The following is a 115,343-nucleotide window of genomic DNA, read 5'->3' on the forward strand; positions in this document are numbered from 1 at the left end:
ACGCATCAGTTTGCCGCTAAAAATGGCGTTGCCTGCGAAGCCAATCCGCACCGTGCCGGTTTCCCCGCGCAGAGATCTTTCGACGGAACGACGAGCAAACTCAGCCTGTTCCAGCGTGCGCCGCGCCTCAGTCTCGAGCAGTTTTCCGGCCTCGGTCAGCTCGACGCTGCGGCTGGTTCGCAGGAATAATGCGCCCCCGAGCTCTTCCTCGAGCGCACGAATTTGCATACTGAGCGCAGGCTGCACGATATTTAAGGTCTGCGCTGCGCGGCCAAAGTGTTTCTCTTCCGCCACGGCCAGAAAATAGCGTAACTGGCGTAAATCCATCACTCTTCTCCAGTCATCATTAAAAATGATTAATCGGTCAATTTAATCTATTGGATGTTATCGAAGGCAGAGTGAATACTCCATACATCTTTCACGTACCGGAGCACGAAAATGGACAACAGAGTTGAAGACCATCTGCAGATTACCGACCTGATTAACGGCTGGATCCACCGGGATTTAAACGAATGGGATCAGCTGCGTTCGCTGTTTCACCCTGACGGCACCATCGAAGTCACCTGGTTTGAAGGGCTTTTTAGCGATTTTGTCAGCGGTTCGGAGCGTATGGGCGCGTCCGATATCCGCACTAAGCATCTGATGGGCAATCCGATTATCACCTTCAACGGCGACAAAGCGATTGTCGAAACCAACGCCATCATTATCGGTGAAAACGTCAAACTGAACGTGGGCTGTAACGGCCACAACCGTTTCTACGATCTGGTCGAGAAGCGAAATGGCGTCTGGAAGCTCTTCCATCGTCAGAGCATTTACGACATGGGCACTTTTACATTCCCGCTGGGACTGGTGGAAATCGACACGGCGACGGCCGAGAAATACCCGCGCGAATATGCCGCTCTGGCTTATGTGCTGGAAAAAAGCGGCTTCCCCGTGAAGCGTGTTTTTGCCACCCGCGGCAGTGAATTAGAGCGAAAAATGAAAGCCGATGGTCAGGCCTGGCTAAACGCCTGAACATAAATCATCTACACTTGCTGAAACCCGCAAACTGGAGATGCGCTGATGGCCGACTGGAACCCTTCTTTATATCTGCAATATGGCGCGGAACGCACCCGTCCCGCCGCCGAGTTGCTGGCAAGAGTAGCGCTGAACGAGGTGACAGATGTTCTGGATCTGGGCTGCGGCCCGGCGAACAGCACCGCGCTTTTGCATCAGCGCTGGCCATCGGCACGCTTTGTTGGCGTAGATAACTCCCCCGCGATGCTGGAACAGGCGCGGGTCGCCTTGCCTGAGTGTCAATTTATCGAAGCCAACATCCAAACTTATCGCCCACCGCATTCGGTCGATCTGGTCTATGCCAATGCGTCGCTCCAGTGGATCCCCGATCACTATGAGCTGCTACCACACCTGGTTTCCCTGCTCAAAATGAACGGCGTTTTAGCGATTCAAATGCCTGACAATCGCGACGAACCCTCGCACGTATTAATGCGGGAAGTGGCCTACGAGCAAGGTTTTCCGGACCGCAGCCGCGATCCGCTGCCCGGTGTTCACGCCTATTTTGATATTTTGACCGATGCGGGCTGTGAGGTGGATATCTGGCGCACCACCTACTATCACAAAATGAGTTCTCATCAGGCGATCGTTGACTGGGTGAGCGCGACAGGATTGCGCCCGTGGTTGCAAGAGCTGAGCGAACACGAGCAGCGGAACTATCTGGAACGCTATCATCAACTTCTGGAACAGCAGTATCCGTTACAGGAAAACGGACAGATACTGCTGGCCTTCCCGCGGCTGTTTATCGTTGCACGTCGCGAGCCGTAAGCGTCACTTAAAGCGAAACGCGGTAGCGGACGAAATCGTCCGCTGTAACAAACTTGTCGTAGAGTTTTCGCGCAGGGTTGTTTTGACGTGTCACCCAGTAGAGCATTGACCACCCTTCGCGTTTTCCCTCCGCCTGCAGCGCCTCAATCAGCGCCTTGCCGGCACCGCTCCCACGAACGGTTTCATCGACAAACAGATCTTCCAGGTAGCAGATCGGCGCGCTCGAAAATGTCCCTTCGTGAAGCACGCACATGGCAAACCCCACCACTTTTCCGTCGATTTCTGCCACCCGGCAAAGCAGCGCCGAATCTGAGTTCAGCGCCCTTTCCCACGTCGAGGCCGTCACGGACTCTTCGAGTTTACATTCATAAAACGCCGTGTAGCCATCCCACAGCGGTCGCCAGTCGGCATAATCTTCTTTATTTAACGCCCTGACCGAAACTGTCATTTTGTCTCCTCGCCGGTTAAATCCATGACCATGTTAAAACAGCGTAACTCCGCCTCGGCCATTCTGGAATAATGAATGCTCTCGCCAAGCGTCATAAAGCCTTGTTTCTCATAAAACGTCTGCGCATTGGGCGTCGAAGAGAGCGTCAATCGCGAAATGCCACGCTCGCGGGCATCGGCTTTAATCGCCGCGATGATCCGCCCTGCCAGCCCTTTTCCGGCCGCTTCGGGGACGGTGAAGATGGCTTCCACGCTGTTGGCTTCAAGGTCGAGATAGCCGCTTGCCAAGATCGCGCCCTTCTCATCTTCGATAACATAAAAAGGATTGTCGACGATCACCTGACGATAGCTTTCAGGCATCGCGTCCGGCGTCCAGCGGGCAATCACGTCCGTAGCGTAGCTGCTCTGACAGCCTGCGCGGATCGCCAGGTTACGAACATGCCAGAGCCTTTCGGCCTCTTCCGGTGCGGCCAGTCTTAAGGTCATATTTTCCTCGGCTATTCAGACACGACAGAATGTGATAATCATGAAAATAGCAGAAGGCAAACAAAAACATAACGACAAATAATGGAGATGCGAACCGTGAAGACGCCAACGTTAACCACCGAACGCCTGCTACTGAAACCGCTGGAAGCGGAGGATGCGTCGCAAATTCAGCTGCTATATCCGCGCTGGGAGATTGTTCGCTACCTGGTGGCGAGCGTGCCCTGGCCCTATCCGCCCGATGGCGCGGCGAATTACGTCAATAACGTCGCCCTGCCGGATGTGGAAAATGGCGTGGCCTGGTTCTGGACGATTCGTCGCAAAGACGACCCCGACCAACTGATGGGCCTGATCTGCCTGTACGACGTGGAAGATAACAACCGGGGATTCTGGCTGGCGCCCGAATGGCAGGGTCAGGGATATATGCGTGAAGCCAGCATTGCCGCGACGGACTTCTGGTTTAATACCCTGAATAAGCCGCTGCTGCGCGCGCCAAAAGCGGCGGTGAACGAGCGTTCGCAGCGGATTTCAGCAAGCAGCGGGATGCGACTGGTCAGAACCGAAAAGAAAGCTTACGTCTGCGGCGAGCTGGACTCGGAGCTGTGGGAAATCACTCGTGAGGAGTGGAACGCCCTTCAGCGTTCCTGAATGTTCGTTACGTGAGCTGGTAATGTCTGTCCGGCAACACGCGGGCCGGGATTTCCGGCTCGTCGTTCATCTGCAGCAGATCGATCTCCATTGCATTACAGATGGCGTCCAGCGGCAAGTCGTTATTTTCCGTACCGAAAGGTTCTTCCAGCTCTTCTGCCAGCGCATCGAGAGAGATAAAGGTGTAGGAGATCAGTACCGAGACAAACGGCGTCATGTAGTGCAGATCGACCACCAGGGCAAAGGGCAGCATGATGCAGAAAAGATAAACGGTACGGTGCAAAATCAGGGTGTAAGCAAACGGCACTGGCGTATTCGCGATGCGCTCGCAACCGGCCAGCACCACCGACATATCGTTAAGACGGTTATTGAGGCTGTGGAACAGAATATCCGACAAATGCCCTTCCCGGCGGCGAACGGCCAGCCACTCGCCCATGATCAGTAAAATGCGATTCGACGGCGAGTTTGAACTCATCACCGCTTTCAGATGCGCCGGGGAGAGATAGCGTGCAAGCTGGTCCGCCTGCGGCTGTTTTCTGAGGGTCATTCGCAGGCAATGGGCGAACGCAATTTGCAGGCGCACAAACTCACTCAGGTGCGGATCGTCCGGAAGCGTGTTTTTCACCTCGCGAAATAGCGAGCGTGACGCTATCATCAGTTGCCCCCAAAGCTGGCGAGCCTCGACGTAGCGCGAATAACAGGCGTTATTGCGAAAGCCGAGGAAGATCGCGATGGCCACACCGAGAATGCTGAACGGTGCAACGGTCAGTTTGATGCCGAGCGATGAGTACCACGGCAACATCACGATAACAGCGATGGATAACAGGAAGTTAAGGAACAACCGGGTAAAGATTTTAGACAGAACGGAACCGTGCCAGACGAAAATCAGGCGCAGCCAGTGCTGTTGAGGACGAACAATCATAGTCAGCTTCAGGTCAATAAAGAGCGCGACTATTAAACGTGATCGCCGTCACGGTTGCAAGCTTGTTACGGAATTGCTGCTCCTTTTCTCTCTGCCAGACAAAAAGCGCACGATGCCGAAGTGTAATTTAAAAAAACGGGATGCATAGTATGTTGTAACTATTATGTGTTTAAACAAAACCCGGCCGGAGCCGGGCGTCGTTATTAGCACAGCGGTTTAACGGCCGCGCGCATCCCCTGCAGCAGAATCGCATCCAGATCCAGGGTAACTTGTTCTACCAATCCGCTCACTTTCGTCAGGTCCTGCTCCCAGTGTTCAGTGACGCTGAGAACCGCGTTGACCAGCTCGCTGGTGCTGATTTGTTTATCGTGGTGTTGAGTCCACAGCTGCTGGAAACGCTCCAGCCAGTGAGCGTCGTCCTGCACCGGATAGCTTTCACCGTTACGCTCCCCGCGATAAAACGCCATCAGCGCCGCCAGCGCAAAAGTCAGTCGCGCAGGCAGTTTGCCGGTGGCCTTCTGCCCTGCCAGCAGCTGCGGCAGGATACGGGTGCGGTACTTCGTCATGCCGTTCAGCGCGATCGACAGCAGCTGATGTTTGATGTACGGATTACGGAAGCGCCCCGTCACCGCACTGGCGAAGGATTCCAGCTCGTCTTTCGGCAGATCCAGTACCGGGATGATCTCCTGGTAGATGGCCTTCTCGACGAATGCGCAGACTTCCGCATCGTTCATCGCTTCACCGACCGTGTCCAGCCCCGCCTGGAAAGCAACCGGCACCAGCGCCGTGTGCGCGCCGTTGAGGATCGCCACTTTGCGCTCTTTGTACGGCTTGATGTCGTCAACAATCAGTACGTTAAGCGGGAATTTATCCAGGCGCAGTTCGGCTGCCAGAGATTTTGGCCCCTGAATCACAAACAGATAGAAGTGTTCGGCGGTATCGAGGAAGCCATCGTGATAGCCCAGTTCGGTTTCGAGGGCTGCCACTTCATCACGCGGATAGCCCGTCACAATGCGGTCGACGAGAGTGGAACAGAAGCTGTTGGCATCGATCAGCCATTGAGTAAAGGCCGCCGGGAGCGCCCACTCCTGCGCATAGCGCAGCACCAGTTCACGCAGGGCATCGCCATTATAATCAATCAGTTCGCACGGAATAATCACCCAGCCTTTATCGGCTGCGCCGTTGAAATGGCTGAAACGCTCGAACAGCAGACGAGTCAGTTTTGCCGGATAACTCACCGCTGGCGCGTCGTCGAATTTGTCGTCGGCGTGATAGCTGATACCCGCTTCGGTGGTGTTGGAGAAGACAAAGCGCATCTCCGGATTGTGCGCGAGCTTGAGGAATTCGTCGTACTGGCTGTAGACGCTGATCTCGCGGTTCACGGAGCGGATAAGGCGCGCGTCGCTGACCGCTTCGCCTTTCTCATTCAGGCCACGAATAATTGTGGTGTACAGACCGTCCTGCGTGCTGAGTGATGGCGGGAAATCGCTCTGGATGGGGCGGACGATCACCACCCCGGAATTCAGGTCGGTGTGCTCATTCAACAGGTCAATTTGCCAGTCGATGAACGCACGTAAAAAGTTACCTTCACCGAACTGGATGATACGTTCAGGATAGAGAGCACCGGGAAAATCACGACGATTGAGTGTGTTCACAAGGGGTTCCTTTTTTAATTAGTCATACAGCCCGATAAGATTGGTCCAATAACTTATCAAACTTTACGACCATGAAACCCTGTTTTGATCAACTCATGACGAAATGGTGAAAAATATTATAAAAACTTATAGAACACCGAGGTGGCGGTCATTTCACCGTCCGGCATCAGGGCATAGCGCGGGATCTTACCCACTTTTTGCCAGCCCGCGCGCTGATAAAAGGTCTCCGCCCCGCTGCCCGTTGCGGTGTCGAGGACCAGCACGTTTTTTCCCTGCCCGACAGCGACCGCTTCCAGGGCTTCCATCAGCGCCATCGCCACCCCGCGACGACGGGCTTTTTCATGCACCAAGAGTTTGGCGACATCGGCCCGGTGCGGCTGGTTTTCCGGCTGATCGGTGATGAGTTGCACGGTACCCAAAAACGCCCCGCTCTCATCGCGACAGGCCAGCACGGTGCGCTCCTCTCGACCCACGCTTTCCGCGACGCCTTGCCAGAACTGGCGGGATTTCTCGCGCGTAAAAGGCAGCATAAAACTCACCGACGCTCCGCCGTTAACGCAGTTTTCGAGGATCTCAGCCAGCGAATCGAGATGAAGAAGAATGTCGTCCCGTGAAAGGGAGTGAATGCGCAGGGAGGCGGTCATGGGATTTCCTTGTAAAGTGACCGCCTCAGATTGCCCTTAACAATTATTTAACGCAAGAGCGGTTCTCATAGGCTTTTATGATGTTAGCCCCCGACGCCGTACTGCTGTTTCATGGCGAGGATTTTGTCGTGGGCGATCTGCAGCCAGCGCTTCAAATCATTTTGCTGATGATCGAATTCGCAAACGCCCCAGGAAAACGTCAGGCTCCAGGGATGCAGCCCGCGCTGATTGTACTCCGCCACCTGCTCGTTGAGGTATTGCATCGCAATCCACGCGCCCTGCTCGTCGGTATCCGCAAACAGGACCGCGAATTCATCGCCGCCGTAGCGCACCAGCAGATCCGCTTCGCGAAATGAGGCGCGCATCAGTTCGGTCATCGCTTTGAGCGCCACGTCGCCCTCCGCGTGGCCATAGCGGTCGTTGATTTGTCTGAACCGGTCGAGATCCATCCACGCCAGCGTCAATGGCTCTGCCCGTCGGCGGGCACCGGATAAAGCAAAGGCCGCAAACTGATTGAACCCGCGCCGGTTAAACAGCCCGGTCAACTCGTCGGTGGTGGCCGCACAGGCAGCGGCGAATTCGTCTTCCGCCAGCGCGGCCAGATCGCTCAGGGCGGTCATATCCCCCGGGTTGAATTCTCGCGGAGATTCATCGAGCAGGCATAACGTTCCGGCAATGGATCCGTCAGGTAAACGCAGAGGATATCCGGCGTAGAAGCGCACTTTTGACTGGCCCGCGACCAGCGGGTTATCGGCAAAACGGGTGTCATTGCGGGTATCTGGCACCACCAGCGGCGCGTTATTGAGCAGCGTGTGGCCACACAATGAGTGGCTACGCGGCACGACGGACGCAGCTGCCCCCTCTACCGAAAGCGCCACCAGCGAGCGTTCGTCGATGAGGTTAATCCTCGCCAGCGAAACGTTAAATATGCGCTTCGCCAGGCGGGTGATACGGTCATAAGGCTGATGGTTGTTCGACTCCAGAAGCCCGGAATCATGCAGAGACAGCAGACGGTCTGATTCATTAGCCGGGATCGCGGGCGCTTTCATAATGTCTCCTGACACTGAGCTTTTTTAATAGCTTAGCCTAAACAGGAAACTTTTCAGTGGCCGAAAATTCGATTTTTACCGCCGCGCTTGGCCTGATATAACGCGTTGTCCGCCGCCTGCAGCCAGTCGGTCACGTTTAACATCTCGCGGGTGGCCCCGGCGATGCCGATACTCAGCGTACAATTGACGGTTTCTAGTGCCACATCTTCCATCACCGCGGCGGCTTCCATAATGCGCGACGCCACCACGTGAGCCTCTTCGATGGTGGTATCCGGAAGCAGGATCACAAACTCATCGCCGCCGAGGCGCGCCGGGGTGTCCGTCTGACGCGTGGCGATATGCAGGATTTCCGAGACGGAGGCGAGCATCGCGTCCCCGACTTTATGCCCGAAACGATCGTTCACTTCTTTAAAATTATCGATATCAATAAACATCAGCGCCGATTCGCGACAGGCCTGCTGAAGTTTATGTAATTCGTGCTCGATGCGTTTTTCCAGCAGACGGCGATTAGCGATATCCAGCAGCGGATCCATCATCGCGATCCGCTCCAGCTCGCGGGTTTTGATCCGCAGACGAATGGCAATACTGTCGGTCAGGACGCTCAGGGCAATAATATAGACAGCAATCAGCGGCAACGTCGCCAGCATGGTCTGCTGAGAAACGGTGGTCACCATCGCCATACCCTGCAGCAGCCAGGCGGCGAGAAACACCGCCAGCATCGCGATCGCCGCGCGCTTCATCAGCGCAAAACCGCCCGCAGAAAGCCGATCGGCCAGCAGAATGGTGGCAATGACCACCGAGGGCAGCGGATTCACGGCCATCATGGCGATCCAGAAACCGCCCGCGCCCGCATCGATAATCAGATTTTGATGTTCTGCCGCCAGCGGCGTAGAGGAACGACGGGCGCGCTGAAAAGCGAGCGTCGGCCAGACAAAGGCATTCACGGCCAGCAAAAGCATTAGCCATACTGAACGTTGATGCTCAATCAGGACGGAAAGAATGGGAATAAAACAGAGAAATGTGCCAAGGATACGCATCAGATACATACGTTTGACAAAACGACTCCCTGGTAAGCGATGGTTTTTACTCAGTTTATCAATTCCGTTCATCACGCGATTTTTCCGATGTGTTATCCCCGGTATCTTATTGAGCTTAAAAATACGTAGCAAGCAATTTATCAGCAATTTGATAACATCCAGACCGCATTGCGCCTGGGGTGGATGCGTTTACACCTGCTCCGGACTTTTTTGCACTTCTGCGACCAGCGGATCGTCGGGTTGACGCGCACTGGTACGATTTCGCCCCGCTTTTTTCGAACGATAGAGATACTCATCGGCTTCGGCCATCAGCTTATTAAAGACCTCCGTCAGCTGCCAGGATTCCGCTTTCGCGCTGCCAAGACCAATACTCACGGTCAGAAACAGGGTTTGCTGACGCCAGCTGAACGGATGCGAAGCAACAGCTTCTCTGATGCGTTCCGCCAGCTCAAATCCCTGACGGGCATCGACAGAATTCACAACCACCGCAAACTCCTCCCCACCCATGCGCGCCACCAGCCCATCTTCGCCGACCTCCTGCTGCACTTTACCGGCGAATTCGGCCAGCACCCGGTCGCCGCACTCGTGACCGTAGTTATCGTTAATGCTTTTGAAATAATCGATATCGAGCAGCATCACCGTCAGAAAACGCGGATGACGATGGGACTCTTCATTTTTCAGCGCTTCATAAAGGCCGGAACGGGAGTAGACGCGGGTCAGAAAATCGTAATCCGCGCGCAGGGAGACCTGATGAATGAGCGAGTTGATCGCCGCCACGCTCACGGAAACCATCACCGGGCAAATCGCCATGGTGGCAATCCCCAGGCGCGCAGAGAACATCATCGGCGTCGAGAGCGGCGCGGCGACGGCGATATTAATAATCGAATTTGCCACCAGGATGATCTCCACCCCACCCGTCACAAACGTCAGCAGACAGGTCGCGGGCAGCGAATAGCGCACCGCACACCAGATCAGCGCCGGAAGCGGAAACGCCAGGCTGCCCGCCCCGCCGATCACCACCGAGGCCGCCACCGAGACGATCAGCGCCAGCACCGGCATAAAATGATCTACCCGGACAGGATGTTTAATCTCCGGGATTTTGACCGTTAACAGACACGGCAGAATCAGCACGCCCGTCGAGAACTGCTCGCTGAACCAGTCGGCAAACAGCGGCCAGAAGGTTTGACTGTCAATGCCGACCGAGCCCATCGCCCCCACCAGCGCACACAGCAATGCGGCGAGCAGGCAGAAGTTAAACAGTCGCAACGCATTGATTGGGTCAGGCGTCGCGCGCCCACGGCGTCGGTCCCGCGTGACCAGCAGGGCCACGGTGACAATAAACATCATATTGGAGAGATTAATCACCACCGAGGCGATACCCCAGTTGGTCGTCACCGCGTCGTACAACAGCATCGCGACATACGACACCGCGTAATAATGGAGGCGATTCAGATAAGCATAGCGGGCAAAAACGCCCGCCATCACGCCATTCAGTGGCCAGAACAGTGAGAGCGCTTCCACCAGACGCAATTCCGCGCCGATAAAATAGAACAGCGTGGTAAGAACGAAAATCCCGACCGCGTTACGCAGTGGATTGTCGGGAAGAAAAGGCTTAAAGGAGGTCAGGGAAGATCGCATCAAATATCAATCCATATAATCGCTTAGCGCAATTATTTCGCGGTCATCAGCAGGAATAGTAAAAGATTAGCACGTATCTATAACATACATGCCCGGCATGCATAACCCATCAACCTTTGGAGTTCATCTGCAGCACCAGCCAGTGGTGGATCACCGTCACAATGTAGTGCTGCTGCTCTGCACTGAGCGCCTGCCCCTGAGGGATCTGATGCCACTTCGCGAGGCAGCCGCGACAGCAGGTTGCCGTCGCATGCTGGGCGATAAAGACCGGATGTCCGCGCATTGGCGTCTGTTTGCCGTCATTCACCGGCGTAGCCACCGCGAGACGACGGGCCACAAAATCGGCGGCATGCTGATCAATCGTCTCCGCCCCTTTGTCCCAGCAATACTGTCGCTCTTTTGGACCGAGCTTAAAGCGCGAACGAAAGGTGGAACGCGCCAGGCGGGCAAAGAGATCGTCGAGCGTGTTCATCAGTAAACTGAGCGCCCCAGTCGCTGGGTGAGTTGCTCCAGCACCGCTACGCCGGCCAGCGAGTTACCGGCGTCGTCCAGCTCCGGACTCCAGACGGCAATCGCCATCTCGTGCGGCACAATCGCCACCACGCCGCCGCCCACGCCTGATTTCGCAGGCAGACCGACGCGCCAGGCAAACTCCCCGGCGTTCTGATACATCCCGCTGGTCGCCATCAGGGCATTCACCTGCCGCGCCTGCATCGGCGTCACAACCGCCTGATTATGCAGGGAGGAAAAGCCCTGATCGGCCAGAAACATAAAGGTACGCGCCAGCTCCACGCAGCTCATTTTCAGCGCGCAGTAGTGGAAATAGTTTTGCAGGACCGTAGCGACATCATTGTGGAAATTGCCGAAGGATTTCATCAGCCAGGCGATGGCGGCGTTTCGCGCCGAGTGTTCAAACTCAGAACGCGCAACGGTCGCGTCGTAGCTCAGATCCGACACCCCGCTCAGCTCGCGCACAATCTCCAGCATCCGCTGGCGCGGGGCACTAAGGCGGCTCTGCAGCATGTCGCACACCACCAGCGCACCGGCGTTGATAAACGGGTTACGCGGTTTGCCCTGCTCGATTTCCAACTGCAGCAGCGAGTTAAACGGCTGACCAGAGGGATCTTTTCCCACCCGCTGCCAGATCTCGTCTTCGTCGTACTGACGCATCGCCGCCACCAGGCTCAGCACTTTGGAGATCGACTGAATCGAAAAGCGCTCGGCGGCATCACCGGCCTGATACAGCTCGCCCTTCACGGTGCAGATCGCGATGCCCAGCTTATTGCCGCTGACGCACGCCAGCGCCGGAATATAATCGGCAACTTTTCCCTGCCCGATTAACGGGCGAACCTGGGCCAGAATCTCTTCCAGCATCTGATTATCAATGACCGCAGCCACATGTTGCTCCTTGCCTGGAGGCCAAAAATGGGCTGCGAGTATAACAGAGGCGAATGTGTCGCGTCAGGCAGGAAGACGAAAACGCGAAACCGCCTGCATCAGCAGATAGGACTCATCATGCAGCCGACGCGAGGCTTGCGACGCGGTCGAGACCAGCACGTCGGTCTGCTGCGACACCTGATTCAGCGCCTGCAATTGCCGCGTCATCTGATGAATGCTGTCCCCCTGGCTCAGGGTCGCCGCGGAGATGTCATCCAGCAGACTGCTCAAATTCGCCACCAGCCCGGTCACCTGCTGGAGATTGTTCTCCAGCTTCACCACCGCTTTTGAACCGTCCTCAATGCCCTGCAACGAGTGATTGATCAGCTCCTGAATGGTTTGCGTCGAGTGGCTGCTCTTTCTCGCCAGCAGCCCGACTTCACGCGCCACCACCGCAAACCCGCGCCCCTGATTGCCCGCGTGAGCCGCTTCAATGGCGGCATTCAGCGCCAGAATGTTGGTCTGGAACGCCACGCTGTCGATCATCGACACGATCCCGCGCATCTCCGAGGATCGCTCCACGATCGCCTGCATCGACGCATTCACAGTGGACATCATAATATCGCCGCCCGCCGCCGTCTGACGCGCCTCGTCCGCACGGGAACTGGCGAGCTTCGCGTAGCCGGTATTGCCCTCTACGTGGGTTTCCAGGGTGGCGATATGCGCCGTGACGTCGCTCAGCTCCTGAGCCTGACGCGCGGACTGCTGATACAGTTTCTGATTGCCTTCCGCCAGCTCGCCAATGTTCTCCACCATCGAAGTGGTGGCATCACTCACCTGGGTCACCAGCTGCTGCAGGCCGCGCTGCATGGTGGCGATACTGGTGCTTAGCTGGCCGATCTCACGGTTAAAGCCATTCACCTGCGGCGCGGTACCGGAGAGGTCGCCCGCCGCGAGCTGATTGATATGGGCGATCAATTTGCGCAGCGGGGTGATCACCCAGCGTGACATCCCAAACCAGACGGCCACCGCAATCAGGAGCAACACCACCGGCGCCAGCAGGAACAGCGACTGCAGATCCGACAGGCGGTTCATCAGGGACTGACGTCCGTCGCCCGCTCGCTGCTCGCTTGCTAGCTGATAGCGCGCGTAGTTGTCGTTGAAATCGGTCTGAAACGCCTGGGCGGGCACCGCAAAAAAGGCGTCGATGGAATTCGTCTTCACCAGCCCTTCCGCCTGTTCGTTGATCGCCCCGTAGAACAGCTGATAGCTGTTGATCAGCGCGTCGTCTTTCGGTGGATTGAGCGCCAGCCACGCATTCCACGCCTGCTGCGAGGCACTCAGCGCCTTCTGCGCTTCGTCCATCAGGCTGTTCCAGCTCCCCTCCGAGCCGGTCTCTTTATCCTGCATAAAATAGACGCCCGAACGGTTGAGCAGATCGCTCGCCGCCAGCAGCGAGACGCGCGCCAGATCCAGTTTGCTCTGCTGCTGTTGCGCCAGCTGATTTTGTTGTTCGTTGCGTTGCGCGTCGCGAAGCGAGGCGGTCAGGAGGATCGACGAGGAGAGTTGTAATGCGGAAAAGAGCCCGATAATACAAAAGATGCCGGCCAGGAGACCAAACTGGCGCTTCGCAATACGGCTAAAAATTTGCGTTAGGTTCATAATATTCTTCTGTAACAGTACGTTAGACGCGTGCGAGTCTACGAAACCTAAATGACAGAACCATGACACAAAAATGACAAAGGCCTTCGCAGAGAAGGCCTTCAACTGATTACACGCGGTCTTTCCAGACGGTCTGGATATTGCAGAATTCATGCAGACCGAAGTGAGACAGCTCGCGACCAAAGCCGCTTTTCTTCACCCCGCCAAAGGCCACGCGCGCATCGCTGGCGCTGAAGCCATTGATAAACACCCCGCCGCACTCCAGCTGGCGAGCAAAAGCATCGGCACGCTGTTGATCCGCCGTGAAGATCGTCGCCGAGAGGCCAAAGTCACTGTCGTTCGCAAGTGTGAGGGCATGGTCTGCGTCTTTCGCGATAGTGATAGCCGCAACCGGGCCAAACAGCTCCTGACGGAACGCGGTCATCTCTGGCGTAACATTCCCGAGCACGGTTGCCGGATAGTAATTCCCCGCTCCCGCGACTTTTTCACCACCGAGCAACAGCGTAGCACCTTCAGCAAGCGTCGCCTGCACCTGCTGATGCAGCTCATCGCGCAGATCGAAACGTGCCATCGGACCGAGATAGTGCTCTTCGTTATCCGGCGCACCCATTTTGAGCGCTGCCGCTGCGGCGACGAAGCGTTCGGTAAACTGCTCCGCAATGCCCTCTTCGACGATAAAGCGTTTGGCCGCGGCGCAAACCTGTCCGGTATTCTGATAGCGTCCGGTCACCGCCGCTTTCACCGCCAGATCCAGATCCGCATCGTTGAGCACGATAAAGGGATCGGACCCGCCGAGCTCCAGCACGCATTTTTTCAGCGCCGCAGCCGCCTGCGCACCAATCGCCGCCCCGGCGCGCACGCTCCCGGTCACGGTAATGGCAGCGATGCGACGATCGTTAATCGCCTGACTCACGCCGTCGTTGGTGGCGTTCACCCAGCCAAACACCCCTTGCGGGAAACCAGCGTGATCGAAGATCTCACCGATAAGCGTCGCGGAGCCGAGGACGTTGGGCGCATGTTTGAGCAGATAGCTGTTTCCGGCGAGCAGAATCGGCACCGCGCCGCGCAGCACCTGCCACAGAGGGAAGTTCCACGGCATCACCGCCAGAATCGGCCCCAGCGGGCGATACTCAATCACTGCGTTTTGGTTTTCAACCAGCGTCGGTTCAGTCGCCAGCATCGCCGGGCCGTGTTCGGCATACCAGTCGCACAGACCAGCGGATTTAGTTACTTCGGCGCGCGCCTGCAAAATGGGTTTACCCATCTCGCGGGACATCATCTGCGCCATCTCTTCCGCCCGCGCTCGCAGGGCTGCACCGAGGTCACGAAGTTTCTGCGCACGATGAGCCACCGTTGCATTTCGCCACTGACGGAAACCGCGATCCGCCAGCGCTATCGCCCGATCGACCTCCGCCGTCGTGGCCCACGGATAAGCGGCAAGCGTTTCGCCAGTCGCCGGATTGATCGACAGCGCATGGGTCTCTGATGAATAAGTCATAATCTTCTCCACGTCATTGGGGTTGATTGATTGTGGCTTACTCTGCTATTTCTTAAAAATGAATAATACTGACTCACTTATTCACGAAAAGAGAATGCTATGGATTTAACTCAGCTTGAAATGTTTAACGCCGTGGCGCAGACCGGGAGCATCACCCAGGCGGCGCAGAAGGTGCACCGCGTGCCGTCGAACCTCACGACGCGTATCCGTCAGCTGGAGGCGGATCTGGGCGTCGAGCTGTTTATCCGTGAAAACCAGCGCTTGCGCCTCTCTCCGGCCGGGCATAACTTTCTGCGCTACAGCAAGCAGATCCTCGCCCTGGTCGATGAAGCGCGGATGGTGGCTGCCGGTGACGAACCGCAGGGACTGTTTGCGCTTGGCGCGCTGGAGAGTACCGCCGCGGTGCGGATCCCTGAATCTCTGGCGCAGTTTAACCAGCGTTATCCGCGCATTCAGTTTGCGCTTTCCACTGGCCCGTCCGGGACGATGATCGACGGCGTGCTGGAAGGCACGCTGAGCGCGGCTTTTGTCGACGGGCCGCTGTCGCACCCGGAGCTGGACGGGATGCCGGTGTATCAGGAGGAGATGATGCTGGTGGCCGCCGCCGGAAATGAAAAAGTGACGCGCGCCACCCAGGTGAGCGGTCGCGACGTCTACGCGTTTCGCGCCAACTGTTCCTATCGTCGGCATCTGGAGAGCTGGTTTCATGCGGACCGGGCGATGCCGGGGCGAATTCATGAGATGGAGTCGTACCACGGCATGCTCGCCTGCGTGATTGCGGGCGCCGGAATTGCCCTGATGCCCCGCTCGATGCTGGAGAGCATGCCGGGGCATCTGCAGGTCGAGGCCTGGCCGCTGGCGGAAAACTGGCGCTGGCTCACGACCTGGCTGGTGTGGCGACGCGGCGCGATGACGCGTCAGCTTGAGGCGTTTATAGCACTGCTAAACGAACGTCAGCCACCAGCGCCTTCTCCATAAACAGGCTGAGCGGATCTTCGGCGTAAGGTGAGAAAGCCGTGCGAACGTGATACCCGCAGCGTTCATACAGCTGAATCGCCGCATGCTGCTTAATGCCCGTTTCGAGGCGCAGGGTGTGGCAGTGGCGGCTAAGGGCTTCGTCCTCCAGCGCCGCCAGCAGTTTCTCCCCCAGCTTTTGCCCGCGATGAGTGGGATCGATATAGACCCGCTTCATCTCCCCGCTGCCGTCCCCGTTGAGCACAATCGCCCCGCAGCCCACCGCGTTAAGCTGGTAATCACGGATCACCATCATCAGCAGCGACCCCGTCGCCAGTTGGGTGAGATCGATCAGATGATTACTTTCCGCCGGGTAAAGTTCGGTTTGATAACGGTCCAGAGCGGCGATCAGCGCCAGAATATCCGGATGAGAGGCAGATTCAGAGGTAATGGAATACATGGCAGGCTCCTTTTGTTGTTTGTTATCAACATAGCCGCCTCGCGATGCCATTGGTCATACTGTTAACTTATCTTTCTTGAGGATAATCCAACAAAGAGTGCCAAAAATGCGGGTCACTGTAATTATATACAGTATCTGTTTTTATCCCGCGCTATTATGCCCTTCGTTCGCCAACAACAGCCCTCAGAAGGAGACTGAAATGAAAAAACTGGACTGGTTTAACAACGTTGAAAATCGCACTCACCCGTGGGAAGGCATGGGGCTCACCTGGCTGACGACCGCCCTCAACGTACCGGATGTCCGCGCCGCCGTGGATTTCTACACGGGCGCGATGAGTATGGTGGCCATCGCCGAACTGGAAGGTGAAAACGGCGAACTGCTGTTTGCCCGTATTCGCTATCGCGGCACCAACTTCACGCTTAACCAGGAGGGCTGGGATTCGGAGTTGAGTAGCCCACAAACCTCCGGCACTCCGACGCCGTTTATCTTCTATCTCTATGTAGATGATGCCGTCGCGCTGGTCGGTGAGATGGTACAGGCCGGTGCGACGGTGCTGAAAGAACCCGCGGAGATGTTCTGGGGGGATTTGAAAGCCCGCGTCCAGGACCCCTTCGGCTTTATCTGGGATGTGGCGCAGAAGATCTAAAAGACTTTGCCATCTGGGTTCTACTCTGACTTTCTCAATATTGCAGAGCGTGTAATACGGCGGTATATTGTTACACGCCGTGTAACACGGATTTGACGATGATTAAATCATTCAAACACAAAGGATTGAAGCAGCTCTTTGAGAAAGGTGTGACTTCTGGGTTACCCGCTCAGGACGCTGACAGGATAAATGACCGGTTACAGGCCATTGACACTGCCACTAGCATTGACGAATTAAATCGCCCCATTTACAAGTTACATCCGCTAAAAGGCGACCGGGAAGGCTGCTGGTCTATCACTGTCAGAGCGAACTGGCGTATCACGTTCCAGTTCATAAACGGTGACGCATACATATTGAATTACGAGGATTATCACTAATGAGACAGTTTAAAATTTCCCATCCTGGCGAAATCATTGCGCGTGATTTGGCTGACATGGGCGTTAGTGGTCGCCGTTTTGCGCTCAATATCGGTGTGACTCCCGCTACCGTTTCCCGCCTCCTTGCCGGAAAAACAGCTTTAACGCCTGCACTCGCCATTCGTGTTGCTGCCGCGCTGGGCAGCACGCCAGAATTCTGGCTTCGGCTTCAGGGAGATTATGACCTGCGACAGCTCGAAGACCAGATTGACACCTCAGGCATCATCTCATACGGCAAACAGGATGATTCCCCTCAGAGTAAGCCAACGCACTAAACAATGAAAAATGCCCGCATCGCGGGCATCTTAAGCGGATATACCCCCTACTGGCGCAGGAAGATTTTGCCCTTCAGATACAACGTGGCTTGCCCACCAATCAGCACGCGGTCGCCCTGTAATTCACAGCGCAAATCGCCGCCGCGGGCCGACACCTGGCGAGCCTGCAGCTGGGTTTTACCGAGTTTTTCGCTCCAGTAAGGGATCAGCATACTGTGGGTTGAGCCGGTCACCGGATCTTCCGGAACGCCCTCGCCCGGGCAGAAGAAGCGGCTGACAAAATCCACTTCATCACCCGGTGCGGTAATGCACACCATCTTATCCAGCGGGATCATTGCCGAGATATCCGGGTCAATCGCTTCGACCTGCTGCTGGTTCTCCAGCACCACCATATAGTCGCGCGCCACGCGGACTTCTTTTGCGGCGGTGATGCCCAGCGAATAAAACAGCAAGGCTGGCGCGTTATCAACGGCTTCACTTGCCCAGGCCGGGAAGTTGAGGGTCAGCCAGTCGCCGTTGCGCTTGACGGTCAGTTTGCCGACAAAGCGCGTCGAAAACGCGATCTCCGTGTGCGGGTAATCGAGGTATTCAAAAATCACATGCGACGCCGCGAGCGTGGCGTGGCCGCACAGATCGATCTCATACTGCGTGGTAAACCAGCGCAGTTCAAAACCGTCGTCGGTGCGCACGAAAAACGCTGTCTCCGACTGGTTATGTTGTTTCGCCATGCTGAGCAGCGTCTCGTCCGGAAGCCACTCTTCCAGCGGGCAAACCGCGGCCGCATTCCCACCAAAGGCTTTGTCGGTGAAGGCATCCACCAGATAAAAATCAATTTCGTGCATTGTCGTACCGCCTGTTTTTATTGTGCTGTTCCTTATCTTCAAGGAAAACAACGCCCTTCGCTACGGGCTGGATAAGGTAAATTATGAGATCTGCATCACATAATGGTTGTCTTTTCGCCAGCGAAGGCTTTAAGATCGCCTTCTCATCTTTTCAGCAACGAATCCCTCTATATCTATGACAATGAACACGGTTTCCCGCAAGGTCGCGTGGCTACGTGTGGTCACGCTTGCCATCGCTGCATTTATCTTTAATACCACGGAGTTTGTCCCCGTCGGTTTGCTTTCCGATATTGCTAAAAGTTTCCAGATGGAAACGGCGCAGGTCGGGATCATGCTGACCATCTACGCCTGGGTCGTGGCGTTGATGTCCCTGCCCTTTATGCTGCTCACCAGCCAGATGGAGCGGCGCAAACTGCTAATAGGTCTCTTCGTGCTGTTCATCGCCAGCCACGTACTGTCGTTCCTCGCCTGGAACTTTACGGTACTGGTGATTAGCCGCATCGGTATTGCCTTTGCCCACGCTATTTTCTGGTCGATAACGGCGTCGCTGGCCATTCGTCTTGCTCCGGCGGGAAAACGCGCTCAGGCCCTGAGCCTGCTGGCGACCGGCACCGCGCTGGCGATGGTGCTCGGTCTGCCGATCGGGCGTATCGTCGGTCAGTATTTCGGCTGGCGCACCACCTTCTTTGCCATCGGCATGGGCGCGCTGATCACCCTGCTGTGCCTGATCAAGCTTCTGCCGAAATTACCGAGCGAACACTCTGGCTCACTAAAAAGCCTGCCGCTGCTGTTCCGCCGCCCGGCGCTGATGAGCATTTATTTGCTGACGGTGGTGGTAGTCACCGCCCACTACACGGCCTACAGCTATATTGAACCTTTTGTGCAGGTTGTCGCGGGCTTTAGCGCCAGTTTCGCCACGGTTCTGCTGTTACTCCTTGGCGGGGCTGGCATCATCGGCAGCCTCCTGTTTGGCAAACTGGGCAATAAACACGCTTCGCTGCTGGTGAGCGGCGCAATCGGGGTGTTGATGCTGTGCCTGGTGATGCTGATGCCTGCGGCGCGCAGCGAAACCCATCTGGCGATACTGAGTATTTGTTGGGGCGTGGCGATGATGATTATCGGCCTTGGCATGCAGGTTAAAGTCCTGGCTCTGGCACCGGATGCCACGGATGTGGCGATGTCGCTCTTCTCGGGGATTTTCAATCTAGGGATCGGCGCGGGCGCGCTGGTGGGAAATCAAATCAGCCTGCATTTTTCGATGTCGGCGATTGGCTATCTCGGGGCGATTCCGGCGCTGGCGGCGTTGATCTGGTCGATTCTGATCTTCCGCAAATGGCCGGTGGCGCTGGAAGAACAGACGCATCGCGGGTAGTTTTTTTGCCGGGTGGCGCTGCGCTTACCCGGCCTACAAAACACGTAGGCCCGTGCAAGCGTAGCGCCGCCGGGCAATCAAGGGTAAGTCTTAATAATTTCCAGCACACCGTTAATAATAAACTGCACGCCCATACAGACCAGCAGGAAGCCCATCAGACGGGAAATCGCCTCGATTCCGCCCTTGCCGACCCAGCGCATAATCGCGCCGGAGCTGCGCAAACATCCCCACAAAATCACGCCAATAATCGCGAAGATCAGCGGCGGCGCCACCATCACCACCCACGCCGAGAATGTCGTGCCGTCACGCACCGTTGACGCGGAGCTGATGATCATCGCAATCGTCCCTGGCCCCGCCGTGCTTGGCATGGCGAGTGGAACAAAGGCGATATTGGCGGAAGGTTCAGACTCCATCTCTTCCGATTTGCTTTTCGCTTCCGGCGATTCATGCGCTTTATGCGCCGGGAACAGCATGCGGAAACCGATAAAGGCGACGATCAAGCCCCCCGCAATACGTAACCCGGGAATCGAAATTCCGAAGGTGTTCATCACCACCTGCCCGGCGTAATAGGCCACCATCATGATGATGAAAACGTACACCGAGGCCATTAACGACTGGTGGTTACGTTCGGCGCTGTTCATGTTCCCTGCCAGCCCCAGGAACAACGCCACGGTTGTTAACGGGTTCGCCAGCGGCAACAGCACCACCAGCCCAAGTCCTATTGCCTGAAATAATTCCACCATAGTGCGTTGTCGTCCTTATCCATAATCAACCCTCACAGTATACGGTGAAATGGCCGGACACAGCCATGATGAGAACGTAAGCAGTATTTTCCACTGCATACTGATAACCAGACGTTATGTTTATGATTTTAAAAGGCACGAAAAAAGTTCATGAAACGTTTTAGCAAATCGTGGCATCGGACATTACATTCGGTTGACTTATACTTGCCTGAGCAATAATATCTGCCGTGACTAAACTACTTGCCAGGGCAACCATTGTGAAAAGCACCAGTGATCTCTTCAATGAAATTATTCCACTGGGCCGTCTTATTCATATGGTGAACCAGAAAAAAGATCGCCTGCTCAACGACTATCTGTCCCCGATGGACATCACCGCGACCCAGTTCAAAGTGCTGTGCTCCATTCGCTGCGAAGTGTGCATCACCCCGGTTGAGCTGAAAAAGGTGCTCTCTGTCGACCTTGGCGCGCTCACGCGCATGCTCGATCGTCTTGTCTGCAAAGGATGGATTGAAAGGCGACCTAACCCCAATGACAAACGCGGCGTACTGGTCCAGCTCACCAGCGATGGTGCGGCCATGTGCGAACGTTGTCATGAGTTAGTAGGACAAACCCTGCACCAGGAACTAACAAAAAACTTAACGGCGGATGAAGTGGTCACGCTTGAGCATTTGCTGAAGAAAATCCTGCCGTAAACAGAAAGAGGTATGACGATGTCCAGACGCAATAATGACGCGATCACTATTCATAGCATTTTGGACTGGATCGAAGAGAACCTGGAATCGCCGCTCTCACTTGAGAAAGTGTCCGAGCGTTCAGGTTACTCAAAATGGCACCTGCAACGGATGTTCAAAAAAGAGACCGGTCATTCTTTAGGGCAATATATTCGCAGCCGCAAGCTGACGGAAATTGCGCAGAAGCTGAAAGAGAGCAACGAGCCGATTCTGTATCTGGCCGAGCGTTACGGGTTTGAATCGCAACAGACCCTGACCCGCACGTTTAAGAACTATTTCGACGTGCCGCCGCACAAATACCGAATCACCAGTATGCCCGGTGAATCCCGTTATCTGCATCCGCTAACACACTGTAACTGCTAATCGCCTGTTTTAAGACGTAACCGAGGAAATCATGAAATTTATCGCCTCCGCCGCCCTCACCTTACTGGTGCTGGTCTCCGGCCAGACTTTTGCGGAGCAAACCACTCACGCTAACCAGCAGAATACGCGTACCGCGATGATTCTGCCGACCGCACACGAACAATCACCGTATGATTTTAATCATATGGGTGCGGGCAGCGACAAATCCGACGAATTAGGCGTGCCGTATTACAATCAGCACGACCTCTGATTCGTTTTTGCCCCGCGTATTGCGGGGCTTTTTTCATCCCCTGACTCGCGTCGTCCGACGCAAACGCAATCCAAACACGTTGATGTACAGCCCGGCCATGATCAGCACTGCGCCAATCAGCTGTAACGTCGTCAGTTTTTCGCCCAGCAAAATCGCTGCACTCGCCAGCCCCACCACCGGCACCAGGAGCGACAGCGGCGCCACGCGCCAGGTTTCGTAGCGCCCGAGCAGCGTTCCCCAAATGCCGTACCCGACAATGGTCGCGACAAACGCCAGATAGACCAGCGACAGAATAGTGGTCAGGTCGATCTCAATCAGGCTTTTCACCATCAGCGCCGGACCGTCAAACATCAGGGACGCAAGCATAAACGGCACCACGGGGATCAGCGCACTCCAGACCACCAGCGACATCACCGCCGGACGCGCCTCGTGCTGCATAATCAGCTTGTTGAAGATATTCCCGCACGCCCAGCTTAAACCTGCCGCCAGAGTCAGCATAAAGCCCAGCATCGCCACGTGCTGACCGTTCAGACTGGCTTCGGCCAGAACCAGTACGCCAAACACCGCCAGCGTAATCCCCGCCAGCTGCTTGCCCTGCAGGCGCTCACCAAAGACAAACGCGCCCAGAATGATGGTAAAGAACGCCTGCGCCTGCAGCACCAGCGAGGCGAGCCCCGCAGGCATGCCGAATTTGATCGCGCAAAACAGGAAGGCGAACTGCCCGAAGCTGATGGTCAGGCCGTAGCCGAGCAGCAGACGAAATGGGATCTTTGGGCGGGCGACAAAAAACAGCGCCGGGAAGGCCACCAGTAGAAAGCGCAAACCGGCCAGCATCAGCGGCGGCATGTTGTGCAGCCCCACTTTGATGACCACAAAATTCAGTCCCCATACCACGACGACCAGCAACGCCAGCAGTCCGTCTTTGCGCGTCATACCTTGCCCCTGATTATTAAATTTTTGTAAACAGATTCAAGGTAACGAAAAAAACGAGGGAGGAAAAGATCATTCATTCTGCCAATCAGACAAAGCACTGATGGAAAAATTGGGTGGTATACAACCCCCCTGATGGCGTGATAATCATTGAGACATAAAAAAAGCCTAAGCATATGTCGGACAGGAAAATGAAATCATCACTCAGGCGCTCAACCGCAGCGTTGCTGGCTTCGTCGTTGTTATTAACCATCGGCCGTGGGGCCACGCTGCCCTTTATGACTATCTATCTCACGCGCGTTTATCAGATGAGCGTTGCGAACATCGGCTATGCCCTGACCATCGCCCTGACGATTGGCGTGGTATTCAGCATGGGATTTGGCATCCTGGCGGATAAGTTCGACAAAAAGCGCTACATGATGTTGTCGATACTGGCGTTTATCGCCGGTTTCGTGGCGATCCCGCTGGTGAATAATGTCACGCTGGTGGTGCTGTTCTTTGCCCTGATTAACTGCGCGTATTCCGTATTCTCGACGGTGCTCAAAGCCTGGTTCGCGGACGTGCTGACGCCGGGCGAGAAAGCGCGCGTATTTTCCCTTAACTACAGTTTTCTGAACATCGGCTGGACGATCGGCCCGCCGATTGGCACGCTGCTGGTGATGTACAGCCTGCAGCTGCCGTTCTGGCTGGCGGCCTTCTGCGCCGCGCTGCCGCTGGTGTTTATTCAGATGTATGTGCAGAAAAGCATTGCGGCGGATAGTGACAACGTCACCGTTCCGTGGCAGCCATCGGTTTTGCTGCGGGATAAAGCGCTGTTCTGGTATACGCTCTCCGGCCTGCTGGCTTCCTACGTGGGCGGCTCGTTTGCGAGCTGTATTTCTCAGTATGTGCTGGCGGCGGATTACACCAGTGAGTTCGCCGAAAAAGTGGTGGCCGTGGTGCTACCCGCTAACGCCGCGATGGTGGTGTCGCTGCAGTATTTCATTGGCCGTAAAATCAAGGCCAGCAATATTCGCCCGCTCATGGCTATCGGCACGCTCTTTTTCCTGCTCGGGCTGGGCGGGTTTATGCTTTCCGGCACCAATTTGATCTACTGGGGTATTGCTTCGGCGGTGTTTACCATCGGGGAGATTATTTATGCACCGGGTGAATACCTGCTGATTGATAACATCGCCCCGCCGGGGATGAAAGCGAGCTATTTCTCCGCACAGGCGCTCGGCTGGCTGGGGGCGGCGGCGAACCCGATGATTACCGGGTTGATCCTGACCCACCTGCCGCACTGGTCGCTGTTTGTGATTATGATGGTCGCGATTGTGGTCGCGTGGCTGATGATTTTGCGCGGGATGAGCGTGGAACCCTATGCCGAACGGGTGGAAACGGCGTGATGGCTGGTGCGGTCTGAAATGCCCGGTGGCGCTGCGTTTACCGGGCCTACAAAAGACATCGGAATCGTAGGCCGGGTAAGGCGAAGCCGCCACCCGGCAACAGGCGACAGTGCGGCCTAAATGCCCGGTGGCGCTGCGCTTACCGGGCCTACAAAAGACGTCGGAATCGTAGGCCGGGTAAGGCGAAGCCGCCACCCGGCAAAAAACACGGCTTAATGGTGCAACATCTCCTCCACCACCTGCTTCTTAAACATCTCGTTCGGGTAATAGGTCGGCCAGTTGTCCATCTCTTTCAGAAGTGCCTCGTGCGAGGTGTTGCCCATAAAGATATGGAAATGCGCCGAGGCGCGCGGGCCGATGGTGTGGTCGCTGAACTGCACAAATTTCGGCGCTTTCGAGCTGGCGTCTTTACATTCAAACAGGTAACGCACGCCTTTCTTGCCTGATGCGTAGGTCAGGATCTTATAGCCGCTGTAATCGTACTGACAGCTCGCCACCGATTTGCCGGTGTGGAACTCCATCACGTTGTTTTCGATGCCGATGGTTTCCACGTCCGTGGCGTAGCCCTTACGGTAATAAGCTTTCACCTCGTCGAAGGATTTGCTCGGATCTTTTTCAGCTTTCTTTTTAAAAACCGGATCCAGTGAACCGTCCAGCAGGAAAGGATAAACCGACTGCCAGGTGCCGTCCCAGTCGGAGAGCTTACGATCCTTAACGTCTTTATCTTCAAATACCCCGTTCGCCGCTTTTTGTTCCGCTTCGGTCATCTGATGGCCGTGTGAGTGGGCAAACAGTTGGCCGCTGACCAGCAGCGCCCCCAGAGTCATTGCAAATTTTCCAATGTGTAAAGCCAAAGTGCGATCCTCACTCCATGTTATGAGAATGCAAATGTTATAATATAACATTTCAAAACACAATAACCCTAGATCGCCACCAGGCCGCGAACGCCCTCCTGCTCCATGTTCTCCCCGCGACCGCGCTGGATGATGCTCCCGCGCGACATCAGCAGGTAGTTATCCGCCAGCTCCGCCGCGAAATCATAGAACTGTTCGACCAGCAAAATCGCCATATCGCCCCGACTGGCAAGCTGGCGGATCACCACGCCAATCTCTTTAATCACCGACGGCTGAATCCCCTCCGTCGGCTCATCGAGGATCAACAGCTGCGGACGGCTCGCCAGCGCGCGGCCAATCGCCAGCTGCTGCTGTTGTCCGCCGGAGAGATCGCCCCCGCGGCGGTGCTTCATCTCTTTCAGCACCGGAAAAAGCTGCCAGATATCCTCCGGAACGCTTTTTGCGTCCCTCGCCGCAAAGCGCGACAAACCCAGCAGCAGATTTTCTTCTACCGTCAGACGCGGAAAAATCTCGCGCCCCTGCGGAACATAGGCCACGCCGGACTGTACCCGGTGGTGCGGTTTCGCGTGGGTGATGGTTTTGCCCTGCCAGACGATCTCCCCGCTGCGCGCCGGGATCAGCCCCATCAGGCATTTCAGCAGCGTGGTTTTCCCCACGCCGTTGCGCCCGAGCAGACAGGTCACTTCTCCGCCCGGCGCATCGAAGCTCACGCCGCGCAAAATGTGGCTGCCGCCGTAATATTGATTCAGTTCGTTCACCTGTAGCATGACGGCTCCTTAGCGTCCCAGATAGACTTCGATCACCTGCTCGTTGGCCTGCACTTCCCTCAGCGAGCCCTCCGCCAGCACCCGGCCCTGATGCAGGACGGTGACGTGATCGGCGATGGTTTCGACAAAGCCCATATCGTGCTCCACCACCATCAGCGAGTGTTTCCCGGCAAGCTGGCGAAACAGCTCCGCCGAATATTCGGTTTCCGCGTCGGTCATCCCGGCGGCGGGCTCATCGAGCAGCAGCAAATGCGGCTCCTGCACCAGCAGCATGCCGATTTCCAGAAACTGTTTTTGCCCGTGCGAGAGCATTCCGGCGCAACGGTCTCGCTCGGCGCTCAGGCGCAGGAGGGTTAACATCTCGCTGATACGATCGCTCTGCTCCGACGTTAATCGCGCGCGCAGACTGGCCCACACGGACTTATCGCCTTTCATCGCCAGCTCGAGGTTTTCCCACACCGTCAGCGCTTCAAACACCGTGGGTTTCTGGAACTTACGCCCGATGCCCTGACGCGCAATTGCCGCGGGATCCAGCTCCATCAGATCGATGGACTGGTCGTAAATCGCCCGCCCGCTCTGGGGGCGCGTTTTGCCGGTGATCACGTCCATCAGCGTGGTTTTTCCGGCCCCATTGGGACCGATCACACAGCGTAACTCACCGACGCCGATGTTCAGCGACAGGTCCGTCAGCGCCTGAAAACCGTCGAAATTGACGTTAATCGACTCCAGCTGGAGCACCGGGTCGGTCTGATCGCGATAGCGATCGCCGGGCAACTGGCGGGTAAAAAGTCCTTCGGCTGGCTGCATTATTTCTCTCCCTTACGAAACAGTCCGTAGACGCCGCGCGGTAAAAAGAGCGTGACGGCGATGAAAATCAGCCCGAGAAACAGCTGCCAGTACTCCGGCATCGCAACGGTAAAGTAGCTTTTCGCGCCGTTGACCAGCGCCGCGCCTATCACCGGGCCGACCAGGGTGCCGCGCCCACCGAGCGCGACCCAGATTGCGGCCTCAATAGAGTTGGTCGGCGACATTTCACCGGGGTTGATTATCCCCACCTGCGGGACGTACAGCGCCCCGGCCAGCCCGCACAGCACGGCGGAAAGCGTCCACACCAGCAGTTTGAAACCACGCGGATCGTAGCCGCAAAACGTCAGCCGGTTTTCCGCATCGCGCACCGCCGTCAGGATGCGGCCAAATTTGCTTTTCGCCAGCGCAAAACCGATCGCCAGCGTGGCCACCAGCAGCGCGACGGTCGTCAGAAACAGCGCGATACGCGTCGTCGTCGCCGTCACCGAAAAGCCCAGCAGCGTGGTAAAACCGGTAAACCCGTTGTTGCCGCCAAAGCCGGTTTCGTTGCGAAAGAACAGGAGCATTCCTGCGTAGGTCAGCGCCTGGGTCATGATCGAAAAGTAGACCCCTTTGATTTTCGAGCGAAAGGCAAACCAGCCGAACACCAGCGCCAGCAGGCCGGGGATCATCACCACCAGCAGCATCGCCCAGGCGAAATGCTGGGTGCCCCACCAGAACCACGGCAGTTCACTCCACGAGAGAAACGACATAAACGCCGGGAGACTGTCGCCCGACGCCTGACGCATCAGGTACATCCCCATCGCATAGCCGCCAAGGGCGAAGAAAATCCCGTGTCCGAGCGACAGCATCCCGGCGTAGCCCCACACCAGATCGAGGGCCACGGCGACGATGGCATAGCAGAGAATTTTACCGACCAGCGTCAGCATCCAGGTGGAAACCGCCAGCGGGTGGCTGGCCGGAAGCAGCGCCAGAAACGGCAGGACCAGCAGAATGGCAAGGATCAGGCTGCCAAACAGTTGGGTCACGCGCGGCGCTTTACGCGCCAGAGTTAACGTCAGCGGCTGGCTCATCAGTCAGTCACCCTCCCTTTAAGCGCAAAGAGTCCCTGCGGGCGTTTCTGAATGAACAGAATAATCGCCACCAGAATCAAAATTTTGCCGAGCACGGCACCCATCTGCGGTTCGAGAATTTTGTTGAAGATCCCGAGGCCAAACGCTGCCGCCACGCTGCCGGCCAGCTGTCCGACGCCGCCCAGCACCACCACCAGGAACGAATCAATGATGTAGCCCTGACCGAGCTCCGGCCCGACGTTGCCCAGCTGCGACAGCGCCACGCCGCCTAATCCGGCAATTCCCGAGCCCAGACCGAACGCCAGCATATCGACGCGCCCGGTCGGCACGCCGCAGCAGGCGGCCATGCTGCGGTTTTGCGTCACCGCCCGCACGTTCAGCCCCAGCCGGGTTTTGTTGAGAATCAGCCAGGTGAAGAACAGCACCAGCAGCACAAACCCCAGCACCACAATGCGGTTCCACGGCAGGATCAGATTGGCAAAGACCTGCACGCCGCCCGAGAGCCACGCCGGGTTAGCCACTTCCAGGTTTTGTGCGCCAAAGGTCATGCGCACGATCTGGATAATCATCAGGCTGATGCCCCAGGTGGCGAGCAGCGTCTCCAGCGGACGACCGTAGAGATGGCGAATAATGGTGCGCTCCAGCGCCATCCCAATACCGGCGGTCACGATAAACGCCACCGGCAGCGCCACCACCGGATAGAACGCCAGCCACTGAGGCATAAACTGCGCCATCGCCTGCTGGACCATCCAGGTGCTGTACGCCCCGAGCATCAGCATTTCGCCGTGAGCCATATTGATCACCCCGAGCAGGCCGTAGGTGATCGCAAGCCCCAGCGCCGCCAGCAGCAGGACAGACCCCAGCGACAGCCCCATAAACGCCTGTCCCAGCAGATCGCTTACCAGCAGTCGATGCTGGATTTTGCTGAGGCTGTTTTCTGCCGCCTCGCGCACGCGGGCGTCGGGTTCGGTTTGCGCCTGGGTGAAGGGCAACAGCCGGGTCTGCGTTTCGGGATCGGATGAGTGCGCTAACAGCTCGATGGCCTGCAAGCGCACCTCCGCGATGGGGCTGACGAGCTGTAAATTGGCCAGCGCCACTTCCAGCGCCTGACGCACGCCCTCGTCCTTCTCCACCTGCAGACGCTGCTGCAACATATTCAGCATTTCAGGTGTGGCATCGCGCTGTAACTGGAGCGCTGCGCCCTTGCGTTGTGTGACGTTGTCACTTGCAAGCTGATGCGTCGCCAGCGCCGCAGAGGCCAGCACCCGCAGGCGGTTGGTCAGGCGCACCGCTTTCGGGTCGCCCTCCGCCGTCGGCGAATCCCCCAGCGCCACCATTTCCCCCTTCACGCGGGCAAAAGCGTGCTTCTGTCCGTCGGCAAACAGATTCTCTTTTTGCAGCGCCTGCAACAGCGGCAGACGCTTCTCATCCGGGGCGACAGCCCACTTTTCCAGCAGTGCGGTTTGCTGGCTGCGGCTTGCGGCGACAAAGGTGTCCGCATCCGACGCCTGCGCCATCCCTGGCAGCAGACCGGCAAGCCAGACTATTGCGACAAACATTCGCATTACGCTCATGGCTTTTCTCCGTGCGATTAAGGCTTAGTTACTGGCGGTTTTCATCGGCTGGTCAGGTTTTTTGTCGTTACCCTGAATGAACGGGCTCCACGGCTGGGCGCGGACGGTCTCTTCGGTCTGCCAGACGACGTTGAACTGACCGTTACCTTCGATTTCACCAATCATCACCGGCTTATGCAGATGGTGGTTGGTGGCGTCCATGGTCAGCGTGAACCCTGACGGGGCTTTGAAGGATTGACCGGCCATCGCGGCGCGCACTTTGTCCACGTCGGTGGTCCCGGCTTTCTCCACGGCCTGCGCCCACATGTGGATGCCCACGTAGGTCGCTTCCATCGGATCGTTAGTTACGACGGTGTCGGCGTTCGGCAGTTTGTGCGCTTTCGCGTAGGCTTTGTAGGCCGCCACGAAGGTCTGGTTGGTTGGGTTATCGACAGATTCGAAGTAGTTCCAGGCGGCGAGGTTGCCGACCAGCGGTTTGGCGTCGATCCCGCGCAGCTCTTCTTCGCCGACGGAGAAGGCGACGACCGGCACATCCGTGGCTTTTACGCCCTGGTTGGCCAGCTCTTTATAGAAAGGCACGTTGGAGTCGCCGTTGATGGTGGAGACCACCGCCGTTTTGCCGCCCGCGGAGAATTTTTTGATATTGGCGACAATGGTCTGGTAATCGCTGTGACCAAACGGGGTGTAGACCTCTTCGATATCTTTGTCCTGCACACCTTTGGAATGGAGGAACGCACGCAGAATTTTGTTGGTGGTGCGCGGATAAACGTAATCCGTCCCAAGCAGGAAGAAGCGTTTCGCGTTCCCGCCGTCTTCGCCCATCAAATATTCCACCGCCGGGATCGCCTGCTGATTCGGCGCCGCGCCGGTGTAGAACACGTTCGGCGACATCTCTTCGCCCTCATACTGCACCGGGTAGAACAGCAGGCCATTCAGCTCCTCGAAGACCGGCAGGACCGATTTGCGCGAGACGGAAGTCCAGCAGCCAAACACCGCCGCGACCTTATCCTGGCTCAACAGCTGGCGGGCTTTTTCGGCGAACAGCGGCCAGTTCGAGGCGGGGTCGACCACCACCGGTTCGAGCTGTTTACCCAGCACGCCACCTTTGGCGTTGATTTCGTCAATGGTCATCAGCGCCACGTCTTTCAGCGGCGTTTCAGAGATCGCCATCGTCCCGGAGAGCGAGTGCATGATGCCGATTTTGATCGTCTCGGCGGCCTGGACGCCAAAACTCATCCCCATTGCCACAACGGAGGCCGACAGCGCGAAAGCTTTGATTAAGGTACGACGATGCATATTTTCACTCCTGAAAAGAAAGCTGTGCGAAAACGTCCGTAACCATGTGGACGCAGAATCAAACGTGTCAGCTTCAGGAGAGCAAAAAGGATGCCAGAATGGAAAACGGTGCAATATCAGGGGTGTAAATGCGGTTTAGGGCGGGGAACGACTCAACATGGCACAGCGCTGCATTAATAAAGTGCAACGCTGTGCCCGAAAAATTACCAGACTTCGTCAGCGATCTGCGTCACCAGACGGACTTTGTCCCACTGCTGGGTTTCGCTCAGGCTGTTGCCCTCTTCCGTTGAGGCAAAACCGCACTGCGGGCTGAGGCAAATCTGCTCTTTCGCCACGTATTGTGCCGCCTCTTCCAGACGCGCTTTCACCCCTTCCGGGTTCTCCAGCTCGCCGTTTTTGGTGGTGATCAGGCCCAGCACCACCTGCTGTTTGCCCGGACGAACGAAGCGTAGCGGCGCGAAATCCCCGCTGCGGTCGTTGTCGTACTCGAGGAAGAAAGCATCCACGTTCACGGAACCGAAGAGCACTTCGGCCACCGGCTCGTAGCCGCCTTCTGAAATCCAGGTGGATCGGAAGTTGCCGCGACAGACGTGCAGGCCGATGGTCAGATCCTCCGGTTTGCCTTCCAGCGCTTTGTTCAGCACGCGGGCATAGGTGCGCGCCAGCTGGTCCGCGTCGTCACCGCGCTCGGCGATCTGGCGGCGCTGATCGTCGGAGCAGAGATAGGCCCAGACCGTGTCGTCCAGCTGCAGATAGCGGCAGCCTGCTTCATAGAATGCATGGATCGCATCGCGCCAGGTGGTCGCCAGATCGTCGAAATAGGCGTCCAGCTCCGGGTAAACCGTCGCGTCGATGTCTTTACGCCCGCCGCGGAAATGCAGCACGCTCGGGCTGGGAATGGTCATTTTCGGCTGGGCGTTGCCGCTGATGCTTTTCAGATAGCGGAAATCTTCCAGCATCGGGTGATCGCCAAAGCCCAGTTTGCCAGTGACGCGCACGCCGTGGGCTTTGGTCTGTACACCGTTGAACTGGATGCCCTGATTTGAGTCGTAACGCTCCACGCCCTGCAACCCGTCGAAGAAGTCGAAGTGCCACCAGGCACGACGGAACTCCCCGTCCGTCACCACGTGCAGGCCACAAGCGCACTGCTGCTCCACCACCTGGCGGATCGCGTCGTTTTCAACGGCGCGCAGCTGACCGGCGTCAATCTCACCGCTGACGAACTGCAGTCGCGCCTGTTTAATCGCATCAGGGCGTAAAAAGCTGCCTACCACATCGGCACGGTACGGGGCGTGTTGTCGCTGCATAATTCTCTCCTTTGCTGCCGGCAATTGATTGCCCACAGTGATAATTCATAAATTGAACATTTAGACTTCTGGATGGCTATATGTCCAAAAAGATGTCATAACCCCTGCGTTGCAGCAAACGAGAAAATTTCATGCATGATGAATATAATTCATCTTCGACTTAATCCTCACTGGCAAAAGCGAAGTTTTCATCTTCCCAGCCGGTGATGCCGCCGATCATGATTTTGACCGGCAGTCCCAGGCGAGAGAGCTTTAATGCCGCTCGATCCGCGCCGTTGCAGTGTGGCCCGGCACAATAGACCACGAACAATGTGTCCTGCGGCCATTGCGCCATGGTTTCGGCGGTCATTGCTGACCAGGGTAAATGGACAGCCCCGGGCAGATGACGGCGGGCAAATTGCTCCGGGCGGCCCACCACATGCAGCAAAACGAAATCCTGCTGATGATTTGCCAGCGCGTGGTGCACGTCGGCACAGTCGGTTTCGACGCTCAGGCGGCGCAGAAAATGGGCAACAGACTCCTGCGGGTCGGCGGCGGGAAATTCAGTGACGTAACTCATGGTGCTTTCTCCAGTTTGGCGTTTGTGTTAACAGTACGTTATCCAAAAATTCAGTCAGTGAATGCCTGCGGTTATGCCAGAAAACAGCAAAATGATGACAAACTTACGACAAACATCGCGCCCGCTGGTGGTGGTCCTGGCGTATGACGGCCTGTGCACCTTCGAGTTTGGCGTGGCGGTGGAAGTTTTTGGCCTGCCGCGCCCGGAGATGGGCGATGAGTGGTATCGCTTTGGCATTGCTGCCGTCGATGAGGGTGAACTGCGGGCCACCGGCGGGATTAGGATGGTGGCCGACGGCGATCTGACGCTCCTCGACCAGGCCAGCCTGATTGTGGTTCCCGGCTGGCGCGGCGTGGAAGAAGCGGTTCCGCCTGCATTATGCGAGGCGCTTCGCAGCGCTCATCGGCGTGGCTGTCATCTGCTCTCGATCTGCTCCGGCGTGTTCGTCCTCGCTGCCGCAGGGGTGCTCGACGGGCGCAAAGCCACGACGCACTGGCGCTACACGCAGACGCTGAAGACGCGTTTCCCGGCCATTAAGGTGATCGAGGATGTGCTGTACCAGGATGAAGGAACGATTTTGACTTCAGCGGGCAGTGCCGCGGGGATCGACCTCTGTCTGCACGTGGTACGCCGTGACTATGGAACCGAGGCCGCAAACTGTGTTGCGCGTCGTCTGGTCATCCCGCCCCACCGCGATGGGGGGCAAACCCAGAAGATCAGCCGCCCGGTGGCGGTGCTGCGCGAAAGCCAGCGCTTTGGACAGCTGTTTGATTTCCTGCACCAGCAGCTGGCGGTCAATCACACGGTCAGTTCTCTGGCCCGGCGCGTGGGAATGAGTGAGCGCACCTTCCTGCGTCGCTTTGCCAGCGCCACCGGGACCACGCCCGCGCGCTGGTTGCTGACGGAGCGGCTTCTGCGGGCAAAAGAGTATCTGGAAACCAGCCGCTTAAGTATCGACAGCATCGCTGAGCAGACCGGATTGGGTCATTCGGCGACCTTACGCCACCATTTCCGCCAGCAGTACAATATGTCTCCCGCGCAGTACCGAAAACAATTTATATCAGGCCATCGCCTGGCAGAAATACCCTGAATCTAAAGCAAAAAAAACCGCCATAAACTGGCGGTAAATGCTTGCATGGATAGATTTGTATTTTGGTATCTACGTTCCGTCATTCCCTGACGGATGCGGATCGACATTAAACCTAACATTCGTAAGGTAAACGAATATTAAACCAATGGCGCAGTTTTCCGTCAGGACTGAATATTTGTCGTTTCAGTATTAATTTGCAGATACTGCATCAATCCCTGTCTGGCGCTCTGAATGGCGTTATCGTTAACGGCCTCCAGATAGAATGGCCTTGAGACGGCGTAAGGCGCTTGCTCTGCGGGATAGACTGAGTATTCGAAGCTTTTCCCTTTCATTTTGTTGTGGCAATCGAGTCGCCACTGCTGGTCTGTCATTTTGGTGCTGTTGCAGGAGACGTGCCCGTAATCACTGGTCAGATAGGATCCAACGCGGGTCTCTGCCGCCTGCAGATATTCTGGTTTATCGAGGAAGGAAGCGTAACTGATATAAGCTGTCGCAACCGCGGCAATACACAGTGTGGAAAGAGTGATGACTTTATTCATTTACTACTCGACTTAGTCCATAGTCAAAAGAATATTATATCGGATTCATCTTAAATGCCCAGCCGTATTATCCCCTCAAAATGACAACCACCAGAATTTAGAGGCTAAATCAGGGGTCTATATTTGGACTTGACGCCAACACGCCGCAAAAACTGACAATTTATTTGCGATAGTTTTAATTTGCGAATAATAACAAGACGTAACTATTGGCATTATGGCCGCAACTTGTGAACAGGCGGTAACAAAATGGTTAAATCATCTTTAGTATTCATACTGTTAACCTGTGCTTTATTTTCTGGTCAATTAATGGCCGGTCATAAGGGGCATGAATATCTGTGGGTGCAGAACGCCGACCACCAGCTGCGCCATAGCGCGGACAGCGACGAACTGAGAAGTGTTGCGGAGGAGTCAGCGGAGGGTTTGCGCGAGCACCATTCCTGGCAGAAATCGCGCAAACCGGATACCCATTTTCAGTGATTAAGCGCCTTTGCGCTTCGGCAGGGTTTTCATCAGCTCGTCAGGGCTGACAGAGGCCACCACGCTTCCCGGCTGTGGCATCTTGAAGATGTGATTTTTCATCTTGCCGATGACATGCATTTCGCACGGACGGCAGTCAAATTTCAGGGTCAACACTTCGTCGCCATTGACCAGTTGCATCGGGGTCGCTTTCCAGCTTTTGATGCTGCCTTTCGCCTGTTTTGGACAGAGGTTAAAGGCAAAGCGCAGGCAGTGTTTGGTGATCATCACCGGCACATCGCCCTTCTCTTCGTGCGCTTCATACGCGGCATCAATCAGTTGCACACCGTAACGATGGTAAAACGCTCGCGCTTTGTGGTTATAGACGTTCGCCAGGAACGACAAGTGCGTATCAGGATAGACCGGCGCAGGCACGGAAACCGCTTTGCGGCTGCCGCGAGGATAGTTTGCCAGGCGCGCTTCATCGAGCATCTCTGCCGTTTCGCGGCGGAACTGGTTCAGCAGGCTGTTCGGCACAAACAGCGCCGCAGGTAAATTCACCTGAATATCGCGCGCGTAATAAATGGTCTGCCCGAGCTTCGCCACACCGTCTTTCAGGCTATTAAGCGCTTTATCGGCGTTGTTGGCCTCTTCAAACTGTCCGTCCAGGGTATGAGTCACGCTGACGCCGTCTTCGCTGGTCATGGTCAGGATCAGCTGCTCTTCCCAGCCGCCCAGTTCGATATCCACGGCGATGCGACGTTCGCTGGAGGTTTTCAGCAGCGCCTGCTGCCAGTTATGGTCCAGGTTACGATTGAGCGCCGCGTTCGGACGCGCCTTATACAGATCGGCAGGCATTTCGTTCGGCCAGACGCGATACTGGTTTTCGCCGGTCTTCTCCACCGTATTGGCGCGGAAGCCGACAATTTCACGCTTGATCATCACGTTCAGACCGTCGCCGTTCGCCAGCGGCTCCGTCACTTTGACATCAAGGTGTTCTCTGGAGACTTTCAGCACTTCACCCACCGGCAGACCGATAAACTTCGGCGAGTCGAACGCGCCAATATCACCTTTGCGCGCATTGACGAAGTAATCCGTGCTGCCGCGGTGGAAGGTTTTATCGGTAGACGGAATGAAGAAGTGCTCGGTGCGCCCGGCTGAGGCGCGCGCCAGATCGCCGCGATCTTCAATGATCGCATCCAGCATCTGACGATAGTGCGCCGTGATGTTCTTCACGTAGCTCATGTCTTTGTAGCGTCCTTCAATTTTGAAGGAGCGCACGCCCGCGTCGATCAGCTGGGCCAGGTTGGCGGTCTGGTCGTTGTCTTTCATCGACAGGAGGTGTTTTTCGAAGGCCACGACGCGGCCCTGATCGTCTTTCAGGGTGTACGGCAGACGGCACGCCTGAGAGCAGTCGCCACGGTTGGCGCTGCGCCCGGTCTGAGCGTGGGAAATGTTGCACTGCCCGGAGTACGCCACACAGAGCGCGCCGTGGATGAAGAATTCGATGGTCGCGTCGGTCGCCTGGTGAATATCGCGGATCTGGTTCAGATTCAGCTCACGCGCCAGCACGATCTGGGTAAAGCCAACGTCTGAGAGGAATTTCGCTTTTTCGACGGTACGGATATCGCACTGGGTGCTGGCGTGCAGTTCAATCGGCGGAATATCCAGCTCCAGCACGCCCATGTCCTGAACGATCAGGGCATCGACGCCGGTCTGGTAGAGGTCGGTGATCAGACGCTGGGCAGGCTCAAGTTCATCATCATGAAGAATGGTGTTCAGGGTCACGAACACCTTCGCACCATAGCGGTGGGCAAATGGCACCAGCCCGGCGATATCGCTCAGGCTGTTGCTGGCGTTATGGCGAGCGCCAAAGCCAGGACCGCCGATATAGACCGCGTCCGCACCGTGCAGAATTGCCTCGCGGGCAATAGAGGCGTCACGGGCCGGGCTTAAGAGTTCAAGATGATGGGATTGCAGGCGCATACTTCGTCGTTATCCGTTATGGTCAAAATGGCGGCTATTGTAGTCAGAAGTCTACGACAGCGAAACCGTTTTGCGTACCTTTAACGGGGATAATGGATCAGCGAATGAAAGTGCACCGTCTGGCCGCTGCTGTTGCGATAGGCGTGGGGTTTGTCGCCCGCGAAACGCACGCCGGAATCCGCTGAGATGCTGCGCCAGACGCCGTCGAGACACATCTCCAGTTCGCCGCTCACCACCACCACGTGTTCAATGACTCCTGCCTCGTGGGGCGTCGATTCGCTGAGCGCGCCGGGCGCCAGGGTAATGGAAAAGTGATCAAACTTAAGCTGCTCATCCCACGGGAAAAGTGGCTTGACCACCATCGCCTGCTGCTGGGGGTCAAACACTGGCTGAGGATGTTCTTCCGGCGTGATGAATGCGGAAAAAGGGACGTTCAGACCGGTGGCGATTTTCCACAGGGTCGAGACCGTCGGGCTGGACTCATTGCGCTCGATCTGGCCGAGCATTGCTTTCGACACGCCCGTCTCGTCGGCGAGCTTCGATAAGCTCCAGCCGCGCGCCTGACGCTCGTTTTTCAGCGTTGAAGCAAGATGTTGAGTGATATTCATAGTTCCTCCCGTTGCGGCGAAGTGTACCACTTGTACGCTATAGCGCACAGTGCTACATTCCTCCGGACGCTATAACGCACAACGGAGTTTTCATGCGCCCTTCCTCCTCACTCTTCCCGGCGGTGCTGGCCGGTTTCGTCGCCGTGCTGGTGGGCTACGCCAGCTCTGCCGCCATTATCTGGCAGGCCGCCGCCGCCGCAGGGGCCACGCCGCATCAGATAGCCGGCTGGATGACCGCGCTCGGGCTGGGTATGGGTGTGAGCACGCTCGCCCTTTCCCTGTGGTACAAATCCCCGGTGCTCACCGCCTGGTCTACGCCCGGCGCAGCGCTGCTCGCCACAAGTTTGCAGGGGGTGACGCTCCCAGAAACCATCGGCATTTTTATCTTCGCCAATGCGCTAATTTTGCTCTGCGGTGTGACGGGACTTTTTGCCCAGCTGATGAAAATCATCCCCCACACCCTGGCGGCGGCGATGCTCGCGGGTGTGCTGCTGCGCTTTGGCCTGCAGGCGTTCATTAATCTTGAGGGGCATTTCCTGCTGTGCGGCAGCATGCTGGTGGCGTGGCTGATTGCGAAAGCCTTTGCGCCGCGCTATGCCATTGTCGCCACCCTGCTGGTCGGGAGCGTCACGGCCTGGGCGGGAGGTGACGTTGTCACGGACAATCTGGCATTTAGCCTGGTGATGCCCGAATTTATCGCACCAAAATTTACCTTTACCACGCTCGTCAGTATTGGTCTGCCCTTCTTCCTGGTGACGATGGCCTCCCAAAACGCCCCCGGTTTCGCCACCATGAAAGCCTCCGGTTATCCGGTGGCCGTTTCACCGCTGATCATTTTTACCGGCGCGCTGGCCCTGCTGTTCTCGCCGTTTGGCGTTTACTCCATCTGCATCGCCGCCATTACCGCCGCGATCTGCCAAAGCCCGGACGCCCATCCGGACGCCGATAAACGCTGGATGGCGGCCGCCGCGGCGGGTGTGTTTTATCTGCTGGCGGGGATATTTGGCGGTTCGATTACTGCCCTGATGGCGGCGCTGCCGCTCAGCTGGATCCAGACGCTGGCCGGGCTGGCGCTGCTAGGGACCATTAGCGGCAGTCTGTTTCAGGCGCTGCTGCATGAGACGGAGCGCGACGCGGCGATCGTCACCTTTCTGGTGACCGCCAGCGGCGTAACGTTGCTGGGGATTGGGTCGGCGTTCTGGGGGCTTATCGCGGGCGGGATCTGCTTCGCCGTGTTGTCACGCTTTCGCCGCGCGTAGCTGCGAGGGCGTTAATCCGACAGTGGCTTTAAAGCGATTGCTGAAATGGCTGGCCGAGCTAAACCCGCAGGCCAGCGCGATGTCTGTCAACGGCTGCTGAGTGAACTGCACCAGCTGTTTTGCCTTGTCCATGCGCTGCTGCATCACGTACTGATGCGGCGCCATGTTCATCGACTGGCGGAACATCCGCGCGAAATGGTATTCGCTCAGTGCCGCCACCGCCGCCAGTTCCGCGAGGGTTAAGGGCTCTGAGAGATGGTTGTCGACGTACTCCAGCACATTGCGCAGCACAAACGGCGAGAGACCGCCCGTCACCACCGGCAGCTTCCACTGCACGCTGGAGTAGTTCTGGATCAGATGGGTCAGCAGCAAGGTGCTGGCGGTGCTGAGGGTCAGCTGATTGGCCTGCTGCTGCCAGTCGCAGCCGAGCAAAAACTGGCGATAGAGCATGGCGATTTTGGGATCGCTGGCGAAGGTTTTTTCGTCCAGTGAAATCCCGGCCGGGCTTTTATCCCAAATTTTCTCGCCCAGTTCACGCAGATGCTCGTCGGTGCAATACAGATGCACAAAGGACAAATCGTCGCGGATATCCCAGCTCGACTCGCTCTCTTTTGGCATCAGGCAGAAACGATCCGGTCCACCGCCGTTTTTCCAGCCGCTGGCGGTTTTGTGGTAGCTCTCGTAGCCGTCCGCCACGTACAGGCTCAGGGTGTGATGATTGCTTTTAACCGTCACCGTATCGTGCTTGTTGTACCACGCCGCCAGCTGGATGCCCGAATTGAGGGCGACCGTCTCCCGCAGTACGGCATTCTGTTGGCGAAGGGTTTCAAAGGTGTCGTAAGCGCGAGACATAACCGGTAGCTGGCAAGTAAACAGAGAGACAGTCTAAGAAGTGTTGCCGCCTGATACCAGAGATGAGGTAAGAAAAAAGCGCAAGAATTTGCAAGTCTGCCGCAAGGTGCTGAAAGCAGGCGCGCGTAAGCCAGGCCACACTGCTCTTTTGCGCTTAGATAAGAGAGAAAAATGAACGCATTTTTGTATGGGCTGGTGGTGGTGATCTGGGGAACCACCTGGATTGCGATTTTCCTGCAACAAGGACCGGTTGCCGCGCCGGTGTCCATCTTCTGGCGCTTTGCCGTGGCGAGCGCCACCATGATGCTGGTTCTGCTGGCGCTAAGACGCCTGCGTAAAATGGTCCTGCGCGATCACCTGTTCTGCATGATTCAGGGCTGCTGCGTGTTCTGCTTTAACTTCTGGTGTTTTTACACGGCAGCGAAGTTTATCAATACCGGTCTTGAGTCGGTCATTTTCTCGATGGCGGTGCTGTATAACGCCATTAACAGCTTTATCTTCTTTGGTCAGCGTCCACCGGCGCGTTTCTGGACCGCAGCGGCGCTGGGCCTGCTGGGGATCATCACCCTCTTTTGGGACGATCTGCTGGCGAGCGGCTGGAGCCATGAACTGCTCCTCGGCATCGGCCTGTCAGCGCTCGGGACCTACGGGTTCTCGCTGGGGAATATGATCAGCCTGCGCCATCAGCGTAACGGTCTGGAAACCATGACCACCAACGCCTGGGCGATGATGTACGGCACGCTGGTGATGGGCGCGATTGCGCTGATTCGCGGCGACAACTTTATGCCGCAGTGGACGGTGAGCTACATCGGTGCCCTGCTGTACCTGGCGATCTTCGGCTCGGTCATTGCCTTTGGCGTGTATTTCACGCTGGTCGGGCGCATCGGGGCTGGCAAAGCGGCTTATAGCACGCTGCTGTTCCCACTGGTCGCGCTGTCGATTTCAACGGTGTACGAAGGCTACGTCTGGCACATGAATGCCGTGGCAGGATTGCTGCTGATTCTGACGGGGAATATGGTGATGTTCACGAAACCGGAAACCTGGTTTAAGCGACTGCGGACGGCGTAAAAAAACCGGCGGTGGAGGATACCGCCGGTATGGGCATTATTTTTTCTTCACGTCGAACATGGTGGCATCTGTCGCCATGTCATCGATAACGTGTGTCAGGTTCGACATCGCCATCGGCGTGCTTTCGTTATTGAGCTCTTTCCCTTCGCCTTTACGAACGACTTTAACAACAGGTTTGCCCGTTGCCGCATCAATCAACTCACCTTCAAAGAAGAGATGAGTATCCATGGTGCGATGTCCGGTCGCCATTTGCGTACCGGCAACGACTAAGGCAACAGGGACCACTTCATAGAACTGCAACCCTTCTTCTTTCGAACTCACACCGGTAATCGCGCCGCGGAAAATCAGGCTACGTGGCCCTGGCGTCGCCACCAGCGGTTTACGCGAACCGATGGCAGGTTTCATTTTATTGTTAGCATAAGTCAGCAGCCCATCGAGGGTTTTTTGCCCTATCTGGGTGGAAGGTTTAGGCGTTGGATAATAGGTAATTGGATTCCAGACAATACTGTCGTAATTAGACGGGTTGTAGGATGGATCGACCCAGCGCAGCGTCGGTTTGCCGGTCGCTGACGTTGTTTGCTGCAAGCCTGAATAATCTTTCAAAAAGCCCGAGAACTGATCGGGTTGCGCCACTTTGGACGCACAGCCGGCTAATGCCAGCAGGCCGGTAAGCGCTGCAACTTTAAAAAAAGTCTGAGTACGCATGGTTGTGGATCCCTGTTATGTGCAGATATGCATATGAAGTTATAGCAAAAGTATCAGGGGTCTGTTGTGACAAAAAAGGTGCTCGACGCACAATTCAGAAAACAGACTGCCCGTAATAGTTACGGGCAGTGATTTTATGGTTATTTAATATCCACCTGCCAGAACAGATGTTTGCCAAACGGATCGATTTCGTAGCCCGTCACCTCTTTTCTCACTGGCTCAAAAATCGTGGAGTGGGCAATCATCACCGCGGGCATTTGATCGTGCATCATCTGCTGCGCCTCTTTGTACAGCGCCACGCGTTTATCGTGATCGGTTATCGATTTTGCCTCGTTGATGATTTTATCAAACGGCTGATAACACCATTTCGCCGAGTTCGAGCCGCCGTTGGCTGAGGTACAGGTAAACAGCGGGCCGAAGAAGTTATCCGGATCGCCCGTCGCCGTGGTCCAGCCCATCAGCGCCGCCTGATGTTCACCGCCCTTCACGCGCTTGAGATATTCGCCCCACTCATAGGTGACGATTTTTGCCTGCACGCCGATTTTCGCCCAGTCGGCCTGAATCATTTCGGCCATCCGTTTGGCGTTCGGGTTATAAGGGCGCTGCACCGGCATCGCCCACAGTTCGATGCTCACGCCGTCGGCGAACCCAGCCTCTTTCAGCAGTGCTTTGGCTTTTTCCGGATCGTAGTTGTAATCCTTCAACTCGCTGTCCGCGCTCCAGACGCCCGGCGGCAGCAGGTTTTTCGCCGCGGTGCCGGTGCCGTGGAATACGGCATCGATGATCGCCGGTTTGTTGATCGCCATCGCCAGGGCCTGACGCACTTTCACGTTATCCAGCGGCGGTTTCTGGGTGTTAAACGCCAGGAAACCGGTGTTCAGCCCCGCTTTGCTCATCAGGTTGATATCTTTGTTGGCCTTCATGCGCGGCAGATCCGCCGGATTCGGGAACGGCATCACCTGACACTCGTTTTTCTCGATTTTGGCAAAGCGCACGCTGGCGTCCGGGGTGATGCTGAACACCAGCCGGTCGAGCTTCGATTTGCCCTGCCAGTATTCCGGGAACGCGGTGAAGAGGATGCGTGAATCTTTCTGGTACTGCGTCAGCTTAAACGGCCCGGTGCCGATCGGGTCCATATCCACCTTTTCCGGCGTGCCCGCTTTAAGCATCGCGTCGGCGTATTCTGCTGAAAGGATCGAGGCAAAATACCAGGCCAGATCCGCCACAAACGGCGCTTCCGGGTGCGCGAGCGTAATGCGCACGGTATGGTCGTCCACCTTGTCGATGGCGGTGATCAGGCTGCCAAACTCCAGGCTTTCAAAGTTGGAATAGCTGCCGTTCGAGACGTTGTGGTACGGGTGATTGACGTCTTTCTGCCGCATGAAGGAGAAGATCACGTCATCGGCGTTGAAGTCGCGCGTCGGCTTGTAGAATTTGTTGCTCTGGAATTTCACCCCTTTGCGCAGATGGAAGGTGTAAACCTTGCCGTCTTCGCTCACGTCCCAGCTTTCGGCCAGGCTTGGCACCAGCTCCGTGGTGCCGGGTTTGAAATCCACCAGTCGGTTATAGACCGGGACCGCGCTGGCATCCACGCTGGTGCCAGAGGTATAAAGCTGAGGGTTAAAATTTTCCGGCGATCCTTCCGAGCAATACACCAGTGTTTTTGCCGCCACGGTGGAACTTACCGTTAATGCGGCAATGGCCAGGGTTAATTTTGTCAGTTTGCTGTTCATCGCATTTTCCTGTCTTTTTATTCGACGGCTAATTAATTCTTTTGCCGATACACAAATACCATTAAAGTGATTATGCAAACACCTGATAATACAAATAAAGAAGGAATCACTATGGCGAACTCACTCTCCAGTCAATTAACCCAACGCTTTTATCGCTACCTGGCCATTACCAGCCAGAGCGATCCGAAAAGCAAAACGCTCCCTTCGACACCCGGCCAGCACGAGATGGCGCGCGAACTGGCAAAGGAGCTGGAATCACTGGGGTTGAGCGACATCGTGATCGACGAATTTGCGACTGTTACCGCCGTCAAAAAAGGCACGGTCAGCGGCGCGCCGCGCATCGGATTTATTACCCATATCGATACGGTAGACGTCGGATTATCACCGGATATTCATCCGCAAATATTAAGATTTGCAGGAGAAGACCTCTGTCTGAATAAAGAGAAACAGATCTGGTTACGCGTAAAAGAGCATCCGGAAATACTGGCTTACCCTGACGAAGAGATTATTTTCAGCGACGGGACCAGCGTATTAGGCGCAGATAATAAAGCCGCCGTGACGGTGGTGATGACGGTGCTGGAAAACCTGACGGCGGAGCATCAGCACGGGGATATCGTGGTCGCCTTTGTGCCGGATGAAGAGATTGGTCTGTGCGGCGCGAAAGCGCTGGATCTCAAACGCTTCGACGTGGATTTCGCCTGGACCATCGACTGCTGCGAAATTGGCGAGATCGTGTACGAGAACTTTAACGCCGCCGCGGCAGAAATCCGCTTCACCGGCGTGACCGCCCACCCGATGTCGGCGAAAGGCGTGCTGGTGAATCCGCTGCTGATGGCGATGGATTTCATCAGCTATTTCGACCGTCAGGAGACGCCGGAATGCACCGAGGGGCGCGAGGGGTATATCTGGTTCAACGGTATTCAGGCCGGACAAAACGAAGCGGTGCTCAAAGCCAATATCCGTGATTTCGACACCGCCAGTTTCGCCGCGCGCAAACTGCAGATCGCCGACGTCGCGCGCAAAATTGCGGAGCAGCACCCCTCCGCCCGCGTCGAGCATCACATCGAAGACACCTACAGCAATATCAGCAATGCGATTGGCGAAGATCGCCGCGCCATCGACCTGATGTTTGAGGCGATGGAATCCCTCGGCATCACGCCAAAACCGACGCCAATGCGCGGTGGCACCGACGGCGCAGCCCTGTCGGCGAAAGGCCTGCTGACCCCGAATTTCTTCACCGGCGCGCATAACTTCCACTCAAAATTTGAGTTCCTGCCGCTTTCGTCGTTCGAGGCGTCCTACAAAACGGCCCTGCAACTCTGCCTGCTGGCCGCCCGTTAGACCGGTTTGCGCGCCAGCATAGTGGCGAAACGCAGTTTGATGCGGTTCCCGTTGGCGTCGGTGCGGTGTAACTCGCCGACGTCTTCGTTATATTTCAGCAGCTCCCAGCCTTGGTAATAGCGGCTCAGTTCGCCGCTTTTGAACGCGAACGGGAACCCGACGGTGCACGGGTAATCTTCTGTATCCATCGCCGCCACAATCAGGTTGTAACCGCCAGGCACGGTGCAGCGCTGCATGTTGGCAATCAGTCCCGGAATGGTTTTGGCTTCCAGGAACATCATCACCACGGTCGAGAGAATAAAGTCATATTCACCGTCGAAGCTCAGGCTGTTCAGATCCTGAACCGACGCCTGCAGATTGCGAATCCCTTCTTCCGCCTTGATGCGCTCGATGTTATCGATGCCCATCGGGTTTTTATCCCAGGCGGTGACGTTGTAGCCATTCGCCGCCAGATACAGGCTGTTGCGGCCATTGCCGCAGCCCAGATCCAGGGTTTTACCCGGTTTGACGATCCCGGCGCTGTAGAGCACCTCCGAGTGGGTGCGGGTCAGACCATATTTTTCGGTAAAGTAGTTTTCATCAAAGTGAGTCATTTCTTTTCCTCAGCGTGCATAAGCGTGGCTTTATCTGAACGAACTAAAAGCTTTCCCTGCACCAGTAAAATGAAGGTGCGCACCAGCAGGAGCGCAATGATGGCGTTGGTAAAAATAAACAGCGGAACCGCGATGGCGTGAAAAAAGCCTGACGGACTGCTCTGCCCAAGATGCAGCCCGGTGGTGGCAAGCGCGGAGACGCCGAACGAGAAGCTCCAGAAAGAGGCGTTAAACGGCTGGGAGAGATACCAGGGCATCAGACGCAGCATAAACAGCAGCTGCAACAGACCGTAGCCAAACAGCATTTTGGCGAAGGTATCCGCTTCGCCGCCGTTGACGCTAAACCAGGCGCTGCAGGCCACCAGCGCGGGCGCCAGCTGAATGCCGAGCGACGTTCTGAGTGCCGTCGGCAGCTCACCGGCGCTGCGCAAGCGCTGCAAAATCACCGGCTCCAGGCTCAGCCAGGAGAAGACGCCAGCGCCTAAAAACACCAGCCCCGCATCGTGGAACCCGAGCGCGCCGCAGGCCATCGCGCTGATAAAGTTATTGGCGACGGTCGGAAGATACAGGCCCGGCGTGGTGGCCTCTTCAGGGTGTTTCCCCCGCCACAATCCGGCGCTTTGCCAGGCGGCATAATTCAGCTGCACCACTACGCCAATGCCAAACAGCACCAGCGAAACGGGACGACACCAGGGGACAAAACCAATCGCCACCAGCATCGTGGTGGCCGGAAACAGGCTGACAAAACTGCTCATCACCGGGTGGCGCATCTCCGCCAGCACGCTGCGCGGGAAACGCACAGCGCGGGTGATGAAAGCCAGGGTCAGCAAAAACCAAATCAGAGTGGCTAGCGACACCAGAATCTCACCCGGCCAGCGGGAAACCGGCCAGAGGGTGCTGGCGTAACGCCACGCGAAACCCATGCCAATAGTCCCTAATACCATGCCGAAATAGCCGAAGGGTAAGTTAAGAACTTGTTCGGATTTGTGTCTTTTATGCATTAATTTTAAAGTATAAATTATATTTGAAATGCTAGTTTAAGGGGTTTCAGACTCGGTTGCCAGTACTTCAGAAGGCGTAAAGTTTGCTACGTTTAATGAAGACGATGAGCAGAGAGACCCTCATGAAAAAATACCGACTCAGCGACGAGACCCGCCTTTATCACTTTCAGAACACAGAGGGAAAAGCCAGCATCACCCTGCGCCAGATCATCGCCGAGCGCGATTTCAGCGATGTCACCGCCGGGACCAAAGGCGGCTGGCTGGAGGATGAAAGCGCCCTGTCGCATGACGGAAACTGCTGGGTATACGATGAGAACAGCGTCGTCTTCGGCCAGGCACAAATTTGCGATAACGCGCGCATAACCCAGCCCTGTGTGATCAGCCATGCGGCAAACATCCGCGACAACAGCTGGGTGGACGGTTCTCAGGTGAGCCACGGCGCACAGTTAAGTGACAACGTCACCGTTCAGTCCTCCGTCGTGCGCGGCATCTGCCACCTTTACGGCAACGCGCGCATTCTACATGAGAGCACGGTGATAGCAGCCACTGGCATGACGCCCGACCGCGAACAAGTGCTCAAAATCTACGATAACGCCACCGTGAGCCAGTCCCGGATTGTCCATCAGGCGCAAATATACGGCGATGCGATGGTCAATTTCGCCTTCATCGAGCACCGCGCTGAGGTGTTTGAGAACGCCCTTATCGAAGGCAATGAGGTGAACAACGTCTGGATCTGCGACTGCGCCAAAGTCTACGGTAACGCCCGACTGGTCGCGGGCTTTGAGGACGATGCCATTCCCACCCTGCGCTACAGTTCGCAGGTGGCCGAAAACGCCGTCGTTGAGGGGAATGTGATTATCAAACATCACGTGCTGATTGGCGGCCAGGCATGGCTGCGCGGCGGCCCGATCATGATTGACGACAAAGTGGTGATTCAGGGGCGCGCCAGAATCAGCGGCGATGTGCTGATCGAGCATCGAATTGAAATCACCGACGATGCGGTGATTGAAGCCTTTGGCGGGGACAATATTCATCTTCGCGGGGAGAAAGTGATTAACGGACAGCAGCGCATCACCCGCACGCCGCTGCTCGGGGCGCTATAGGCGGATAATTTTGGCGTAGGTGTTCACATCCTGAAACTCACCGTTTAAATACTCGGCCTCTTTCAGGCACCCTTCCAGCGTAAAACCGTTGCGCACGGCCACGCGGTTACTCTGCATGTTCGCCACGCGGCACTTAATGACGAAGCGACGAATTTCCCCGCGCTCTGCGTAGTAGCCCATGAACGCCTGTAACGAAAGCGACAGAATACCCTGCCGCTGACTGCCTTTATCCAGCCAGTAGCCGATATAGCCCGTCTTATTTGTCGGCTCGATGGAATTGAATGACAGCACGCCTTTCAGCGTCTCATCCTGAAATATCAGGAACATTTTCGCGTATCCGCGCTGGTGCAGCATCTGATTGCTGAGCACGTTTTTACGCGTATCGTCCTGCGTACCGACGTACTGCGCCCAGTCAAAGGCGGTCTGCAGCCAGGTTTTGTTTTTCATCACCAGGGCGTGAAGCTCGCTGGTGTAGCGCTCGTCGACGGACCGGAGTTCGATGCGGTCGGTGACGGGAATGATTTCAACGGAGGTCGCGGTCATGAGTCCTCATATTTTCCCCCTCCCGCGAAGGGAGAGGGATTTGAGCGTTAGCGCATCACGCGGTCGTCAACGTAATTGCGTTTATCCGGCGCAGGCGGGAAATACTGATACAGCCAGGTTTCACTGATCGCATCCCCCTGGCAGCGCAGGAACATGCGCATTTCCACCGGATCGGTGGAATCGTCCGTTGGATACCAGTCAAACAGAATGCGGTAGCCGTCGAAGGGTTCGACGTAGAGGATCTCAACCTGCTTCGCTTCGCCGTTAGAGAGCGTTATGACCGGCTCGATGCCCTTCGGCGCAGCGGCTTTCAGGTCGCCACCCACGAAGTCAATGGCAAAACGGCGCGCCCACACTTTCGGGTAGTTTTCGCCCGGTGCCCAGCCTTCCGGGAAACCGCCCATGCCGGTGCGGGTCGCAAAGACGTTCGCCAGCGGCGAGCGAACTGGCGGCTGCGCGCTCCAGTAGAGACGATATTTGAAGTCCAGCTCGTCGCCCGCTTTGACCGGTTTTTCCGGTTGCCAGAAGCAGACCACGTTATCCAGGGTTTCGCCGGTGGTTGGGATCTCCATCAGGCCGACGCTGCCCTTGCCCCACTGATTGCGCGGCTCGACCCACAGGCTTGGACGCTTGTTGTACCAGCCCATGATGTCCTGATAGTGGGAGAAATCGCGGTCCAGCTGCAGCAGGCCAAAGCCTTTAGGGTTTTTATCCTGGAAAGCGTTGAACTGCAGTTTCTGCGGGTTGTTCAGCGGACGGCAGATCCATTCCCCGTTTCCGCGCCACATCGCCAGGCGATCGGAGTCGTGGATTTGCGGGTGAATGGTGTCGCACATGCGGCGTTCGTTGTTGCCGCAGCTGAACATACTGGTCATCGGCGAAATGCCAAGCTGTTTGATGTCTTTGCGCGCATACAGGTGGTTATCCACTTCCATGATCACCTGGCTCTTCTCGCAGTGGATCACGAACTTATAGGCACCGGTAATGCTTGGGCTGTCGAGCAGCGCATAGACGGTAAAGGTGGTGTCGTTCGGCTTGACGGTTTCGAACCAGAACGAGGTGAAATCCGGGAACTCTTCCGGCGTATCGGTAAAGGTATCAATCGCCAGGCCGCGCGCGGACAGGCCGTACTGATAAGTATCATCCACGGCACGGAAATAGCTCGCACCGAGGAAAGAGACGATGTCGCGACGCGCCAGTTCCGGGGCTTTGAAAGCGCGGAAACCGGCAAAGCCTAAGTCGCTCTGCCCCTGCAGTTGTTTGGAGTCGACATCCGTATCGTTGTAGCTAAACAGCTCAGGGCGGAAGTGGATCTCACGCGCCTGGGACGTCGCAGAATCGAGGGAGAACATGCGCACGCGGCGGCGGAAACCCATCCCCATATGGAAGAACTGCACGTCTAACTGACGGTCTTCGATATTGTTCCACAGGGACTGTTTTTCGTCGTATTTAATGGCGTTGTAGGCCTGCGGCGTCATGGTCGCCAGCGTATTGGGCAGCGGACGCGGAGCTCCCCCCCACGGCGTTTGCGCCAGATCGTGCGCCATGGATTGCAGGACAGAGAAGTCAAAACGACGGCTCTGACCGTCGGCAATGTCCGACTCGGCAGCAAAGGCTGCACGGGAAAAGAGCGATGAGAGTCCAGCGGTACCGCTCAGGGCAGCCATGGCCAGCGAGCCTTTTAAAAAACGTCTGCGATTCATGCCTGAGAAAACGTCCTTATGGTCGTGTGAATGAGTTTCGCACGCAGCGAAACGACGGCAAGAAAGAACGCACAGCCTAAACAAAAACGGTTAAGAATCCAATTGTTGAGCGGCGATAATCTGAGCAAAGCGAGAAATATTTTCTGTCGAGGGGAATGGGCTGAATTGACGGTAAAGTTATGTATGCATCAAAAATAAAAAGCCCCTGAAGGACATCTGCATCAGGGGCAAATCAGGCGCAATATTATTATTTTACGCTGACATCGATACCCGGGAAGTATTTCTTCGCAAGCTGGTCGATCGTTCCGTCAGCGCGGACTTTCTCAATGGCCGCATCGAGCTGTTTTTTGGTGGCCTCATCACCTTTACGCAGCCCGAAACCGATCCCGCTGCCGAGGATAGTGTCGTCCGACACCGGTTTGCCAATAAAACCAAACCCTTTCCCCTGCGGCTTACTGAGGAAACCTGCTTGCCCGGCCGCTGACATCACCAGCGAGGCGTCGATACGACCATTCAGCAAGTCACCCCAGGCCATATTCTGATCTTTATAAGACACCACGGTGACACCGTGCTTCTCCCAGTGCTCTTTGGCATAGGTTTCCTGAATGGAACCCTGCAGCACGCCAATCGTTTTGCCTTTTAACCCTTCCGGCGTCGCTTCAACGCCGCTTCCTTCTTTGCCCACCAGTTGGGAAGGAATACGGTAGATCGGCTGGGTGAAGTCAATGCTCTGACGGCGCTGATCGGTGATGTTCATCGCCGAGTTAATGGCGTCAAATTTCTTCGCCATTAAGCCCGGGATCAACGCGTCAAAGGAGGTCTCAACCCAGCTGCATTTCAGCTCGGCAGCTTTACAGATCGCCTTACCCAGATCGATATCAAAACCTTCCAGTTCGCCCGAGGCATTGCGGCTTTCAAACGGCGGATACTCCGCTTCCAGGCCATAGCGCAGCTCGGTCGCAGCAAAGGAAGAAAATGAACACAGCAATCCCATGCCGACAACTAATGCGTTAAATTTCATCTCAACACTCCTTAGCGTGGTTTAACCCGACACAGGGCCTGCGCACCTGCCCGTAATGTTGCCTCGTCTTTAGCAAAAGAGAGGCGGATCAATTTGTTATCTGTTCCGTCCGTATAAAACGCCGACAGCGGAATGGTTGCCACACCGGATTCGACGATCAGACGTTTAACCATCTCGCTATCACTTTCGTCGCTGAAGTGGCTGTAATCAGCCAGCAGGAAGAACGACCCGGCGCTCGGCAGCAGACGGAACGGCGATTCCGCCAGTAAATTTTGCAGCAGATCGCGCTTGCGCTGGTAAAACGCCGACAGCGACAGCCAGGTTTGCGGATCGGCCATGTGCTCCGCAAAGGCGTACTGCATTGGAGTATCGGCAGAAAACATCAGAAATTGATGCACTTTGCAGATTTCGTCCATCAGCTCAGCGGGAGCCACACAATACCCTACGCGCCAGCCGGTGACATGATAGGTTTTTCCAAATGATGAGATGATCACGCTACGCTCCGCCAGCTGCGGATGCGTGGCCATGCCGTGATGCGGCTGTCCGTCAAACACCACGTGCTCGTACACTTCATCAGACAAAATAATGATGTCAGTCTGGCGGGTGATCGCCGCCAGCTGCTCCAGGTCTTGTGCAGAAAAGACCTGTCCGCTCGGGTTGTGCGGCGTATTAATGATGATCATGCGGGTGCGGGGGGTGACCGCAGCGCGAACTTCGTCCCAGTCGACGGCAAAATCTGGCACCGTGAGTTTAATCGCCACAGGCGTCGCGCCCTGCAAGCGGACAATCGGCGCGTAGCTGTCGAAAGAGGGTTCAAAATAGATAACTTCATCACCGGGATGCACCAGCCCGCTGATGGCTGAATAGAGCCCTTCGCTGGCGCTGGCGGTGATCAGCACTTCGCTGCTGGCGTCGTAGCGGGTGCCATACAGCGTGGCAATTTTATCGACGATGCGCTCTTTCAGCGGCTGCAGGCCTGTCATCGCGGCATACTGATTATGCCCCGCTTCCATCGCCCGCGTGACGCCCGCGATAAGTTTAGGGTCGCAGGAAAAGTTGGGCGCTCCCTGAGAAAGATTGATGGCGTTATGTTGAGCGGAGAGTTGGCCAATCACGGTAAAAATCGTCGTGCCAACGTCAGGCAGTTTTGAACGGGTTTGCACGGGCGTATGCAGAGTCATCATCAATCCTTTTGCGTGGATATTGCATAACTATTCAACAAGAAGGACACCGCGGGGACAACCGAATTGTTGTCATAGTAGCCATGACGAAAATGCATAACTTGAACGTTTTTGAGGGTAAAAGAGACACTTTGACTTTTTGCTTAAAAACTCAATCAGCGATCACAAATATCAAATGACGTCGTCTGGAAATATAAAAACAAGAACAAATATTCGCCACTATTAATTAAAAACAAATAAACACCATGAATAAATAAACGAAATATATCACTCAATGTAATCAAGGTTTCAATGCGTTACTTTTGACGTAAATATTAACATTTTACCGGTTCATATTAATTGCCGCCGCATTCGAAACAATATTACGATTCCTCCGATTCTTGTTATGGGCAAAAGTTCATCTCAAATCATAATAAAAACCTTTCTAAGGAATGAAAAAATGAATAGAAAAGTATTGGCACTGGTCATTCCTGCGCTTCTGGCAGCAGGTGCAGCTCACTCAGCTGAGATTTATAACAAAGACGGCAACAAACTGGATCTGTACGGTAAAGTAGATGGTCTGCATTATTTCTCTGACAACACTTCTGCAGATGGCGATCAGAGCTATGTTCGTCTTGGCTTCAAAGGCGAAACTCAGATTAACGACCAACTGACCGGTTTCGGCCAGTGGGAATACAACGTTCAGGCTAACAACACTGAAGGTTCGTCAAACCAGTCCTGGACCCGTCTGGGCTTCGCGGGTCTGAAATTCGGTGACTACGGCTCATTCGACTACGGTCGTAACTACGGCGTGCTGTACGACGTAGAAGGTTGGACCGATATGCTGCCAGAATTCGGTGGCGATACCTGGGCACAGTCTGACGTTTACATGACCAGCCGTGCTAACGGTGTGGCAACCTACCGTAACACCAACTTCTTCGGTCTGGTTGATGGCCTGAACTTTGCTCTGCAGTATCAGGGTAACAATGAAAGCGCCGAAAATGCCGAAGAAGGTACCGGTATTGGCAACGAAGGTACTAACAACGGTCGCGACATTCGTCATGAGAATGGTGACGGCTTCGGTATGTCCACTACCTATGATTTCGGCATGGGCTTCAGCGCTGGTGCGGCTTACTCTTCTTCTGACCGTACCAACGATCAGGTGAATTCCGCTGGTGGTCGTTATGCTGGTGGCGATAAAGCTGATGCATGGACTGCAGGTCTGAAATACGACGCGAATAATATCTATCTGGCAACCATGTATTCTGAAACCCGTAATATGACCATTTACGGCGACAATGATATGCAGGGCGGCATTGCTAACAAAACTCAGAACTTCGAAGTAACCGCGCAATACCAGTTCGATTTCGGTCTGCGTCCAGCCATTTCTTACCTGCAATCTAAAGGTAAGGATTTAAGTTACAACACCAGTAACACTAATGGCACTATCAGCACCATTAACGCAGATAAAGATCTGGTTAAATATGTTGATATCGGCGCAACCTATTACTTCAACAAAAACATGTCCACCTACGTTGATTATAAAATCAACCTGCTGGACAACGACGATCAGTTCTATAAAGATGCTGGCATCTCTACAGACGATATCGTAGCCTTGGGTCTGGTTTACCAGTTCTAATTCTATGCATCATGTAAAACCCGCCGCCCGGCGGGTTTTTTTTTCGCCGATTGACAGACTCCTCCAGCTCATGTGTGATGGACGACATGATAAAAATGCATGCCTGGAGAGTTTATGTCGCGCCGTACCTTCCCACACAATGCTGTAGACGCCTTTCTGGTCACCGCCCGTCATCTGAATCTCACCCATGCGGCAAAAGAACTGTGCCTGACTCAGGGAGCCGTGAGCCGGAAAATTGCCACTCTGGAAAGCTGGTTTGGCTTCCCGCTTTTTGAACGGCACGCACGAGGATTGAGACTTTCCTCGCAGGGAAGCGCCCTGCTGCCTGATCTGCAGGCCGCGTTCGAACATCTGTTAACGGTGGCCGAACAGGCGCGCGCGCAGCAAACGGTCGTGCGCCTGAAAGTCCCGACCTGTGCCATGCGCTGGCTGGTCCCGCGACTGCTACAGGTCGAACGCGAACAGCCCGAGCTGCAGATTGCACTCACCACCTCTACCGATCACACGGTGAACTTCAAAACCGAATCCTACGACGCGGCGATCGTGTTCGGCACCCATCTAAACGCGGGCGATCTGCTGTTTGAGGAGGCGCTAACGCCGGTGATGAGCCCACTACGATTAAATGCCCCGCTGGAAACCCTGACCTTTCTTCACCCTACGCGGGACAAAACGGACTGGTCGCTTTGGCTCTCCAGACAGGCTGAACTCGCCCTAACGATGCAGAGAAATCAGCATTTCGACACTATGGATTTGGCGATCACCGCGGCGATGCAGGGGCTGGGTGTCGCAATTGCAGACGAAACGCTGGTCGAAGAGGACATTCGCGCCGGACGACTCGCGCGCCCTTTTGATACCAGCGTCAAAACCGGGGCCAGCTATCGGCTGGTGTTACGGGAATCGCGCGCGAAAGCCGCCGGGCTGGCCGCGTTTCGCGCATGTTTACTCAATCAAGACTCACATGGTGCTTCATCACCCGTTTAAACAGGCTCATTCGGGCGCGCATAAAGCGGTTTTCCAGCCGAAAACCTGCATGTTTATTCAAACCGATACGCAGCAACACGTCCCGCCCTTTACGACAGGCAGGCCAGCGCGTCGGACCCTGTAGCGCATCGCAGGTTCGGCTCGCATGACGGGCAAAGTTGACCCAGTAATCCGCCACCTGCGCGGCAAACGCCAGATCGCGCTCGTTCACATACTGGCGTGAAGGCTCAATGTTCCCGAGCGTATCAAAAACATACGGCACTTCATTCCCGTGCCACGCGCCGTTGAGATAGGTTTCGTGCTCCGCTTCTGCAACGTAGTCAAACCAGTAGCGCCAGCAAGGCTCGCCGACGCGCTGCTGCGCCTGCATCACCACAAATCCCATGGTGGTGAACGCCATATCGCGGCACACCTGCCGCCCCAGCTCTTCGTCGCCCTTCACACCAGGATAAAGCAGCTTGATCAGTCCCAGACCAAATCGCCGCTCACGGCGCAGCTTCTGAATTTGCCCGGCGAGATCGATGCCAAACACCGCCATCACGCTGGCTTCGTCGCTGTTTGAGCCAATCATCAGCGGCACTGGGTGCTGACGGGCAGCAAAGAACACATCCAGCATCGGCTCCGGCAACACGCTGTCGCCAACAATCGGCGTCGGCGCGATATTCAGGGGCGCCGCGAGGGACCAGAAGGCGTCCGCCGGGATCGCCCGCAGCTGTTCTGCCGTGGCATTCTGAATACCAAAATGCGCCGCCAGCGCCTCACCTTTTTGCAACGCCTGCTCGCGCGGAGTATCGGGCAGCGTGTAGCCGCTCTGGACAATCGCCTTATGAAACAGCCCTTTTGCCAGCGGAGAGGCAAGCAATGACAGCACGCTGCGCGCCCCGGCAGACTCACCGAACAAGGTCACGTTATCCGGGTCGCCGCCAAACGCGGCAATGTTGTCGCGCACCCAGTTGAGAGCTGCAATTTGATCGTACAGCGCAAAATTATGCACAACCGACGCTTCTTCACCGGCGAGCGCCGGATGGGCGAAGAAACCGAGATGGCCCAGACGATAGTTGATCGTCACAACAACCACGTCCCGTTGCGCCAGCGCTTTTCCGTTATAAGGTGGCAATCCGCCCGCGCCGATCGTAAACCCGCCGCCGTGCAGCCAGACCATCACCGGCAGCGGCGCATTGCGTTTTGCGGGAGACCAGACGTTGAGATAGAGACAATCCTCCGAGAACCGCCCAGGGTCGCCCCCGCCCAGTTCCCGGCAGTAGTCGCTGTTTTGCCAGCTGGATGCCGATATCGTATCGGCCAGACGAATACCGTCCCAGGGTTCAGGAGGTTGTGGCGATCGCCAGCGCAGAGCGCCGACAGGCGGTGCGGCATAGGGAATACCGCACCAGACATGAATATCTTCATCCGTAAAACCGCAGAGCGCACCCTGACGCGTCGTCACCACCGGGGGAGTGGAATGTTCCATAATCACCTTCTTTTTCCATCACACCCCAGCAGAGTAGCGATTTCAGAGCAAACCGCAACGCCGTTTACTGCGGTCTTCCGCCTGCTGATAGAGCTCAAACTCGTCGTACACCGGGCAACCGAGCGCGGTTTCAAATGCTTCCCGGCTGGAATTCCCGTGGCTCCGCGCCTGGGTTTCATTCCCCAGATTCGACTGGAAAATCCCCGCCGCGCTCACCGGCAGAAAATCTTCATAGGTAATGGGCTGCGCCACGACCCAGCCGCGCTCAATCAGCGGCTGCGGATCGTCGCCCGGACGAAATGCCTGCCGATGGGCCTCGCCCGCAGGCGTCAGACGGTAGCGGAAATAGGCCAGCTCCTGACGGCGGAGGAACATTTCGCTGTCCGGGAAGGTCTGGAACACTTCGCGCAGGTGCAACTGATGGGTCAGATTATCCCTGCCGGTGCCTGCTTCGGTAAGCAGCCGATCATAAAGTTCTCGGCCCTTCGGCGTGAGTGCCACCCCACGCTGCTCGATCTCGCCAAAGCGCGCCGTGTGCGTGCCTTTATGTTCTCCGGCAAACAGCACCGGCTCTTCCAGCGCTTTAAAACTGGTCTGACGCAGTAAAATCGGCACCTCACGACGCGGCGGGCCTTCGATCAAAATCTTCGGTTCAATGCCGTACTTCGGCATCAGCTCCTGCACCCGGTCGATATCTAAGGTGCGCGGCGTAAGATGGTTGATATGGCAGCCGCGGAAGCAGACCACGTCGGCAATCAGCCGATGTTCATTATGCAGCGCCAGATAGGTTTCCTGATCGACGGTGGCGTGGCGATGCCAGCGGAAGGTTTCCAGCGCTTCACGAACAAACTCGCGCGCCTGCGTTTCAGTAAAGTGCCCTTCCGACTCATGCAGCGCGATCAGCTCCAGGCAGCGCGGCGTGAAAATATTGCGCTGGGCGAGGATTTCCGTCGCGCGTTTGCGCATATCCACGTTCTCGATAAGCTCCATGCGCAGCAGCGAGGTGAAAACGCGGAACGGATTGCGGGACAGCGCGGCGTCATCGATGGGGCGAAACGCCGTGGAGTGTACCGGGACGCCTGCCTGGGAGAGATCGTAATAGCTGACGGGATACATGCCCATAATGGCAAACATCCGCCGCAGCGTTGAGAGTTCCTGCGCACTGCCCACGCGGATCGCCCCGTGGCGCTCGACATTCAAACGCGCCAGCTCATCGGCGTTGGCGAGTTGTTCATGTAAGTGCGGATTATTTTCCAGTACCGCCAGATTCACATCCGCAACCAGCTCCAGCAATGTGCCGTACTGCGGAACTTCCTGTTGGTACATCCCTGACATAGCCTGCGAAAAGTGTTCCCGAATGTCATCAGCCGTGATGGTGTTCGCCATGATGTCATGCCTCCAGTGAATATTACCTGGAGTGTAGAGAAGGCCGTCCTCGTTGGGGGGAAGAATTTGCGATTTGTGATCCTGGCAGGCAAGTGGTTATTCCCTGCGCTTTTTGTCACTGATTATCACGAAACGTCATAAGCGGAATGCATCTTCCGCCTGTGAAAATTTTCTTGTAACTCAAATAGATCAAATGTTAATAATATTTTGCTATCAGGTTATCAAAATTAAACATCTGTCCTTGTCACTCCCATGGCTATCTTCATAACATCGCATCATGGAAAAAAATGGTTTGTTTAGTCAGCGCATACGCTTGCGCCATCTGCACACTTTTGTGGCCGTCGCTCAACAGGGAACGCTGGGGCGTGCGGCTGAAACTCTTAATCTTAGCCAGCCGGCCCTTTCAAAAACGCTGAACGAACTGGAACAACTGACCGGAACTCGTCTTTTCGATCGCGGGCGTCTTGGCGCGCAGCTGACCTTAGTCGGCGAGCAGTTTCTGACCCATGCCGTCAAAGTTCTGGATGCCCTGAATACCGCCGGTCAGGCGCTGAATCGTAAAGACGATCATCCCGGCGACGTGGTGCGCGTGGGCGCGCTACCCACGGCAGCGCTCGGCATTTTGCCTGCGGCCATTGGGCAGTTTCATAAGCAGCAAAAAAACACCACCCTGCAGGTGGCGACCATGAGCAACACCATGCTGCTGGCGGGATTAAAGTCGGGCGAGCTGGATCTGGGGATCGGGCGCATGTCCGATCCTGAGCTGATGGGCGGCCTGAATTATGAACTCTTGTTCCTGGAATCACTGAAACTGGTGGTTCGCCCGAATCATCCGCTGCTTCACGATACGGTGACCCTGAGCCGGGTGATGGAGTGGCCCGTGGTGGTATCGCCGAAAGGCACCGCCCCGCGCCATAACGCCGAAGTGATGCTGCAAATGCAGGGCTGCAAGCTGCCGTCCGGGTGCATCGAAACCCTTTCGGCGTCGCTATCGCGTCAGTTGACGGTGGATTATGACTACGTCTGGTTTGTGCCGTCCGGCGCGGTAAAAGAAGATCTTCGCCAGGGCTCGCTCACCTCTCTGCCCATTGCCTCTCCTGGGGCCGGTGAGCCTATCGGCATTTTGACTCGCGTGGACACGCCGCTCTCTTCCGGCGCGCAGTCGCTCCTGAGCGCGATCCGCAAGTCGATGCCAGGCTAAGATCTTTTCTTCGTCTTCCTTCAAACCCGTCACCCTGACGGGTTTTTCGTCTGTTTAATCAAATAATGCGAAATCATTTATTAACAATTGCGCAAAACAATTTAACAGATTTATCATAGCCGGGAATTCACCAAATGGTTCACACCCTCTTTCACTCAGTGGGTTTAAAAGCCGTATAAACGGTATTCATCGTATAAATCATCATTTAATCCGTATTCAATTACCCATTTGGTACAGGCAAAACATCCTTGCTGTGGAGTGAATACGAGGTCTTTAAGGAGATAGACATGGCATTTGGCAGCGCGCCACGCGGGGTCCCAAGACTTCTGCAGTGGCTCCTGGTCGTCCTGATGGCACTCATCGGACTGGCGATCGGCGGACTGGGCCTGAAGCTCGCCACCGTAGGCGGCACCTGGTACTTCCTGATCATGGGCGTGGTGATGTTGGTCTCCGCCTTTTTAATCCTGACGAATCGCACCAGCGGTATCGTCCTTTTTGCTATCGCGTTTGTCGCCTCCCTGTTCTGGGCGGTTAGCGATGCCGGGTGGGATTTTTGGCCGCTCTTCTCGCGCCTGTTTACCCTCGCCGTGCTGGCCTTCCTGTGCGCCATCGTCTGGCCGTTCCTGCGCGCGGTAAACAGCCGTCAACCGGCTAACACCAAACCGGCGTTCGCCCTGGCCGCGCTGCTGGCCGTCGCCATGCTGGTGAGCTTCGGCTGGATGTTTAAACCGCAAACCCTGGTGGCCGCTAACGAAGCGGTGCCGGTGAAACCCGTCGCGCCGGGCGAAGAGCAGAAAAACTGGGAGCACTGGGGCAACACGACCCACGGCGACCGTTTTGCTGCGCTTGACCAAATCAACAAGCAGAATATCGGCGAGTTGAAAGTGGCCTGGACCGCGCACACGGGCGATATCCCGGTGAGCAACGGTTCCGGCGCGGAAGACCAGAACACCCCGCTGCAGATCGGCGACACCCTGTTTGTCTGCACGCCGTACAGCAAAGTGCTAGCCCTGGACGTCGATTCCGGCAAAGAGAAATGGCGCTACGATTCCAAAGCCACCGCGCCCAACTGGCAGCGCTGCCGTGGGCTGGGCTTCTTTGAAGATCACAGTGTCGTGACAACGTCACAAACCGAATCTCAACCTGCCGCCTGCTCCCGTCGTCTGTTCCTGCCGACCACCGATGCGCGTCTGATCGCCATCAACGCCGATACCGGTAAAGTCTGCGAAGACTTTGGCGATCACGGTATTGTCGATCTCAGCGTTGGTATGGGTGAAATCAAGCCAGGCTACTACCAGCAAACCTCGACGCCGCTGGTGGCCGGGAATGTGGTGGTCGTTGGTGGCCGTGTGGCGGATAACTTCTCCACCGGTGAACCGCCGGGCGTGGTGCGTGCCTATGACGTGCACACCGGTAAACTGGCGTGGGCCTGGGATCCAGGCAACCCTGAACTAACCGGCCTGCCGCCGGAAGGTCAGACCTATACGCGCGGTACGCCGAACGTCTGGTCTGCGATGTCTTACGACGCCAAACTAAACCTGATCTATCTCCCGACCGGCAACGCGACGCCAGATTTCTACGCAGGCGAACGTACCGCGCTGGATGATAAATACAGCTCCTCGATTGTGGCCGTCGATGCCACCACCGGTCAGGTGCGCTGGCATTTCCAGACCACCCACCACGATCTGTGGGACTTTGACCTGCCTTCCCAGCCGCTGCTGTACGATCTGCCAGACGGCAAAGGCGGCACCACGCCAGTGCTGGTGCAAACCAGCAAACAGGGCATGATCTTTATGCTCAACCGCGAAACCGGTAAACCGGTGGCGAAAGTGGAAGAGCGCCCTGTCCCGGCGGGCAACATTGAAGGTGAACGTTACTCCCCGACGCAGCCGTATTCCGTTGGCATGCCGATGATTGGCAACCAGACGCTGACCGAATCCGACATGTGGGGCGCGACGCCGGTCGATCTGCTGCTGTGCCGTATCCAGTTTAAAGAGATGCGTCATCAGGGTGTCTTCACCCCACCGGGTCTGGACCGTTCTCTGCAGTTCCCTGGCTCTCTCGGCGGGATGAACTGGGGCAGCGTGTCGGTTGATCCGAACAACGGTCTGATGTTTGTCAACGATATGCGTCTGGGCCTGGCGAACTACATGGTGCCGCGCGCTAACGTCGCTAAAAATGCGAGCGGGATCGAGATGGGTATCGTGCCGATGGACGGGACACCATTCGGCGCCATGCGCGAGCGCTTCCTCTCTCCGCTGGGCATTCCATGCCAGAAACCACCGTTCGGCACCATGTCCGCCGTGGATCTGAAAAGTGGCAAACTGGTGTGGCAGGTTCCGGTCGGTACCGTTGAAGACACGGGTCCGCTGGGCATTCGTATGCACATGCCAATCCCAATCGGCATGCCAACCCTGGGCGCGTCGCTTTCGACTCAGTCTGGTCTGCTGTTCTTCGCGGGCACTCAGGATTTCTACCTGCGCGCCTTTGATACTGCGACCGGGAAAGAGATCTGGAAAGACCGTCTGCCGGTGGGCAGCCAGTCCGGTCCGATGACTTACGTCTCACCGAAAACCGGGAAACAGTACATCATTATCAACGCGGGTGGTGCGCGCCAGTTGCCGGATCGCGGCGATTACATTATCGCCTACGCTCTGCCAGATAAGGCGTAACGATCTAATGCAAAAGGGGCCGATTGGCCCCTTTTTTGCCCGGCGGCGCTACGCTTGCACGGGCCTACGGGTTTTGGTTTTGTAGGTCGGGTAAGGCGCAGCCGCCACCCGACTTTCACCCACTCAGAACGTTTCCCAGTTATCCCCACCGGTCACCACTGCCTGGCGCAATGGCGCAGGTTGAGCCACTGGCGCACTCTTACTCCCACGCCCTGCCGCTACTCCATTCAGACGAAACGCCCCAACGGCTTCTGTCAGACGCGCGCCCTGTTCTTCCAGAGATGCCGCCGCCGCAGAGGCTTCCTCCACCAGCGAGGCGTTCTGTTGGGTCACTTTATCCATCTCAGAAATCGCCTGGCTGACCTGGACGATACCCCGGCTCTGCTCGTCGGACGCCGCCGCGATCTCCAGCATGATGTCCGTCACGCGCTTAACCGCCTCGACGATTTCATTCATGGTGTTACCGGCGGCAACCACTTCGCCTGAACCCTGGTCGATAAGACTGACGGATTCATGAATCAGCCCTTCGATCTCTTTCGCCGCGTTGGCACTGCGGCTTGCCAGGGTGCGCACTTCGCTGGCGACCACCGCAAATCCGCGCCCCTGTTCGCCCGCACGTGCCGCTTCCACGGCGGCGTTCAGCGCCAGAATGTTGGTCTGGAAAGCGATGCTGTTAATCACCGCAGTGATTTCAGAGATTTTCTTCGAGCTGGTCGAAATATTGCTCATGGTTTTCACCACGCCGGAGACCATCTGACCGCCGCGGCTGGCTTTGCCGGAGGCGTCTTCCGCCAGTTTGCTCGCGTGATGGGCGTTATCGGCGTTTTGCTTCACGGTGGCGGTCAGCTCTTCCATGCTGGCGGCGGTCTGCTCGATGGCGGCCGCCTGCTGCTCGGTGCGTGAAGAGAGATCAGTGTTACCGGCAGAAATCTCGCTGGTACCACGATAAATCTGTTCCGCGCCCTCACGAACGGTGCCGACGGTGTTCACCAGCGAGTGCTGCATGGTTTGCAGATCGCGGGTCAAACGCCCGATTTCGCTGCGCCCGGTCAGGTCGTCGGCCATGGTCAAATCCCCTTTCGCAATCTGCTCGATGCGACGGGCAGCGCGTTGCAGCGGATGAATCACCGTGCGGCGCAGCACCACGAAGGTCATGGCGGTCAGCAGCAGTGCCAGCGCAAAAGCCCCGACCATAAACATCAGGCCGAGCTGGGTACGCTTGTGCGCCTGAGTGGTCAGGGCATTGGCGCGATCGGTACGGATCTTAATCGCCTTCAGCAGCACTTCATTGTACGCATCATCCAGCGGACGCGCGGACTCGTTCTCATGGTTGATAATGGCTTCGAACATGCCGTTTTTGGCATATTTCAGCATCGGCTGCAGGCCGGTGATATAGGCGTCAAAGCGGGTTTTGAGTTCACCATCCAGCGCTTCGTCAGCAGGGGTACGCACCGGACGTTTCATGTAGGCGGCAAAACCCTCCTGCGACTGCTTAATGCGGGTTTCGGCTTCGGCGATGTTTTGCTTCATCGCGTCCATCTCGGCAATACGGCTGGCCGCACCGGCATGGATCATATTAATTCGGGCGGTACGCAAATGGTTCGAGCTATTCGATAACCCCGTGCGCACCTGAATTTCTGACGTGACATCCTGCAGGTCCGTATCGGCCTGCAGCAGGAAATACCCCGCCAGACCCGAACTCAGCGCGAATAACAAAATGATGCCACCGAGAATTGAGGAAAACAGCGGAACCAGCCGGATATGATGCAGGAAGCTCAGCGTTTGCGGGCTGCGCATCGTTTTGTTGTTGTCCATGACCGTCGACTCTCTTTATAGGTAAATGCGTGAAACACACGCCTGTAAAAGAGTCATCGGCACGCGACGAAATTTGATTACGGCTAAAATCGCCAGACAGGTCACACTTTAGAGAAGAATATGCAGGAAGTGCCAGCGGCAAAAACCGCTGGCAGAATAATTAGTTGCTGCCGAAATGTATGACGGTGCGGATCGACTTCCCTTCGTGCATCAGATCGAAGGCTTCGTTGATCTGCTCCAGCGGCAGACGGTGGGTAATGAACGGGTCGAGATTGATTTTCCCGACCATCGCATCTTCTACCATGCCCGGCAGCTGAGTGCGCCCTTTTACGCCACCAAATGCAGACCCGCGCCAGACGCGTCCGGTCACCAGTTGGAACGGACGGGTTTTGATCTCCTGGCCCGCACCGGCCACGCCGATGATGATGCTCTCACCCCAGCCTTTATGGCAGCATTCCAGCGCAGAACGCATAACATTCACGTTGCCGATACATTCAAAGCTGAAGTCCACACCGCCGTCAGTCAGTTCAACAATCACGTCCTGAACCGGTTTGTCGTAGTCTTTCGGGTTGATGAAGTCGGTCGCGCCCATTTCACCAGCCAGTTTGAATTTCTCCGGGTTAGTGTCGACGGCCAGAATACGACCGGCTTTCGCCTGAACCGCGCCCTGGATCACCGCCAGACCGATCCCGCCCAGACCAAACACCGCCACGGTGTCGCCCTCTTTCACTTTCGCCGTGTTGTGCACCGCACCGATACCGGTGGTCACGCCGCAGCCCAGCAGACAGACTTTGTCCAGCGGTGCCTGTGGGTTCACTTTCGCCAGCGAGATTTCCGCACAGACGGTGTATTCGCTGAAGGTGCTGGTGCCCATGTAGTGGTAAATCGGCTCACCGTTGTAGGAGAAACGGGTGGTGCCGTCCGGCATCAGGCCTTTACCCTGCGTGGCGCGAACCGCCTGGCAGAGGTTGGTTTTGCCGGATTTACAGAACTTACACTCGCCGCATTCTGCGGTGTACAGCGGGATAACATGGTCACCCGGCTTGAGGCTGGTGACGCCTTCGCCCACTTTCACCACGACGCCACCGCCTTCATGGCCTAGTACCGCCGGGAATACGCCCTCAGGATCATCACCGGAGAGGGTAAATGCATCGGTGTGGCACACGCCGGTATGGGTAATTTTGATCAGCACTTCGCCTTTCTTCGGCGGCGCGACGTCAATTTCGACGATTTTCAACGGCTGGCCGGGGCCAAATGCGACAGCTGCACGTGATTTCATATTGCTTTCCTTTATGTGATGCCAGTGTTTTATTTTAGATAAGAGCGTAGCAAATGACCGACTTCCGCCATGCGAACCGCACGCTGGTCGGCGGTGGTTTCGCCCGTCACCAGCTCATCTTTGAGGTGAATTTCAACCATCTCGCCCATCAAACCGTTCGCCGCACCGCGAACCGCCGCGATTTGCTGCAGGATGGCAAGACAGGGTTCGCCGGACTCCAGCGCACGTTCCAGGGCATCGACCTGCCCCCGGATGCGGCGCACACGAGTCAAAACACGTTTTTTGTCTTCGGGTGAATGTGGCATGCGCCCTCCTTAAATATACTGTAGGGGGGTATAGTAGCCGATTTATCTTCGAGATGAAAATCTGAATGATGGGTCCGATATATAAACGGTAAAAACCTGGCCGTCAGCGGCCAGGTTTTTGTCGACAATCATACTACCGGTTACAGTCTACTTCCCGGCATTCCTCGGTACCATAATGAGGACCGCGATAAACGACAGCAGGCAAAACAACACGTTGACCAGCAGGCCGATTGTCGCTGCCGTCGCGCCACCAGAGGAGAGCAGCGCCGTATAGACAGAAGCAGAAATAGCCACTCCGAATGCGCCGCCCAGAGAGCTGGCCATTTTGTATATCCCGGAGGCAATGCCGACTTTATCCGCTGGCGCATTAGAAATAGCAGTGTCCGTGGAGGGCGTGGCATAAAATCCGAGGCCCAGACCAAACAGGATGTAGCCCAGCAGCACAGCTACGACGTACGCTGTGTTTGATAAAAAGGTGAGCGCCATTAAAGCAATGCCAATTCCCGTCATAAAACTCCCTAACAGCATAGGCTTTTTGGCACCGATTTTTTGCAGCAATCTTTCTCCCACTCTGATCATCGCCAGTACCGCAATCAAATAACCAATGGTCAGCATACCGGACTGAAAAGCCGTAAATCCCCGAATTTGCTGAACGTACAAACTCGCCACCAGTAGCGTTCCCGCCGCTGCGTTAAGCATAAAGTTAGAAAACGTTGCCGCCGCATAAGGTTTATTTTTAAACAAAGACAAATCGATAAACCCGTTCTGCCTTTTAAAATAACTCTCTTTGCCAAATACAATCGCTGACACCACAAATACGGCAAACAAGATCAGCATCGGCTGACTTTTCCAGCCCAGAGTACTGCCTTTAGTAATGATCAGGTTAAGAGAGATGAGCATTACCACAAATGCGCACAGGCCTAAATAGTCGAAGCGATGTCTCCCCTTCTCGACAACTTTACTTTCTGGCGTACCGTGAATTAACAACATCCCCACTAAGGCGCAAATAATCGAAAAAATAAATATCCATTTCCAGCCCATCGATGTCGCAACCGCCCCGCCAAACAGTGAGCAGATGCCCGAACCGCCCCACGAACCAATAGACCAGAAGCTCAGTGCTCGCTGACGCGCCTTTCCCTCATAATAGGTCTTCATCAACGCCAGCGTGGCGGGCATAATACAGGCTCCGGAAAGCCCCTGAACCACTCTTCCAGCGGCAAAAATCACCGTGTTGCTGGCGAAAATAATAAGCAAACAGCCCACAATACTTAAAATAAACCCGATATAAGTCATTTTGACCCGGCCAATTTTATCTGCGACAGCACCGGCCACCACAATAAAACAGCCCGATAAGAGTGAAGTCAGACTGATGGCCAGATTTAATGAGGCTGACGGGATATTAATGTCCTGTTGAATAGCAGGGACAATATTCATCATAGATTGAGCAAATAACCAGAACGTTAATACACCTAACACAATACCCAGAGTCAGGCGATCATTACCTTTAAATTGTACCCGAGTGACGTTGTACCCTATTGAAGACATAATCATATCTCGCCATAGATGGATGGGGGTTACTTGAGGAACTTCTCGGCTAACGTGCACCAATAGCGAGCGCCAGGAATGATGAGTTCGTCATTAAAATCAAACCCAGGGTGGTGTACCGGGCAGAGATCCGGTTCATCGCCAGCACCGATCATCAAATAGCTGCCGTTGGGGTTTCGTTCGAGCATAAAGGCGAAGTCTTCGCTTCCCATCATCGCGTGGGTATCCTCGCAGATCATCGACGGGTCCATTAATTCTTTCGCCACGCTAATGGCAAAATCGGTCGCCTCGCGGCCATTGACCAACTCCGGGCAGCCATTGACATGGTCGACTTTGACCGTCGCACCAAAGCTCTTCGCCTGTCCTTGTGCAATTTCGGTGATCCTTTCCACCATCAAGCGGCGAACATCCGCATTTAGCGCGCGCACGCTCAGCTGAAGCCGGGCATGTTCATTGATAATATTCGGCGCAAGCCCTGACTGGATACTGCCAACAGTGACCACTGCGGGCTGGAAAGGCACCACATTACGCGAGACGATCGTCTGCAAAGCCACGGCGATGTAACACGCAATCATCCCTGCATCAATGGTCTTTTCAGGATACGCACCGTGGCCGCCCACGCCGTTGACGTCAATGACGATGGTGTCTGAAGAGGCCATCATCGGCCCTTTTTTGAAATGGAAAGTGCCTTTCTTCAGGCCAGGCATATTATGCAGCGCGAAAATGGCATCACAGGGAAATGTTTCAAACAGACCGTCGTCCAGCATGACTCGTCCGCCATAAAGCAACTCTTCACCTGGCTGGAAAATCAGATTAAGGGTGCCGTTAAAATTTCGGGTTTTGGCCAGATATTCTGCGGCACAAAGCAGGATCGTGGTGTGTCCGTCGTGCCCGCAGCCATGAAATTTCCCTGCCTCACTGCTGGCCCAGGCTTTACCGCTCTGCTCCTGCATCGGCAACGCGTCCATATCAGCCCGCAATCCCAGCACTTTTTTTCCGTCTCCGACCGTCAGACTCCCTACCACGCCGGTCTGGGCAAGTCCTCGATTCACCTTATATCCCCAGGAGATCAATTTCTCTGCAACCAGATCGCTGGTGTGATACTCCTCCAGACCGATTTCGGGATGGCTATGTAATTGATGTCTTAACGCGATATATCTTGCCTGGCTTTCTTCGAGGGTTTTCATCATGTCAGTCATCGCATTTTTCCTTCATGTCTGTGTGGTTAATGTCCGTATTATAAAGCGAGCCAAAAACCGTAACAGGAGATTACTTTCCCAATAGATAGCAAAATTTGCGCACTTTCGGGCTCACCAGTCGGCCACGTTAAAAAATGATGCACTCATTTTTGACGTCTGTTTTCGGCGTTCAGAAAAATACACATCGGAAGGTTCAGCATGCAGAAAATGACATTTCAAAACTACTCTGTGGATATTGTAAATATTCTCGACGAAGAGAGTCGGGGCTATGACGGCGTGACTCTGTTTTATTTGCTGAAAGGCGTCGTGGCGGTGCAAACTTCGCGCGAAAAGGTTACGTTAAATCCGCAGGATTTGTTGCTCATTAATCAATATGAGAATTACCATCTCACCAGCCTTGGGGACAATATTATTGTCAGAGTCGCGATATCTCATCGCTATTTCTCTCGCTACTACACCCACTATGCCGCTGCCAGATTTAGCATCGAATTTGATGATAACCATCAGCACCTGAAAATGTTACGCGAAATTATCACGCAACTGGCCATCAGCAAATTACAAAGTCACAAAGAGACCGGACTGCTGGAGATAAACGCCCTGCTTTCCAGTTTATTAAGTTTGCTCATTATGTATTTTAAGCGGAAAAAACCTCACGCCGAGAAAGAGTCACAAACGGGCTACTCCTCCCGAATTGAAAATACGTTGATTTACCTGCAGGAGAATTACAACAAACCCTTATCCCTTTCCTTACTGGCTAAAATAAACCACACGTCCGAAGCTTACTTTTCTCGGCTGTTCTCACGTGAGGTCGGCATCAGCTTTAAAACGTATCTGACGCAGTTGCGTTTTATGTTCTGTATTGAGGCACTGTCCAGAAGCCAAAAGCCGCTCTATCAAATTGTGGAAGAGAATGGCTTTAGCGATACGCGCCATTTTACCGCCCTGTTTAAATCCAAATATGCCATGACCCCCCATCAGTACCGCGCGTTGTCTCGCGCGGGCAAATCACCGGCTCACGTGATTTATGACCTGCCCAAACAAGCGCCAGCGACACGCCCGCCACGCTTTGGCGAGGTACATCCAGCAGAACTCCTGTCTCTACTGGCGAGCAGTATGAGCACACACGAGCAGATGGTCGATATTGAACAGGTGACCACGGAAAAGGTTACCTTCCCCCTGGGCGAAAAAAGAGATACCACCGCCCCTCTGCCCCATCCGGTCTATATGGCAAAAGTGGGCCATCTTGAAGAGCTGCTCAAAAGCACGGTACAACAGCAGATCATCAGCGCCCGCCAGCAAATGCCGCTGAAATTCATCCAGGTTGATCAGATCTTTGCTGAGAAAACCCTGCCGACACACTTACTGACGGATGAACCCTGGCCCTCTTTTTCACACTACGCTTGCGCCGATACCGCCGTAGCGTTTCTCAGACAGCAGGGTGTTGCACTGCTGATCAGCCTCCACTTTCAGGCGACGGAAGAGGAAATGCGCACGATATCCATTCGATTCCTCGATTTTATCGCGCACAACATGACCCTGTTTGGTGAGGATTATGTCAGCAGTTGGGCGCTGAGCTACCACCCGAACGTGGATTATCCTGAGGAGTCCGAAACCCGGTTCCTGCGGCTACGTAACGCGCTAAAAGCGATTTTGCCCCGGATGCAAACCGGCATTTATTACCCTTTTCCCCATGAGAAAAAAGCGATGGCTGAAATCCCTTTCTTTGCGAGCAACCTTGCAAAGCAGATCGATTTCCTGGGGTTTTCGGCCAACGCCAACGACAAGATCCGTCGTAAAGGATTCGGGAAAGAGGATATGGCGGACACCGAATTTTTCGTTCAGCGCCAGGCATTAACAATCGTCGAACAGCTCAACAAGAATGGTCTGACAACGCCATTGTTCCTGGAAACCTGGAACACACTGACAGGCGATACGCGTCAGACCAATGGTGCATTTTTTCGCGGAGCCTTGCTAATGAACACTCTGCTTTCGCTAACGGAACACGTGACTTGTGTCGGCTTCTGGATTAATTCAGAGGTGCAGCATGAAATGCGGGAAGAGAAGCACATCGACACCAGCAGCCTTTCGCTCTTTTTTGTCGGTCCCACCCGTCGCCCGATGTTTCACGTACTGCGACTGCGCGAGCGGCTTACGGGTGCGGTCGCGGCAAAGGGGGAAAACTATCTGGTGACCCGCGAGGGTCAGGGGTATCGGGTGCTGCTGACAAATAGCGTGACGTTTAATCCCTGTCTGTCGCTACAGGAGCATCTTATGAAGGGCTTTCGCAAACAGCTCAGCGTGACGATATCTGGGATGGAGCCTGGCACGTACCAGATTAAACGGCATCTCTTTGACCAACAGCACGGCGCGCTCTTTCATCAATTCGAATGCCAGCCAACCCGTTATGGCCGCGACAGTGAAGTCATGCAGTTTATTGACCTTCATTCTTCACCCGATCTGCATCTCTATGATGAAAATATCAATACCTGCTGGAAGATCTGTGTCGAAATGGATGTCAACGCGCTCTGTCTATTTGAGATCAATAGAATTACTACGCCATAGGTCGCCAGGAAAATCCAGGACCTGCCGACATCGGTCAGGTCCCGTAAACACACAGCACTGCAGATTTGAATACACCCTGTCCGTTGGATAGTGCATTTATAATCTGTCACCCTGTGTTTGTCATGGATATATTCATCATTGAAATTAAACAGACTTAAAGCAAATCATCAGGTTAAAGCCCACCTTAAGAACGAATGTTTATTCACTTAATCAGTTTATGGATGTTTGACGGCAACGCAGACAAAAAACCCGCTCTCGGAAGCGGGTTTGGCAGACTATCAGGAACGCTTTTTCGGCATCATGCGCAGCAGCGTATTGTCCTTCCAGTAATAATGGTGCAGCAGCGCCGCAAAGGCGTGGATCCCAATCACGAAATAGCCGATGTTTGCCAGCGTCACGTGCCAGGATTTCAGGGTGTCGACTAAATCGAAATTCGCTTCTGCCGCGTGCGGCATCACCAGACCGAATGCCAGCCACGGGTTACCGCGGTTATACATCATCACCAGGCCAATCAGCGGCAGCGCAATAAACAGCAGATAAACCACCAGGTGCCCCAGATGCGACATCCCGGTGATCATCGGTTTTGGCTTAGGCTGAATCGGCGGCGCCGGGAATTTGAGGCGCACCAGCAGACGCGCGACCATCAGCACCAGGATCGAAATCCCGCAGGAAACATGAATCATATTGATCACCGGACGCGCGGTGCGCGGGAAAAAACCGCGTAACTCCATCGCCGCGTAGGCCACGATAACCAGCAGAAACACCAGCCAGTGAATGCCAATTTGCAGGCCAGTATATTTATTACGCATATGATTTCCTGGATAAAGTCGAACAAAGGGTCAACATAACGGGCTTTACTTAAAAATTCATTAACTTTTCTTTATGGGTTTTCAAAAACTTCGCCCGCGCATGAATCATCTTCAATTGCCTCACCCGCCGTCATGGTCTAAGCCTGGAGGAGTTTTCAAACTGTCGCATCGTTCAGTTCATACAGGAGTCAACCATGAGTAAAATTGGCATTAATGGTTTTGGCCGCATCGGGCGTCTGGTCCTGCGCCGTCTGCTTGAAACTCAGGACAGCAACACCGTCGTGGCGATTAACGATCTCACCTCCCCCAAAGTGCTGGCCTATCTGCTGAAACACGACTCGAACTACGGTCCTTTCCCGTGGAGCGTCGATTTCACCGAAGACTCGCTGATTGTCGATGGCAAATCGATCTCCGTGTACGCCGAAAAAGAGGCCAAACACATTCCATGGACCTCGGCGGGCGTGGATCTGGTGGTGGAGTGCACCGGTTTCTATACCTCGGAGGAGAAATCGAAAGCCCACCTCGACGCCGGGGCGAAAAAAGTGCTGATCTCCGCGCCCGCTGGCGAGATGAAAACCATCGTCTTTAACGTCAACGACGACACCATTGACGCCAGCGACACCATTATTTCGGTGGCGTCCTGCACCACCAACTGCCTGGCCCCGCTGGCAAAAGTGCTGAACGACGCCTTCGGGATTAAGGTCGGCACCATGACCACCATCCATGCCTACACTGGCACCCAGGCGCTGGTCGATGGCCCGCGCGGGAAAGACCTGCGCGCTTCGCGTGCGGCGGCGGAGAATATCATTCCGCATACCACCGGGGCGGCGAAAGCGATTGGGCTGGTCATCCCTGCGCTCAGTGGAAAGCTGAAAGGTCACGCCCAACGCGTGCCGGTGAAAACCGGATCGGTGACGGAGCTGGTGTCGATTCTGGAGAAAAAGGTGACCGTCGATGAGATCCACGCCGCGCTGAAAAAAGCGACCGAGGGCAATGAATCCTTTGGCTATACGGACGAGGAGATCGTCTCCTCAGATGTGATCGGCTCGCACTTTGGCTCAATCTTTGACGCCACGCAGACGGAAGTGTCCGAGGCGGGAGACGTACAGCTGGTGAAAACCGTAGCCTGGTATGACAACGAGTACGGCTTTGTCACCCAACTGGTGCGCACGCTGGATAAGTTCGCCGCACTTTAACTGATTGCGGGCAGCCTCGCTGCCCGCTAATCACAACATTACGACTGGAGATAAACCACCTGAGTTTGCAGATATTCATGCAAACCGTGTTTCCCGTCCGCCCCGCCGATACCCGACTTGCGCCAGCCCGCGTGGAAGCCCTGCATCGCCTCAAAGTTCTCGCGGTTGATGTAGGTCTCGCCGAATTTCAGCCCTTTGATGGCTTTCATCGCTACGTTCAGATCCTGGGTATACACCGAAGAGGTCAGGCCGTACTCGCTGTCGTTGGCCATCGCCAGCGCGTCTTCGAGAGAATCAAACGCCACCACCGGCAGCACCGGGCCGAAGGTCTCTTCGTGCATGATGCTCATCTCCTGGCGCACATCCAGCAGCAGGGTCGGCGGATAGTAGTAGCCTTTACCTTCCACCGCCTTGCCGCCGAGCGCCACTCGCGCCCCCTCCTGCACCGCGCGCGCCACTTTCTGCTCGACGCGTTCCAGCGCCGCGGCGTTAATCAGCGGGCCCATCGCGATATCCGTGCGCTCCGCCGGATTGCCAAACTGCACCGCTTTCATCGCCTCACCCAGACGGTTCACAAAGCGGTCGTAGATACCTTTCTGAACATACACGCGCTCGGCGCAGTTACACACCTGCCCGGTATTAATGACGCGCGAGTCGACAATCGCTTTCACCGCCAGCTCCAGATCCGCATCGTCCATCACGATAGCAGGCGCTTTGCCGCCCAGCTCCAGACACACTTTGGTGATGTTTTTCGCCGCGGCGGTCATGATCTTCTCACCGGCGGTGACGCTGCCGGTCATGCTGACCATCGCCACTTTCGGGTTGCCCGCCAGCTCCTGACCGACGGTTTCGCCGCGCCCGAGCACCAGGTTAAAGACCCCTTTTGGCAGACCAATTTCATCGACGATTTTGGCAAATGCGATGGCGTTATTCGGCGTGAATTCGCTCGGTTTGATAACGATGGTGTTGCCCGTCAGCAGCGCAGGCGCCAGCTTGCGGGCAATCAGGAAGAACGGGAAGTTCCACGGCAGAATGCCGGTCGTCACGCCGAGAGCACGTTTAAAGACCAGAATGTTTTCGCCCGGACGATCGCTCTGAATAATCTCGCCTTCGTAACGACGCGCCCACTCGGCCATGTAGTCGATGTAATCGGCGGTGAAATTGACTTCCACTTCCGCCAGCTGTTGAATTTTGCCTCCCTCGGCGACAATCAGGGCGCTGATTTCACTCACGCGCTCGCGAATCCCGGCGGAGATTTTGCGCAGCCAGTTCGCACGCTCAATCGCCGGAAGCGCTTCCCAGCCCGGCTGCGCGCGGTCGGCGGCCTCTATCGCTTTGCGGGCGTCTTCGGCACGCCCATCGGGAATACGGGAAATGACCTCTTCGGTGGCCGGATTGGTGACATCAATCCAGGCGTCACCTTGCCAGGCAACAAACTGTCCATCGATATACATAGGATGTTGTACGGGTACTGTCATGACCTGCTCCTGTGATTGCACTGTTTTTAACACGTGAAATTATTGTTAAAAATTACAGCCGAGTTTCAGGAGACCCAGGGTATCGCGCTGTTTTTGTGAGATATCTCAAAAAAGAATCGCGTCAGCAAACATTTCGATTACAGACAAGCAACATAAAATGCCCGTTTGCGACGCAGGCTGCGCAAACGGGCAAAGGTTACAGAAGGGAACGGCTGACCAGCGCCTCGGTGAGCGTGGTGTCATGGCGTAGAATCTGCCAGGCGGCTTCGACGTGAGGCGGAATATCCACGTGAGCGATAAAGTCGCGCCCCGCCGGGCCGTAACCGTTGGCATCATCCCGCAGGCGCGGGAGTTCGCCGAGCACCAGCGACAGATAGCGCTCCACCGGCCACAGCCCCTCGCCACCACCGCTGAACACCAGACCGTCGTCGCTGTTTTGCAGACGCGGATTAATGCCCGGATGGCTGGTCAAGTGTGGCGGCACGCGCTCGTCGCGGCACACCCGCGCAAAGGTCGCCATGGTACGCCGCTGCATTGTCGGATCTTGCACCACCAGAAGACGTTCCGGGACCGGCGCATGATGTTTGAGCATATTCCAGCTAAACCGCGCGTTTTCTCCGCAGTTGGTGGACTGGTCTTCAATCAAAATGCGTTCATCGGGAATGTGCCAGAACTGGCGCGCGATATCCGCCAAAATCGCCGCCTCTGCGCGTCCGGTGGTCGGAACGGTGTTATAGCGCGGGTGACGAGCCGTCGCCGCATACAGAAAAGTCGTTGAGTGGCCGATACCCCCGCTAATGATCAGCGGAATCGCCTGCTCAGACGCGATCCGGCAGGCGGCGTCGATGGCCGGGATCACCGCGTTCCCGGCAAGTATCACAGCATCAAACGGCTGGCCGTGACGATAATCGTCCTGCGCCAGCCACTCACCGCTCGTATTGACCGCCGCGAGGGTTGCCTCGGGCAGGCAGGGAAAAAGGTTAAGCGTCATCATGACCTCCTTACATCAGGTTATGTTCAGAGTAACGCGTATGTCGTGGCGAAACAGAGGATCTCTCCGAAAGCCGCCCGCCTGTTACCGCAGATGGCGGCAATCATATTTGATTTAATGCACTATTTCATATTCACTTGAATTATGATTTCTGCCACAGGTAGAATCGTTAGCCCACTAACTATTCAATTTTTCCAAAGGTAACTGACGTTATGCGCCTGCCTCAACGCGATCCTTATGCTCCTCGCGAGTGGCAGCCACATGAGAAACCCGCCCTGCTCGGTTCGCCTTCGACGCCCCTGCACAGCACGCCAAAACGCGTGGCCTATGGCGTGGTGGGGTTACTGGTCTGCCTGACGGGGGCGCTCGGCAACGCGATGGTTGCCGCCAACCTGCAAAATTTGCAGGGCACCTTTGCCGTCTGGTCGACGGAGATCGCCTGGCTTCCCGCCGTCTACGTGATGACCAACGTCTCGATCAACCTGCTGCTGGTAAAATTTCGCCAGCAGTTCGGGCTGCGCGCCTTTACGGAAGGGTTTCTGGTGCTCTATGTGCTGGTGACCTTTTTCCACCTGTTCGTCAATGATTTGAGTTCCGCGCTGATGGTCCGCGCCGCCCACGGGATGGTCGCCGCCGCCCTGAGCTCGCTGGGCATTTACTATCAGATTCAGGCCTGGCCCGCGAAACATCGTCTTAAAGCGCTGACCATCGGGATCACCGGCTCCTCGCTGGCGATCCCCATCGCCCGCCTGTTCTCCACCGAACTGCTGCAGCTCGACGAATGGCGCGGGCTCTATTTCTTCGAGCTCGGCCTGGCGCTGATTTCGCTCGGGTGCGTGATCGCCCTGAAACTCCCGCCCGGCGATCGGAAAAAAGTCTTTGAGAAGAAAGATTTCATCACCTTCTTCCTGCTGGCACCGGGCATGGCGCTGCTCTGCGCGGTGCTGTCTCTCGGGCGTCTCGACTGGTGGTTTGAAGCGCCGTGGATCGGCTGGGCGCTGGCGGCCTCGCTGGTGCTGATCCTCTCCGCCATCGTCTTTGAACACAACCGCAGCAACCCGCTGCTCAATACCCGCTGGCTCTCCAGCGGCAGCATTCTGCGCCTGGGGCTGATTATGCTGCTGATCCGCATCGTGCTGGCGGAGCAAAACACCGGGGTGATCGGCTGGCTGCAGTATGTCGGGTTGCAGAACGAACAAATGACCCACCTGGCCTGGTCGATCTTCGCCGGGATCGCCTGCGGGATTGTCGCCAGCTGTCTGACCATTAAGCCGACTAAACTGGCCTGGCCGATCGTCACCTCCCTGCTGCTGATGATTGTCGCCTCCCTGCTCGACAGCCAGTCCACCAGCTTAACCCGCCCGGATCAGCTGATGTTCAGCCAGTTCTTACTCGGCTTTGGCAGCGCGTTTTTCCTCGCCCCGGCGATGCTGGCGGGGATTGGCGGCGTGATTGCCGATCCGCGCAACCTGGTCAGCTTCTCGGTGCTGTTTGGCATGAGCCAGAACGTCGGCGGCCTGCTCGGTTCCGCGATCCTCGGCACCTTTCAGACCTGGCGCGAGAAATATCACTCCAGTTTATTAGCCGATCAGCTCACCACGCTGAATCCGCTGGTCAACGAGCGGCTACAAATGTACAGCCAGATGTACCAGAATTTGATTGGCGACAGCGCCCTGCTTGGCACTCAGGCCGTGCTGCAGCTGCAAACCGTCACCACACTGGAGGCCAATATTCTGGCCTATAACGATACCTATATGCTGACGGCGGGGATTGCCACCGCCACGCTGGTCTGGATTTTGTGGCGCTTGCTGCGCCTGAGAATCACCGCCCGGATGGCGCTAAAACGCGCCACTGGCACCAAATAACAGAAGAAAATCAATAATGAACATGGCTTTACCCCGGGAGACGTTATGAGTCAGCAGGATGCCGCCAAAGAGCAGGCCAACACCCGCAATAACTTGCGCATTGTTTCTATTTTTACCGCGGCGGCCATCGGCATCGTCGGGGTGCTGGTGATCCTGTACGCCTGGCAGTTGCCGCCGTTCACGCGCCACACCCAGTTTACCGATAACGCCTACGTGCGCGGGCAGACCACCTTTATCAGTCCGCAGGTCAACGGCTACATCACCGAAGTGAAGGTGCAGGATTTCGAGCAGGTCAAAAAAGGCGACCTGCTGTTGCAAATTGACGACCGCATCTACCGCCAGCGCGTGCATCAGGCCGAGGCCCAGCTGGCAATGAAACAGGCGGCGCTGGAAAACAATCTCCAGCAGCGGAAAAGCGCTGAAGCGGTGATTGCCCGCAACGACGCGGCGCTGAAAAACGCCCGCGCCCAGAGCCTGAAAACGCAGGCAGATTTAAAGCGCGTGAAGGATCTCACCGCCGACGGTTCGCTCTCCATTCGCGAGCGCGACGCAGCTCTCGCCAGCGCCGCTCAGGGCAGCGCCGATATCGACCAGGCCAAAGCCACGCTGGAGATGTCGCGTCAGGATCTGCAAACCGTAATCGTCAATCGCGGCTCGCTGGAAGCGGATGTCGAGAGTGCGAAAGCCGCGCTGGAGCTGGCGCAGATTGATCTGCAGAACACACGGATTATCGCCCCGCGCGACGGTCAGCTCGGGCAGATTGCCGTGCGTCTCGGCGCGTACGTCACCGCTGGAACGCATCTCACGACGCTGGTTCCGCCGCAGCATTGGGTCATCGCCAACATCAAAGAGACGCAGCTGGCGGATCTGCGCGTCGGGCAACCGGTCACCTTTACCGTCGATGCATTGAACAATAAAAAGTATCAGGGGCGCGTGCAGAGTATCTCTCCGGCGACCGGCGTGGAGTTCAGCGCTATCACGCCGGATAACGCCACCGGCAACTTTGTCAAAATCGCCCAGCGTATTCCGGTGCGTATTGAGGTACTCGGCAAACCGGAAGAGACCGCGCTGCTGCGCCCTGGGATGTCCGTGCAGGTGAATATCGACACGCGGGAGGCGAAAGAATGACGCTTCGTCCCGTGGCCTGCGCCCTCGTCGCCCTGTGGCTGGCCGGATGTCAGTCGGCAGATGTCGCCCCGGCGAAAAACTCGCTGCAAATCCCTGCACATTGGCGGGCGGCGACCGGCCACGCCCGTCCGGCAGAACAACTGTGGTGGCGAAATTTTCACGATAACCACCTCAACCGCTACGTCGATCGGGCGCTGCAAAATAACAGCGACGTGCTGATCGCCCGCGAGCGGATCAACGAATATCAGGCGCGCGTTTACGCCGCCGACAGCAGCTTGTTTCCGTCGCTCGATGCAGGCGTGAGCGGCACCCGGGCGCGCGCGCAGTCCGCCGCCACCGGGCTGCCGGTTTACAGCACCTTGTATAAAGGCAGTCTCACCGCCAGCTACGACGTGGATATCTGGGGCGTTAACCGCAGTACCGCGAATGCCGCCGAAGCCACGCTGGAAGCACAAAAAGCGGCAGCCGCCGCCGCGGATCTTACGGTCGCGTCGTCGGTGGCGTCGGGCTATGTCACCCTGCTTTCACTCGATGAACAGCTGCGCGTGACGCAGTCGACGGTCAAATCGCGGGAAGATGCGCTGGCTCTGGCTAAACGCCAGTTCGAAACGGGCTACAGTTCACGGCTCGAGCTGATGCAGTCCGACTCCGAACTGCGATCCACGCGCGCGCAAATCCCACTGCTTCAGCACCAGATCGCCGTGCAGGAAAATGCCCTCAGTCAGCTGCTGGGAGACAATCCCGGCGAGGTGGCGCGTAGCGACAGTTTCAGCTCGCTGACGCCGCTGCAACTCCCGTCACAGCTGCCCTCGTCGCTGCTCAATCGCCGCCCGGATATCGTGCAGGCGGAACGCCAGCTGATTGCAGCCGACGCCACGCTCGCCGCCTCTCGCGCCAGCCTGTTGCCGTCGATCAACCTCACCGCCACGGGATCGGTACAAGATCGCACTCTGCCCGGCTTGCTGGATAACCCGCTGCAGCTCTGGAGTCTCGGCGGGAGCATCCTGGCACCGCTGCTGAACCGCCAGGCGCTGAATGCCCAAGTGGATATTTCCCAGTCCCAGCGCAATCAGGCGCTGTACGCCTATGAAAAAACCGTGCGCAACGCCTTCCGGGAAGTGAACGACAGCCTGGATGCCATCACGCGCTATCAGGAACAACTGACCGAACTGCTGGCGCAGCAGGATGTGGCGCAGGAGACGCTGCGCATCGCGCAAAACCGCTATCGCAACGGGTACTCGTCCTATCTGGACGTCCTCGACGCACAGCGCACGCTGTTCTCAGTGCAAACCAGCGTGGTGCAGGTGAAAAATAATCTGCTGCTGGCGCAGATTGATCTGTATAAGGCGCTGGGCGGGGGATGGAGGTAAAAGCATTATCTCCCTCACCCGTGTGAGAGGCTTGGAGTGAGGGCACCAGACCGCACGAACCTCACCTCTGCGCCGGGTGGCGGCTGCGCCTTACCCGGCCTACCGGGCTCATCATTTAATGCCCTCCCGCGCCTGCCTATTGCCCCCTTATGTATTCTTGCACCCCGTACTCTGTCCGGTATTAAGGTCATAGACGGGGAACACACATGGGGAATCTTTCGGAACATTTCAGCACCAGCGAATTTGCATGCCGGTGCGGGTGCGGTTTTATGAGTATTTCGCAGGAGCTTATCGCGGTGCTGGAAAGCGCGCGCTGCGCGTTCGATGCACCTGTCACCATTAACTGCGGCTGCCGGTGTCCGGCGCATAATAAAGCCGTTGGTGGAGTGCCGAATAGCCAGCATTTACAGGGGATCGCGGCGGATATTGTGATTGCAGGAAGTACGCCGTCATCGGTGTATCGCTGGTTTGATGAGCATTATCCTGAGACGCTGGGGCTGGGAAGTTATAAGACGTTCACGCATGTTGACGTGCGCGGTCAGCGGGCTCGCTGGAAAGGATAAGCAACCATCCTGCCCGAAAAAAAAAGCCGGGTGGCGGCTACGCCTTACCCGGCCTACGATGGTTTGTAGGCCCGGTAAGCGCAGCGCCATCGGGCAGGATTTAACCCGTGATTTGCTCCATCGCCTGCAAAATACGCTTATCGGAGATCGGATACGGCGTTCCCAGCTGCTGGGCGAAGAAGCTGACGCGCAGCTCCTCGATCATCCAGCGGATCTCCTGCACATCTTCGTCGTCGCGGCGCGCGGGCGGCAGTTTGTTTAACCACTGCTGCCACGCCTGCTGGACGCTCTCCACTTTCAGCATCTGCGCGCGATCGCGGTGCGGATCGACGGCCAGTTTCTCAAGACGTTTTTCAATCGCATTCAGATAGCGCAAGGTATCGCCCAGACGCTTGAAGCCGTTACCGGTGACAAACCCACGATACACCAGCCCCCCCATCTGCGCTTTCACGTCTGACAGGGCCAGCGCCATGGTCATATCCACGCGCCCTTTCAGGCGTTTGTTGATATTGAACACCGCCGTCAGGATCTGTTCGACCTGCTTCGCGATAGTCACCACCGTCTCGTTCAGCCCGGCGCGCACTTTGTCGTGCAGGGCGGCAAAGCCCTCTTCCGTCCACACCGGCCCGCCTGCTTCGTCAATCAGCTTGTCCACACCGCAGGAGATACAGTCGTCGATCAGATCCAGCACCTTACCGTACGGGTTGAAGTACAGCCCGAGCTTAGCTTTGTTCGGCAACTTCTCGTGCAGGTATTTGATCGGCGATGGGATGTTCAGCAGCAGCAAGCGGCGCAGACCGCGCCACATCGCCTGCTGTTGTTCCTGCGGATTATCAAACAACTTGATCGCCACGCTGTCGCGCTCATCCACCAGCGCAGGCCAGGCTTTCACCTTGTAGTTGCCGCGCTTTTGCTCATAGTGATCCGGCAGATTGCCGAAGCTCCAGATGTGCAACCCGCTCTGCTCGATACCGTCGTCCGCCACCGCCGAGAGCGTCTCCTGCACTTTGCCCTTCAGCGCCTCTTTCAGCTCCGTCAGCGACCGGCCTTCGTTGAGCTTTTTGTTTTTATCATCCACCACCCGGAAGGTGATTTTCAGGTGATCGGGTACCTGATCCCAGTGCCAGGATTCGCGGTCAATGGTCACGCCAGACATGCGACGCAGCTCTTTCTCCAGCGCGTCGAGCAACGGCAACTCCAGCGGCGTGACGCGACCCAAGAAAGCTTCGGCGTAGTTCGGGGCCGGAACAAAGTTACGCCGCACCGGTTTCGGCAGGGATTTGATCAGCGCAATGATGAGCTCTCGGCGCAGGCCGGGAATTTGCCACTCAAAACCGCCCTCATCCACCTGATTGAGCAGCGGCAGCGGAATGTGAACCGTCACGCCGTCGGCGTCTGCGCCTGGCTCAAACTGATAGGTCAGACGCAGCTTGAGGTTGCTCTGATGCCAGAAGTTCGGGTAGTCCAGCTTGCTGACCTGCTCCGCGCCCTCTTTAATCAGCATGCTCTTTTCAAAGTTGAGCAGGTCCGGCGACTCTTTGCTGGCCTTTTTCCACCAGCTGTCGAAGTGACGCGCAGAAACCACGTCGTGGCTGATACGCTGGTCGTAAAACTCAAACAGCGCTTCATCGTCCACGAGGATGTCGCGACGGCGGGATTTGTGTTCCAGCTCTTCCACTTCCGCGCGCAGCTTCAGATTTTCGCGGAAGAAGGCGTGACGTGTTTGCCAGTCGCCCTCCACCAGCGCGTGGCGGATAAACAGCTCGCGGGAGAGCGCCGGGTCGATCAGGCTGTAGTTCACCTTACGCGCCGCCACGACCGGCAGGCCGTAAACGGTCACTTTTTCCGTCGCTATCACCGCGCCCTGCGCGCGCTCCCAGTGCGGTTCACTGTACGAGCGTTTCAGCAGATGCTGCGCCACCGGCTCGACCCACTCGGGATCGATACGCGCCGCGATGCGACCCCACAGACGGCTGGTTTCCACCAGCTCCGCCACGATGGTCCATTTCGGCGGTTTCTTGAATAAGCCAGAACCGGGGAAGATGGAGAAACGAGCGTTACGCGCGCCGGTATATTCCTGCTTATCGGCGTCTTTCATGCCGATATGGGACAACAGCCCGGTCAGCAGCGCCATATGTATTTCGCGGTACTCCGCCGGTTCGCTGTTCACCGGAATGCCCAGCTCTTTCACCACCTGGCGCAGCTGGGTGTAGATATCCTGCCACTCGCGCACGCGCAGATAGTTGAGATATTCGACCTTACACTGGCGGCGGAACTGGTTCGACGACAGCGCTTTTTGCTGCTCGCCGAGGTAGTTCCACAGATTCACAAAGGCGAGGAAATCCGACTCTTTGTCGTGGAAGCGCTGATGCTTTTCATCGGACGCCTGCTTTTTGTCCATAGGACGTTCACGCGGGTCCTGAATCGACAGCGCCGAGGTGATGATCATCGCCTCGCGCACGCAGCCGTGTTTTTGCGCCTCAATCACCATACGCGCCAGACGCGGGTCCACCGGCAGTTGGCTCAGCTGACGGCCCATCGGCGTCAGTTTGTAGGCAGTTACCTGTTCGTCGGTGGTAATCGCACCCAGCTCTTCCAACAGGCGCACGCCGTCCTGGATATTGCGTTTATCCGGCGCTTCGACAAACGGGAACGCGGCAATATCGCCCAGACCGAGCGCGGTCATCTGCAGGATGACGGATGCGAGGTTAGTACGCAGAATTTCCGGGTCGGTAAATTCCGGGCGCGACAGGAAATCGTCCTCGGAATAGAGGCGAATACAGATACCTTCCGAGACACGACCGCAGCGGCCCTTACGCTGATTCGCCGAGGCCTGTGAAACCGGCTCGATCGGCAGGCGCTGGACCTTGGTTCGATAGCTGTAGCGGCTGATGCGCGCCGTGCCGGGGTCGATCACATATTTAATGCCCGGCACCGTCAGCGAGGTTTCGGCGACGTTGGTCGCCAGCACGATCCGACGGCCGCTGTGGGACTGGAACACGCGGTTCTGCTCGCTATTGGATAAGCGCGCGTAGAGCGGCAGGATCTCCGTGTGGCGCAGATCGCGCTTGCTCAGGGCATCGGCGGTGTCGCGGATTTCGCGCTCACCGCTCATAAAGATGAGGATGTCGCCGGGGCTTTCGCGGCCCAGCTCATCCACGGCGTCAAAAATCGCCTGCAGCTGGTCGCGATCGACATCGTCCGCCTCTTCCACAATCGGGCGATAGCGCACTTCTACCGGATAGGTACGGCCAGAGACTTCAATGATCGGCGCGTTGTTAAAGTGGCGCGAGAAGCGCTCCGGATCGATGGTCGCGGAGGTAATGATGATTTTCAGATCCGGACGACGCGGCAGAAGCTCGCGCAGATACCCGAGCAGGAAATCGATATTCAGACTGCGCTCGTGGGCTTCATCGATGATGATGGTGTCGTACTGCATCAGCAGGCGGTCCTGCTGGATTTCGGCCAGCAGAATACCGTCGGTCATCAGTTTGACCATGGTGTTATCGCTGACGTGATCGCTGAAACGCACCTTATAGCCGATGCAACCGCCCGGCTCCGTTTGCAGCTCTTCAGCAATACGGTTCGCCACGGTACGCGCCGCCAGACGACGCGGCTGGGTATGACCGATCAGGCCCTTGATCCCGCGCCCCAGCTCCATACAGATTTTTGGCAGCTGCGTGGTTTTACCGGAACCCGTTTCCCCGGCCACAATCACCACCTGGTGATCGCGTACGGCTTCGAGGATTTCCTGTTTCTTCTGGCTGACGGGCAGGTTTTGCGGGTATTCAATCTGAGGGCGTGCCGCTTCGCGCAGCACGACTTTCCCGGCTGACTGTTCAATCTCTTTCGCCATCTCCTGGTAAATGGCCTGTTGTGCATCAGGATTTTTAACCTTTTTAATCCCGTGCAGGCGACGTGCGAAGCGCTGCTTGTCGCGCAGCATCAGCGTATCGAGCTGTTGCATCAGCATCGGGAAGGTTAATTTTTGTTGTTCTGTCATAGTGTTAGGGGGCAGTGCTCTGCCAGGCTAAATCTCACTTGAATGATGCGTATAGAGTACCACACCACCGCTTTGACTGCCTTATTCAAAAAAATCGAACATAGGCTTCGATATATTGCGCTATCTCTGCGACAGGATTGTGAATAAAGTGTCAGCAAGCAACGGGGAATACCCCTATCCAAACCAATTAAAGGAATCACCCATGAGCAAAGTATTAGTTCTCAAATCCAGTATTCTGGCAGGGTACTCTCAGTCCGGTCAGCTGTCTGATTACTTCGTTGAACAGTGGCGTGAACAGCACAGCGCTGACGAAATCACCGTTCGCGATCTGGCTGCAAACCCGATTCCGGTACTGGACGGTGAGCTGGTTGGCGCGCTGCGTCCAAGTGATGCCCCACTGACCCCACGTCAGCAGGAAGCGCTGGCGCTGTCTGATGAGCTGATTGCCGAGCTGCAGGCGCACGACGTGATCGTGATCAACGCCCCGATGTACAACTTCAACATCCCAACGCAGCTGAAAAACTACTTTGACCTGGTGGCTCGCGCTGGCGTCACTTTCCGCTACACCGAAAACGGTCCGGAAGGTCTGGTGAAAGGCAAACGCGCTATCGTACTGTCCAGCCGTGGCGGTATCCACAAAGATACCCCAACTGACCTGGTTGCACCGTACCTGACCCTGTTCCTGGGCTTCATCGGTATTACCGACGTGAACTTTGTCTTCGCTGAAGGCATTGCCTACGGTCCGGAAGTGGCAACTAAAGCACAGACCGATGCGAAATCTGCTATCGACAGTCTGGTCGCTGCATAAGAATTTCCCCCTCTCACCGCCCGGTGGGAGGGATTTTACTCCCCCCTCTCCCGACGAGGAAAAACGTTATACGGGGAAGATCGCTTCGAATAATTGATAATATCGACCCCCAGCAACTGGGCGGAATGGAGTGCTAACTGCATTTTTTTTTCGATATAGTCTGCATTAAATCTCATTGGGTCAGGTGTACTCTGCCCATAAAAAGCATCCTGTTCATACTCCCTGAAATAATCGCTCACCCACTCGTTAACACCGCCTTCTCGTTTATTCAGAAAGTTATTGCCTGGTTGCGGCATTCCATCTGCCTTCCATTTTTTAATTTTTTCCGGATTGTAGTCATGGTCGAATCCCAGTAGTCCCACGCGCTGCGGAGCCAGTACCAGCATTATCCAGTACAAGCCCTGAAAAAAGGAGGTGTAGCCAATTTCCTTCTCCAGCGCAAACCCTTGCAGATCGCCAAAGCCCAGTTGCTCTGCGGCCTGGTGAAGAGCGTGCGAGTAGTTCGCATGGGTGATTTCATGGCGAAAATGCACGTGAGTGGGATAATTTTCTATCGGGAAATCTCCCGGTCGGATCCAAAAATCAAATTCGCCGCCCTCATAAATTCGCCAGGCATTATTCAGACACACTTTAATATGATCATGGTACTGCTCCTCTCTGGCTTGTAAGGCCGACAATCCACTGCCGATATATAAAACATTCATCCTGACTCCTTACTCGTTTCTCATACCGCGGTAAATTCAATTCCTTCCCGCTCATTGTCATATTCACCGGACAGGCAAAGATCCAGAGGATAAGGCTCCCAGTAGATCAGACCGCGAATTTCAAACAGCATTTTTCCATGTTTGAATGGCCGATCTTTTTCGCTGTTGAGTCCCTTGACGATTAGTGATTGCGGGATAATTCGCGGTTCAAATCGCAGGATTGCCTCACGTAAAATTTGCTCCAGTTCCCGGCCGTTATTCCGGTTTTCCGGCGACCCCGCCAGGGGTGAAATGCCATAATTCAGCACCGTTTGCGCAATATCCTGATGTCTGACCGGACACAGTTCGCGTTCGATATTGACGCAGTTCAACACTGACGTGAGATCCCGCTGCACCAGACGGCGCAGGGTTCGACCATCGTGAAACGATTTATCTGCAGCTTCGTGCTGCTTTTTTGGCTCATCGTCTAATAAGCGGTCGAGCAGTGTGGGCAAAAACTGACGTTTATCCGCCATGATTCGCCCTCGCCGATATGAAGATTTCTCCTTCCTGCGTGAGGCGTTCATGCCAGGAATACGCATTTAGAAATTCTGGTGATAGGTGTGAGATGAGCATGTTTTCTGCCTGAATATTTAGAACAGTGAATCCAGATCGGCCTGGTAAATTTCCTGTACCAGAAGATCCGGGATCCGTTTTTTAATGTCGTACTGAACCTCTTCCGGGGCCAGGATCCGCAGCACGTCGCATCGCACCGTTTCGTCCTGAAACCAGGTGTCATCGTCACGAATGTTATGTTCCTCAAACACCTTTTGAATAAGTGATGGCGATTCGAAAATGCACTGGGTCACCGTTGCGGATTTCACCTGCGCCTGGATCTTCTCAAAATCAAACATCCGTTCAGCAAATCGCCTCTCTCGCACGGACACAGGCTGGCTGCTTTGCGGCGTTTGTAATCCCCAAATCAACGCCTGGCGAAACTCTTTCTCAAGCGCTTTTAACACATCGTTCTGCTCCCCCTCTTGCTGTGATGGCACGTGCAGCAGGCTGTTATGGAGGATCTCTTCAAGCTCCGGCAAGGGTGCGCCTTTGCCGATATCGGCAGAAAAGCCCAGCGTCTGAACCAGATCCTCGTCGCTGGTTTCGTTTTCGACGACGAGGGTATAGCGCGCCACCTGAATCAGACTGCCCACATCGGCGGCGCAGCGTTCTCCATAATGCAGTGCTTTTCCATTGACATAGCACGGCATCGTCAGCAAACCACTCTCGATTTCCACAGTACTGTCCTTGGCGTGAAACATCACCGAATGACTGTCAGCCACGGCGTTTTTCCCGCTCAGAAACGCGCCTGTTTGACTCGAAAATAGACCGCGGGTACCCGATTCCAGCCTCCAGCGGGGCTGACGTTCAGGCCAGTGCAGCGTGAGATAGATCATCTTCATTTAACCTATTAATACATCACCAGAACCACTGCTGATGGTGGCACCACAGCCCGTCGTGTCGCCCAGTCTTGCCGCCGGATTGTTGTTGATAAATACCGTGCCGGACCCAGAGGCGACCGAGCTGCCACCGTGGATGGAGCAACTGGCTGAACTCGCCCCCTGCATAGCGGCTGGCTGGTTATTAATAGTGACATTGCCAGAACCACTGGTGACGGATCCCCCGTGACTGATGGCATCTCCAACGCGTGCTGCATTTTGCATTTTTATCTCCTGCTTAAAATCAGATGAACACTCGCCAGGCTACCTGGCGAGAGAGGTTGAGTTCTATTTAGGAGGCGGTCCCTTCGTCGGTTCTACCGTTGGTTCGACCGTTGGAGTCTCCGTTGGCGTTACCGTCGGGGTCTCCGTTGGCGTTACCGTCGGAGTTTCCGTTGGCGTTACCGTCGGCGTCTCCGTTGGCGTTACCGTTGGGGTCTCCGTTGGCGTTACCGTCGGGGTCTCCGTTGGCGTTACCGTCGGAGTTTCCGTTGGCGTTACCGTCGGAGTCTCCGTCGGCGTTACTGTCGGGGTCGCCGTTGGCGTTACCGTCGGGGTCTCCGTTGGCGTTTCCGTCGGGGTCTCCGTTGGCGTTTCCGTCGGGGTCTCCGTCGGTGTCACCGTTGGTTTATCCGTCGGAGTATGGGTCGGAGGTGGCGGTGGTGGGCCTGGTGGTAATGGCGGAAGCGGAATAGGTAATTTGATTAACCCAAAGACCGGTATCAACCCAATCAGACTGGTGAGTGCTTCCAGACCACCGCCACCGCCACCACCGCATCCGCAGCCGTCGCCTGGATTGATCTGCACCTGCCCGCCCTGAATCACCACCTTACTTGAGCCGATAATTTTGATGGTCGAAGCGCTAAGGGTCAGTTCGCCCCCCGCACTGAGTGAGATCGCGCCACCCGCAACCATTGTCGCCGCCCCACCCGCAGCCAGCTGCCAGGCACCGCCAACCGATTCCGCATGGTATCCGCCTACGTTAATCAGATTGGCCCCGCCGACATTGGTCGCATTCATGCCTCCCACATCCAGCGAATTAGCCAGTCCAACCACTACGCCGCGCGTCAAGGCTACCTGCAGGCCATAGGTTAACCCCACCATTTTGCTGTAGCCGCCCATGACGACTTTGCTGTAATCCGCCCCGACGTTCATCGTGCGACTGGCCCCGATGGTCACTTTCGAATGCGCCCCAATGGTCTGGGCCTCATCATTTTTAGTGACGCGATCCATATTGCGTTCGGCCTGTTCCCAGTACAGCTCCTGGCCTGGCTTATCTTCAAAGCGAATACCGTTGTAGTTGGTACGTCCGCCGCCGACTGTCCGGCTGATCATCCCACTCTGCGTACTGTTGGCGGGCAGATCCCAGGGAGGCATGGTCACGTTGTTGTACAAACTGCCAATGATCAACGGACGGTCAGGATCGCCATTGATAAAATCAACAATCACCTCATGACCGACGCGCGGGATGTAGATCCCACCGAAGTTATTCCCCGCCCATGACTGGCTGACGCGTAGCCAGCAGGAGTCTGACTCGCGGTTTTGACCGTAGCGATCCCAGACAAAACGCACCTTCACGCGACCATATTCATCGGTCCAGATATCTTCACCCGGCGGTCCCACTACGATCGCCGTTTGCGGGCCACGAGTCCGGGGACGGGAAATCGTTAGCGGATGACGGTAAATTTTACTGGTCGGCTGGACGGTAAAATCGCAGTGGTAGCTAAAGCGAGGCGCATCGCTGCTCTGCGAGATCTCGCTGATGCGCAGCCCGCTTCTCAGCACCATATATTCACGGTTTGCCTTGTCGACCGGGTAGCCCGCCAGAACGAAATTACATCCGCAAACAATGCCACGAATCTCGCCGTCACCGGTCGCGCGCGATCCTTCCGCACCGCGCTCTTCCATGCGCACGCGGGCCAACATCTCTCCGATGGCGGGTTTCTCGTAATCGCCAGGCCAGTGGAACATCTCCATCTGGTTGAAGACCGTATTACGCGGTTTGCTGTCCACCGCCGAAATATCCGCCCTCGAGCGAGTAAAGTCATAATCGTTTGTCAGCCAGCGGCCACTCACAATGGTTTCCTGATGATGAAACTGGCTGATATATTCTTCATCTGCTTTCGGATCCTGCGGAACATACTGCAGCGTATGGTAAGCCTCGCTGAAATAGCGGCGGTGCGCGCCAACGTGATCCACCAGAATAAGACGGTGTTTATGGTCGGAGTGTTCGAAGAACCAGTAGATTCCCCACTCTTCCATTAAACGCTCAATGAAATTGAAATCGACTTCACCGTACTGCACCTGGAAATCAAGAATCGGGTAACTGGCTGACAACCTTTTTTCGACGGGATAAGGATAGTCTGCAAGCACCTCATCAATAATATCCACCACTGTTTTTTGCTGGAATATTTTAAAGTCTGACGTTAACTCCGCGATGTGCAGCCAGGGACGCAGGATAATTTCATACATGGCCTGGTTGCTGTCCCGCCCGATATAGCGCGCTTTCTGAACCAGACCGGAAATTTCCCTGATACCTTTCCCGGTATAGCGCGTGTCATCCAGACCATTGCCATCCAGTTCAATCTCGACGGTCATCTCTTTGCCGAGTAGCGCTTTGATATCGATGTTCGACGCCGACTGCCAGGGGATCGCCGGGTTTGCGGGCGTTCTGGCCGTTATCGTCCATGTGTAAAGCGTGGAGAAGGCTTCTTCCCCCTCCAGCTTTGACAGCACTAAAGCAGGTTCCCCGAGCAAAAATGGCATAGCGGGGCTACTCAGGCTACTTGTTCGCGACATGTTGATACCTGATTCGTTATTGATATTTTGATACCACCACGCACATCCCGTGCAGGTGGATTAATAAAGACCACGACAGGCAACTGTTCTATTTTTTCATTTTGCAATCGCCTCCTGCATCCTGCGCAAATAAAATCATCTCGTCCTGCATTACTGCATTTGTGGACAACGGAATTGATGTAAGAGACCCGATAACGACTGATTCTCAATGACCATTCCAGATAGAGAAATATCGACGCGGCGTTTATCGATATCGAACGTCAGCAGCAAATTGCCATCGTCGGAAATAGTTTGCTGCGCGGCGGTGTCCATCCAGTGGAAAAATGCCCAGGGGCCACTGAACGATAAAGACGATTGACCTTGCTTCGCGGCTGGCTTCACATCGATATTCACTGTCGACACCCCTTCGCTGGCTGGCCAATGGAATATCCACGGGATCACCGGGCCATGCAGATAGCGGAACGGACTCCCTCCCATCGCCATATTTAACTGCACGATTGCCGGGTCCATATTCGTGACAGACAGCCCCGGCGTAATGGCGAGCTTATTGCCTGACTCCTGGCGGAAAAAGGCACTGCGGATCTGCGCCACCTGGCGGAAGAAATCCAGATTGCCCGCTTCAGACGTCCCTTTGTAACGCCAGACGGCCTGCGACATATCGACCTTGCTGGCCAGATTCTGTTTAAACCAACTGTCCACCAGGCCATCGCGGGCAAAGAAGCGTTCAAAATCGTCCAGGTTAACTTCGGTTGTCACCTGGACAAACGGATAGCGATTTTCCAGCGTGTCCCGACAGACCTGCCCCAGATTGTCATCAATATTTTTGCTGTTGCTGACCAGCGCCTGGTTTCGCACTTTTTCTGACGCTGAGGTCAAAAAGGGTCTGATGATCGACTGAAAAGGGTTCGGCCACGTCTGCGCCAGTATGCTCATACGCATTTCGGTATCGGGCATCATCGGCGCATCACCATTGCTGATGCTGTTATTGGTCACCACGAACAGGGTATAGAGTTCGCTGAGCATGGAGGTCATTTGGTTAAGCTGAGAACCTGCCGCTGCACCTGACGCGCCAGCGGCCATCGGACGACTGGCCTGCCCATTGACAAACTCTCTCAGGGGGCGGAAATGGTCGTCCACCTCTCGCCGGGTCAGCTTCACAACCGAATAATCCGCGGCATCATTCCATTTTGTTGCCTGATTCATGAGACGGTTATTGCTGACCATGGCAGGCTGAAGGATCTCAGGCAGACTCTTGTCCTCAGCCGCCAGCGTCGTTTGCTCCACCACCTCCTGGGCCAGCGGCTCCAGCGGCGAGCCCGAGGAGGCCAAAATCCGCAGCATGTAGATTTCCGATGCCAGGGGCGACACGCTGTTCACCGAATCACTCGCCAGCCCCATCAGCTGGATGCTGTCGAGAAAACGGCTCCAGTACGCCGCATATTCACGAAGATAGAGCGTGAGCACACCGTCTCGCGTGGCCAGTATATTCGCCGCTGCGCCAGCGTTCGTTCCCATCACCCACTCATCCTCACGCTGTAGCTGAGTGATGCGATAGAGGAACTTTTTTTTTACCAGCGTCTGATAGCCTGCTTTCGTAAAAAAACCGGGAATGCCGTCGCGGGCAAGGGTCTCGTCAGCGACGGTCAGGATCTGCTCGCTGGCATCCCCCGTGAGTCGGTTCAGCGTCATGGCCTCCAGAGACTGGGAGAGCGGGTCGGCTTTAATCCGCTGGTACAAACGAGCGTTGAGCGAATGCTGTCCGAGCAACGCGCGGGCCTCGCGAACCCGTGCCTCATCGAATTTCATCCCCTGGGACAGCCAGTCCGGATGCGCAAACAGGCTTTGCAAATGGCTGACAAACACCGCGCTGTCGCCCCAGGCTGTTAATTTATCGGCATCGTCCCACTGCTGAGTGATAGCCTGAATCAGCCACTCCGTGCTGGCGCGCCCTTGACCATACACGCCGAGATACACTTTCAGCGCCTCATAGATTCGGTCAGGATCCTGAGATTGCAGGGCTGAATTTAACGCGCTCGTCGCCTGACTCTGTACCGCAGGCAGTAAAAAGGTGCGCAGCGTAAACCGGTACACCCGCCCGGCATGGGCATTCACCGCGCGTCCGGTATACAGCCCGTAACGGTAGTCCAGCGGAGGATTTTGCCGATCCAGATCGCCAAAATCCGCTAACTCCCGGGCCATCGTCAGCAGTTTCGGCAGCAATGTATCCGACGGTAAGGTTTTTAGCGTCGCCACCTGCGCCTCCAGAAAACGGGTACTGCCGCTGACCACGTCCAGATAACGTGAGTTGTTGGTATAGCTCGCCACAAAGCCGTTTATCAGCACCACGGCCAGCACGATCAGCGCGCAATGTCCCAGCAAACGGCGCAGGCGAAAACGCGCCTCCTCGCGGAAATTGCGCGATACCAGCCCCGCATCTTTGACAATCACATCGGCAAAAAGCTGGCGCAGGAAGAAGTGTTTACCCCAGACCAGGCGGGGATGAGGTACTTCCGCCAGTTCAATACGCTCCGTGCTGCAGGAGGGTGCGCCCGCCGCGCGCGGCGAGAAGTAATTTCGCCAGCGCGACACCACGCTGCTGTGATTCACCAGCTGAGCGTCGGCGGTCTGACAAGCGCTGCTAAAATAGACGCCGCGGAAGCTGGCGCAAAACTGGGTTTCATCGTAGCGGGAGCTGAAAAATGCTTGCTGTAAAAACTCGCCGATCCCCGCACACAACAGCTGAAAATCGAGGGGAAAGGCGTACATCAGCTTACGATCCGCCAGGGCGTACTCTTCCTGCTGACGCGAGTGGATCGCGCTGGCCAGGCGCTGCTGAAGCGCATCCAGTTCCGCCTCGATCCGCTCGTGCAGCGCGGACGTGCCCGTATGGACCATTTCGCCCCACGGAAATGTCACGCCCCACACCTGCTCCCGCGCCTCGTTCGTCATGCTGCGAAACCAGGGTTCGAATCCCCGCAGCCAGTCCAGTCGGGTAATGACCACATACACCGGAAAGTGGATGCCCAGCGTCTGGCGAAGCTCGTCCAGACGTGCCCGGATACGGGTGGCAAGCGACAACATCCCCTTCCCGTCGCCCTGCATAATCTCCTCGGCGGAAATCGCCACAATGGCGCCATTGATCCCGTCGCGAAGGCGGTATTTGCGCAGCGCGTTCAGCAGGGATAACCACTCTGGTCTGGCGGTCTCATCCTCGCAGAGGTATTTGCCTGCCGTATCCACAAACAGCGCGTCGTTGCCAAACCAACATTCGCAGTCCTGCGTTGGCGCGTTTTCACGCCCGACACGGCTCAGCTGTTCCGGCAGCGGAAAGTCCTGCCCGGAGGTGACGATCAGCGATGTTTTTCCCGCGCCTTCGCTACCCAGTAAGACGTACCAGGGCACGGTTTCGGGCAACACCCCCGGCAAAAGCGTCGCCCACCAGCGTCGCCATTTCGTGCGCACTTTGTTGGTCATCCCCACCGCATGACGGATTTTCCGGGCGATGGCTTGATGCTCCTGTCTCGTCTCATCCCGCCGGGTACGCAGGAGAAAACGGTTCAGCAGCGCCGGGTTTGCCACCACCGCCAGCACAAACAGCCAGCATGCGTAAAGTAAGGCCACCAGCCAGATGATCACTACTATGGCCAGACGCACGGAAGACCGCGCCAGCGGATAGCTTTTTCCTGCCAGCAGCCACGGCCCCATAATCCAGACGATCACGCTCGCCGTCAGCGCAAGGGGAATAAAGAGAGGGATCCGCCAGAAAAGCCGCGCCATCCATAGCCACAGCGCGGCTATGCACAAGATCCTCGCGCTAACGGAGGCCAGCGGACGCGTCGTGCCAAACCCCGAAAACGGGCCGAGATACCAGATCCCTGCCGCCATCACCAGCATACAGGCCATCAGCAACACGAATTTCAGGCTTTGCCTTGAGAGTAATCGACTTAAGTAAAACATTCCGTTGTGGCCCACTAATAGGTGACAAACATTTCAACACGTCGATTTCTGGCTCGACCGGTTGGATCCTGGTTGCTTTGCAGCGGCTGAGTTTCACCCGCACCTTGAATACGAATATTGCTCCTCGGCACACCCGCCTTAATCAGCAATTCTGCGACGCTCGCCGCACGTTTTTCCGACAGGACGTGGTTATCTTCTATCCCGGGCTTATGGATTGGCGTGGCGTCGGTATGGCCGACAATCAGGACTTCGCCATTGACGCGGCGGATCTCGGTGGCCACGCGGTTCAGCGTCGCCACCCGGTCTGGCCGGATATCAATCGAACCTGAAGTGAACATCGAGTCGCCGTTGAAGATCACCTTGCTCTGTTTGTCGTTCTCATCCACCGACAGCAGCTTTTTATCAATTTCATCTTTAAGCAGGACCGCGAGTCGGAGTCGTCCTTTCACGACCGGATGCGTCAGTTCAAGGCGCGTAATGGCCGCCATCCGGCTGGTCAGAGCGTGTTGCTGAACCAGCAGATGATATTTGCACCAGAAAAAAGTACTGGTCGTCAGCAGGCCTGCCAGCAGCAAGGTGGCCCGAATCGGGACATGAATACGCCATTTCTGGCGCACAGCCTCGCGCTTCGGCAGGCCGTTCGGGGAGAGCTCCGGGGCGATCTTGTCCTGCGTATTCTGAAGAAGCGCCTGCAAACGCTGGCGGATCTTCATCAGCTGGCGGTCGCCGTCTTCAATAATGCTGTAGCGACCTTCAAAACCCAGGGCCAGGATCCGCAGCATGATATCCAGCACATCGTCATATTCGTGCGGATGCATCGACAGACGCCCGGCGAGGAGAAAGAATTTATTTCCGCCGTCGTTATCGCCTTCGAAATGGTTGAGCAGATTGCTGCGCGCCCACCCGGCGCTGATCCCCCACGGCGACGCATGCGCGGATTCGTCCAGTGCGGTGCAGAGGCAGTAGCGCGCGATAGTCATCTTCTTCCACGGAATGTTGACCTCTTCGCAGATCACCGTGAAGACATTGATTTCACTGCTCAGGGTGCGTTTGAGCACTTCCACCTGCGCGACGTCAGCAACGAACGTTGGCATTTCACTCAATGCCCGCAGCAGCGGCTGACACGCTTCCAGCAAAGGTTTTCCGGAGGCATTCACCCGCATCACGCGCTGCTGGATGCTCTCGCCCTTCAGGTCAGCCTCATTAAATGCGGTCAGGGCCTTCAGCTGCGCGGGTTCACCTTCCGGCAAAGGCGCGCGGGTGCTGCGTTCCGGTTCAGGGTCGCTATGCTCATCCAACAAAAACATTCCCAGCGCCTGTAAGCTCTGTTCATTGTCCTGCCCCAGGGTCGCGAAGTTATCGCTCATCAGTGACGGATCCCCCACAGCTCCAGCCTGAGTTCAGGCATTTCCCCGGCAACGTGAAGCGCCAGCGCCCCTGTGTGTAAGATACGTTCCCAGAAAGGACCGCTGCGGGAGAGCTCAAAATAGACGCTGCCTGCGTGGTAAGGAATTTGACGCGGCGGAACGGGCAGATTTTGCAATACCAGCCCCGGCAGATGGGAACGCACCAGCTCGTGCAGCTGTTGCGGCGCGCTAATTTTGGCCTGCGCGGAGAACTGCTGAGCCAGAATATCCGCCGCCATGCGTGCATTGACGGCCAACACCAGGCTTGAAAACGATCGCAACTCTTCCGGCATCACCGACGCCGCCCAGATCCCCTGCCCTTTGTTTTCCAACACAATCATCTGACCGGCCCGCACGAGGATCTGGTTGAGCAGATCGTTAATCTCTTCCACCAGCGGACGGATAGAGCCGTAAAGTCCGGCGTGGTGATACCCCGGCGCAGGTTTCGGGCGGCGAGTGCTCACCCGGATAAAGGTCGCCAGCTCCCCGGCAAATTTCGCCAGTTCCTGAAACAGCGCAATAGGCGGCAATTCAGGAATATGGCGCAGGTGATCGAGAACCGGTTCGTATTTATTGAAGATTTGCAGCAGCAGATAGTCGACAATTTCCGCGCTGGCGCTGGCTTTGCCATCGCTGTTAGCCAGCCGACTCGCCAGCATATCGGCGCGGATTTTGACCAGGCCGTTAAGGTGCGTGAGCCACTCTGTCAGCAGTGGGCTGGCACCATAGCCCGTCACCGGGGGAATATAATCCTGGGCATGGAGAAGCACGCTGCCATCAGGCTGGATGGCCTTCACCCGCGCCAGGGGCAGCCCAATCCACGATTCGGTCATCTCCGTTTCCGCGATGAGCCGCATCCGCAAGCGCCCTAACTGCACCTGTCTGGCCCCCTGACGGATGGCGTTGGTATCGTGCAATTCGGCGTCATAGGCGCAAAAACGCGCCAGTGAGCCGCGATCGTCGGTGTCAAAAATCGTCTCATCGCTGTTATCAAGGCGCAGCGGGACCGCCAGCCAGATAATTTTGCCCAGATGTTCCGGGGCAATGGTCAGCGGTTCCGGGAGCGCCGCGTGACCCGGGATGTCAAACGGCGTACCGTCAGGCAGCACCCCTTTGCAGGTGCGCAATACCAGCTTACCGTAGGCCAGCGCCTCGCTATCAATATCGTATTGAGCGAACCCCCAGAAAAACGGCGTGATGGTCGCCGCTCTTTTGTGCGCGTAGTACTCGAGATAGCGTTCCTGCTGTTGAAAGAGCTGCGGGCGCAAAAACAGCCCTTCACTCCACACGACTTTATTGGTTCTCACGGGTCAGTTCACTTCTTTAATGGAAACAGCTAATTGATCAACGGAAACCGCCAGCTTCAGCGTCTCATCTGAGGCGGGAAGAATAATTTGATACCACGACCTCTTTTTAGGCTGCGGTAAGATATAGAGCGCGCTCCATTGCGCCTCATTGATATTGCGAAACGCCGCCACCACCGCCAGGTATTTCGCCTCTTTTTCAATCGACAGCGTCAAGGGCCTTGATGCGCCTGGCTTCAGGATAATTTGCTTGCGTTGCGTAATATCAGCTTTCAGATCCGGGTTATTTCCCTTTGCAATCGTAAAATAATCACTGCTGCTAAAATTATCCTCGCCGGTCATGACGTAGATAAAAATCTCGACAGGCGCAGCTCGCCCGTTAATATCAGGATTACTGTTCTTTCCTGCACTGATTGTCAATTCAGCGCTTTTGGTCTCAGATGTAGCTTTATAATCTGTGGAACACGCCGCCAACAATAAAACCATGATCATCTGCAGTGCGTAATGCATTATTTTCCGTTGCGTCACAAGCCAGTCCTGTACACATAAAAGATATCCGTAATATTTAGCTTATACCTGCCAAATATTGCGGATAACCTTTGTCGATGAAGGCTTACTGAAACAGTAAGCCTTCGGCCGTCATGTTAGTGATTAACCGCGCAGGTTAGCCTTAACATCATAGGTTGCTGAAATAACGCCGGACTTGTGACCTTCCGCATTTTGCATCACATAGTCTTGGGTCATTTTGGTGAAGGAGAAGCTGACGACTTCACGCGGACGTGTTTCATCGTCAATCGAGCCCGCCATCTTGACTTTGGTGATAATAGCGTCGGTAAATTTAATGGTCAGATATTCCAGCGGATCGCCGCCGGCTTTACGCACGACGAACTGGATATTCTTAATATGTTTACCGGTCAGACAGTAGCTCAGTAAATTCGGGCTGGCTTTATCGGTATAATGAACAAACATAAAATCATCAACCGTTGCACGGCCAGAACCGCCACCCGAACCGCTGTGCATATTTGAATGCTGCGCAACATCCCAATTCCAGGACAGAACCTGAATTTCATTTTTATGAACGGCATCCGGTGATTCACCTTCGATGCCTTCAATTTTAATAAACATATCCTGTGCCATAATATAATCTCCAACACTCAATTTAAATAAAAGCTCTACGCGCTCTTTCTGTTAAAGAAAAAGCATTCCCTTTTGTCATGATTTTCATCACTCACACTCTTCCTGAAAATTCAGCCTTACCTGGCTTTTTCAGGAAAGAATCTCGATATCAGGCACCTTCTTTTACGGACGGCAATTTCGCGACCATGCGTAAAGAGACGGTTAATCCTTCCAGCTGGAAATGAGGTCGCAGGAAGAATTTTGCCTGGTAATAACCTGGATTGCCCTCGACGTCTTCCACCACCACTTCCGCTGCCGCCAGCGGGCGACGCGCTTTGGTTTCCAGAGTCGAGTTCGCCGGGTCACCGTCGACATAATTCATCACCCAGTCGTTCAGCCAGCGCTGCATCTCTTCGCGCTCTTTGAAAGTGCCGATTTTGTCGCGCACGATGCACTTCAGGTAGTGGGCGAAGCGCGAGCAGGCGAACAGATACGGCAGACGCGCGGACAGATTGGCGTTCGCCGTCGCATCGGCGTCATAGTACTCTGCCGGTTTCTGCAGCGATTGCGCGCCAATAAAGGCCGCGTAATCGGTATTTTTACGGTGGACCAGCGGGATAAAACCATTCTTCGCCAGTTCGGCCTCACGACGGTCCGAAATCGCAATTTCAGTCGGGCATTTCATGTCCACGCCGCCGTCATCGGTCGGGAACGTGTGGCTAGGTAACCCCTCCACCACGCCGCCGCTCTCGACACCGCGAATCAACGTACACCAGCCGTACTCTTTGAAAGAGCGATTGATGTTGACTGCCATGGCATACGCGGCGTTAGACCAGACGTATTTGCTGTGATCCGCCCCGTCAGTGGTCTCTTCAAAATGGAAGGCATCCACCGGATTGGTACGTATCCCGTACGGCAGACGCGCCAGAAAACGCGGCATCGCCAGGCCAATGTAGCGAGAATCTTCCCCCTGACGCAGGGAGTTCCAGGCGGCATATTCCAGATTCTGGGTGAAGATTTTGGTCAAATCGCGCGGATTGGACAGCTCCTGCCAGGACTCCATCTGCAGCACAGCCGGGGAGGCGCCAGAGATAAAAGGCACATGCGCCGAGGCGGCAATTTTGCCAATCGACGCCAGCAGATCGACGTCCGGCGCGGTATGATCGAAAAAGTAATCCGCCACCAGACAGCCGTAAGGTTCGCCACCCAGTTGACCGTACTCTTCTTCATAGATTTTTTTGAACAGCGGGCTTTGATCCCAGGCCACGCCTTTATAACGCTTCATACTGCGTCGCAGTTCATCCTTGGACATGTCCATAAAGCGCAGCTTCAGCTTTTCGTCGGTTTCCGTGTTGAACACCAGGTATTGCAAACCGCGCCAGGCGCTTTCCAGCGACTGAAACTCCTGATGATGCAGAATCAGGTTGATCTGTTCGGAGAGTTTGCTGTCTATTTCAGCAATGATCGATTCGATAGCTTTATAGGCATCATCGGAGATCGTTTGGGTATTTCGCAGAGCTTGCTCGGCCAGCGTTTTGACCGCCCCTTCGACGGCCACCCGGGTTTGCTCTGTTTTTGGCTTAAACTCTTTCGCTAAAAGCGCATTGAAATCGTTGTACTCGACGGTCGATTTCGATGATTTTTCTCGTTGCGCATCCATCACAGACATAGTCTTTCCTTCGTCTCTTATCACTCTTCGGGCTGAAGTTCAGCGATTTCAGTTTTGGCTTTGGGTGAGGCCGCCAGCGTATTCAGCAACGCTTTGTCTTTCAGCAGTTTCATCACCAGCTCTTCCGCACCGGCTTTGCCGTCCATATAGGTTTGCAGATTGGCCAACTGAGTACGCGCTTCCAGCAGTTGCGACAGGGAATCCACTTTGCGGGCGATCTCATCCGGCGAGAAGTCGTCCATGCTTTCGAAGGTAATATCCACCATCAGCTGCCCTTCGCCGGTCAGCGTATTCGGAACCGCGAAAGCGGCGCGCGGCTTCATGCCCTTCATGCGTTCGTCAAAATTATCGATATCAATATCGAGGAATTTACGGTCGACCACTGGCGGCAATGGATCGAGCGGCTTGCCGGAGAGATCCGCCAGCACGCCCATGACAAAAGGTAATTCAACCTTTTTTTCACTGCCGTAAATTTCAACGTCGTATTCAATTTGCACGCGTGGTGCGCGGTTTCTCGCAATAAATTTCTGCGAATTACTTTTACTTACAGCCATGGAGACCGACCCTTAAATAAAATAGAGACGCGCTGAATAATATTATTTTCCTGACGGCAAGTTTATTTTTTGCCGCAGAATGACCTCCCCAGACATTCAGCGCGGGAAACATCGGGGAAGTATTGTTCAGCTCTGAGCTTATTTATAATCTATAACAATGGCTGCCGCCGTATTCAGTAACCCGGCACTGACCTTTGAATTTCCATTCGCATAATAACTGGCGATAAAATCATGGGTAATATCCCCCGCCACGCTCACGTCGTAACTCTGCGAACTGGTCGGGTCATTAACAATCATCTGCTGCTGCTCGCTATTGCGCAGGCGGACTTCCACATGCTCGCTAAAGTCAGAGCCGGCGGTGTTCAGAAGATTGCCGGTTGAAGCATTCATGCCCGTTGCGGTGCTGGCAAAATAGAGCGACACCACTTTGTCAGTCGGGCACTCTTTTAGCGTAATGGCAAACACCTGACTTCCGGCTTCCGCGCCGTCATGGTCCAGCGTATTAATCGAAATGACAGGTAAAGCCACCGTTTCGTTGGCCGTCCCGTTATTAATACTGACTTCACAGGTGTTCTCCAGATAGTCACCTCTAAACTCAACCTTAATTTTGCAGTTATCCTGCGTTGTGCAAGGCTGAGCTAATGCCCAGGGGGATATCACCAGCAGCGCCAGCGCCGTTATTTTCCGTGCCAGACAAAGTGGGCGAATTAATTCCGATAACATGTCACCTCCATTTGCACAATGCTATTACTCTGGCTGGCATTCACTCGATTCTGATTATTGACACGAGGCACAATCCGGCATTTATCATTACCTGATACGACCCACAGATTGCCCGATGCCGGGTCCCATCCGCGAACAAAGGCCATTCCACTCTGTCCTGACATCCCCTGACTCACGCCTTTATCGTCGAGCAGTTCACTGCCTGCCGGAATCGGCTGACCATTTTCATCATGAATAATCAATACCATCGGGACGCCTTCAATGGTTTTCATATCGACGGCAAGAATCGCGCCTTCACGGGGAATAACCGTTCTCTGGCTCTCCATGACGTCGACGTTCTCAGGCACCGTTTTGTAATCCAGTGCGACGCTGTTCTCACGATACGGCGTCAGGGAAGGCATGATGGCGTAGCCACGACGATCAACTTTGGCTCCCTGGCCGTTAAACACCCTGGCGCCGGTGGCGCCCGGCGCACCGATAATGGCGAAAGGCGATTCCCCCACCGAAGGCCCGAAGGTCACTCCGCCTTTATGCGCTGCCACGCTGCCGCTGGCTGAAACCGACAGCTGGCGTGAAGAGCCGGTATTGTCCACGCCCGCCGTCATGCCAAACTGGCCGACCGGGCTGCGGTAACTCATGTTGCCTGACACCGCTTCGCGACCATCTTCACCCTGGGCATTTTGCAGCGAAGTGCCGACGCCGTAGGTCAGCTCACTCTGTTCACCCTGGCTGCCGTTCGCATTGAGCTGGAAGCGATCGCTCTTCGGGTCGGAATGACTGTAGGTTGAATAGATTGAACTGAACAACGGTCGGCTATCGATTCCGCCGCTGAGTGGCACGTTCACCGACGCCATCACGGAGTTTTCGTAATCTCCGTCTTCATCGCTGGTGCGCATGGCCGTCAACGCAAACGAAAAATAGCGCAGCGATTTCGACCAGGTGAGCGAGTACTGTTTGGCGGTGGCATCGCTGGTCCAGTAGGAGTAAAGGCTGCCGCTAAAATTCAGCGTACTGTTATCCCATAAGGTCTGGGAAACGCTGGCGCTAAAACGCGATTTAGTCCGATAGTCAACGTCATAATCATCGTTGGTCCCTCCGTCACGGGCGATACTGGCATCGCGCAGCGAGTAATAGCCTTTGGTGGAGTAGCGATACGCCGCCAGTGTCAGATTTGTGGACGTTTCCGACATAAATTTGGTAAATGCCACGCTGTAACTGTTGCCGTTAGACTCCTTGCCATCCTCAACTTCTGCCCAGGCGCGGATCAGATCAAACGACACGCCACCGATCAGCGTATTGATGGCATTACCCACCGAGAGCGCATGGTAGTGTTCCGCCACCTGCGAACCGCCGTATAAGGTGTAATGATTGCCAAGACCATAGCGCATGATCAGCTGCGCGAGTTTAAGTTTCTCTTTCAGGGAATCATCATTCATTTCCCCCACGGCCACCTCGAAGTTGGCAACGTCTTTATGCAGCAACATGGGCGGTGCGGAAAACGGGATATTGCTGATGCGCGTTGAACCATCCGCTTCTGCGATCGTCATCTGTAGATCGCCGCCATAGCCCATCGCGCCAATGTCGTTCAGCTCGAACGGGCCTGGCGGGACAATGGTCTGATAGACCACCAGGCCGTGCTGCGTGATCGTCACTCTGGCGTTAGTTTGCGCTATCCCACGCAAAATCGGCGAGTAGTTGCGAAGCCCTTCCGGCAACATTCTGTCGTCAGACTGCAACTGCACGCCACGCAGATTAAAACTGTCGAAAAGATTACCGGTAGTGTTGCTATCGCCAAGGGTCAACTGACTTTTCAGGCGCGTCAGATCCGTTGCCGCATAGGTCGCCAGACTCGACGTGTGGAGGGTACTGTCCTCTTTCGACCAGCCGGTGTTCGAACGCTGGCGAATGCGCCAGCCTGCGATATTAAAACCGGTCAGCAGCCCAATATTGCTGGTGTAATCATCGCTGCGGCTCTCGCCGTTATCCGGCCCGGTCGACAGGCCGTAGATGTTCGCGTTGTAGTCCAGAAAACCGGCAATATCGCCTTCAGACCAGCGGGCAGGATCCACATATCCGCGCGGATAAATCACCTGGTTGATTTGCGGCACGCCGATGCTGAGCTCTAAGTCCCCGCTGTTGTAATAAGTCTGGCTGCCTTTAACCGCCTCGCTCAGGCGATAGGCTTTCCCGGCTTCAAGCTGCGTGCCTTCAGTGGGCTTAATCCCAAGCTGGGTCAACTCTTCCGCCGTGAAACTCGGCTCGGCATTGGCCTTACCCTGTACGGCTAAAAAATGAACATTGAAACGCCCCCGCTGCTCGCCATTGACCAGCACATTGAGGGGATAAATGCCCGCAGGGACCGGGTTGCCTTCACGAAATTGCGATACATCGATACTCGCACCGTGAATAAAACCGGGGTTGAAGTCCATCTGCTCGACGCTGGAACTTCCGTCCGCATCGTTGCCAGTCTGCTGCGCCCAGACTTTAGGGAGCAGCAGCAGAACACAGGTCAGCGATGCCAGCGTCCTGACCGGGACCTTCAGCGTCTTTGGGCTTAAATTTAGGGCACGCTTCACTTTTTATCCTTAAAACCAAATGTCCTTTACGCTCAACCACACTGTCTATCTGCCGCCACAACGTCATTCCGTCTGTTGTTCGACATAGCCCTTACCAGGCTGGTTTATCAGGATTTTTTCCACCGGCGACCCATAATCATTCAGCAGTTTTACGCTGATTTGGGTGACATTCCCCCCCGCTGCGCTACCGTTATCCGCATACCAGGTTTCGGTGGCACCTGGCGCAACCATGTCCATATTCATGTCGTACTTTTTCCCGTTCTGGGTGAACGTTCCGGTATCAAAGGAGAAGTAATAGCCGGTTGGATTGGTAATCTGAATGCCGGTCCCTTTTTTACTGTCGCTGGTGATAGCCCATTTCAGTCGTCTAAAGGTTTTTACGCTGTTCTCTTCCAGCGTGGCCGGACGCCAAAATATTTTAATGCGCGTACGAAAAGCCAGATCCAGATGGTTTTTGCTTTTATCCTCCGATTTCACAACCGGCGGAATTTCCAGCAGATTAAACCAGAATAACGATTCACGATCCTGCGGCAGCGCCATCCCGGTATATATTAAACGCAGACTTTGCCCTTTCCCCTGTTCAACGCGGTACACTGGCGGTGTAATAATAAAAGGCGTCTTGACCTGATTAATATCTTCATTGGCTTTCCCGTCATCAATCCAAACCTGTACCAGAGCCGGTAATTTCCCTTTATTGTTAGTTCTGACACTCACCTCTCTTTCGTTCCCCGGAAAGATAATGCGTGTTCCTGCAATCGTTACACCGGCAATAGTGGCCGTGGATGCACTGAATAAAACTGACAATAAAAAGAATTTTTTTATTAAAGACATGAGTACACCTTGTGAATAAAAATCGACAGGCTGGTGGCTCGCCATCAGCCTGTCGCAATATTATTTGTACGCCAGCGTATATTGAACTTTTGCGGTAACATCACCCGCCGTTGTTGGCGCCGTAGCGTAATAACCGCCGATATAAGTCATGGTGGCTTTATGCGTCGTCGCGTTAACATCAAACATTGCACCAGTTCCGCCGACCGGAATCTGGGTACTGCCGTCCTTGTCGAACAGACGAACCTCGACGTTCTCTGCACCACCGTCGGCTTTCAGCGTGCTGTTGGTCAGGTTCTGGGTGGTTGCGTCAAAGCCATCGCTGTTGATCGCTTCGAAGTGCGCGGCAACCTGAGTCACCGTATCAGGGCAGGCTTCTACGTTGAGATCAAAGGTCGTCGTACCCGCTTCCTTACCGGCAACATCTAAAGACTGAATAGATAAGGTAGGTAAAGTCACCTGCTTATCTTCATCGCCCGCGGTAATACTGCAGGTATCTGCAATCAGTTTACCGGTAAAGGTGACCGTTCCCTGAGTGACCGGAGCGCCCACTGCAAAACCATAGGTTGAGACCATCGAAAGCGCGACAGCACATACCGTCATTCTTAATTTAGACATTTTCTGTTCCTTAGATAAGGTTAACTTCACAGACTATTGAGCGGCTCTTGTGAGCCATTTCCGAGTTTATTTATCCATTACTGACTGAGAAGGACAAATAAATTCACTGGTTAAAACGTCACACTGAATTTCCCTTCAGCGTCACTGTTTAAATACAACGTCTGACCATGATGTTCTATTTTATGCGCCAACACATAGCGGCCCATTTCCGGCATAATTTCTTTCTCAACGACCTGAATTAATGCGCGAGCCCCGGTTTGCACGACGGCGCAGCGTGAAATAATGTCATCGAGCACCGAATCCGCATATTCCAGTTCGATGTGATAATGTTCACGCAGGCGCTGAGATATTTTTTCCAGTTGTAACCGGACAATAACCTGGAGCATACCGTGCTGAAGCGGCAGATAAGGAATAATCTCTAATCGCCCAAGAAACGCAGGTGGGAATATTTTCAATAATTCCGGTTCCAGCATTTCCAGCAGTCTTTCAGTTCCCGGTGCGGTCTGTGGATCGCTGTACAGCTGAGTCATTAATTCGCTTCCCGCATTACTGGTCATCAGCAGCGTGGTGTTTTTGAAATCGATATAGCGCCCTTCGCCATCTTCCATCCATCCCTTGTCAAACACCTGGAAAAAGATCTCGTGAATATCAGGATGCGCTTTTTCAATTTCATCCAGCAAAATCACGCTGTAGGGCTTACGGCGCACGGCTTCTGTTAGCACACCACCTTCCCCGTATCCCACATAGCCTGGAGGCGCGCCTTTCAACGAGGAGACCGTATGCGCTTCCTGGTATTCACTCATATTAATGGTGATCAGGTTCTGTTCCCCGCCATACAGGGTCTCAGCGAGTGCCAGCGCCGTTTCGGTTTTCCCTGTTCCCGATGTTCCCACCAGCATAAAAACGCCCACAGGTTTGTTGGGATTGCCCAGCCCGGCGCGTGAGACCAGGATTCGCTCCGCGATCTGTTGCAGCGCATGAGGCTGTCCGATGACCCGCTCCTGCAGGCGCTGCGGCAGTTCCGCGACCGCCCGGTAATCATCCTCCAGCATCTGACCCACGGGGATCCCCGTCCAGTCGGAGACAATGGCCGCCACAACATCCGCGTTCACTTCGGCCTGCACCAGCGGCGTTTTCCCACGAATTTCGCGCAGGGAGAGTTCGAGCTGCGCTAACGTTTCGCGGTTTGCATCGGAGCTGGATTCGGGCTGTTCCCCCGGCACACCAAGCTGCTGGCGTTGTGCCAGGATCGCCTCCACGCAGAGCTTTTCCTGCTGCCAGCGCTGGCAGAACGCGGCCTCTTCTTCAGCAAGGTCGGCCAGTTGTGCGCTGAGCGCGTCGTCAGATTGCTGCGTTTCCTTACCGTAATGGTGCGCTTTCTGAATGCGCTCCCGTTCCGCCTGGATATCCTGAATCCTGGCGTTCAGGAGTTGAAGCGCTACAGGCTTCATATTTTGTGCCGTCGCCACCCTCGCGCAGGCAGTATCCAGCAAACCGATGGCTTTATCCGGTAGCTGCCGGGCGGGAATATAGCGATGTGACAGGCGTACTGCCGTGGTCAAAGCTTCATCCATGATCCACACGCCGTGGTGGGCTTCCAGCGTCGGCACCAGGCCGCGGAGCATAGATACGGCGGCATCCTCGGCAGGTTCATCGATTTGCAACACCTGGAAGCGACGCGTCAGCGCCGGATCTTTCTCGATATGTCGCTTAAACTCGCTCCAGGTTGTGGCACCGATGGTACGGAGCTTTCCTCTCGCCAGCGCGGGCTTGAGCAGGTTTGCCGCGTCCCCTGTCCCCGCCGCGCCACCCGCCCCCACCAGCGTATGAACTTCGTCGATAAACAAGATGATCGGGACGGCGGCAGACATCGCCTCATCCAGCACCGCTTTCAGCCGTGCTTCGAATTCGCCCTTCATACTGGCACCCGCTGACAGGGCCACCACGTCGAGTGCGAGCAGGCGCACCTGAGATAACGCCGGAGGGACTTGCTCGCTGGCAATCGCCAGCGCCAGCCCTTCAACCACCGCCGTCTTGCCGACCCCCGCTTCCCCCGTCAGCAGCGGATTGTTCTGCCGCCGACGCAGCAGAATATCGACCATCGTGCTGATCTCCTGGCTGCGGCCCACCACCGGATCGATTTTGCCTTCCCGTGCCAGAGCGGTGAGATCGGTGGTGTATTGCGCCAGACCCGCCCCGACTGGGGTCAACACCGAACCACTGGCCTCCCCAGGAAGCGCATCGGCGCGAGCAAAGTCATCGGAACCGTGGGATTCACTAGAATCGCGCAGGATGTACTGCATATCATGCGTCAGATGATCCAGCGCGATACGCTCAAGGCCAGGAAGCATGGCCAACAGCTCGCGGCGCAACTCCATGGTGGTGAGCATCGCTATCAGCAGATGCCCGCTGCGAACGCGCGCAGCAGAACATTCGAGGCTGGAATAGACCCAGGCACGTTCGATGGCCAGTTCAATGCAATATGAAAAGTCGGTAATACTGCTGGCGCCTGTTGGTAACCGCGACATGGCGCGTTCTAAGTCTCGTTCCAGCTGGGAAATATCAATGTCAAATGTCCGCACAATGATTTTAAAATCATTGTCCGTATCCTGCGACCACAGCTGATTAAACCAGTGCACTAATTCAACATAAGGATTACCCCGTAGCTTACAGAGCGTGGTTGCGCTTTCTATGCTGCGAAAAAGGGTATTATTAAGTTTGCTAAAGAGATTTTTCCTTGCGATAGCCAAACGTTCCTTCCTTATTTGTCGTGCGTATTTATCGATATCCCACGCACAAATTCCATTTCAATATCACTATTAAACAAGAGTTCGATACGATTACACAGTGCTTTTATAGCGCTGAAAGAACAATAAGACATCTGCCCAAAACACTATCCTAAAAAAAACCACATAAAAAACGTATCGGTATGATTTAATGATAAAAATTCATAACGCAATGTGTTGTTACACTTATACAGACAACGTTCCAGACCCTTCATTTGCTATTATCCACGCGAAAATAGATGTCCCATAAAGATAAAGATGCCTGGAATCACATCCGTTGAAAAAATCCGCCATAAGACTTTTGATGGCGGAAATTATTACAGGCATGAGAAATATCTTTTATTACGTTAAACAGTTGCCATTGCCAATTAGGGTACAGTTAAGTGGACCATAAGTTTCTTGATTACTATAATAGAGAGCTCACTTTCATGCGTGAAATGGCAAGTGAATTCGCGCAAAAACATCCTAAAATAGCAAGCCGTCTCGGCGTTCATGGTATTGACGTTGCCGATCCTTTTGTCGAACGCTTAATTGAATCTTTCAGTTTTATCGCCGCCAGGATGCAGCTAAAACTTGACGCGGAATTTCCGACTTTTACACAACGATTACTCGATGTGATTTACCCCAATTACAATGCGCCGACACCGTCTATCGGCGTGGTGCAGCTACGGCCTAATCTTAAGGAAGGGGATCTCACGCTGGGCTATGAGGTCGCGAAGAATAGCGCGTTTTTTACCTCCATTTTCCCCGGTGAAACCACTCGGTGTGAATTTCGCAGCGGTCAGTCCGTCCGCCTGTGGCCACTCACCCTCTGCGATGCGCGGATGACCTCTCTGCCACCCGATCTCCCCAATCTGGAACGTCACCGCATTGCGCAGAGCGAGCTTAAAGGCGCCCTGCGCCTGCGGCTACAGCTGCCGGAAGGGATGATGTTTTCTGATTTGACCGAGCTTGCCTCGCTGCCCGTCTACCTGAGCGGTGACGAACGCATTGTCTCGCGGCTGTTTGAACTCCTGCATGGCGGATGCCAGGCGACCATCCTGCGCCACGCCAAAGAGGGAGGCTGGCACGACGCCGTGATCTCTCAACAGGCCTTACTGTTCGAAGGTATGTCCGTAGAAAAGAGCCTCCTGCCCGTCAACTGGAATATTTTCCACGGCCATAACCTGGTGAACGAATACTTCGCCTGCCGCCAGCGTTTCTATTTTTTTACCCTGAATCATCTCTCGGCGGGTATCGCGGACAACCACAGCCGTGAGCTGGAGGTCATCCTGCTGCTCAACCAGATGCCACAGGATCTGGCGGGACATATTGATACCGATCGTTTTCAACTGTTCTGCACGCCGGTTATTAATCTGTTTCCCAGACGCGTCGATAGACTTGAAGTCAAACGTAACACTCACGAACTGCACGTAGTTCCGGATCGCAGCCGCCCGCTGGATTACGAGATTCACTCAATTCTGCGCGTGACAGGCCAGCAGGCAGAGCATAGCAAGGAAGTGGTATTCAACCCCCTGTTCCAGACCCGTCATAGCGATAGCGGTAACTTCGGCCGTTACTTCTCGCTCACCCGTCGACAACGCACGGGCAGCCACTCACTTTCGCGAAAGTACCACTCTCAGACGCTCTACAATGGGACGGAAGTGTTTATCTCTCTCGTCGACCAGCAGGAAGCGCCTTTCAGCGACGACATTCGCTATTTGTCGGTGGAGGCGATGGTGACAAACCGCGATTTACCGCGCCTGATTGCCCGAACCGGGCAGTACGATCTGACGATTTCCGATGCCGCCCCGGTCCATGGCGCGCGATTCATCTCTCCCCCCAGCTCACCGCGAGCGCCGTTTGTGGCCAGCGAATCTGCCTGGCGACTGATCCGCCAGCTTAATTTCAACTACCAGCCGCTCTCCGATCGGGAAAATGTGGTGGGCGGAGAAGCGTTTCGTCAGATGCTGCAGTTGTTTGTCGACAACACCGATCACGACGCCCAGTCCCAAATCAGCGGTCTGATCGGCTGCGAAACCGTCCCGGTGATCCGCCGCTTGCCCGGGAACGGGCTGCTGATGTATGGCCGGGGGGTGAAATGCACGCTGACCATGGATGAGGAGAACTTCTCCGGTGTCAGCCCCTATCTGTTTGGGCTGGTTCTGGAAAACTATCTGGCCCGCCACGCCTCGATCAATGTGTTTACTGAAACAGAACTGCGCACGATCCAGCGCGGGAAAATTGCGCGCTGGCAGCCTCGCCCCGGACGCAGAGGAGCCTTATGAAGGAGCCATCTGCACTGTCAGACACTCTCGCCAGCTGGTGTCATGAAGAGGCCCCCTGGGAGAGCGGTTTTCTGGGACTGATGCGCGCCCTGTGCGCTCGCACCCCAGACTTGCCCGTCCCCGGCACCGCGCAACGTCCGTCTCAGGAGCGCCATCGACTCAGCCAGACGGCACAAATGGCCTTTTCGCCGCGGGAGATAGCCAACCTGTCAGTCAACCATGACACGCTCAATATTCAGCTGTTTGGACTGGGGATCTGGGGACCGCAGGGCGCCATGCCGTTGCACCTCTCTGAGCTGGCGTGGTCCCGGAGCGAGCAGCACGACGACCAGGCGTTGACGGATTTTGTCGATATGTTTCACCATCGCGCACTCTCCCTGTTCTGGCGATCGTGGTTTATTTCTCAGGATACGGCGTCCCTGGACCGAAAGGAGGATGAATCCTTCTCGTTTTATATCGCCAGCCTCGTCGGACTGGACCCAGCCGCATTGGGTCATGCCTCTCTGCCCGTTCATGCCCAACTGGCCGCTTCGGCCCATTTGATCCGCGAAGCCCGCAACCCTGAAGGACTGGCGGGGGCGCTGCACTACTACTTTGACATTCCCGTGTTGCTTGAGGAGTTCGTCCCGCAGTGGATCCATTTAACGCCTGCAGAAACCAGTCGGCTCGGGCATCCGGACTGCGCGCTGCAGCTTGGCGACGGCGCGGTGCTGGGCGAAACCCTCCAGGATCGCCAGCATAAATTTCGTCTCACGATCGGCCCCCTGACGCTGGCGCAGTACATGGGATTCAGTCCCTGGGGAGAAGATCTTCCGGTGCTGTGTGAATGGGTCAGAAATTTCACTGGCTATGAATTTGCCTGGGACGTCCAGCTGATCCTGCGTGCCGACGAAATGCCCCAGGCCACCCTGAACGGTAGCCACCAGCTGGGATACGCCAGCTGGTTGGCGCGACACGATCGCGATAAGCCCGTCTCCGGCATGAGTTTCGAACCGGAACACTACCAGTTTTAACCCCCGATGGAGCGAGCCACGCTATATGGATTATTACCAGCACTTACTTGAGCCGATCCCCGGCCCGTCACCCTGCGGCGAGGATCTGGAGTACAACCCGGCATTTGTTTTACTTCAGTCGCGACTACAGCCCCGGCTTGAGGCGGAGTATGGCCAGTTTACTGAGACGGCCAACCCCGTTAACTGGGCGGACATCGAACGCGATTGTCACGCGCTGCTGGCTAAATCGCGCGATATCCGCCTGATCATCATCCTGATTCGCTGCCGCCTGCGAACAACGGGTTTACGGGCTCTCAGCGAAGGATTTCAGGCGCTGCTGGCGTTACTTCAGCAATGGCCGAATGAGCTTTATCCGCTGCTGCACGATGAAGGCGAGTTTGAGCCACTGCTGCGCGCCAATGCCCTGAACGAACTCGACGATCACAGCGGCCTGCTCAACGATATTCGCCACTATCCCCTGCCAAAAGTGGTGGGAACGCAATGTCTGGTGAAAGATATCGAGCGCGCGCTCGCCATCCCGCGTGATGAGAGCGCTCTGCCGGAAGCCACGGTTCAGGCGATGCAAAACGCGTGGCGCGACGGGGGAGATAATGACATAGCCTCCCTGTCACAAGCACGTTTGCAGCTACAAACGTTGTCCGCGCTGCTGGCGGACTCCCTGGGAGACAGCGCTCCCGGCTTTTTGCCGACGTTACGTCTGCTGGCGCTGTTTACCGACCCTGAGGTGACGCCAGCCAGCGAACCGGCACTTCCAATACCCGCCCCCCCTTCTGCGCCTGAGTCAACGCCCGTTTATCAACCGGCAACCGTCGCGCAGGCGTCACCCGCGAAAGAGATCACCAGCCGGGCACAGGCGTTTGCAACGCTCAACGCTGTTCAGGCCTGGTTTATGGGTGCAGAGCCCGGCAGCCCGGTGATTTTGCTGCTGGATTTTGCCATCAAAACGTCAGGAAAAACCTTCAGTGAATTACTGCAACTGCTCCCGGTCGAGATCGTTGCTCACTTAACTAACGAGGGGAAGGAATAATGAAATATCGAGTGGGATTGCTGTTTATCGGACTGCTTGGCGCTGGCTTCGCACAAGCGAGCTGCGTCCTGAGCCCAAAATCCGGTCTGCCTGCGCCGCATAACTTTGAGGTACCGGACATGACCGTCTATGTCGATGCCGACCAGGTTGCGAGTACAACAACGCCTGTCACCCATTACGATACCGCTGTGCAAGGTTACCCGATCGGTTACATCACCTGTGCCGATGGGGAAGCTTACGGCAAAAGCGCGATGAATCTGCCGCCTCAGGGGGCCGGGTATATTTTCCCGACGAATGTTCCCGGAATTGGCCTCAAAATCATCTGGAACAACGGTCAGGCTTTCGGCACGGGACAACTCCCCGCCCCGGGTAACATGAGTTTCGCCCCTTCGCCGACCGGCTCCTGGGTGTATGACGCCGCTTCGCTGTATCGGATTGAGATCTACAAAACCGCCGAAACGCTGAAACTGGACCCGCAGGGCGCGAACATCATTCTGCCCCCGAATGATTATGCCTATAACTGGGTAATCAGCGATTCGATAAGCAACGCCGCACAGATATTGCACATCGGGGCGATACAAATTGTCAGCACCCCGTCGTGCACCTTTGAGGGCGATAAAACCGTGGATTTCGGGACGGTCACCGGCAACATGCTCAACGCCAGCGCCGAGATCGAAAAGCCACTGGATTTTGCGATCACCTGTCGCACCGATTATGGCACTTACTCCACCACCGTCTCGGTCACCAGCGATAGCGCCTCGACGGACAGCCGCTATATCAAAGTCCAGGACAGCAGCGGTGCCACCGATGCGCTGGCAATCCGCATTAAAAACAGCACCGGCGGCGATCTGCTGCTGGACGGTTCGACGAGTGAAACCCTCAGCAGCACCGGGAGTACGCTTCCCGCCGAGTTTCACTGGAAAGCGACGCTGATGTCGCAGCCTGGTGCCGCACAGCACCCCGCAGAAGGCGAGTTTACTGCCCATGCGGAAATTTTATTGCAGGTGAAATAGCCCTTCATGACCACCACCCAAACTCTGTTTGTCAGTATCGCCAGCTACCGCGACCCGGAGCTTATCCCGACGCTGCGCGACATGATTACGATGGCCCGCGATCCGCAAAATTTGCGTATCACTATTTGCTGGCAGCATGACAACGAGAGCCTGTCGTTGTTTACCGGGACTGGAATGCAATTGATGGCCTCCGACGACGCAGCGGATGACCCGGTCTGGCGCTTTGAGTGGCAGCAAGCGCTGATAACCGTCGTCCCGGTGCACTATTTTCATAGCCGGGGAGCCTGCTGGGCGCGGTTTATCGCGGAGCGCCACTACGCAGGGGAAACCTTTTCGCTACAGATTGACTCCCACTGCCGCTTCGCGGGGCACTGGGATCACCGCATGATTGAGATGTTGAATGGGCTGCGCGCCCTGAGTGCCAAACCGGTGCTCTCCACCTATCCACCGGCCTATGACCCGCAGGAGCCGGACGAAAAACGCAGCCAGTTTGCGAGTCGACTGATCTTTCGCGAATTTTCCAAAGAAGGGCTACCGATGCTCTCTTCCACCCCCCTCAGCAGCGATACCCCAGTCCGGGGAAGTTATGTTGCCGGTGGGTTTATTTTCGCGGACGGCAGCTTTGTGCAACAGGTCGCCAACGATCCCCATATTTTCTTCGCCGGAGAAGAGATCGCGATGGCGGCACGCGCCTTTACGCACGGTTACGACGTCTACACCCCGCATCAAATTTTGCTCTGGCATTACTACGGACGGCGAAAAGAGAACAAGGTCTGGGGCGATCACTCCCGCGAGGCCAAAAGCAGCGGGGAGATTGAGATGGCATGGTGGGAACGTGACGCGCTGTCTAAAAAGCGCATCCGCACGCTGTTCGGTCTGGAAGCAGATCCGGTTGATATCGGGGATTATTCACTGGGGAACGCCCGTAGTCTGAGGGAGTTTGAACGACTGACAGGTATCGATGTTAAGCGCCGCGCGGTGTTACCTGAAGTCATCGGGGCGGATAAACGCAGCGTATTTTTACCCCATGAGTGGCCGGATGATGCGCTGTGGGCGCAGCGCCTGGTCTCCCCCTTCGGCAAATCGATAAAGCTCAACAAAACGGACATCAGCGATGCGCAGGCAACGGCAGCATGGTGGTATCTGGGCGTTTACAGCGACAACAACCGTCTGCTGAATGAGCGGAAATTCAGCCGGGAGGAGATCGATGCCGCGATGGAATCCGCCGATGAAGGAAAAATGACCCTCGCGCTCGATTTCACGGCTACCCCGTCGGAAACACCCTCAGTGGTGCGACTCTGCCCCTTTAACGAACTCAGCGGCTGGGGTGCAGTCGTGGAGCAAGCATGGTAAGCGCAGCCCGCCAGGTCCAGTCACTGCTCGGGGTTGATGCGCTGCTGGCAATGGGGGGCATAATCCCCTCCGTTTCTCTGTTTCGGGAGCAAATGCATCAGCGGATAGTGCGCCTGGATGCCTCGCTTGCCGCGAGCGGCTGGACGAAGGAGCAGACATCGCAAATTTGCGCCCTGCTTTGCCGTCGTCTGGATGCCCGAATTGCCGCGGCGCTGGCACGGAATCAGCAGCAGATCACCGCCCCGACGCTGGAAAAGGAGTGCTATCGCGATCTTGTCCCGGCCACGGAATCCGACGTGATGAACCTGATGCGGCCTTTTCTTCTTACCCCTCATTTTGACGATACATTGATATGTTGAGACGCTCTCAAGACCGCTATCCCATTCTGCTGGTCGCCGCGCTGTTGCTGGCGACGGGGATTTATCCTCATCCCGCGTGGAATGCCCTGTTTGCAGGGCTGACCGTTCTGTTTTTCGCCCTGACGGTGCGAGAGGTCCTGCAAAACGAGACGCCCCCATCCCCCCTTTGCGAAATGCCACGGGTAGAAAAACAGATCTACCTGGTAATTGGCCCCTACGTAAACCAGTGGTTTTCCGCCAGACACAAAGGGAGTATTGAGCACTCTGCCACCGGCGCACTCTGGCTGTGTGCCGCCACTCAGGGCGAGATGATCCGGCAATTAGCGCGGCTCGGTGCGGACCCACAAAATCTGAAGGTCACACTCTTTTTCCCCTTTTTTCCTGATGGCCACGACAGCGCGGCGCTAGCAATCTCTTCGCTACAGGAGTGGCGAAACATCCTCCAGTCACCGATTCTGGCGGACCCTCTGCCCTGTATTTTTGCCCTGTACGTGCGATGCAGCGACGAGCGTTTTACCCACGATCCTGACTCTGCTATCTGGCTGGAGACGCCCGACGGAGAGCAAAAACTGACCAGCGCGTCAGTGGAAAACCTGCGCCCTCAGTCTGAAGGGGCCCCGGCCTTCCTGCATCAGCGCCATGCCACGCTGCGGTTGCTCTGGCAATGGATGGACGAAGAGCAGGTGCTGTCGAATCTGAACACCGCACTGTCTCACGCGTCGTCCACGCTGAAGCGCATTATGATCGCGGATTACGGCACCGGTTTTACGCGTCACGGAGCATGGTCACGCTGGCTGGAGGAACACTTCGCGATCCTGCCCGCACTCACTCATGCGAAGATCTACCCGCCTCTGCCAGCGCTTGCGGCCACCGTGGATTTGCCCCCCGTCGGTCGCAGCATCACGGCACCCTCTTCAGGGGGGCGCGTGCTGACGCCGAGATTCCTGCTCATCGTGCCACTGCTGGTTTTCGCAAGCCTGACCTATGCGCACTATCACGAGCAAGAGCGGGCTGACGACATTACCCGCACGATAAATTCGCTGTCGCAAACCCCGGTCGAGAACATTAGTCAGACCTTTTCCCTGCTCGATACCCTCGAAGCTCAGCGGGCCGCGCTGAAAAACTGTGCCTCCTCGCTTTTCTTTCAGAACTGGGGATTGTCACGCTGTCGCGAATTAGTCGGGATCGCTGATACCCAGCTCGGAAAGTATTCCCACTGGAGCGTCTACTCTTCCTCAAGTCACGCTTCGCTGTTTGCCTCGGGCAGTGCGACCATCCTGCAAGGACGTGAACAACTTCTGCAGCCGATGGTGCAGCTCATCAAAAAAAATCCGGAAATCACGTTTCTGATCGTCGGTCACACGGACAGCAGCGGCGATGAAAAAAGTAACGCGCTCCTTTCAGAGCAACGCGCGCGGGAAGTCCGCGACTGGCTGTTGCATAACACCCCAGCCACCGAGCAGCAGTTTGTGTTGAAAGGCGAAGGGGACGCGTACCCCCTCGCCAGCAACTCAACTTCCGCAGGCAAACAGCTGAACCGGAGGATAGATGTTTTTCCTCTGCGCCCTACTCCCATCAACGTTAACGAGCATCTTTTTTAAATGAAAACACCCAACTACAGCCTTCTTGAAGGTAATTTTCTGAGTCAGGCTCCCATCCTCGACCGTTCGGTTAATATTCTGATGTTCAGGGATCCTGATGACAACGAATACAACATTATGATTAACCGGGCGACGCTCGAAGAGGATCAGGAGACAGAGGCATTCTGCGAAGCGCAAATCGAAGAGTTGCGCAATAAACTGCCGGGATTCCAGATGGAAGGAAAACTGCTCAGAAACGAAATTGGCCCGGCGCGGCTGCCGGTCGTGCAAATAGCCAATCACTATTTACAGGACGGAAAAAAAGTCCGTCAGGTACAATCCGTGATTAAACTCCCCTGGCATGGGACCACTAATCACAATGAGCGCGAAGTGTTGATATTCACCCTGTATTCTCTGGAAGAGTTTTCAGAATATCAACGTAAACATTATGTGCAGATCATCAACACTTTTCAGCCTAATCACGCCTTATAATAAGAAACAACCCATGAGATTCATGGGTTGTTTCTTTATCAGAGGCAAAGTGTCGCTCTTTCGCGCCCCTCATCACACATAACCAGAGTGGCATATTGATATAGCTCCACTCTTTTAGACATGCCCATTTTACGCATCGCGTTGCGACAGTGCGTATTCACCGTTTTCTCTGAGCAGTCGAGTATTAATGCAATTTCACGTGGGCGAAATCC

General features: G+C 55.7%; 103 protein-coding genes (2 of these 103 cut by a window edge). 37 read left to right on the forward strand and 66 right to left on the reverse strand.

Going from position 1 to position 115,343, the window contains the following annotated elements; genetic code table 11:
* Window positions 1-327, reverse strand: partial view of a LysR substrate-binding domain-containing protein gene (locus tag QQF33_RS01350; protein ID WP_285150500.1) — the 5' end (the start) only. The gene continues 573 nt to the left of window position 1, outside the view; 327 of the gene's 900 nt are visible here — the first part of the coding sequence; its start codon is at window positions 325-327; the stop codon falls past the left edge of the window.
* A gap of 111 nt (window positions 328-438) precedes the next feature.
* Between QQF33_RS01350 and QQF33_RS01355 the strand changes: the two genes are divergently transcribed.
* Complete coding sequence (locus QQF33_RS01355) at window positions 439-1,014, forward strand: nuclear transport factor 2 family protein (protein WP_285150499.1); 576 nt, start codon at window positions 439-441, stop codon at window positions 1,012-1,014.
* Window positions 1,015-1,062: 48 nt separating this feature from the next.
* Window positions 1,063-1,821 carry a trans-aconitate 2-methyltransferase gene (tam, locus tag QQF33_RS01360; protein WP_285150498.1) on the forward strand — a complete coding sequence of 253 codons (759 nt, stop codon included), beginning with the start codon at window positions 1,063-1,065 and terminating at the stop codon, window positions 1,819-1,821.
* 7 nt (window positions 1,822-1,828) lie between these two features.
* On the opposite strand, the gene QQF33_RS01365 is transcribed toward tam, so the two are convergent.
* Both QQF33_RS01365 and QQF33_RS01370 read right to left on the reverse strand, forming a co-directional pair.
* Window positions 1,829-2,269, reverse strand: coding sequence for a GNAT family N-acetyltransferase (locus QQF33_RS01365; protein WP_285150497.1), 441 nt, complete (start codon window positions 2,267-2,269; stop codon window positions 1,829-1,831).
* Entirely contained in the window at window positions 2,266-2,754 is a 489-nt protein-coding gene (locus QQF33_RS01370; protein ID WP_285150496.1) for a GNAT family N-acetyltransferase, read from the reverse strand. Before QQF33_RS01370 ends, QQF33_RS01365 begins: the two co-directional genes overlap by 4 nt.
* A gap of 96 nt (window positions 2,755-2,850) precedes the next feature.
* On the opposite strand from QQF33_RS01370, the gene QQF33_RS01375 reads away from it, so the two are divergent.
* Complete coding sequence (locus tag QQF33_RS01375; RefSeq protein ID WP_282495272.1) at window positions 2,851-3,399, forward strand: GNAT family N-acetyltransferase; 549 nt, start codon at window positions 2,851-2,853, stop codon at window positions 3,397-3,399.
* A gap of 7 nt (window positions 3,400-3,406) precedes the next feature.
* On the opposite strand, the gene QQF33_RS01380 is transcribed toward QQF33_RS01375, so the two are convergent.
* The 10 genes from QQF33_RS01380 to sad form a co-directional block, all read right to left on the reverse strand.
* Window positions 3,407-4,321 carry a bestrophin family protein gene (locus QQF33_RS01380; protein ID WP_285150495.1) on the reverse strand — a complete coding sequence of 305 codons (915 nt, stop codon included), beginning with the start codon at window positions 4,319-4,321 and terminating at the stop codon, window positions 3,407-3,409.
* A 203-nt stretch (window positions 4,322-4,524) separates the two neighbouring features.
* Entirely contained in the window at window positions 4,525-5,976 is a 1,452-nt protein-coding gene (locus QQF33_RS01385; protein WP_285157255.1) for a tagaturonate reductase, read from the reverse strand.
* Between the two features lie 116 nt (window positions 5,977-6,092).
* On the reverse strand, window positions 6,093-6,620 hold the full coding sequence (locus tag QQF33_RS01390) for a GNAT family N-acetyltransferase (RefSeq protein ID WP_285150493.1): 528 nt from the start codon (window positions 6,618-6,620) through the stop codon (window positions 6,093-6,095).
* A gap of 83 nt (window positions 6,621-6,703) precedes the next feature.
* Entirely contained in the window at window positions 6,704-7,669 is a 966-nt protein-coding gene (locus tag QQF33_RS01395) for a sensor domain-containing diguanylate cyclase (protein ID WP_285150492.1), read from the reverse strand.
* A gap of 53 nt (window positions 7,670-7,722) precedes the next feature.
* Complete coding sequence (locus QQF33_RS01400; protein ID WP_285157299.1) at window positions 7,723-8,715, reverse strand: diguanylate cyclase; 993 nt, start codon at window positions 8,713-8,715, stop codon at window positions 7,723-7,725.
* A gap of 180 nt (window positions 8,716-8,895) precedes the next feature.
* Complete coding sequence (locus QQF33_RS01405; RefSeq protein WP_285157256.1) at window positions 8,896-10,344, reverse strand: GGDEF domain-containing protein; 1,449 nt, start codon at window positions 10,342-10,344, stop codon at window positions 8,896-8,898.
* A gap of 109 nt (window positions 10,345-10,453) precedes the next feature.
* Entirely contained in the window at window positions 10,454-10,816 is a 363-nt protein-coding gene (locus QQF33_RS01410) for a DUF4186 domain-containing protein (protein ID WP_285144481.1), read from the reverse strand.
* Complete coding sequence (gene glsB, locus QQF33_RS01415; RefSeq protein ID WP_282495255.1) at window positions 10,816-11,742, reverse strand: glutaminase B; 927 nt, start codon at window positions 11,740-11,742, stop codon at window positions 10,816-10,818. Before glsB ends, QQF33_RS01410 begins: the two co-directional genes overlap by 1 nt.
* A gap of 63 nt (window positions 11,743-11,805) precedes the next feature.
* A complete protein-coding gene (locus tag QQF33_RS01420; protein ID WP_285157257.1) occupies window positions 11,806-13,383 on the reverse strand; it encodes a methyl-accepting chemotaxis protein in 1,578 nt (525 codons plus the stop codon).
* A gap of 109 nt (window positions 13,384-13,492) precedes the next feature.
* On the reverse strand, window positions 13,493-14,881 hold the full coding sequence (sad, locus tag QQF33_RS01425) for a succinate-semialdehyde dehydrogenase (protein ID WP_285157258.1): 1,389 nt from the start codon (window positions 14,879-14,881) through the stop codon (window positions 13,493-13,495).
* A gap of 99 nt (window positions 14,882-14,980) precedes the next feature.
* On the opposite strand from sad, the gene ptrR reads away from it, so the two are divergent.
* Window positions 14,981-15,859, forward strand: coding sequence for a putrescine utilization regulator PtrR (gene ptrR, locus QQF33_RS01430; RefSeq protein ID WP_285157259.1), 879 nt, complete (start codon window positions 14,981-14,983; stop codon window positions 15,857-15,859).
* On the opposite strand, the gene QQF33_RS01435 is transcribed toward ptrR, so the two are convergent.
* Window positions 15,813-16,295 carry a GNAT family N-acetyltransferase gene (locus QQF33_RS01435; RefSeq protein ID WP_285150486.1) on the reverse strand — a complete coding sequence of 161 codons (483 nt, stop codon included), beginning with the start codon at window positions 16,293-16,295 and terminating at the stop codon, window positions 15,813-15,815. The two genes, ptrR and QQF33_RS01435, sit on opposite strands and share 47 nt — an antisense overlap.
* 199 nt (window positions 16,296-16,494) lie before the next feature.
* Between QQF33_RS01435 and QQF33_RS01440 the strand changes: the two genes are divergently transcribed.
* From QQF33_RS01440 to QQF33_RS01450, 3 genes are all read left to right on the forward strand, one after another.
* Window positions 16,495-16,941 (forward strand): VOC family protein, encoded by a 447-nt coding sequence (locus tag QQF33_RS01440; protein ID WP_285150485.1) that lies wholly within the window; start codon window positions 16,495-16,497, stop codon window positions 16,939-16,941.
* Between the two features lie 98 nt (window positions 16,942-17,039).
* Window positions 17,040-17,318 carry a type II toxin-antitoxin system RelE/ParE family toxin gene (locus QQF33_RS01445; protein ID WP_285150484.1) on the forward strand — a complete coding sequence of 93 codons (279 nt, stop codon included), beginning with the start codon at window positions 17,040-17,042 and terminating at the stop codon, window positions 17,316-17,318.
* Window positions 17,318-17,632, forward strand: coding sequence for a HigA family addiction module antitoxin (locus tag QQF33_RS01450; RefSeq protein ID WP_285150483.1), 315 nt, complete (start codon window positions 17,318-17,320; stop codon window positions 17,630-17,632). The genes QQF33_RS01445 and QQF33_RS01450 overlap by 1 nt, the downstream gene beginning before the upstream one ends.
* Before the next feature lie 47 nt (window positions 17,633-17,679).
* On the opposite strand, the gene QQF33_RS01455 is transcribed toward QQF33_RS01450, so the two are convergent.
* The gene (locus tag QQF33_RS01455) at window positions 17,680-18,474 is read right to left on the reverse strand and encodes a PhzF family phenazine biosynthesis protein (protein WP_285157260.1); all 795 of its coding nucleotides are present in this window, start codon (window positions 18,472-18,474) and stop codon (window positions 17,680-17,682) included.
* A gap of 175 nt (window positions 18,475-18,649) precedes the next feature.
* Between QQF33_RS01455 and QQF33_RS01460 the strand changes: the two genes are divergently transcribed.
* Entirely contained in the window at window positions 18,650-19,846 is a 1,197-nt protein-coding gene (locus QQF33_RS01460) for a sugar transporter (protein ID WP_285157261.1), read from the forward strand.
* A 77-nt stretch (window positions 19,847-19,923) separates the two neighbouring features.
* Here QQF33_RS01460 and QQF33_RS01465 read toward each other — a convergent pair whose 3' ends face one another.
* The gene (locus tag QQF33_RS01465) at window positions 19,924-20,589 is read right to left on the reverse strand and encodes a MarC family NAAT transporter (RefSeq protein WP_282495263.1); all 666 of its coding nucleotides are present in this window, start codon (window positions 20,587-20,589) and stop codon (window positions 19,924-19,926) included.
* A 257-nt stretch (window positions 20,590-20,846) separates the two neighbouring features.
* Between QQF33_RS01465 and marR the strand changes: the two genes are divergently transcribed.
* Genes marR through marB form a run of 3 tightly spaced genes read left to right on the forward strand, consistent with a single transcriptional unit; the run spans window position 20,847 to window position 21,933 of the window.
* On the forward strand, window positions 20,847-21,281 hold the full coding sequence (gene marR / locus QQF33_RS01470; RefSeq protein ID WP_100780183.1) for a multiple antibiotic resistance transcriptional regulator MarR: 435 nt from the start codon (window positions 20,847-20,849) through the stop codon (window positions 21,279-21,281).
* Between the two features lie 18 nt (window positions 21,282-21,299).
* The gene (gene marA, locus QQF33_RS01475) at window positions 21,300-21,683 is read left to right on the forward strand and encodes an MDR efflux pump AcrAB transcriptional activator MarA (RefSeq protein WP_146052590.1); all 384 of its coding nucleotides are present in this window, start codon (window positions 21,300-21,302) and stop codon (window positions 21,681-21,683) included.
* Between the two features lie 31 nt (window positions 21,684-21,714).
* Window positions 21,715-21,933, forward strand: a complete 219-nt coding sequence (gene marB, locus QQF33_RS01480; protein ID WP_282495264.1) for a multiple antibiotic resistance protein MarB — start codon at window positions 21,715-21,717, stop codon at window positions 21,931-21,933.
* Between the two features lie 33 nt (window positions 21,934-21,966).
* Here marB and eamA read toward each other — a convergent pair whose 3' ends face one another.
* Window positions 21,967-22,866 (reverse strand): O-acetylserine/cysteine exporter, encoded by a 900-nt coding sequence (eamA, locus tag QQF33_RS01485; protein ID WP_282495265.1) that lies wholly within the window; start codon window positions 22,864-22,866, stop codon window positions 21,967-21,969.
* A gap of 188 nt (window positions 22,867-23,054) precedes the next feature.
* Here eamA and ydeE point away from each other — a divergent pair, with 188 nt between their 5' ends.
* A complete protein-coding gene (gene ydeE / locus QQF33_RS01490) occupies window positions 23,055-24,248 on the forward strand; it encodes an efflux MFS transporter YdeE (protein ID WP_285144489.1) in 1,194 nt (397 codons plus the stop codon).
* Window positions 24,249-24,460: 212 nt separating this feature from the next.
* On the opposite strand, the gene zinT is transcribed toward ydeE, so the two are convergent.
* From zinT to QQF33_RS01530, 8 genes are all read right to left on the reverse strand, one after another.
* Complete coding sequence (zinT, locus tag QQF33_RS01495) at window positions 24,461-25,102, reverse strand: metal-binding protein ZinT (RefSeq protein ID WP_282493099.1); 642 nt, start codon at window positions 25,100-25,102, stop codon at window positions 24,461-24,463.
* Between the two features lie 68 nt (window positions 25,103-25,170).
* Window positions 25,171-25,869 carry an urea ABC transporter ATP-binding subunit UrtE gene (gene urtE, locus QQF33_RS01500; protein ID WP_282493100.1) on the reverse strand — a complete coding sequence of 233 codons (699 nt, stop codon included), beginning with the start codon at window positions 25,867-25,869 and terminating at the stop codon, window positions 25,171-25,173.
* Between the two features lie 9 nt (window positions 25,870-25,878).
* Complete coding sequence (gene urtD, locus QQF33_RS01505; protein WP_282493101.1) at window positions 25,879-26,676, reverse strand: urea ABC transporter ATP-binding protein UrtD; 798 nt, start codon at window positions 26,674-26,676, stop codon at window positions 25,879-25,881.
* Window positions 26,676-27,749: an urea ABC transporter permease subunit UrtC gene (gene urtC / locus QQF33_RS01510; RefSeq protein ID WP_282493102.1), complete on the reverse strand. Its 1,074-nt coding sequence runs from the start codon at window positions 27,747-27,749 to the stop codon at window positions 26,676-26,678. Before urtC ends, urtD begins: the two co-directional genes overlap by 1 nt.
* A complete protein-coding gene (gene urtB, locus QQF33_RS01515; RefSeq protein ID WP_285157262.1) occupies window positions 27,749-29,323 on the reverse strand; it encodes an urea ABC transporter permease subunit UrtB in 1,575 nt (524 codons plus the stop codon). Before urtB ends, urtC begins: the two co-directional genes overlap by 1 nt.
* A gap of 24 nt (window positions 29,324-29,347) precedes the next feature.
* Complete coding sequence (urtA, locus tag QQF33_RS01520) at window positions 29,348-30,619, reverse strand: urea ABC transporter substrate-binding protein (protein WP_285157263.1); 1,272 nt, start codon at window positions 30,617-30,619, stop codon at window positions 29,348-29,350.
* A gap of 203 nt (window positions 30,620-30,822) precedes the next feature.
* A complete protein-coding gene (locus tag QQF33_RS01525) occupies window positions 30,823-31,926 on the reverse strand; it encodes a cobalamin-independent methionine synthase II family protein (RefSeq protein ID WP_285144494.1) in 1,104 nt (367 codons plus the stop codon).
* Between the two features lie 160 nt (window positions 31,927-32,086).
* Complete coding sequence (locus QQF33_RS01530; RefSeq protein ID WP_282493106.1) at window positions 32,087-32,485, reverse strand: rhodanese-like domain-containing protein; 399 nt, start codon at window positions 32,483-32,485, stop codon at window positions 32,087-32,089.
* Window positions 32,486-32,558: 73 nt separating this feature from the next.
* Between QQF33_RS01530 and ftrA the strand changes: the two genes are divergently transcribed.
* Complete coding sequence (ftrA, locus tag QQF33_RS01535) at window positions 32,559-33,575, forward strand: transcriptional regulator FtrA (RefSeq protein WP_285144495.1); 1,017 nt, start codon at window positions 32,559-32,561, stop codon at window positions 33,573-33,575.
* Window positions 33,576-33,736: 161 nt separating this feature from the next.
* Here ftrA and QQF33_RS01540 read toward each other — a convergent pair whose 3' ends face one another.
* Window positions 33,737-34,114 (reverse strand): hypothetical protein, encoded by a 378-nt coding sequence (locus QQF33_RS01540; RefSeq protein ID WP_285144496.1) that lies wholly within the window; start codon window positions 34,112-34,114, stop codon window positions 33,737-33,739.
* 246 nt (window positions 34,115-34,360) lie between these two features.
* On the opposite strand from QQF33_RS01540, the gene QQF33_RS01545 reads away from it, so the two are divergent.
* On the forward strand, window positions 34,361-34,591 hold the full coding sequence (locus QQF33_RS01545) for a DUF2554 family protein (protein WP_285154958.1): 231 nt from the start codon (window positions 34,361-34,363) through the stop codon (window positions 34,589-34,591).
* Here QQF33_RS01545 and QQF33_RS01550 read toward each other — a convergent pair whose 3' ends face one another.
* Window positions 34,592-36,556: a peptidase U32 family protein gene (locus QQF33_RS01550; protein WP_285157264.1), complete on the reverse strand. Its 1,965-nt coding sequence runs from the start codon at window positions 36,554-36,556 to the stop codon at window positions 34,592-34,594. It lies immediately after the preceding gene.
* Between the two features lie 80 nt (window positions 36,557-36,636).
* Window positions 36,637-37,164, reverse strand: a complete 528-nt coding sequence (locus QQF33_RS01555; RefSeq protein ID WP_285157265.1) for a helix-turn-helix domain-containing protein — start codon at window positions 37,162-37,164, stop codon at window positions 36,637-36,639.
* Window positions 37,165-37,256: 92 nt separating this feature from the next.
* Here QQF33_RS01555 and QQF33_RS01560 point away from each other — a divergent pair, with 92 nt between their 5' ends.
* Complete coding sequence (locus QQF33_RS01560) at window positions 37,257-38,423, forward strand: benzoate/H(+) symporter BenE family transporter (RefSeq protein ID WP_285157266.1); 1,167 nt, start codon at window positions 37,257-37,259, stop codon at window positions 38,421-38,423.
* On the opposite strand, the gene QQF33_RS01565 is transcribed toward QQF33_RS01560, so the two are convergent.
* Window positions 38,403-39,275, reverse strand: a complete 873-nt coding sequence (locus QQF33_RS01565; protein WP_285157267.1) for a helix-turn-helix transcriptional regulator — start codon at window positions 39,273-39,275, stop codon at window positions 38,403-38,405. The two genes, QQF33_RS01560 and QQF33_RS01565, sit on opposite strands and share 21 nt — an antisense overlap.
* A 171-nt stretch (window positions 39,276-39,446) precedes the next feature.
* Between QQF33_RS01565 and QQF33_RS01570 the strand changes: the two genes are divergently transcribed.
* Window positions 39,447-40,343, forward strand: a complete 897-nt coding sequence (locus QQF33_RS01570; protein WP_282493114.1) for a DMT family transporter — start codon at window positions 39,447-39,449, stop codon at window positions 40,341-40,343.
* Between the two features lie 36 nt (window positions 40,344-40,379).
* Here QQF33_RS01570 and QQF33_RS01575 read toward each other — a convergent pair whose 3' ends face one another.
* Window positions 40,380-41,048 carry a DUF3313 domain-containing protein gene (locus QQF33_RS01575; RefSeq protein WP_285150468.1) on the reverse strand — a complete coding sequence of 223 codons (669 nt, stop codon included), beginning with the start codon at window positions 41,046-41,048 and terminating at the stop codon, window positions 40,380-40,382.
* A 140-nt stretch (window positions 41,049-41,188) separates the two neighbouring features.
* Complete coding sequence (locus QQF33_RS01580) at window positions 41,189-42,781, reverse strand: ABC transporter substrate-binding protein (protein ID WP_285157268.1); 1,593 nt, start codon at window positions 42,779-42,781, stop codon at window positions 41,189-41,191.
* Window positions 42,782-42,892: 111 nt separating this feature from the next.
* Between QQF33_RS01580 and pepT the strand changes: the two genes are divergently transcribed.
* The gene (gene pepT / locus QQF33_RS01585; RefSeq protein ID WP_285157269.1) at window positions 42,893-44,122 is read left to right on the forward strand and encodes a peptidase T; all 1,230 of its coding nucleotides are present in this window, start codon (window positions 42,893-42,895) and stop codon (window positions 44,120-44,122) included.
* On the opposite strand, the gene tehB is transcribed toward pepT, so the two are convergent.
* Window positions 44,119-44,715, reverse strand: coding sequence for a tellurite resistance methyltransferase TehB (tehB, locus tag QQF33_RS01590; RefSeq protein WP_285157270.1), 597 nt, complete (start codon window positions 44,713-44,715; stop codon window positions 44,119-44,121). The genes pepT and tehB overlap by 4 nt on opposite strands.
* A complete protein-coding gene (tehA, locus tag QQF33_RS01595) occupies window positions 44,712-45,716 on the reverse strand; it encodes a dicarboxylate transporter/tellurite-resistance protein TehA (RefSeq protein WP_285157271.1) in 1,005 nt (334 codons plus the stop codon). Before tehA ends, tehB begins: the two co-directional genes overlap by 4 nt.
* 122 nt (window positions 45,717-45,838) lie before the next feature.
* Between tehA and ydcK the strand changes: the two genes are divergently transcribed.
* Window positions 45,839-46,819 (forward strand): YdcK family protein, encoded by a 981-nt coding sequence (gene ydcK, locus QQF33_RS01600; RefSeq protein ID WP_285157272.1) that lies wholly within the window; start codon window positions 45,839-45,841, stop codon window positions 46,817-46,819.
* Here the strand turns inward: ydcK and rimL are convergent.
* The 4 genes from rimL to QQF33_RS01620 form a co-directional block, all read right to left on the reverse strand.
* A complete protein-coding gene (gene rimL, locus QQF33_RS01605) occupies window positions 46,814-47,362 on the reverse strand; it encodes a 50S ribosomal protein L7/L12-serine acetyltransferase (protein ID WP_285157273.1) in 549 nt (182 codons plus the stop codon). The two genes, ydcK and rimL, sit on opposite strands and share 6 nt — an antisense overlap.
* A 47-nt stretch (window positions 47,363-47,409) precedes the next feature.
* Window positions 47,410-49,065 (reverse strand): glucan biosynthesis protein D, encoded by a 1,656-nt coding sequence (locus QQF33_RS01610; protein WP_285157274.1) that lies wholly within the window; start codon window positions 49,063-49,065, stop codon window positions 47,410-47,412.
* Window positions 49,066-49,312: 247 nt separating this feature from the next.
* Window positions 49,313-50,086, reverse strand: a complete 774-nt coding sequence (locus QQF33_RS01615) for an ABC transporter substrate-binding protein (RefSeq protein ID WP_285154947.1) — start codon at window positions 50,084-50,086, stop codon at window positions 49,313-49,315.
* An 11-nt stretch (window positions 50,087-50,097) separates the two neighbouring features.
* Complete coding sequence (locus QQF33_RS01620; protein ID WP_282493124.1) at window positions 50,098-51,267, reverse strand: pyridoxal phosphate-dependent aminotransferase; 1,170 nt, start codon at window positions 51,265-51,267, stop codon at window positions 50,098-50,100.
* Between the two features lie 439 nt (window positions 51,268-51,706).
* Here QQF33_RS01620 and ompC point away from each other — a divergent pair, with 439 nt between their 5' ends.
* Both ompC and QQF33_RS01630 read left to right on the forward strand, forming a co-directional pair.
* Window positions 51,707-52,885: a porin OmpC gene (gene ompC, locus QQF33_RS01625; RefSeq protein WP_285157275.1), complete on the forward strand. Its 1,179-nt coding sequence runs from the start codon at window positions 51,707-51,709 to the stop codon at window positions 52,883-52,885.
* Between the two features lie 114 nt (window positions 52,886-52,999).
* Window positions 53,000-53,866: a LysR substrate-binding domain-containing protein gene (locus QQF33_RS01630; protein WP_285144510.1), complete on the forward strand. Its 867-nt coding sequence runs from the start codon at window positions 53,000-53,002 to the stop codon at window positions 53,864-53,866.
* Here the strand turns inward: QQF33_RS01630 and QQF33_RS01635 are convergent.
* Window positions 53,829-55,337: a carboxylesterase/lipase family protein gene (locus tag QQF33_RS01635; protein WP_285157276.1), complete on the reverse strand. Its 1,509-nt coding sequence runs from the start codon at window positions 55,335-55,337 to the stop codon at window positions 53,829-53,831. The two genes, QQF33_RS01630 and QQF33_RS01635, sit on opposite strands and share 38 nt — an antisense overlap.
* 42 nt (window positions 55,338-55,379) lie before the next feature.
* Window positions 55,380-56,723: a 2-oxoadipate dioxygenase/decarboxylase HglS gene (gene hglS / locus QQF33_RS01640; protein ID WP_285157277.1), complete on the reverse strand. Its 1,344-nt coding sequence runs from the start codon at window positions 56,721-56,723 to the stop codon at window positions 55,380-55,382.
* Between the two features lie 277 nt (window positions 56,724-57,000).
* On the opposite strand from hglS, the gene QQF33_RS01645 reads away from it, so the two are divergent.
* Window positions 57,001-57,924 carry a LysR substrate-binding domain-containing protein gene (locus QQF33_RS01645; RefSeq protein WP_282493129.1) on the forward strand — a complete coding sequence of 308 codons (924 nt, stop codon included), beginning with the start codon at window positions 57,001-57,003 and terminating at the stop codon, window positions 57,922-57,924.
* Window positions 57,925-58,211: 287 nt separating this feature from the next.
* Window positions 58,212-60,596: a membrane-bound PQQ-dependent dehydrogenase, glucose/quinate/shikimate family gene (locus QQF33_RS01650; protein WP_285157278.1), complete on the forward strand. Its 2,385-nt coding sequence runs from the start codon at window positions 58,212-58,214 to the stop codon at window positions 60,594-60,596.
* A gap of 123 nt (window positions 60,597-60,719) precedes the next feature.
* On the opposite strand, the gene QQF33_RS01655 is transcribed toward QQF33_RS01650, so the two are convergent.
* From QQF33_RS01655 to QQF33_RS01675, 5 genes are all read right to left on the reverse strand, one after another.
* Complete coding sequence (locus QQF33_RS01655; protein ID WP_285144514.1) at window positions 60,720-62,411, reverse strand: methyl-accepting chemotaxis protein; 1,692 nt, start codon at window positions 62,409-62,411, stop codon at window positions 60,720-60,722.
* Window positions 62,412-62,571: 160 nt separating this feature from the next.
* Window positions 62,572-63,690 carry an S-(hydroxymethyl)glutathione dehydrogenase/class III alcohol dehydrogenase gene (locus QQF33_RS01660; protein WP_285157279.1) on the reverse strand — a complete coding sequence of 373 codons (1,119 nt, stop codon included), beginning with the start codon at window positions 63,688-63,690 and terminating at the stop codon, window positions 62,572-62,574.
* 29 nt (window positions 63,691-63,719) lie between these two features.
* Window positions 63,720-63,995, reverse strand: a complete 276-nt coding sequence (locus QQF33_RS01665) for a metal/formaldehyde-sensitive transcriptional repressor (protein WP_032610935.1) — start codon at window positions 63,993-63,995, stop codon at window positions 63,720-63,722.
* 147 nt (window positions 63,996-64,142) lie between these two features.
* A complete protein-coding gene (locus QQF33_RS01670) occupies window positions 64,143-65,540 on the reverse strand; it encodes an MFS transporter (protein ID WP_390888458.1) in 1,398 nt (465 codons plus the stop codon).
* 29 nt (window positions 65,541-65,569) lie between these two features.
* A complete protein-coding gene (locus tag QQF33_RS01675) occupies window positions 65,570-66,739 on the reverse strand; it encodes a M20 aminoacylase family protein (RefSeq protein ID WP_285157281.1) in 1,170 nt (389 codons plus the stop codon).
* 198 nt (window positions 66,740-66,937) lie between these two features.
* Between QQF33_RS01675 and QQF33_RS01680 the strand changes: the two genes are divergently transcribed.
* Window positions 66,938-69,301: a helix-turn-helix domain-containing protein gene (locus QQF33_RS01680; protein ID WP_285157282.1), complete on the forward strand. Its 2,364-nt coding sequence runs from the start codon at window positions 66,938-66,940 to the stop codon at window positions 69,299-69,301.
* A 278-nt stretch (window positions 69,302-69,579) separates the two neighbouring features.
* On the opposite strand, the gene cybB is transcribed toward QQF33_RS01680, so the two are convergent.
* On the reverse strand, window positions 69,580-70,110 hold the full coding sequence (gene cybB / locus QQF33_RS01685) for a cytochrome b561 (RefSeq protein ID WP_282493134.1): 531 nt from the start codon (window positions 70,108-70,110) through the stop codon (window positions 69,580-69,582).
* A 194-nt stretch (window positions 70,111-70,304) separates the two neighbouring features.
* Between cybB and gap the strand changes: the two genes are divergently transcribed.
* Window positions 70,305-71,306 carry a type I glyceraldehyde-3-phosphate dehydrogenase gene (gene gap, locus QQF33_RS01690; protein ID WP_285157283.1) on the forward strand — a complete coding sequence of 334 codons (1,002 nt, stop codon included), beginning with the start codon at window positions 70,305-70,307 and terminating at the stop codon, window positions 71,304-71,306.
* A gap of 38 nt (window positions 71,307-71,344) precedes the next feature.
* On the opposite strand, the gene aldA is transcribed toward gap, so the two are convergent.
* A complete protein-coding gene (gene aldA, locus QQF33_RS01695; RefSeq protein WP_285157284.1) occupies window positions 71,345-72,784 on the reverse strand; it encodes an aldehyde dehydrogenase in 1,440 nt (479 codons plus the stop codon).
* A 196-nt stretch (window positions 72,785-72,980) separates the two neighbouring features.
* Window positions 72,981-73,775 (reverse strand): YdcF family protein, encoded by a 795-nt coding sequence (locus tag QQF33_RS01700; protein WP_285157285.1) that lies wholly within the window; start codon window positions 73,773-73,775, stop codon window positions 72,981-72,983.
* A 212-nt stretch (window positions 73,776-73,987) separates the two neighbouring features.
* Here QQF33_RS01700 and QQF33_RS01705 point away from each other — a divergent pair, with 212 nt between their 5' ends.
* The 4 genes from QQF33_RS01705 to QQF33_RS01720 all read left to right on the forward strand — a co-directional run bounded on the left by QQF33_RS01705 (window position 73,988) and on the right by QQF33_RS01720 (window position 78,701).
* Complete coding sequence (locus tag QQF33_RS01705) at window positions 73,988-75,640, forward strand: MFS transporter (protein WP_390888436.1); 1,653 nt, start codon at window positions 73,988-73,990, stop codon at window positions 75,638-75,640.
* A 45-nt stretch (window positions 75,641-75,685) separates the two neighbouring features.
* On the forward strand, window positions 75,686-76,768 hold the full coding sequence (locus tag QQF33_RS01710) for an HlyD family secretion protein (protein ID WP_285144522.1): 1,083 nt from the start codon (window positions 75,686-75,688) through the stop codon (window positions 76,766-76,768).
* Complete coding sequence (locus QQF33_RS01715; RefSeq protein WP_285157286.1) at window positions 76,765-78,138, forward strand: efflux transporter outer membrane subunit; 1,374 nt, start codon at window positions 76,765-76,767, stop codon at window positions 78,136-78,138. The genes QQF33_RS01710 and QQF33_RS01715 overlap by 4 nt, the downstream gene beginning before the upstream one ends.
* A gap of 206 nt (window positions 78,139-78,344) precedes the next feature.
* Window positions 78,345-78,701, forward strand: a complete 357-nt coding sequence (locus QQF33_RS01720) for a D-Ala-D-Ala carboxypeptidase family metallohydrolase (RefSeq protein ID WP_285157287.1) — start codon at window positions 78,345-78,347, stop codon at window positions 78,699-78,701.
* 100 nt (window positions 78,702-78,801) lie between these two features.
* On the opposite strand, the gene hrpA is transcribed toward QQF33_RS01720, so the two are convergent.
* Window positions 78,802-82,704 carry an ATP-dependent RNA helicase HrpA gene (gene hrpA, locus QQF33_RS01725; RefSeq protein ID WP_285157288.1) on the reverse strand — a complete coding sequence of 1,301 codons (3,903 nt, stop codon included), beginning with the start codon at window positions 82,702-82,704 and terminating at the stop codon, window positions 78,802-78,804.
* Between the two features lie 202 nt (window positions 82,705-82,906).
* Here hrpA and azoR point away from each other — a divergent pair, with 202 nt between their 5' ends.
* Window positions 82,907-83,512 (forward strand): FMN-dependent NADH-azoreductase, encoded by a 606-nt coding sequence (azoR, locus tag QQF33_RS01730; RefSeq protein WP_095281956.1) that lies wholly within the window; start codon window positions 82,907-82,909, stop codon window positions 83,510-83,512.
* A gap of 35 nt (window positions 83,513-83,547) precedes the next feature.
* Here azoR and QQF33_RS01735 read toward each other — a convergent pair whose 3' ends face one another.
* The 17 genes from QQF33_RS01735 to tssH form a co-directional block, all read right to left on the reverse strand.
* Window positions 83,548-84,216: a hypothetical protein gene (locus QQF33_RS01735; protein WP_285144526.1), complete on the reverse strand. Its 669-nt coding sequence runs from the start codon at window positions 84,214-84,216 to the stop codon at window positions 83,548-83,550.
* A gap of 20 nt (window positions 84,217-84,236) precedes the next feature.
* Window positions 84,237-84,731, reverse strand: coding sequence for a type VI secretion system baseplate subunit TssE (locus QQF33_RS01740; protein ID WP_285144527.1), 495 nt, complete (start codon window positions 84,729-84,731; stop codon window positions 84,237-84,239).
* Between the two features lie 117 nt (window positions 84,732-84,848).
* On the reverse strand, window positions 84,849-85,535 hold the full coding sequence (locus QQF33_RS01745; protein ID WP_285150452.1) for a TagK domain-containing protein: 687 nt from the start codon (window positions 85,533-85,535) through the stop codon (window positions 84,849-84,851).
* 120 nt (window positions 85,536-85,655) lie between these two features.
* Window positions 85,656-85,916: a PAAR domain-containing protein gene (locus QQF33_RS01750; RefSeq protein ID WP_285150451.1), complete on the reverse strand. Its 261-nt coding sequence runs from the start codon at window positions 85,914-85,916 to the stop codon at window positions 85,656-85,658.
* 63 nt (window positions 85,917-85,979) lie between these two features.
* A complete protein-coding gene (locus tag QQF33_RS01755) occupies window positions 85,980-88,490 on the reverse strand; it encodes a type VI secretion system Vgr family protein (RefSeq protein WP_285150450.1) in 2,511 nt (836 codons plus the stop codon).
* A 150-nt stretch (window positions 88,491-88,640) separates the two neighbouring features.
* On the reverse strand, window positions 88,641-92,447 hold the full coding sequence (gene tssM / locus QQF33_RS01760; protein ID WP_285150449.1) for a type VI secretion system membrane subunit TssM: 3,807 nt from the start codon (window positions 92,445-92,447) through the stop codon (window positions 88,641-88,643).
* A gap of 14 nt (window positions 92,448-92,461) precedes the next feature.
* On the reverse strand, window positions 92,462-93,814 hold the full coding sequence (tssL, locus tag QQF33_RS01765) for a type VI secretion system protein TssL, long form (protein WP_285150448.1): 1,353 nt from the start codon (window positions 93,812-93,814) through the stop codon (window positions 92,462-92,464).
* On the reverse strand, window positions 93,814-95,160 hold the full coding sequence (tssK, locus tag QQF33_RS01770) for a type VI secretion system baseplate subunit TssK (protein WP_285144533.1): 1,347 nt from the start codon (window positions 95,158-95,160) through the stop codon (window positions 93,814-93,816). The genes tssL and tssK overlap by 1 nt, the downstream gene beginning before the upstream one ends.
* A 3-nt stretch (window positions 95,161-95,163) precedes the next feature.
* Window positions 95,164-95,667: a type VI secretion system lipoprotein TssJ gene (tssJ, locus tag QQF33_RS01775; protein WP_285150447.1), complete on the reverse strand. Its 504-nt coding sequence runs from the start codon at window positions 95,665-95,667 to the stop codon at window positions 95,164-95,166.
* A 141-nt stretch (window positions 95,668-95,808) separates the two neighbouring features.
* Window positions 95,809-96,294: an Hcp family type VI secretion system effector gene (locus QQF33_RS01780; protein ID WP_285144535.1), complete on the reverse strand. Its 486-nt coding sequence runs from the start codon at window positions 96,292-96,294 to the stop codon at window positions 95,809-95,811.
* Window positions 96,295-96,442: 148 nt separating this feature from the next.
* The gene (tssC, locus tag QQF33_RS01785) at window positions 96,443-97,933 is read right to left on the reverse strand and encodes a type VI secretion system contractile sheath large subunit (RefSeq protein WP_390888438.1); all 1,491 of its coding nucleotides are present in this window, start codon (window positions 97,931-97,933) and stop codon (window positions 96,443-96,445) included.
* Between the two features lie 29 nt (window positions 97,934-97,962).
* Window positions 97,963-98,496, reverse strand: a complete 534-nt coding sequence (gene tssB, locus QQF33_RS01790; RefSeq protein ID WP_285144537.1) for a type VI secretion system contractile sheath small subunit — start codon at window positions 98,494-98,496, stop codon at window positions 97,963-97,965.
* 138 nt (window positions 98,497-98,634) lie between these two features.
* Window positions 98,635-99,219 carry a fimbrial protein gene (locus QQF33_RS01795; RefSeq protein WP_285150446.1) on the reverse strand — a complete coding sequence of 195 codons (585 nt, stop codon included), beginning with the start codon at window positions 99,217-99,219 and terminating at the stop codon, window positions 98,635-98,637.
* The gene (locus QQF33_RS01800) at window positions 99,204-101,795 is read right to left on the reverse strand and encodes a fimbria/pilus outer membrane usher protein (RefSeq protein ID WP_285157289.1); all 2,592 of its coding nucleotides are present in this window, start codon (window positions 101,793-101,795) and stop codon (window positions 99,204-99,206) included. Before QQF33_RS01800 ends, QQF33_RS01795 begins: the two co-directional genes overlap by 16 nt.
* Window positions 101,796-101,858: 63 nt before the next feature.
* Window positions 101,859-102,671, reverse strand: a complete 813-nt coding sequence (locus QQF33_RS01805; protein ID WP_390888453.1) for a fimbrial biogenesis chaperone — start codon at window positions 102,669-102,671, stop codon at window positions 101,859-101,861.
* A gap of 15 nt (window positions 102,672-102,686) precedes the next feature.
* A complete protein-coding gene (locus tag QQF33_RS01810; protein WP_285150444.1) occupies window positions 102,687-103,241 on the reverse strand; it encodes a fimbrial protein in 555 nt (184 codons plus the stop codon).
* A gap of 110 nt (window positions 103,242-103,351) precedes the next feature.
* Entirely contained in the window at window positions 103,352-105,991 is a 2,640-nt protein-coding gene (gene tssH / locus QQF33_RS01815; RefSeq protein ID WP_285150443.1) for a type VI secretion system ATPase TssH, read from the reverse strand.
* Between the two features lie 419 nt (window positions 105,992-106,410).
* Between tssH and tssF the strand changes: the two genes are divergently transcribed.
* The 8 genes from tssF to QQF33_RS01855 are packed head-to-tail and all read left to right on the forward strand — an operon-like array spanning window position 106,411 to window position 115,131.
* Entirely contained in the window at window positions 106,411-108,294 is a 1,884-nt protein-coding gene (tssF, locus tag QQF33_RS01820) for a type VI secretion system baseplate subunit TssF (RefSeq protein WP_285150442.1), read from the forward strand.
* Window positions 108,291-109,307 carry a type VI secretion system baseplate subunit TssG gene (gene tssG / locus QQF33_RS01825; RefSeq protein ID WP_285150441.1) on the forward strand — a complete coding sequence of 339 codons (1,017 nt, stop codon included), beginning with the start codon at window positions 108,291-108,293 and terminating at the stop codon, window positions 109,305-109,307. Before tssF ends, tssG begins: the two co-directional genes overlap by 4 nt.
* 25 nt (window positions 109,308-109,332) lie before the next feature.
* Window positions 109,333-110,334, forward strand: coding sequence for a type VI secretion system protein TssA (locus tag QQF33_RS01830; RefSeq protein ID WP_285150440.1), 1,002 nt, complete (start codon window positions 109,333-109,335; stop codon window positions 110,332-110,334).
* Window positions 110,334-111,347 carry a fimbrial protein gene (locus QQF33_RS01835; protein ID WP_285150439.1) on the forward strand — a complete coding sequence of 338 codons (1,014 nt, stop codon included), beginning with the start codon at window positions 110,334-110,336 and terminating at the stop codon, window positions 111,345-111,347. Before QQF33_RS01830 ends, QQF33_RS01835 begins: the two co-directional genes overlap by 1 nt.
* 6 nt (window positions 111,348-111,353) lie before the next feature.
* Complete coding sequence (locus QQF33_RS01840) at window positions 111,354-112,700, forward strand: GlcNAc-transferase family protein (RefSeq protein WP_285150438.1); 1,347 nt, start codon at window positions 111,354-111,356, stop codon at window positions 112,698-112,700.
* Window positions 112,694-113,059, forward strand: coding sequence for a hypothetical protein (locus QQF33_RS01845; protein WP_285150437.1), 366 nt, complete (start codon window positions 112,694-112,696; stop codon window positions 113,057-113,059). The genes QQF33_RS01840 and QQF33_RS01845 overlap by 7 nt, the downstream gene beginning before the upstream one ends.
* Complete coding sequence (locus QQF33_RS01850) at window positions 113,053-114,660, forward strand: OmpA family protein (RefSeq protein WP_285150436.1); 1,608 nt, start codon at window positions 113,053-113,055, stop codon at window positions 114,658-114,660. The genes QQF33_RS01845 and QQF33_RS01850 overlap by 7 nt, the downstream gene beginning before the upstream one ends.
* Window positions 114,661-115,131 carry a DcrB-related protein gene (locus tag QQF33_RS01855; protein WP_285144550.1) on the forward strand — a complete coding sequence of 157 codons (471 nt, stop codon included), beginning with the start codon at window positions 114,661-114,663 and terminating at the stop codon, window positions 115,129-115,131. It begins immediately after the preceding gene.
* A 38-nt stretch (window positions 115,132-115,169) separates the two neighbouring features.
* Here the strand turns inward: QQF33_RS01855 and QQF33_RS01860 are convergent, their stop codons facing one another.
* On the reverse strand, window positions 115,170-115,343 hold the end of the coding sequence (locus tag QQF33_RS01860) for a helix-turn-helix transcriptional regulator (protein ID WP_285150435.1). The gene runs 390 nt beyond the window's last position; 174 of the gene's 564 nt are visible here — the last part of the coding sequence; its start codon lies off the right edge, out of view — the gene reads right to left on this strand; its stop codon occupies window positions 115,170-115,172.

This window comes from Lelliottia wanjuensis (assembly GCF_030238365.1).
Taxonomy (GTDB): Bacteria; Pseudomonadota; Gammaproteobacteria; order Enterobacterales; family Enterobacteriaceae; genus Enterobacter; species Enterobacter wanjuensis.

Bases quoted from the DNA above. Each gene is read 5' to 3' on its own strand.
- QQF33_RS01740 (WP_285144527.1), bottom strand. From the start codon at position 84,731: ATGGCGGATAAACGTCAGTTTTTGCCCACACTGCTCGACCGCTTATTA.
- QQF33_RS01390 (WP_285150493.1), bottom strand. From the start codon at position 6,620: ATGACCGCCTCCCTGCGCATTCACTCCCTTTCACGGGACGACATTCTT.
- urtA (WP_285157263.1), bottom strand. From the start codon at position 30,619: ATGCATCGTCGTACCTTAATCAAAGCTTTCGCGCTGTCGGCCTCCGTT.
- QQF33_RS01710 (WP_285144522.1), top strand. From the start codon at position 75,686: ATGAGTCAGCAGGATGCCGCCAAAGAGCAGGCCAACACCCGCAATAAC.
- tssC (WP_390888438.1), bottom strand. From the start codon at position 97,933: ATGGATGCGCAACGAGAAAAATCATCGAAATCGACCGTCGAGTACAAC.
- QQF33_RS01635 (WP_285157276.1), bottom strand. From the start codon at position 55,337: ATGGAACATTCCACTCCCCCGGTGGTGACGACGCGTCAGGGTGCGCTC.
- sad (WP_285157258.1), bottom strand. From the start codon at position 14,881: ATGACTTATTCATCAGAGACCCATGCGCTGTCGATCAATCCGGCGACT.
- QQF33_RS01855 (WP_285144550.1), top strand. From the start codon at position 114,661: ATGAAAACACCCAACTACAGCCTTCTTGAAGGTAATTTTCTGAGTCAG.
- urtE (WP_282493100.1), bottom strand. From the start codon at position 25,869: ATGCTACAGGTGAACGAACTGAATCAATATTACGGCGGCAGCCACATT.
- QQF33_RS01615 (WP_285154947.1), bottom strand. From the start codon at position 50,086: ATGAAATTTAACGCATTAGTTGTCGGCATGGGATTGCTGTGTTCATTT.
- QQF33_RS01845 (WP_285150437.1), top strand. From the start codon at position 112,694: ATGGTAAGCGCAGCCCGCCAGGTCCAGTCACTGCTCGGGGTTGATGCG.
- tssL (WP_285150448.1), bottom strand. From the start codon at position 93,814: ATGAGCGATAACTTCGCGACCCTGGGGCAGGACAATGAACAGAGCTTA.
- tssJ (WP_285150447.1), bottom strand. From the start codon at position 95,667: ATGCATTACGCACTGCAGATGATCATGGTTTTATTGTTGGCGGCGTGT.
- ftrA (WP_285144495.1), top strand. From the start codon at position 32,559: ATGCCAGAAAACAGCAAAATGATGACAAACTTACGACAAACATCGCGC.
- tehB (WP_285157270.1), bottom strand. From the start codon at position 44,715: ATGACTCACTTTGATGAAAACTACTTTACCGAAAAATATGGTCTGACC.
- QQF33_RS01545 (WP_285154958.1), top strand. From the start codon at position 34,361: ATGGTTAAATCATCTTTAGTATTCATACTGTTAACCTGTGCTTTATTT.
- QQF33_RS01780 (WP_285144535.1), bottom strand. From the start codon at position 96,294: ATGGCACAGGATATGTTTATTAAAATTGAAGGCATCGAAGGTGAATCA.
- QQF33_RS01575 (WP_285150468.1), bottom strand. From the start codon at position 41,048: ATGCGTACTCAGACTTTTTTTAAAGTTGCAGCGCTTACCGGCCTGCTG.
- QQF33_RS01645 (WP_282493129.1), top strand. From the start codon at position 57,001: ATGGAAAAAAATGGTTTGTTTAGTCAGCGCATACGCTTGCGCCATCTG.
- aldA (WP_285157284.1), bottom strand. From the start codon at position 72,784: ATGACAGTACCCGTACAACATCCTATGTATATCGATGGACAGTTTGTT.
- gap (WP_285157283.1), top strand. From the start codon at position 70,305: ATGAGTAAAATTGGCATTAATGGTTTTGGCCGCATCGGGCGTCTGGTC.
- QQF33_RS01650 (WP_285157278.1), top strand. From the start codon at position 58,212: ATGGCATTTGGCAGCGCGCCACGCGGGGTCCCAAGACTTCTGCAGTGG.
- QQF33_RS01580 (WP_285157268.1), bottom strand. From the start codon at position 42,781: ATGAACAGCAAACTGACAAAATTAACCCTGGCCATTGCCGCATTAACG.
- hglS (WP_285157277.1), bottom strand. From the start codon at position 56,723: ATGGCGAACACCATCACGGCTGATGACATTCGGGAACACTTTTCGCAG.
- ptrR (WP_285157259.1), top strand. From the start codon at position 14,981: ATGGATTTAACTCAGCTTGAAATGTTTAACGCCGTGGCGCAGACCGGG.
- QQF33_RS01670 (WP_390888458.1), bottom strand. From the start codon at position 65,540: ATGTCTTCAATAGGGTACAACGTCACTCGGGTACAATTTAAAGGTAAT.
- QQF33_RS01805 (WP_390888453.1), bottom strand. From the start codon at position 102,671: ATGGCGAGCCACCAGCCTGTCGATTTTTATTCACAAGGTGTACTCATG.
- QQF33_RS01835 (WP_285150439.1), top strand. From the start codon at position 110,334: ATGAAATATCGAGTGGGATTGCTGTTTATCGGACTGCTTGGCGCTGGC.
- tehA (WP_285157271.1), bottom strand. From the start codon at position 45,716: ATGCATAAAAGACACAAATCCGAACAAGTTCTTAACTTACCCTTCGGC.
- QQF33_RS01445 (WP_285150484.1), top strand. From the start codon at position 17,040: ATGATTAAATCATTCAAACACAAAGGATTGAAGCAGCTCTTTGAGAAA.
- tssG (WP_285150441.1), top strand. From the start codon at position 108,291: ATGAAGGAGCCATCTGCACTGTCAGACACTCTCGCCAGCTGGTGTCAT.
- QQF33_RS01540 (WP_285144496.1), bottom strand. From the start codon at position 34,114: ATGAATAAAGTCATCACTCTTTCCACACTGTGTATTGCCGCGGTTGCG.
- QQF33_RS01570 (WP_282493114.1), top strand. From the start codon at position 39,447: ATGAACGCATTTTTGTATGGGCTGGTGGTGGTGATCTGGGGAACCACC.
- QQF33_RS01395 (WP_285150492.1), bottom strand. From the start codon at position 7,669: ATGAAAGCGCCCGCGATCCCGGCTAATGAATCAGACCGTCTGCTGTCT.
- QQF33_RS01550 (WP_285157264.1), bottom strand. From the start codon at position 36,556: ATGCGCCTGCAATCCCATCATCTTGAACTCTTAAGCCCGGCCCGTGAC.
- cybB (WP_282493134.1), bottom strand. From the start codon at position 70,110: ATGCGTAATAAATATACTGGCCTGCAAATTGGCATTCACTGGCTGGTG.
- QQF33_RS01720 (WP_285157287.1), top strand. From the start codon at position 78,345: ATGGGGAATCTTTCGGAACATTTCAGCACCAGCGAATTTGCATGCCGG.
- QQF33_RS01795 (WP_285150446.1), bottom strand. From the start codon at position 99,219: ATGTTATCGGAATTAATTCGCCCACTTTGTCTGGCACGGAAAATAACG.
- QQF33_RS01840 (WP_285150438.1), top strand. From the start codon at position 111,354: ATGACCACCACCCAAACTCTGTTTGTCAGTATCGCCAGCTACCGCGAC.
- QQF33_RS01460 (WP_285157261.1), top strand. From the start codon at position 18,650: ATGACAATGAACACGGTTTCCCGCAAGGTCGCGTGGCTACGTGTGGTC.
- urtB (WP_285157262.1), bottom strand. From the start codon at position 29,323: ATGAGCGTAATGCGAATGTTTGTCGCAATAGTCTGGCTTGCCGGTCTG.
- ydeE (WP_285144489.1), top strand. From the start codon at position 23,055: ATGAAATCATCACTCAGGCGCTCAACCGCAGCGTTGCTGGCTTCGTCG.
- QQF33_RS01405 (WP_285157256.1), bottom strand. From the start codon at position 10,344: ATGCGATCTTCCCTGACCTCCTTTAAGCCTTTTCTTCCCGACAATCCA.
- marA (WP_146052590.1), top strand. From the start codon at position 21,300: ATGTCCAGACGCAATAATGACGCGATCACTATTCATAGCATTTTGGAC.
- QQF33_RS01525 (WP_285144494.1), bottom strand. From the start codon at position 31,926: ATGCAGCGACAACACGCCCCGTACCGTGCCGATGTGGTAGGCAGCTTT.
- QQF33_RS01365 (WP_285150497.1), bottom strand. From the start codon at position 2,269: ATGACAGTTTCGGTCAGGGCGTTAAATAAAGAAGATTATGCCGACTGG.
- QQF33_RS01810 (WP_285150444.1), bottom strand. From the start codon at position 103,241: ATGTCTAAATTAAGAATGACGGTATGTGCTGTCGCGCTTTCGATGGTC.
- QQF33_RS01715 (WP_285157286.1), top strand. From the start codon at position 76,765: ATGACGCTTCGTCCCGTGGCCTGCGCCCTCGTCGCCCTGTGGCTGGCC.
- ydcK (WP_285157272.1), top strand. From the start codon at position 45,839: ATGAAAAAATACCGACTCAGCGACGAGACCCGCCTTTATCACTTTCAG.
- QQF33_RS01620 (WP_282493124.1), bottom strand. From the start codon at position 51,267: ATGACTCTGCATACGCCCGTGCAAACCCGTTCAAAACTGCCTGACGTT.
- QQF33_RS01660 (WP_285157279.1), bottom strand. From the start codon at position 63,690: ATGAAATCACGTGCAGCTGTCGCATTTGGCCCCGGCCAGCCGTTGAAA.
- QQF33_RS01750 (WP_285150451.1), bottom strand. From the start codon at position 85,916: ATGCAAAATGCAGCACGCGTTGGAGATGCCATCAGTCACGGGGGATCC.
- QQF33_RS01565 (WP_285157267.1), bottom strand. From the start codon at position 39,275: ATGTCTCGCGCTTACGACACCTTTGAAACCCTTCGCCAACAGAATGCC.
- azoR (WP_095281956.1), top strand. From the start codon at position 82,907: ATGAGCAAAGTATTAGTTCTCAAATCCAGTATTCTGGCAGGGTACTCT.
- QQF33_RS01630 (WP_285144510.1), top strand. From the start codon at position 53,000: ATGTCGCGCCGTACCTTCCCACACAATGCTGTAGACGCCTTTCTGGTC.
- eamA (WP_282495265.1), bottom strand. From the start codon at position 22,866: ATGACGCGCAAAGACGGACTGCTGGCGTTGCTGGTCGTCGTGGTATGG.
- QQF33_RS01665 (WP_032610935.1), bottom strand. From the start codon at position 63,995: ATGCCACATTCACCCGAAGACAAAAAACGTGTTTTGACTCGTGTGCGC.
- urtD (WP_282493101.1), bottom strand. From the start codon at position 26,676: ATGCAGCCAGCCGAAGGACTTTTTACCCGCCAGTTGCCCGGCGATCGC.
- QQF33_RS01655 (WP_285144514.1), bottom strand. From the start codon at position 62,411: ATGGACAACAACAAAACGATGCGCAGCCCGCAAACGCTGAGCTTCCTG.
- QQF33_RS01680 (WP_285157282.1), top strand. From the start codon at position 66,938: ATGCAGAAAATGACATTTCAAAACTACTCTGTGGATATTGTAAATATT.
- QQF33_RS01380 (WP_285150495.1), bottom strand. From the start codon at position 4,321: ATGATTGTTCGTCCTCAACAGCACTGGCTGCGCCTGATTTTCGTCTGG.
- QQF33_RS01435 (WP_285150486.1), bottom strand. From the start codon at position 16,295: ATGTATTCCATTACCTCTGAATCTGCCTCTCATCCGGATATTCTGGCG.
- QQF33_RS01755 (WP_285150450.1), bottom strand. From the start codon at position 88,490: ATGTCGCGAACAAGTAGCCTGAGTAGCCCCGCTATGCCATTTTTGCTC.
- tam (WP_285150498.1), top strand. From the start codon at position 1,063: ATGGCCGACTGGAACCCTTCTTTATATCTGCAATATGGCGCGGAACGC.
- QQF33_RS01450 (WP_285150483.1), top strand. From the start codon at position 17,318: ATGAGACAGTTTAAAATTTCCCATCCTGGCGAAATCATTGCGCGTGAT.
- QQF33_RS01675 (WP_285157281.1), bottom strand. From the start codon at position 66,739: ATGACTGACATGATGAAAACCCTCGAAGAAAGCCAGGCAAGATATATC.
- QQF33_RS01705 (WP_390888436.1), top strand. From the start codon at position 73,988: ATGCGCCTGCCTCAACGCGATCCTTATGCTCCTCGCGAGTGGCAGCCA.
- QQF33_RS01700 (WP_285157285.1), bottom strand. From the start codon at position 73,775: ATGACGCTTAACCTTTTTCCCTGCCTGCCCGAGGCAACCCTCGCGGCG.
- QQF33_RS01370 (WP_285150496.1), bottom strand. From the start codon at position 2,754: ATGACCTTAAGACTGGCCGCACCGGAAGAGGCCGAAAGGCTCTGGCAT.
- hrpA (WP_285157288.1), bottom strand. From the start codon at position 82,704: ATGACAGAACAACAAAAATTAACCTTCCCGATGCTGATGCAACAGCTC.
- QQF33_RS01850 (WP_285150436.1), top strand. From the start codon at position 113,053: ATGTTGAGACGCTCTCAAGACCGCTATCCCATTCTGCTGGTCGCCGCG.
- QQF33_RS01530 (WP_282493106.1), bottom strand. From the start codon at position 32,485: ATGAGTTACGTCACTGAATTTCCCGCCGCCGACCCGCAGGAGTCTGTT.
- QQF33_RS01455 (WP_285157260.1), bottom strand. From the start codon at position 18,474: ATGCACGAAATTGATTTTTATCTGGTGGATGCCTTCACCGACAAAGCC.
- QQF33_RS01555 (WP_285157265.1), bottom strand. From the start codon at position 37,164: ATGAATATCACTCAACATCTTGCTTCAACGCTGAAAAACGAGCGTCAG.
- pepT (WP_285157269.1), top strand. From the start codon at position 42,893: ATGGCGAACTCACTCTCCAGTCAATTAACCCAACGCTTTTATCGCTAC.
- QQF33_RS01400 (WP_285157299.1), bottom strand. From the start codon at position 8,715: ATGTATCTGATGCGTATCCTTGGCACATTTCTCTGTTTTATTCCCATT.
- urtC (WP_282493102.1), bottom strand. From the start codon at position 27,749: ATGAGCCAGCCGCTGACGTTAACTCTGGCGCGTAAAGCGCCGCGCGTG.
- tssM (WP_285150449.1), bottom strand. From the start codon at position 92,447: ATGTTTTACTTAAGTCGATTACTCTCAAGGCAAAGCCTGAAATTCGTG.
- tssB (WP_285144537.1), bottom strand. From the start codon at position 98,496: ATGGCTGTAAGTAAAAGTAATTCGCAGAAATTTATTGCGAGAAACCGC.
- QQF33_RS01560 (WP_285157266.1), top strand. From the start codon at position 37,257: ATGCGCCCTTCCTCCTCACTCTTCCCGGCGGTGCTGGCCGGTTTCGTC.
- rimL (WP_285157273.1), bottom strand. From the start codon at position 47,362: ATGACCGCGACCTCCGTTGAAATCATTCCCGTCACCGACCGCATCGAA.
- QQF33_RS01440 (WP_285150485.1), top strand. From the start codon at position 16,495: ATGAAAAAACTGGACTGGTTTAACAACGTTGAAAATCGCACTCACCCG.
- marB (WP_282495264.1), top strand. From the start codon at position 21,715: ATGAAATTTATCGCCTCCGCCGCCCTCACCTTACTGGTGCTGGTCTCC.
- QQF33_RS01610 (WP_285157274.1), bottom strand. From the start codon at position 49,065: ATGAATCGCAGACGTTTTTTAAAAGGCTCGCTGGCCATGGCTGCCCTG.
- ompC (WP_285157275.1), top strand. From the start codon at position 51,707: ATGAATAGAAAAGTATTGGCACTGGTCATTCCTGCGCTTCTGGCAGCA.
- QQF33_RS01830 (WP_285150440.1), top strand. From the start codon at position 109,333: ATGGATTATTACCAGCACTTACTTGAGCCGATCCCCGGCCCGTCACCC.
- QQF33_RS01465 (WP_282495263.1), bottom strand. From the start codon at position 20,589: ATGGTGGAATTATTTCAGGCAATAGGACTTGGGCTGGTGGTGCTGTTG.
- QQF33_RS01355 (WP_285150499.1), top strand. From the start codon at position 439: ATGGACAACAGAGTTGAAGACCATCTGCAGATTACCGACCTGATTAAC.
- QQF33_RS01410 (WP_285144481.1), bottom strand. From the start codon at position 10,816: ATGAACACGCTCGACGATCTCTTTGCCCGCCTGGCGCGTTCCACCTTT.
- QQF33_RS01735 (WP_285144526.1), bottom strand. From the start codon at position 84,216: ATGAATGTTTTATATATCGGCAGTGGATTGTCGGCCTTACAAGCCAGA.
- QQF33_RS01420 (WP_285157257.1), bottom strand. From the start codon at position 13,383: ATGAACCTAACGCAAATTTTTAGCCGTATTGCGAAGCGCCAGTTTGGT.